This is a genomic window from Veillonella parvula (assembly GCF_032472435.1).
Classification (GTDB): Bacteria; Bacillota; Negativicutes; order Veillonellales; family Veillonellaceae; genus Veillonella; species Veillonella parvula_N.
This window is the reverse complement of record NZ_JAWEGM010000005.1, coordinates 57,672-139,956: the sequence shown is the minus strand read 5'-3', so window position 1 is coordinate 139,956 and position 82,285 is coordinate 57,672. Positions and strand designations below refer to the sequence as shown.

Sequence of the window (82,285 nt, the reverse complement as noted above, 5' to 3'; positions counted from 1 at the left end):
AGGATCCACCTGTTCCCATCTCGAACACAGTAGTTAAGCTCATAAACGCCGAAAGTACTTGGCTGGAGACGGCCTGGGAGGATAGGAAGCTGCTGATTGACGTAAAGGCACACCTGAGGGTGTGTCTTTTTTGTTATATCACCTTTTTCCGAACGTAAGCTGTACAGAACTGCGGAGCAGTGAAGGTAAATCCACAATGAGCATTGATAGGAATTTAAGTTTAGTTGTAGAAAAAATGATCTTTTTTTATACGTCTATTTTCTTGATACTTTTATTAAAAATATGGTATTCTCATTGTGTATGTAAGTCGATGGGAGTGATTATTTTATATGTATAAATATGGCAAGAGCTGCATTAAAAAGTTGTTATATTGTATTGCAATATGTATTGCAATCTTAGCGGTTTCTATTGGAGTTATGTGGGGTCTGTCTTCAGATTACAAGTTATATGGTGTACCAGTACTTAATTACCATCAAATAAATGATGAGAAACACTCCGCTTTAACATTGCATGTGGATCAGTTTAAGGAGCAGATGGAATACCTCCATAATCATGGGTATAATACGATTACATTGAATCAGTTGTATGATTATTTACAAAATGGTTCGGATTTACCAGAGAAGCCTATAGTAATAACATTTGATGATGGTTATGTGGATAATTATGAACATGCACTGCCTATATTAAAAGAATATAATATGAAAGCTACTTTGTTCATGATTAGTGACGCTGCCAATACGCCTGGTTTTGTAAATACTGCACAAATGCACCAAATGGAGTCTGCTGGTTTTGACATTCAAGGGCATACAAATCATCATAAGATACTAACTCATATGGATCCTACGGAATTGCCTGATGCCATTCTCGGTGGTAAAACATCTATGGAAGGTATCTTAGGAGAACCTATTAGTTACTTGGCCTATCCTGGTGGTTTTAATGATATGCTCGTTCAATATGTTACTAAACAGTCGGGGTATAAAATGGCTTTCACAGTCCAACCAGGAACAGTAAAGCCAGGGGATAATTTATATGCTCTAAATCGACTAGCTGTATTCCAAGGAGATACACCGTTTTTATCGTTCTGGTTGCGCCTACATTGTGCACCGTTTATTAAGTATACTTGGGCATTGCGTGATACATTACGCGATAATGGATGGCCGATATTGGCGTCTGTTATGCCTTTATTTTAGGAGGAATTATGTCTTACGAAGTTGTAGCAAGACCATTACGTGTTGCAGTGTTAACTGTATCTGATACTCGTACATTAGAAACTGATAAGGGGGGCAACAAGGTTCAAGAATTTTTGGAAAAAGCAAATCATATTGTAGCAGATCGCAAAATTGTCATTGATGATTGTGATGCTATAATAAATGCTATGACACCATGGTGTAATGATGAGTCTATTGATGTCATTATATCTACAGGGGGAACTGGTATTGCTATGAGAGATGTTACCATCGAGGCTGTAAATAGCTTATATGAAAAGCATATTCCAGGTTTTGGTGAAATTTTTAGATATTTATCCTATACGGAGGATATTGGAACAAAAGCAATGGCATCTCGTGCGGAAGCTGGAGTTAAGAATAACACTTTGATGTTCTCTATTCCTGGCTCTGTTGGGGCTGTCACCTTAGCGATGAGAAAACTCATCATTCCTGAAATGGGTCATTTGGTGCGCGAAATTACAAAATAATATATATGGAGACTGTTCTTTTGAGAGCAGTCTTTTTATATATGATGACAATCAATATTTGATGGATATAAAAGTAGGTAATTGATCCATAAAATATGAGCATGAGAAGTAAGTGAATTAATTTATTTTGTTTAAAACAATACCATTGCAGTATTGTTTTATTTCATTTATACTAGATTTAGTAATACGTTTGTCCGAGTGCATGAGAAAGGAGACTTTATGAAGTTAAATCAGGCCACGGATTATGCATTTCGCATGGTCTTGCATATGGCGCTACTACCTTCGGGATCGAAGATAACTGGTGCTGTATTGGCTGAGCAAGAGTTGATTCCAGAACGCTTTTTGCTCAAGATTATGCGTAGTCTCATTGCAGCAGGAATTATGAAATCTTTCAGAGGGGTAGATGGTGGGTTTGCCCTGAATCGAAGCCCTCAAGAGATCTCGTTGCTTGATGTAATTAGAGCCGTAGAAGGGGATGCGTATTTACAACGTTGTTTATATGATGTAGGTTCTTGCTCTAAGTCTTGTAAGGGGCATTGCGCTATAAATGAAGCAATGGGCGTGATTCAGCATCAATTGGTCAATCAGTTGGAAGCGGTTAATTTTAAGACCCTTGCCCAACGAGAACAGTTGATTATCGCTGAGGCTTGAGCTTTTTTACAGTCGCAATGATGCAAGGTTTTTTGTAAAAGCTCGTCAAGTGATGTTAGTATTTTATTCTAAGGAGGAAAACACATGTTTGAAGCTGTAGATTTAGCCCGATTGCAATTCGCGCTAACATCTATCTATCACTGGTTATTTGTGCCGTTCACACTAGGTATGACAGTGATTGTTGCTGCTTTAGAGTGGACCTACGTGTCGACTGGTAAAGAAGTATACAAAAAAATGGCTAAGTTCTGGGGCAAATTGTTCCTAATTAACTTTGCTATGGGTGTGGTGACTGGTATTGTTCAGGAATTCCATTTCGGTATGAACTGGGCAGAATATTCTCGTTTTATGGGTGACATTTTCGGCGCTCCATTGGCTCTTGAAGCATTAATGGCATTTTTCTTGGAATCTACATTCATGGGCGTTTGGATTTTCGGTTGGGATCGCTTACATAAATGTGTTCACGCCCTTGTAGCTACATTTGTAGCATTAGGTACAAATCTATCTGCGTTCTGGATTCTTGTAGCAAACTCTTTTATGCAACATCCTGTAGGTTTTGTATTACGCAATGGCCGTGCAGAGATGGAAAATTTCCTGATCATCGTTCAAAATGGCTATGTACCTGGACAATTTTTCCATATTATATTGAATGGTTTATTAACAGCTGGCGTAATTATTATGGCAGTCAGTGCATGGCACTTATTACGCAATAATGCGACAGAGTTCTACCGTCGCTCTGCTAAATGGGGCATGGTTATCGCTCTAGTATTCGGTACTTTAGGTGCATTAGCTGGTCATCACCAAGGTCAGTACATCACAAAAGTACAACCTATGAAAATGGCTGCTATGGAAGCGTTGTGGGAAACACAAGATCCAGCACCATTCTCTTTAGTAGCTAACATTGATACTAAGGCACAAAAGAATACAAATGCTCTTGAAATTCCTGGTGGTTTATCCTTCTTGACTCAAAACTCCTTTACGTCTGGTAAGGTAGAAGGTATCAAAGACCTTCAAGCAAAAGCGGAGGCTCAATATGGCCCTGGCAACTATATTCCAGATGTTCCAGCAATCTTCTGGACATTCCGTGTCATGGTAGCATCCGGTTCTCTTATGTTACTTGTTGCCTTTGTAGGTCTTATCCTAAATGCAAAAGATAAACTTGTTGAAAACCGCACATTCTTAAAAATTATGTTTTGGATGTTGCCATTGCCATTTATCGCTCACTCCACTGGTTGGTTTGTAGCGGAAGCAGGTCGTCAACCATGGCTTGTATATGGTTTGCAATTGACTGCAGATGGTGCGTCTAAATCCGTAACGGCTCCAGAAATTATGACTACAATCATCGGCTTTACACTTGTGTATATCGTGGCTGCTATCGCGGCTATCTATCTTGCTGTAGAACACATTAAAAAAGGTCCGGATGGCAACCCATCTCATGATGTAGTTGAAAAAGAGGAGGCGAGATTATGGAATTAATTTTTAATAACCTTGAAGTGGTATGGTTTATTTTAATTACTGTACTATTCGCTGGCTTCTTCTTATTAGAAGGTTTTGACTATGGTACTGGTATTTTATTACCATTCATTGGTAAAACTGACGTTGAACGTCGACAAATGATCAATGCCTTAGGTCCTGTGTGGGATGGTAATGAAGTTTGGATGATTACTGCCGGAGGGGCATTATTCGCCTCCTTCCCTCACGTGTATGCTACATTATTTAGTGGCTTCTACTTGGCTCTATTCTTGATGCTTGCAGCTCTTATTATTCGTGGCGTATCCTTTGAATTTCGTTCTAAGAGCCCTAATTTGTTATGGCGTAAAACATTCGACTACTGCATCTTCTTTGGCTCCTTGATTCCTGCACTATTATGGGGTGTTACAATAGGTAACTTGATTCAAGGTACTCCAATTGATGCAAGTATGACATATGTTGGTACATTTTTTGATTTATTAAGTCCTTACACAGTACTTTGTGGTATTGCGTTCATTTTGGTATTTACATACCATGGTGGCTTATTTACTTCTATTAAAACAGCTGGCGCTATTTCTGAACGCGCTCGTGCTGCTTCTTTGGTAGTAGGTGTTCCTACAGCTATCGGTGCATTAGTATTGGTAGGTGCAACTTACGTATATACAGATTTGTTTAATTCTGTATTAGCTGTAGTTTGCTTTGCATTAACTATCGTGTTCTTCCTCATTTCTTGGGGCGCAGCACGCACTCGGAATACAAAATGGGGTTTCCTATTCAGCTGTTTATCTGTTATTTCTGTAACAGCTGCATACTTTGCAGGTTTGTTCCCTCGCATTATGGTTTCTTCTTTGAATCCTGAGTGGAGCTTGACTATTACTAATGCAGCTAACTCTACTTACACGTTGACTTTGATGACTTGTGTAGCATTCGTATTTGTGCCAATCATTTTGGTATATCAATCTTGGGTATATTGGACATTCCGTCATCGTGTAACAGAAAAAGATTTACACTATTAATAGAATAGCCTTATAACTCTTGTGAGTAAAAATTAAATTTTAATGTGAGGCGTGCCGTAGCGGCACGCCTCTTTTTTGTGGTAAGATGATTATAATATTGATAAATTTAGATTCACTTGGACTCTTTTAGGCCTATTTAAAGGAATTTAAATTTGTTTGATTTTATATATTTAAGTTGATTTACCATAGAGGATAGTATGATACAGCGTACCGCATTTAAAGCGCTGCTAGAACATAAAGGACGGCTTGGATTACTCGGTTTAACCTGTTTAATAGAAAGTCTGTCAATTGTTGGGCAAGCTTGGTTCTTTGGGACCTTAATAAATAACCTTATATTTTTGGAACATACACTAGCTGATGAAATGAACACCATCATTTATTTGTTTATAGCTATTGTTATGAGATTGGTGGCACATTACGTTCAAGAGGCAGTAGCAAATCACTTGGGGAGTGCTGTAAAAGCATCCTTTAGAGAACGCTCTTTGGCTCATATGTTTAAGCTTGGTGTACAACATAAGGAACGTCATGGCGATGTCATCCATATGCTTACCGATGGTTTAGAGCAAGTTGATGCATATGTGGCTCGTTACATTCCGCAGATTTTATACGCTATTATGATTCCACTTATTATGGGAATCGCTATTATAGATACATTACCAATAATTGGCATTATTTTAATTGTTACGGTGCCTTTAATTCCATTTTTTATGATCTTGATTGGGAAGCAAGCTGATCGATTAAATAAGGAACAATGGGAGCGTATGAGCTTCCTATCGGGGCATTTTTTAGACGTATTGCAAGGGATTACTACGCTAAAACTCTTTGGTCGTGCAAAAGATCAAATTAAGGTTATTGGTCGATTATCTCAAGAGTTTAAAGATTCTACTTTACGAGTATTGCGCGTAGCCTTTTTATCTGCATTAGTACTTGAATTAGTGAGTACTATAAGTACTGCTCTGATTGCGGTATATTTAAGTCTAACCTTATTAGATGGTGAAATTACATTCTTTTCAGCCTTCTTTATTTTGTTGTTAGCGCCGGAGTTCTATACCCCATTTAGACAGTTGGGGGCTGCTTTCCATACGGGGATGGCAGGTAAAACATCTATTCTGAAATACGAAGAATTTATGAATCGTCCTCAGTCCTTACCAGTAGGTGGTGATTCTAAACTTGAGAAATCTATACAAGAGATTGCAATTAAAGATTTAACTTTTATCTATAAAAATAGTAAAAATGGGGTACATCATATCACACTAGAGGCTGAGCGTAATGTACCTATCATGTTAGTTGGTGAAAGCGGAGCTGGTAAATCTACTATTGCCCATATCGTTGGTGGATTTTTACAGGCTCCGAAAGGAACAGTTACTATCGATGGCATTGATATATGTGATTTAGATATCGACTGGTGGCGTCAGCAAATTACCTATGTGTCTCAACATCCACATATTATGAAAGGGACCTTACGAGAGGTCTTGTCCTTTGGGATGGATGTAAGTGATGCAGATATTCTCGATGCTTGCAAAGAGGTTCAACTATTAGATGTTATTAATCGACAACAAGATGGGCTTGATGCGGTTATTGGAGAAGGTGGTTTAGGTCTTAGTGGCGGTGAACGACAGCGTATTGCTTTAGCTCGTGCATTCCTCCGAAAGGGGCAGGTGTTGATTCTTGATGAAGTGACAGCACATCTAGATGTAAAAACAGAATCCATTATAAGTACAGCTATACAGCGTTTGATGGAAAATAATATTGTTATTATTATTGGTCATCGTTTACAAACTATGCACTGGGCATCTAAACTATATGTCTTGAAAAATGGATCAATTATTCAAGAAGGTTCTTATCATGACCTACTTCAAGAAGATGGTTATTTTAAAGAACTTGTTACATCTGGCTTAGGTCAATTTTCAGCAGCTCTAGAAGCCCCATTGCATATTAAAAAAGCATCTAATTTAGAGACTACATTAGATTTAGAGACATCTATTAATAGTACTGACGGTATTGTTAAAGCCGTTGAAAGTTTTGCGATTTTCCAAAGTGGTGAAAAAGCTTCTAATATGGGCTTACAAGGGTGGAAATTATTGTTCTCCGTATTGAGTCCAGCCAAGTGGTCATTAATATTGGCCTTGCTATTTACATTCTTAACTGTATTTATGAATGTAGGGCTTTTAGCGGTATCTTCTTGGCTGTTGGCATCTGCCGCATTGCAACCAGGGCTCACTTATTTGAGTCTTGCTATTGTAGGGGTTCGATTCTTTGGTGTTAGTCGCGCTGTATGTCGTTATTTTGAGCGCTATACATCTCATCGCATGGCCTTTCAAGGTCTTTATGGCCTGCGCTTGTGGTTTTATGCTCATTTGGAACCATTGGCACCTGCTATACTCAAAAGGTTTGGGGCGGGTGATATGTTGGGACGCATCATGGGGGATATAGAGGTATTACAATTCTTCTACTTGCGCACTTTGATTCCACCTGTAGCAGCTGTTGCCTTGACTGTATTGATTGCATATGGAGCCTCTACAATCGACAATAGCTTGATTACGCCAATTCTTTTGTCGGCCTTCATATTAGGTGTAATACTACCTTTGGTCGTTTATGCACATAATAAACAATCTTTACGTGCGATTGGGCCCCAACAAGGTGGTTATAAAGCGCTTTTAAGTGATACTATGGATAGTCTGGAAGATGTGATTAGTTATGGCAATGAAGAAATGGTATATAAGCGTATTCAGCATATGATGCGTAATGTAGATGCTCAAAAAGGTACTATTGAGCGTGGCATGAATATGGGTAATACACTATTCATAGGCGGTGTTCAGTTAACTGTAGTTATTGTAGCTATTATGGCCTCTAATGCGTTAACAGGTGCTTGGGCCAGTGTTATGGTAGCGGTGGCTGCCATTGGTACGCAGGCTTGGTTTGAAGCGTTACAACCTATGATCGCGGCAGTTCATCATGGTGCAGAAAGTAAAGTTGCTACAAGTCGTCTCATGGCTCTTAGTAATGAACCTATATCTATTGTAGATCCTATATCACCAAAATCGTTTAATCCTAATGATGATATTATTTTTACAGATGTATCCTTTGGTTATGATGAATATCGACATATTTATGAGAATCTTAGACTACATATTCAACAAGGACAATCTATTGCTATCGTTGGTGCTAGTGGATCTGGTAAGACGACATTGTTTAATATGCTTGAGCGACTATATGATTATGGTGGTTCCATTCGTATAGGTGCAGTGGAGTTGAAAGATATTTCAATTGATACTTGGCGTAATGCATTGGGAACTATAACTCAAGATACGTATATTTTTAATGCATCCTTTAAAGACAATATACGTCTTGCTAGACCTGAGGCGTCTAAAGAAGACTTAGAGCAAGCCATTAATCGCGCCTCATTGCGTTCCGTAGTCGAAAAATTACCAGAGGGGAGGAATACGATTGTAGGTAGTGGAGGCCAAGGTTTGAGTGGTGGCGAGCGTCAAAGAATTGCATTAGCTAGATTGTTCTTACGCAATCCTAAAATTATTTTATTAGATGAACCTTTAGAGGGTTTAGATCAAGTAACACGAAAAGCCTTGCATCGTGATTTGATGCATTATGTAGATGGTAAGACATGTCTATATATTACGCATCAATTGGAAGGTTTAGAACAAATGGATCGAATTATATTTATGGATAGAGGTCAAATTGTTGAAGATGGAACGTATGAAGAATTGATAGCTCTTCGAGGGCGTTTCTATGAATACTGTTATTTATCTATGGCAAGTATTCAATAAAACTAAATATCAATAAAAGTATCTATTACAAATGCTTGATTGTAGATTGGATAATATTTTAATTTCATGTTGCAATTTAAGACCTATATTTAAGACTTATTATGAACATTAAATTATAATAGGAACAATATTAAACTACAGTAATAAAGCCCCTTTTGCTATGTAAAAAGGGGCTTTAGTTATATTTATATTTAATAGTATATGTAGTATACTTTTATCGATAAATCATGCAACATATGGTATAATTTTTATATTAAAACCTATTTTTTCACCCTTGGAGGGGTTATGACTAAAATCTTCACCAAATTACGAGCTTTGGTGGATGAAGCATTATCTGATCGTGATGCGGTAGTGGATAAGGCGCCCGTACTAGAAAAAGCACCTTTAGAACAAGATTTATTTGACCATCGCTTACTATATATTGAAGAAGATATGGTTAATCGCATGTTGCGTGCCGCTCTTCGCAATCATTGGTTCTTTTATGCTATAACATTTGAATTTGAACCAAACAATCAAATATTCCTATCCATTATTACAAAATGGGGGAATGTGATTAATGTGGAATTCACCTTAGAGGATTTATGGTTTGATGATTATTCATCATCCTTTGCAATTCGTCTTGATACAAACAATATAGATACAGGTGGGTTTATTTTGAACTCCATTTTACACTTGTTGGGAAACTGGTGTCTCAGTCTCTTTGGTATATTCTTTAACCCTATTGCATTGGGAGAAAAAGGATCTACCGTACGCTTTGAGAAAAAGGGGATTATCCAGTTTGACTTATTGCCTAATACACAAGTGAAGAAATTCATACCTATGCCTGAGCGTCATATTGGTAGCAATGGACCTGTTTTGTTGGGGAACCCGCGTACCAGTCAATCTGTGTTGCAGTTAGATTACTATGCGTTCCATGATCCTGTAGATACTTTTACAGTACCGGATGTGCCGACTCGCACTAGCTGGCTTCGTTCTATTGATATTGCAGCAGTTCTTTTATTGCCAATTGGTGTATGGATTACATTTATTATCTTGCATCACTACTTACCGACGGAAACGTTGGAGTTCTCGTTTTCCACGTACTTTTTGATTTCATTGGGGATTTTCATCATTTCCTTCTTAGTTATGAATATTCCGCGGTATTTGTACATGTATTTTGATTCTCGCAAACAGTGGCAAAGTGCGTTTGTACATAACAATATCAAAATTCAAATGCGTAAACTACATCGTCGTATCTTCATGCAACAAGCTACATTGACATCTGATTGTGATGAGGATACAGCCAATGAAAGTCAAGAGCGAATCAAACACCTCTTGTTGCAAATTCGAGATAAGCGATTTCTTGCTAATCGTCTTAAAATTGCAGATGATGATAGAGCGCGTAAACAAAAGGTTAAGTTTATTATTGCTTATATCGGGTGTACATTGATTGAGTTGATGTTACTGATGAATTAATGTCATAAGAAATATAAAATATAAAAACGTATCTCCATGTGATATGTCCCCCTTTACTGGATATCCAATAAAAGGGGTACATATCAATGAGAGATACGTTTTTTGATTACAAGTTATTAATTTTGGTTATCGTTTTTTACGACGTTTTCGAGCTGGTTTGCGGTTTTCTTGTTTTTTGCTTGATACAGGAGTTTGTACGGATTCATATGTTGGCTGATTTACAGGCATAAATGGAGGATTACCGTATTGGTTAGGCTCAGGTTGTCCTGGCAATACCCAGAATAGGAAGCCGATGAGCCATATAAAAAGCTCTAGCATGTAATTGAATGGAGAGACAGCCGAGTAAGTATTAATGAAGATCATAATTACCGACCAAAGAATTCCTGCCCATGCATTGAAGCCGATGTCGTGAATACGACGACCAAATAAGACACAAGATAATGGGAAGAGGGTTGCTAATAAGAGCCAGACAATGACTCTAGTCAACCAATATGTAGGTAGGGATACGACAAAGTCCAAGAACATGTTATCTATGTAGTGGACAATATGAAATAAAATCATTAAAGCGATGAAGCAAATGATAAATTGTAGTCGATTTAACCGTCCCGTTAAGTTAAAAATCGATAAGCCCATGCGACGTCCTTGGAATGCAATGAGCAAACCCATGGCACATATGAGCAGTGTTCGTAATACAACATAAAGTAAATCCATAAGTTCCCCTTTATTTATAGCTTATAGTTGAGTTAATTCTGGCAAAACTAGCTCAAATGCGACTCCCTGTTTCAGTGATTGTACTGTATCTAACGTTGCTTGAATCGCTTTAGTAGTAAATTTCATTGCCAGTTCTGCTGCATCATAAGGAGAATATCCCCTCATTACAGCACCTGATAATACAGCAGTAAAAATATCTCCTGTGCCTGTAGCCTTTACAGGGACCAGAGGGATAGAGTATGTTTTTAAAAAGTCTGTAGGTCCATCATAGACCGCAATAACAGCATGTGTTTTTGATGGGACGCTAGTCATGATAACCATTTCAGGGCCCATGTGATGTAATTGTTTACACCGTTTGCGCAATTCATCCTCACTAATAGGGTCTGTCGAGAATGGAATATCTAATAAGAAGCAAACCTCAGTATAGTTTGGTTTTACGATGTGGGCCTTTGACACGAGTTGGCGCATAGCAACAACCATATCTGGAGTGTAGATAGAATAAAGGCGACCATCGTCAGCCATTGCGGGATCAACGATAACCATTTGGCCATTATTGGCAAATCGATTGATAGCTTCTTCGACGAGGTGAATTTGTTCTGGTGATGCCAAGAATCCACTTACAATAGCGTGAAAGTCAATTTCGTTTTTATCCCAACAGTTCATAAAGTCTCTCATATGAGCAGATAAATCTACGAATTCATAGTGTGGATACTCTAAGTGATTGCTTAGTACCGCTGTTGCTAAAGGAACCGCCTGGCAGCGCATAGCACTGATGATAGGAATCATAACGGTAAGGGCACAACGTCCGATGGAGCTCATGTCTTGAATTGTTAAAACTCTAGGTACTGTTGTCATAGATACCTCCAAATAAATATATATTTTATTGTACGTTATGTAAGGCTTTCTGTAAATGTAATGATGTTAATCATGAAATTAGCTTCATAATGTAGTATAATAAAACGAATAGACTTTTTATGGAGGAAAGTGACAATGACGAGGTATGTATTTCGACGTCTAGGTGGCGCAATCATAATCTTATGGGTCATCATTACCGTAACATTTGCACTAATGCATGCAATACCGGGAGGGCCTTTTACAACAGAAAAAAAATTACCGCCTCAGGTGAAAGCGAGCATTGAGGCTAAATATCATCTTGATGATCCCGTGTGGAAACAGTATGGAGATTATTTAGGTGGCGTCATTACAGGTGACTTAGGCCCATCATTTAAGTATGAAGGCCGTAGTGTAAACGATATTATTAGCGATGCATTTCCAATTTCCGCGCAGCTCGGTTTATTATCTTTAATGGTAGCTGTAGTTGGTGGTATTACAGCTGGTGCTATCAGCGCCATGAGACCTAATAGTATTGTGGATTATGCGGTGACTGTATTATCTACAATCGGTATATCTGTGCCTACATTTATTATTGGTGCTGTCCTTGTATACATTGTAGGCTTTGAACTGGGCTGGTTCCCTGTGGCTTTATGGCGTGGCCCATCTTATATGGTGTTGCCCGTGTTGACATTGGCAGCGCAACCGATGGCCTTTATTGCTCGTTTAACGCGCAGTGGTTTACTTGATGTGTATCAACAAGAATACATTCGCACAGCTCGTGCAAAAGGTCTAGGTTCTTGGACCATTTTGACTTGTCATGCACTAGGTAATGCGATTTTGCCAGTTATTACATACTTAGGCCCATTGGCAGCTAGCTTGTTAACAGGTAGCTTTATCGTTGAAACGATTTTTGCGATTCCTGGGTTAGGTCAGTATTTTGTAACATCAATTTATAACCGTGATTATACAGTTATTCTTGGTATTACAATTTTCTATAGTGCTCTTGTGGTATTTCTTAATATTTTGGTGGATATGATTTATCCATTAATCGATCCACGAGTTACAACAGAGGAGGGGACAGATGAATAAGGAAGACTTTTTACCTATTGAACGGGCCCCTCAAGAAGAGATTACTAGTTTTATAAAGCGTCCTAGTAAATGGGAGCGATTTAAGGTAAATCGTTTGGCCGTAGTCGGGGCGAGCATCATCTTGGTGATGATTGTACTCGCTATCTTAGGGCCACTTATTTCACCTTATACATATGCGGATCAATCTTTAATCGATGCGAACCAAAGTCCAAGCTTTAGTCATTGGTTTGGTACGGACACATTGGGCCGTGATATTTATACGCGTGTTATGTATGGTGCGCGTATTTCCTTAACTATTGGTTTTGTGGCAGCTTTCATCAACCTTGTAATCGGCGTTGCCTATGGCGGTATTGCAGGTTATATGGGTGGTAAAGTAGACCGCATCATGATGGGCATTGTAGATGTTTTGTACGGCATTCCACTTTTACTATACGTTATCTTGTTGATGGTTGTACTTGGACATGGTCTTACATCTATTTTCGTAGCATTAGGTATTGCGTATTGGCTTAATATGGCCCGTATCGTACGTAGCCAAATTTTGAAAGTTAAAAACGAAGAATACATCATCGCTGCAGAAGCCATGGGTATTCCGAAGCATCGCATTTTATTGCGTCATATTTTGCCAAACTGTGTAGGGCCTATCATTATTACTTTAACATTGGCCATTCCAGAGGCAATTTTTACAGAAGCATTCCTTAGTTTTATCGGCTTAGGTGTAAATGCACCTATGGCAAGCTGGGGTGTATTAGCTTCTGAAGGTATTAGTAGCATGCGCTCTTATCCGTTCCAATTGATTTTCCCAGCTGTTGCTATTAGTATTACCATGCTTGGTTTCGCATTTTTTGGCGACGGTTTACGTAATGTATTAGACCCTAAGGAAGGAGATAGATAATGAATAATGCTATTGTTGATGTACGTAATGTATCTATTACCATCAATACCTTCCAAGGTCCGTTGCGAGTTATTCGCAATCAAGATATTTCTTTATACCCTGGTGAGATTTTAGGTATAGTCGGGGAATCTGGGTGTGGTAAATCCGTTTTAGTTAACTCTTTAATGGGCTTATTGCCATATGGTAAAACTAAAATTAAAGCGGATACATTCATGATTGATGGTCATGATTGTTTAGGATTTACTGAAGATGATTGGAATGAACTTCGTGGTACGACGGTTGCCATGGTGTTCCAAGATCCTATGACCTCCTTGAATCCTATCATGACCATTGGAGAGCAAATGTATGAGGTTATCCATCGTACAAATGCGTATGGTGAAGATTACGATGAAAGGGCCATTGCCATCGATTTGTTGAAGAAGATGGGCCTATCTACACCGGAACGACGTTTGTCTCAATATCCTCATGAGTTGAGTGGCGGTATGCGTCAACGCGTATGTATCGCTATGGCGGTAGCCGGTCGTCCTAAGATTTTGATTTGTGATGAGCCCACAACAGCTCTTGATATTACTACAGAGGCACAAATTTTACGCCTTATGCAAACATTAGCCGTAGAGGCTGGCATTGGTATCATCTTTATCTCTCATAACCTACGTGTTATTGCTCAAATTTGTGATCGGGTTATGGTTATGTACGCAGGTAAATGTGTTGAGTCTGCTACAGTAGATGGTATTTTTAGCGAGCCTCGTCACCCATATACTTTGGGGCTGTTGCTTGCATTGCCTCAAGGTAAATGGCACGGTGAATTGAAGGCCGTTGAAGGTCAACCACCTGATCTATTTGATTTACCTCGTGGATGCGCATTTAATCCTCGTTGTAAATGGGCTATGCGAATCTGCGGTAGTCGGGTTCCGATGGTTACAAATGTTGGTGAAAGTCACCAGTTTACATGTTGGTTAGCTAAGTTGGAGGGACTTTAATGAGTTACGTATGGGAGACTGACAATCTCGTTAAAGAGTTCACCCTGTCAGGCGGCTTATTTAAGCCAAAACAAACGGTACACGCCGTACAAGGCGTGAGTCTATATCAATCACCAGGGGAAACCTTAGGTATCGTAGGGGAATCTGGATGTGGTAAATCTACATTTGGTTACACTTTGATGGGTTTATATCAAGCTACATCTGGTTCTATTTATATGAATGGTCGACATATCAACCCTTATGTGGATAGAGAGTCTGTTCACCCGGTGATGCAAATGGTATTTCAAAATCCTTATGCATCCCTTAATCCGCGGCTTACGGTTAATGCAATTTTAGAGGAGCCTTTAGAATTGAATCCAAAGTATACACCCCGAGATCGCGTGATTCGTGTAAAAGAGGTGCTTGACCAAGTTGGCTTAAATATGTCATTTGGTGAGCGTTATGCTCATGAACTATCTGGTGGGCAACGTCAACGTATCGGCATTGCACGGGCTCTTATTATGGAGCCTCAATGTATTATTTGTGATGAGCCGATTTCTGCGTTAGATGTATCTATCCAAGTGCAAATTATGACATTACTAGAACGGTTACAAGAACAACATGGTATTTCGTACCTCTTTATTTCTCATGATTTAAATATGGTGCGCTACATTAGTCATCGCATGGTTGTTATGTATTTAGGTGCCGTCATGGAAGAAGGTCCTGCATTGGATTTATATGAATTCCCTCAGCATCCGTATACCCGTGCATTGACGGCCTTAAATGGTCCAGTTATGCCACATGCACCAATTGGGGCACCTCTTAAAGGGGATCCACCAAATCCACTAGACCCACCAAAAGGGTGTCTGTTTAGTGGTCGATGCCCAGAAGCGGAAGGTCGTTGTTTTACAGAACGTCCACCACTTCGAGATTGGGCAGATCGCCGCATCGCATGCTGGCACATATAATGGGAGAATAGTATGGAAAAACTAATTGTTGGCAAGTCCTTGGAACATCAACTAGATACAGTCATTAAAGAATTGGCACCAGCAGGGAATATATCTTATGCGGTGCTACAATTTGATGATGAAGAGGAACCAACACTCATCGCAGCTAGAGGTGAAAATACTGTACATTCTAGTGCGAGTTTAATTAAGGTACTTATCATGGAATATGTCTTTCATTTAGCGCGTACGGAGCAATTGGACATTAATGATACAGTTCCTTTATCTAGAACTCCACGCGTTGAAGGTGGCGGCGCACTACAAGAGTTAGTTGGTAAACATAGTTTTACATATCTTGAGTTATGCCGTCTCATGATGGTTCTTAGTGATAATATCGCAACAAATCTACTCATCACAGTGCTCGGCATGGAAAATATTAATGCTCGTGCAGAAAAGCTTGGTGTGGATGAGATTGAGCTTAATCGCATGATGATGGACCTTAACGCTCTAGCTGAAGGTCGTGATAATCACATTACAGCTATGTCGTTAGCTCGTTTGTATAAACACATTTTTGAATGTCGTGATAGAGATGCTTATGGCCGAGAAATGTGGAATATTTTAGGTCGCCAACAATTCCGTGATATCTTACCATTTTACTGGGGAGAAGGCATACGCTTTCACCATAAAACAGGATCCCTTGATCGCGTAGAGCATGATGGGGGTATAATAGAAACATTTAGAGGTCATTTCTGCTTTATCCTTTTAATGAGCGATATCGATAATGACCGAGGCAAAGAGTTAGGCGCTCGAGTTGGGCGCATCATGAAAGAATTTGTAGAGGAAGCATTGCCATGATGGATAAACGAAACTTGTTAAAACTCATGGTCCTCGCTCTAGGGGTGAGCGTACTCTTATTCGTATTTGGGTACCCTCGTGGTGTTCAACCAATCGATGAACACACAATCCGCTATGTTATTGAGCAGGAACCATCCACATTGGATCCCGCAAAGTCTACTACCTCTCCGGAGGCTACGGTTCAACTTCAATTATTCGATGGTCTAGTTCGTTTGAATGATGAAAGTGAACCTGAAGCAGCACTTGCTAAAAATTGGGACATCTCCGATGATGGTCGTGAGTATACCTTCCATTTACGACCTAATTTAAAATGGTCCAATGGAGAGCCTTTGACGGCTTATGACTTTGAATACGCTTGGAAGCGCGTATTAGACCCTGAAGTCCATGCGGATAATGCATATATGTTATATGTATTGGAAAATGGTGAAGCTTTTAATACGGGGAAAGCTGCAGCTGAAGATGTTGGGGTTAAAGCTATTGATGAGGATACATTGGTAGTTACCTTAGAAAATCCAACGGCTTATTTCTTGAAATTATTAGCGTCTCATAGCTATTATCCAGTGAGTAAAAAAGCAGTAGAAGCTCACGAAAACTGGGCGGCTAATGCGGAAACAATAGTATCTAATGGTCCATATCGTTTACTTTCTTGGAAGCATAATGGGGAAATGGATTTCATTAAGAATCCAAACTATTGGGATGCAGAATCTGTGAAGACAGAGAAAATGAATTGGCCTATTAGTGAGTCTCAAAGTACACGCCTTACCTTAGTTGAAGGTGGCGAAGCTGATATGACGGTTGAGCCTCCTGTAGCGGATCAAAAACGTCTAGAAGAAGCCGGCCTATTACATATTGGACCTATGCTTGGTAACTATTATTACGTATTCAATGTTAAAGCAGAACCTTTCACAGATCCAGATGTGCGTAAAGCCTTTTCTATGGTTATCAACCGTGCTAATATTGTTAATAATATTGTTAGAGGCGGTAAAGAGCCAGCTTATGCATTCGTACCATATGGTATGCTTGAAAGCAATGGTCGTGAAGACTTCCGTGAAGCTGGTAGCTATCTCGTATACGAAGATGTAGAGCAAGCCAAGGAAATCCTGAAAAAGGCTGGCTATGGCAAAAATCGTCCATTGCCGCAAATTACGATTTTGTATAATACAAGTGAATTACATAAAGCTATTGCAGAAGCAATTCAAGATGCATGGATAAATGCATTTGGCGCAGATGTACGCTTACAAAATCAAGAGACAAAGGTATTCTTGGCAGACCGTGAAGCTGGCAAGTACCAAGTAGCTCGCGCTTCTTGGGTTGCCGATTATAGCGATCCACAAAACTTTTTAGAGGTATTTTCTGCTGAAGATAATGATGGTCAGTATCATAGTGATGAGTATAATGAGTTGATTGCACGTATTCGTACAACTCCAAATGGGGCGGCTCGTGATGCGTTGATGCATGAAGCAGAAAAGATGATTTTTGATGAATCTCTTGTTATGCCGTTGTACTTTACAACACAACCATATGTGACAAACGGAACAATTCAAAATTATTTCTGGACCACATTGGGACTTGTTGACTTTAAAAAAGCATACAAATAAGATACACTTAAGACGTACACCTTGTGTACGTCTTTTGTTGTATGGGAATATTAATATATTAGTCTTTTGTTGCATGGGATTATTAATATATTATAAGTTAACAGGTATTTTCTGAGGATATATGGACTGGATTGAACCAAAACGTTTGGCACCGGGGATGACCATAGGTATTATGGCACCTGCTAGTGCTAGCGATGAAGATTTACATAGAATAGAAGAAATTTGTAAGGCTAAAGACTATAAGGTGCTTGTAGGTGAAAGTGCAAGGAGAAAGGGGCTATATGGAGGCACGCCTGAGGAGCAAGCCGTAGAATTTCAATACATGATGACTGCGGCTCCTTGTGATATGGTTCTTGCCTTGCGCGGTGGTTATGGCACGATGCGCTATTTAGATTTATTAGATTATAAAGCGATTCGTAAGTATCGGAAGGCTTTTGTTGGATATAGTGATTGTACAGCACTTCATATGGCTATTAATCGATATAGCCGCCTCATTACTTATCATGGACCTATGGGGGTAGATTTTAAATTAGACCGTAAGTCAGATATTGATACACTATTTAATGCTTTAGAAGGCAAATTAAAAGTTATAGAACCCTTGCCAGAGCCTCCCCGAGGTGCAATTGGCACAGAACTCGGTGAGGGTATTTTACGAGGTGGTAATATGACGATGGTATCCATGCTATCGGGAACGCCTTATTTTTTAGAGAATGAATCATGGGAAGATACCTTACTATTTATTGAAGATGTAGGGGAGGCTCCTTATAAGCTGGATCGCATGTTACAACAATTTCGACTCAGCGGTTTGTTGAGCCGTATTAAAGGCTTAGTCATTGGTACCTTTACAGATTGTGAAGGAGATGAAGATGAGCGTGATTACGATTTAGGTTATGAAGCATTGCGCTATATGGAGGAAAATAGAAATCCAAAATTACCAGATCCTTTTGTATGCTATGTGCCAACGGGACATGGGGCGCCACATCAAACATTACCGCTAGGAGCGACGATTAGCTTTAGATATATTTCTAATACCATCATCGTTCATCCTTATACGAAATAGTTAAGAGCTTTTGGATGAACGATTTTACTTAATAGACAAATAGATATTAGATAAAAATAGTAGTTACCGTGATATTAGGTAATAAAATAATAGGTAATAAGATATTAGATAATAACAAGGGGAGTTATGACACTACAAGAACGAGAGGCTCGCGCCTGTGCCATCATAGATAGTATGGCACGGGAATTGCGTGCAGTTTCCATATATTTACATGATAATCCTGAATTGGGCTTGAATGAGCATAAAGCAGTAAAGGTAATTCACCAATTCTTAGAAACACATAATTTTATATCTCATGTAAGTCTAACTAATCGGCCAGAGTTACAAACAGCGTTACGGGGCGACTATAACGGTACTGCACGGCATAAAATAGCCTTCTTAGGTGAATATGATGCGTTACCGGAACTAGGCCACGGCTGTGGTCATAACCTTATTGCTATGATGAGCTTAGGTGCTGCTGTTGCTTTTAGTCAAAGTGCACCACAGGATTGGGGTACAACATTCTTTGGGTGCCCTGCAGAGGAAACTATCGGTGGTAAGGTATATATGGCAGAAGCCGGTCTTTTTAAAGGCTATGAGGCAGCACTTATCATTCATCCAGGTGGAGAAAATGAGGTAGGAGGTACATCCTTGGCGACACATCCTCTAGAGGTTACGTTCCATGGACGTTCTTGTCATATTGCATCTTTAACAGACTCAGGAATCAATGCCTTAGATTGTGCGGTAGACTTATATCAAAGGGTAAAAGATTTAAAAAAGACCTTTCCTAAAGGTGCTATTGTAGGTGCTATCTTTACAGAGGCAGGTACGGCACCAAATGTGGTTACACCAAAGGCTACGATTCGTATGACTGTTCGTGGTAGTACAGTGGATGATTTAGAAGGTATTATTTTGCCGGCTATTAAAGAGGCAGCCCAAGAAATCGGTTCATCCTATGGAGCTCAAGCTGAGATGCATCACTATGAGCCACTCTTTAAGGATATGCGTCAAGATAAACAGTTATTAAATCTCTTTAAAGATGTGATGACTGAATTTGGTGAAAGCCCACGAATATTGCCTGATGATGAGGCGGATGGTAGCACTGATGTAGGTAATGTGTCTTACGAAGTACCAACAGCACAGCCTACCTTGCAGATTGGATTAGGTTTAGAAGCGCATACGCCAGAATTTACTTGTGCTGCTGGATCTGACTATGGGTTAGACCAAGCGATTAAGGGTGCTAAGATTATGGCTGTTGTAGCCTTGCGTTATGCGATGTGTAAGTAAGTTCAATTTTTGACATATAGAGGTCAAAAAGGTACAATAGATATAATATTTAAGTAAGTATGAAATAAGCCGTCTTCAACAAGACGGCTTTTATTCCGGTGGAGATAGATATGAGTGTTTTAACCGTTTCAAATGTAACTCATGGTTTTGGAGCGCGACAAATTTTAGATGATGCATCATTCCGTTTGCTAAAAGGTGAACATGTAGGCCTCATTGGTGCAAATGGTGAAGGTAAATCTACGTTTCTTAATATCATTACAGGTAAATTGCCACCTGATGAGGGGAAAATTGAATGGTCCAATCAGGTAACTGTTGGGTATTTGGATCAACATGCTGTTCTTGAAAAAGGTATGACCATCCGTGATGTATTACAACGTGCTTTTGATGATTTGTTCGTCATGGAGCAAAACATTAACGATGCGTATAATCGTATGGGTGATGTATCCGAAGATGAAATGAATAAGCTACTTGAACAGGTAGGGGAATGGCAAGAAATTCTTGAGCAACGTGGGTTCTATGAAATTGATGCGGTTATTGAGCGTACCGCTGCCGGATTGGGACTTATGGATATCGGCTTAGATAGAGATGTAACAGAGCTCAGCGGTGGTCAACGTACCAAGGTTTTGCTTACAAAACTATTACTAGAGAAACCGACTATTTTGCTTTTAGACGAACCGACAAACTATCTTGATGTGGAGCATATTCAGTGGTTGCAAAACTATTTGCAAAATTATGAAAATGCCTTTATCTTGATTTCTCATGATATGGAGTTTTTAAACTCCGTAGTCAATGTTATTTACCATATCGAACAAGCGGTGCTTACGCGTTATACTGGTGATTATCATCAGTTCCAAGCTGCTTACGAGGTGAAAAAAGCGCAAGCAGCTAAGGCGTATGAACGTCAACAGCAAGAGATTGAGCGTATGGAAGACTTTATTCAGCGCAATAAAGCGCGCGTTGCAACACGTGGTATGGCAAATTCTCGAGCAAAGCGCTTAGAAAAGATGGAAATTCTAGAAAAGCCAAAAGAGTATATCAAGCCCACTTTTGGCTTTAAAGAAGGACGTACGCCAAGTCGCTTTATTGTAGAGGCTTTTGGATTGCAATTAGGTTATGATGAACCATTAACAAGACCAGTAGACTTTCAAATTGAAAGAAACAAAAAAATTGCTATTCGCGGTGTTAATGGTTTAGGTAAAACAACGTTGTTGAAGACTATTTTAGGCCTATTAAAGCCTGTTAGTGGTGAGTTGGTAAAAGGTGAATTCTTACAAGTTGGCTATTTTGCCCAAGAGGATACGCCATCTAATTCCGAAACAGCGTTAGATTATATTTGGAATGAATATCCGGCGATGACAAATGCAGAGGTGCGTGCAGCATTAGCTCGTTGTGGCCTTACAAATGAACATATTACGTCTCAAATGCGCGTACTTTCAGGTGGTGAGAATGCGAAGGTTCGCCTATGTAAGCTCATGCAGAATAAGTACAATGTGTTGGTCCTAGACGAACCGACTAACCATTTAGACATATATGCAAAAGAAGAACTGAGCCGTGCACTACGTGATTTTAAAGGTACAATTATATTGGTAAGTCACGAGCCTGAATTCTATCAAGATTGGGTTACGGATATTTGGAATATTGAAGATTGGACGACAAAGATTGTTTAGGAGGACCGATGAATCAACGTGCAAATGACGGGATAAAGCAATTCTTAGAGGCTTTATCTGTTGATACAGAGGCACCAGAGTTAGAAAAGACACCAAGTCGTGTAACAGAATTATATAGTGAGTTATTTAGTGGCGTAGGAGTCGAAACAAAATCGGTATGGGGTGAAACGTTTAGCACTGATTACAAGGGACTTATAGCCGTTACAGGTATTCCCTTTTATTCTATGTGTGAGCACCACTTATTGCCATTCTTTGGGACTGTAGACATTGTGTATCAACCCAAGGATGGATGTGTGGCAGGGCTCAGTAAGTTTCAAGATGTTGTTAATATACTCAGTCGCAGACCGCAATTACAAGAGCGGTTAGCATCTGAATTAGCAGATGCGATAATGAATGATTTATCTGCTCATGGCGTTTTTGTACGCATTACATCGACTCAGTTGTGTATGCTTATTAAAGGAACTATGCAGCAAGATTCAAAGGTAATTACATTAGAAAGCCGAGGCGTATTAGCTGAAACAGGTACAGTAAGGGATGAAGCGTTGGCAATGTTAGGCGGAGGACAGGTAAATGTTTAAACGTAGAAATTATACATGGAATGATGGCAAAAGCTTATCTTTGTGTGATCGTACCCTTATCATGGGTATACTGAATGGTACACCTGACTCCTTCTCTGATGGGGGGCAATTTAATACACCAGAAACAGCTACTGCTCATGTGGAACAAATGATTGAAGATGGTGCAGATATTATCGATTTAGGCGTTGAGTCTACACGACCAGGTTCTACACCTTTGACTACGGACGAAGAAATAGAACGTCTTTCTTTATTGATAGAACCTGTGTTAAAGGCTTCTACCGTTCCTGTATCTATCGATACATATCATGCAAAAACCGCAGAATATGCATTCTCAAAAGGGGCACATATTCTAAATGATGTATGGGGATTACATTATGACCCTGACATGGCCGCGGTGGTGGCTAAATATAAGGTACCTGTTATCATCATGCATAATAGTAATGATACAAACTATGGTGATATCATTGAAGATATGAAAGCTTTCTTCTTCTGCGCTATTGATAAAGCGTTAAAAGAGGGTGTAACGCCACAACAAATCTGGCTTGACCCAGGTATTGGCTTTGGTAAAACTGAAGAACAAAATATTGAAGTTATGCAACGCTTGGGTGAGTTAACCGCTTATGAATACCCTGTTTTGCTTGCTCCAAGCCGTAAGCGTTTCATCGGATCTATGATAGGCGGATTGCCTCCGGAAGATCGTGATGAAGGTACGGTAGCTGCTTGTATTACAGGTGTATTCCAAGGCGTTGATATGGTGCGTGTTCACAATGTGAAAATGCACAAACGCGCCTTAGCTGTAGCAGACGGCTTGTTACGAGGTGAATAATGGATAGAATCGTTTTAAAAAATATGGCATTTTACGGATACCACGGAAATTTGGCATCTGAGCAAGAACAAGGGCAACGATTTTTTGTAGATGTAGAAATAATAACTGATCTTACAAAGGCCGGTCAAAGTGATCAATTAGAGGACTCCATCAATTATGTAGAGGTATATGAAATTGTAGAATCAATTATGACTGGTGAAAAGCATAATTTGTTAGAACGATTAGGGGCGCTTATCGCCGATTCCTTGTACCAACATTATCAAGGTATCGTAGGTCTCTCAGTAACGGTGCGTAAACCATCTGTACCGATTTCAGGTATTTTGGATTATGTTGAGGTTATCACCACAAGAGGACAAATTTGATGTATACCTATTACATCAGTGTAGGCTCGAATATGGGGGATAAGAGAGGCTACATCAGTTCTGCTTTTCGATCCTTACTACAACATGAGGCAATTTCCAGGCTAGTCACTTCTCCTCTGATTGAAACTGAGCCGTGGGGATATACGGAACAAGACACCTTTGTCAATGGCGTATGGTCTTGTGAAAGCACTCTAGAACCACATCAAATGCTCAGCCTTATTCAGCAATTAGAGCAGAAGGCTGGACGAAAACGATTGATTCATTGGGGCCCTCGCACATTAGATTTGGATATTATTTTAGTGTACGATATAGAGGGGAAGATGATTTCTTTGTGTGATGAAAGTCTTGTGATACCGCATCCTCATTTTTGGAATCGTAATTTTGTACTAGAACCGCTATCTCAGCTATTACCAACATTCACATATAAAGGGACTAAGATTGCTGATCGATTAGTTCAATTGGGTACATAAACTAGAATCGTATATAATCTAATGTTAGATACACTGTAAACACGATACATATTGTACGCATGCTTTTACGTTTTATGATTGGAAAGTCGTGGAGAGCGTAGATGAATATAAAACGTATTGGATTATTTGTACTGGCACTTATTATAATGGGGATATCTTACTGGCTTGCTGTAGGAGCAAATTATGATAGTAAAACAGTACGTATTGATCCAGAAGCGCATACACTGGTTAATTCTAGTGATGCCATTATTTCAAAACGAATATTAGCTATGAAGACTAGTGGATCACAAGTGTATTTCTTAGGTTATGAAGGACTAGGAATTTATAATTTATCTGATAATGCACTTCGTTTAATGCCAATAACCTTTAGGGGGCAACATATAGAGCCAACTAAATCGGATGATTACCAACGAGGTTTACGGAATATAACAAAGCTAAAATCTTTATCCGATTTCAGTGCTGAAGAGCAAAAAGAATTTAAAGGCTTGTTGGAGTCTACTGATGGAGGGGCCCATTATTATGGTGACTTTTACCATTCTGGTTATGAGTCGTCCCTCATTGATTTGAAGGACCAGTATTTTATTACGAATACAGTACGTGCATTAAAACGTGTTAATCATACATTATATGTGTATGATGGATCAGGTTTTATTATTATAGATTTAGATAATCGTCGTATCCAAGGGTTCTTTAATAACCGCATTAGTGGTGAAGGCTCTAAGGGTGTACCTGATAGCTTACGTGGACACTATGGTTCTGACTTTACTATGATATATGCATTATCTAAATTGGATCCTTCAGATTTGGATATTTTATGGTCCATGCGTAAACAATATTTAGAAAAATCTCCTCAAGCGATGGAAGGAAAAGATTTGTTCCCACTCAATTTGGATGAGATGAATTTAAATGAGTTATGATTCTATTAAGATAAATCATATACAGATATACGTGATTTAAATAATTGGCATTTGAGGATATGCTATCGTTTTATGCTAAGGTATGGAGGCTCTTATGAAGTTACGTAAGGTAGGTATTATTGGCACTGGCCATGTAGGATCTCATGTGGCATTTTCTTTAGCCTTGCAAGGTGAGGTTGATGAATTATATTTGATGGATATTGACGAGAAAAAAGCTCAGGCGCAAGCTATGGATATTAATGATGCCGTTAGCTATATTCCACATCAAGTAACTGCTACATCAGGTCCTATTGAAGAATGTGGAGATTGTGATATCCTCGTTTTTAGTGCGGGGCCTTTGCCGAATTTGTATCAGGATCGCCTTGAGAGCCTTGGTGAAACAGTGGCTGTACTAAAAGACGTTATTCCACGTATTAAGCAGTCTTCTTTTCAAGGTTTCATCATTTCAATTTCTAATCCTGCTGATGTGGTAGCTACCTATTTATGTAAACATCTTGAGTGGAATCCTAAGCGTATTATTTCAACGGGAACCGCTCTAGATTCAGCTAGATTGCAAAAAGAATTAGCTCATATCTTTACTATTAGTAATCGCTCTATTACGGCCTACTGTTTAGGTGAACATGGAGGTAGTGCCATGGTGCCGTGGTCCCATGTCTGTGTACAAGGTAAACCACTTTTAGAATTATATCGAGAGCTACCTCATAGATTTCCTAAACTTGACCATACAAAAGTACTAGATGATGTTAAAATTGGTGGCTATCATGTACTAGCTGGTAAAGGCTCTACGGAGTTTGGTATTGCGAGTGCTACCACAGAATTGATTCGCGCCGTATTCCATGATGAAAAGAAGGTATTGCCTTGCTCCTGTTATTTAAATGGACAATATGGAGAAGAAGGAATATTTGCATCTACTCCTGCTGTTATTGGTAAAGATGGTATCGAAGATGTTCTTGAACTACAACTAACCAATGAAGAGCTAGCCTTATTTAAAGCTTCTTGTGCTGTCATTCGTGAACATGTTGCAAAGGCTGAGGCTATGTAAGTGGATGTTTACTTTTGTATATAGAAAGTTTACATCGCATATGGAGTTTTAAAATTATACGGATTTATGTTACCGTTCTTAATGAGAAATATCTGTAATTTTCTTTAGTCCCAAGCTCTGTTATGTGGTATAATCTAAAAATGACAGTATACAGATGATGAATATTTGGGGGACATTATGACTCAGGACACTATGGATGTACAACGCCCAAAAAGGCCACGCAAACGGGTTCGTCCTAATCGCAAAGCACAGGATCAGCGTATTATCCTCATGTGGATCAAGCGGATTGGCATAGGGATTATGGTGCTGTTACTGTTAGGGCAGGCTTATCGCTTGGTGGCTGTATATCAAGAAAAACAACATATAGAGCAACAATTGCAAGAGTTACAGCAGCGAAATGAAGAGTTAGAACAGGAAAAGGCTAGGTTACAAGATCCAAAGACCATAGAAGGGGTTGCTCGTGAGGAGTTAGGATTGGTAAAGCCTGGTGAAGTACCATATGTAAAATAGAGTGTATTCTATTATTTTTTCTTTGCATCAGTTTGTAGTTTAAGGTTTCCGCATTAATTAGGAGGTTGCATGGCAATCGAAGTTGGTAACATTATTGATGGTACCGTATCAGGTATTACAAAATTCGGCGTATTTGTTGATTTAGGAGAAAAGCAAACAGGGTTAGTTCATATTTCTGAAGTAGCTCATGGATATATCGAAGATATTAATACCCTTTTAAAAGTTGAGGATCCGGTAAAGGTTAAGGTTTTATCTATTGATGGTAATAAAATAGGACTTTCCATTCGTCAAACACAACCTAAAGAGGGGATGGACGAAGAAAAACGTCCTCATCGTGTTCAATCGAAACAAAGCATAGAGTCTTTCGAAGCGAAGATGAAATCATTCTTGCGCGATAGCAATGAACGATTACACGATTTAAAACGCAATACCGAAGGAAAACGCGGAGGCCGAGGTGGTCGTCGAGATTAATAGTGAGAGATGGCATCTAGCCATCTCTTTACTTATGTATAGAGTATTAACGCTATAATAGTATTAGAAAAATGCTATTTATATGTAAGGAGCAATTATGAAGTTAGCAATTATAGATATTGGCTCTAATTCGGTGCGTTTATTATTGGCTACCTATGAGAATAACGAGTGGCGTTATGAGCCTAAGCAGTTGTGGACTACCCGTTTAGGTCAACGAAATACGGATGGTACCTTGCGAGATGAATCCATGGAAGCATCCTATCAAGCCTTTACGGATATACAAAAAATAGCAAATGAATACGGTGCTGACTATTGCTTTGGTTTTGCGACGAGTGCTGTTCGTGAAGCAGCCAATGGACTTGCATTTATGGAACGTATTAATGAATACTGTCCCATGGAGTGGCGAATTTTATCTGGTGCTGAAGAGGCTATTTATGGTTTTAATGGTGCGTTAGGAGATCAATTAAAGGATGGACGTCATTATACGACCATCGATATTGGTGGAGGTAGTACAGAACTTGCATTAGGTAACAAGGATGGAGTGTACTGGAGTCGTTCTTATCCTGTGGGAGCGGTACGCCTTCAATCTATATCTGACGAAGGGCCTCAACGAGTGTGGGAGGAAACTCGTTTTCTTTGGGATCCGATGATGATTGAAGGTGAATTTGGTGAATTTATCGGTATTGGAGGAACCCTAACAACTTTGGCTGCTATTGATTTAGGTTTAGACCATTATGATGGCACAAAGGTACAAGGTCATAAATTGAGCCGTGAAACGGTGGAAGGCATTATTATGAAATTGCGGTATATGAGTCGTGATGAGAGACTACAAGTAAAAGGTTTACCCGCTGGGCGTGCCGACATTATTGTTGCTGGGGCAGAGATTTTAACGTCCTTTATGGATTCCTATGAGGTCCCTCATGTATTTGTGAGCGACCAAGATGGTATGGAGGCGATGGCCCGTGAATGTGAAAGCACTCATTCGAACCGTTAATCACACTTTAAAATTACATGATATATTTCCTGAGAATTGTCGTATCTTGGTAGCTTGTTCTGGTGGTCCTGATTCGATGGCTTTATTGCATTTATTGCAAGATATTGCTACACATCGCCATACAGTATATGAGCTTGGAGTTGCTATCGTAGATCATTGTATTCGTCCTGAAAGTAAGGATGAGGTCCTATGGTTACGAAATCAAGCGGACGTACTAGGACTGCCATTTTATACGGCTGTCTTTGACGTGCCTAAATTGAGTCAAGCTCAAAAGCTATCAGAGGAAACTATAGGCCGCCAAGTTCGGTATCAATGGCTAACCGGTATAGCACAGTCTGAGGGGTATGACTATATTGCAGTAGCTCATCATAAAGATGACCAAGCAGAATCAATTTTAGCACATCTTATTAGAGGGACTGGACTTAATGGTTTGACAGGCATGGCCGTTGTTAGTAATGATTATACTGTTCCAGTAGTAAGACCTCTGTTAGATGTCACAAAAGAAGAATTACTTCTATATTTAAAAGAGAAAGATATTTCTTACTGTATAGATAGTACAAATGAGGATGTACGATATCAAAGAAATAGAATTCGTCATCGCATTATACCTGAGTTAAAAGCCATTAATCCTATCGTTAGCGATGCCATAGTAAGGCTAGGGGCTTCTGTACGCGAAGACATTTCTCTTATTTCTAATTTAACGGATATGGCGTTTGATGAGTTAGTAACTATCTCTGATGAGGGCGCGTTTATATCTCGTAGGGGGTTACGTAAGAAGCCGTTGGCTATCCAACGTCGATTGTGGCAAAGACTGGTGAGCATCTTTGATCTTGAAATCAAGCTTACCACTGCTCATCAAGAGCAATTACTCGACATTGTTAACACTGGGGAAAAGAAAACTTTCAATATAAAAAGTATAAAAGTAAGTGCTCAATGTGATACAATAAAAGTATATTGCAAACATTAATATGAATTGCGGAGGTCATATAGATGCATCAAGATGCAAAAGATATTTTATATACAGAGGAACAATTAAAGGCACGTGTGGCTGAATTAGGTCATCAAATCAGTGCTGACTATAAAGGGGAATCCGTAGTTCTCGTAGGGGTATTGAAAGGTGCTATCGTTTTTTTTACAGATTTAGCTCGTTCTATCGATGAGAATGTGGATGTAAGCTTCGATTTTATTTCTTGCTCTAGCTATGGCAGCGGTACAACAAGTACAGGGGTAGTTCGAATTTTAAAAGATTTGGATCGCTCTGTAGAAGGAAAGCATGTACTTGTTGTAGAAGATATTGTAGATACGGGTACAACATTACATTACTTGCTAGAAAATTTACATGCCCGTGGAGCTAAAAGTGTACGCCTTGCAGCGTTATTGAATAAGCCTGAACGCCGTAAAATGGATGTAGAAGTAGACTATGTAGGCTTTGTCATTCCTGACTACTTTGTTATCGGCTATGGTTTAGACTATGCAGAAAAATATCGACACTTACCTTATATAGGTATTTTAAAGGAAGAAATGTATCAAGATTAAAAATATGATATAATATATGAGTGCATCTCTCAACGAGATGTACTCAATTCGTTTATGCCACTAAACTATTATTGAAAGGGGTAATATTTTGGGTCGATTTACAAAAAATATCGTCCTTTATTTACTTATCATTGCCGCTTTCGTTATCGCCATTGACGCTTTCTCTGGTCAAAGTGCGAATAAATCTGAACTCAGTTATACAGGATTTATTCAACAAGTACAACAGAAAAAGGTTGAGTCCGTAACGATTACCAATGATCATGGTATTAAAGGTAAACTAAAAAATGGAACAGAATTCAATTCTTATGCGCCAACTGATGAAACATTAATCAAAACTTTACAAGATAATGGTGTAGAAATTACTGCAGCTCCACCTGAGCAACCTGCTTGGTGGATGAGCTTGTTAGGTTCTGCTATTCCGATTATCATCTTGGTAGTATTATTCTTCTTCATCATGCAACAAACGCAAGGTGGCGGTGGCCGAGTGATGAACTTTGGTAAAAGCCGTGCTAAATTGATGGGTGAAGGCAATGTAAAGGTTAGCTTCAAAGATGTAGCTGGCGCTGAAGAAGCAAAACAAGAATTAGAAGAAGTAGTAGAGTTCTTAAAGGATCCAGGCAAATTTACAACTATCGGTGCTAAAATTCCGAAAGGTGTATTATTGGCAGGACCTCCAGGTACAGGCAAAACATTACTTGCTAAAGCTGTTGCTGGTGAAGCAGGGGTACCATTCTTTACGATTTCTGGTTCTGACTTTGTAGAGATGTTCGTTGGTGTTGGTGCTTCTCGTGTGCGTGATCTTTTCACACAAGCGAAAAAGAACGCCCCATGTATCATCTTTATAGACGAAATTGATGCGGTTGGTCGCCAACGTGGTGCCGGCCTTGGTGGTGGTCACGATGAACGTGAACAAACATTAAACCAATTGCTCGTTGAAATGGATGGCTTTGGTGCCAACGAAGGTATTATTACTATCGCTGCAACAAACCGCCCAGATATTCTAGATCCTGCACTTTTACGTCCAGGTCGTTTTGACCGTCAAGTTATTGTAGGTCGTCCAGACCTACGCGGCCGTGAAGCAATTTTGAAAGTTCATGCTCGTAATAAGCCTTTGGCTGATGATGTAGACTTGAAAATAATTGCGAAGAAAACTCCAGGCTTTACTGGTGCAGACTTGAGCAATTTGTTAAATGAAGCAGCTCTTTTGGCGGCTCGTCTTAACAAAAAAGTAATTACTATGGCTGAAGTTGAAGAAGCCAGTGAAAAAGTTAGTATGGGACCTGAACGCCGCAGTCATATTGTGAGCGATAAGGATCGTAAATTGACAGCATACCATGAATCTGGTCATGCTATCGTGGCACATCTATTGCCTCATGCAGATCCTGTTCATAAAGTAACGATTATTCCTCGTGGTGCAGCTGGTGGCTACACTATGATGCTTCCTACTGAGGAACAAAACTACAAAACAAAATCTCAATTATTAGCAGATATTCGAGTTGCTCTTGGTGGTCGAATTGCAGAAGCCTTGATTTTAGATGAAATCAGTACAGGCGCTTCTGGGGACCTTCAAAGTGTAACTAATACTGCTCGCGCTATGGTAACGCGTTGGGGGATGAGCGATGAGCTTGGTCCTATCGTGTTTGGTGAACAACAAGAACAAATCTTCTTAGGAAAAAACCTAGGCCATGAGCGCAACTATAGTGAAGAAATCGCTGCGAAAATCGACTCTGAAATTCATCGTATCGTAGAAGAAGCTTATAAAGATGTAACAAAACTTCTTAGCGATAATGAAAAATTCTTACATGACATGGCAAATGCTTTGTTAGAAGAGGAAACAATCGATGCGAAAGCGGTAGATAATCTTTACAAATATGGTACAACAAAAGAACCTGAAGCTGAGGAGCCTAAAGTAGCTTCTGAAGTAGAAGGTAGCGTAGTACCAGAGAGTGTTGATGCTAAAGAAATAACTAGTACTGTAGCAGATCCTAGTGAAGCATCATCTAATGAAATTAAATAATGGATTTTGTCCAAATGAAAAAGAGCTAGCCTTTTTAGAAGGCTAGCTCTTTTTTTACTGTCCATCGTTTATATGACGTGTGGCAAGAAGCTCTGTCATGCGCTGTTCTTTTAGTTTTTGCAAATATTTTTGTGCCAAAACATTTGGTATAGCTACACCGATTGCTATAGCTATAGTTGTAAATGTGCCAGTTACACCATTTTGTATCATAAGGATTAGACTAGCATCATTTAATGCATTGATATGTAACATATCGAAGAGAAATCGGTAGTACAGTATACCGGGCATTAATGCGATGGCAGATGGTACAATAATGATAGTGCTAGATGTTTTTAGCCAAGTAGAAACTTTTACAAAAATAATACTCATTATGGCAGCACCAATAAAGGTAGCACCTGGTGTAGAAAATCCTAATTCTACGGATAGTATATTGCGAATACATACACATAGTACCCCACCAATACCAATGGATACTAATAGTCTGACAGGAGCATTAAAAAGAACCGCAAAAGCGGCTGCAGCTGTAAAAGAACCGATAACTTGCTCTATGGAAATAACATGAGGTTTAATATCAACGAAATTAAATGCCGGTGCAGGGCTAAAATAGAGTGCCATGGCCATACCTAAAGTCATGCTACCCACGATGAGTAGCGTTCTAATGGCTCGTGTCATGCCCGATAAAATATGATTATTAATGATATCGATGACACAATTGATCAATGGTACCCCAGGAATCATGAACAAGGTGCAGCAAACGAGTACATATAGTAAGGATTCATTATTTACATGACTATAAAAAGCATAAGCCGATATCATGGCAGCAAATCCGCCTAATGCGATTCCTACATATTCATTAAGCCCTAATCTACATGATAGGGTGCGCGTAAAATAACCAATACTAGAACATATGATAGTAACAATGAATGCGATAATATCGCCACTGTAAAGGTATGCAAGACCCGCCGATCCTAGTGCACAAGCTAGTCCTTTTATCCAGTTTGGATACGTCGGTATAGTTGTATCCAGTTTGGCAATTAGTCGTTCATAGGTCGTTAGTGAGTAATGTCGCTCAAAGGCGCGCCATGTGAGCTTTGATACGGCATTGATCATAGCCATATTCGGAATATGAACCGGTGTTTTTCTGAAGACCGTTATGGATCGTTCTTTGTGTAATAGATTGACCATAATAGTGGTATATGAAATATGGATATTTAAGTAATCATGAGGAATTCCCATAAATGTTGCGGCTTTTAGCATTTCCTCAATGATTCGATTTGTATTTGCCCCACATTCCATTAGTAACTTCCCTATGTTGAGTAGTACATCCAGTTTTCGATGAATATGGATAAAAGGGTTCTCTAAAACTTGATTTTTCTCTTCTAATGTAAACTGTTTCATATATCTCTCCGAAGGATAATAGATAGCATTATTGTTATCTATTTTTTTATGTATACCTTTATACTATATACATTATACCATTAATTATTTTAAATAATCCTTGCATTTTGAAGGGGACACTTGTACAATCGAATTGTAAACCTAGGTTGACAAAGAAAGGGGCTCTAAACTATGCGTGATGAAGTGCTAGAATTCTTGAGACAAAACCAAGGTAGTTTCGTATCGGGACAAGATATGTCCGAAGCCTGCCATGTTTCGCGCACAGCTATTTGGAAACATATCAAGGCGTTACGTCAAAAAGGCTACAAAATTGAATCTTATACCAAGAGAGGGTATCGATTATTGGAAGAACCTGATTTGTTGAGCCCCTTGGCAATGAAGCAAATTCTAAAAACAGATATATTTGGTAAACGGTATGTCTATATGGATACCACGGAGTCCACAAACCTAGAAGCTCGTCGTTTAGCTCAACAAGGTGCAGAAGAAGGTACGGTTGTGGTTACCGAGGAACAGGCTGCTGGTCGTGGGCGCTTGTCTCGTGGTTGGTATTCTCCATTTGGCAAGGGATTGTGGTTTAGCTTGATTTTGCGTCCTGATTTTCCACCTGTAGAGGCTCCAAAGTGTACGTTGATGGCCGCCGTAGCTTTGACAAAGGCCTTTCATAAGATGGGGCTCACTGATGCGGGGATAAAGTGGCCTAATGATATCCTTGTGAATGGTCGTAAGCTGGTAGGTATTTTGACAGAAATGTCTGGTTCTATGGAAGAAATTTCTCATATTGTAATGGGCATTGGGGTCAACGTAAAAACAAAACAAGAAGAACTACCAGAAGAGTTAAAATTAATTGCTACATCTCTTGCGATGGAAGATATTGATATTGAGCGCACAGAAGCATTTAGACTTATATTAGAAGAATTAGAACATCAATACTATGAAGTGCTCGATAGTGGCTTTGACGAAACCCTTAATGAATGGCGTCAATTATCTGTTACTCTCGGTGAAGAAATTGAAGTGCGTGCCCCTGGCAATACCTATGAAGGGGTAGCTACAGATATTGATGAAGATGGTAATTTATTAGTAAGAATCCCGGATGGGACAATTAAACGTATTGTGGCAGGGGACGTATCAATTCGTCCGCGTAAATAGGAGGCATTAATGTTATTAGTAATTGATGTGGGAAACACCAATATTGTTCTCGGTGTATACGACAAGACAGAACTTGTGGGGCACTGGCGTATTTCCACAGATCGGGTCCGTACCACCGATGAATATGGCATGCTGATGATGAACTTATTCTTCCACGATCGTAAGGTTGATGTAAAAGATATTAATGCTATCATTATTTCCTCGGTTGTACCACCATTGATGCCTACATTAGAGCGCGTGTGTTTGCGCTACTTTAATGTAAATCCTCTTATTGTAGGTCCAGGCACTAAAACTGGCATCGCTATTAAGTATGATAATCCTCGTGAAGTAGGGGCTGATCGTATCGTAAATGCCGTAGCGGCACATGAACTTTATAAAGGTGATTTAATTATCATCGACTTTGGTACGGCTACTACTTATTGTGCGGTACAAGGTAATGGCGATTATGTGGGCGGAGTTATTACTCCAGGTGTAACAATTTCTGCAGAAGCTTTATTCCAACGGGCAGCCAAATTACCTCGTATCGATGTGAGAGACCCAGGACAAGTCATTTGCCGAAATACGGTGTCTTCCATGCAATCTGGTATGTTCTACGGTTATGTAGGTCAAGTAGAGGGACTCGTGTCTCGTATGAAAGCGGAAATGGGAGATCATGTAACTGTAGTGGCTACAGGTGGTTTGGCACAGCTTATTAGCAGTGCTACAGACTGCATTGATTATATAGAACCAATGCTTACATTAGAAGGCTTACGCCTTATTTACGAAAGAAATAAATAATGCTACTATAATATAGTTACGTATATGTAACGAAGTAGTGTACATTCGGGTACAGCTTATGCTGTACCTTTTTTATTAAGGGAAATAGAATTATATGAATAATAAACTGTGGCAAATTGGGACTGTCAAAATTGATGGTCAAGCCATATTAGCGCCTATGGCAGGGGTTAGCGATATTGCGTATCGACTATTGGCCAAAGAACATGGTGCAGCTTTGGTGTGTACCGAAATGGTCAGTGCTATGGGCATTAAATATAAGAATGAGCGTACTCATGAATTATTGCGCATTGAAGATGTAGAACGTCCTGTATCTATGCAAATTTTTGGCTCTAATCCAGAAGCAATCGCTTTGGGGGCTAAGGTTGTGGCCAATGCGGGCGCCGATATTGTAGATATAAACATGGGCTGTCCTGTAAAAAAGGTGGTTACCTCTGGCGATGGTTCAGCACTTATGAAAAATCCTGATCTAGCGGCGCGTGTTGCAGAAGCAGCTGTTGAGGCTGTCGATGTACCTGTTACTGTAAAAATGCGCATCGGTTGGGATAGTGACTCTATTAATGTAGTGGATTTTGCAAAGCGCATTGAGTCTACAGGTGTAGCTGCTATTGCCGTACATGGTCGTACAAAGGAGCAAATGTATAGTGGGCATGCGGATTGGTCTTATATTAAGGCTGTGAAAGAAGCTGTATCTGTACCTGTACTTGGCAATGGTGATATTGTGGAGCCTGAAGATGCTAAGCAAATGCTTGATGAAACAGGCTGTGACGCCGTAATGGTAGGTCGTGGGGCACAAGGAAACCCTTGGATATTTGGTCGCATTCACCACTATTTAGCTACTGGTGAAGTGTTACCAGGACCGACCGATATAGAGCGTCTAGATATGTTATTAAAGCATTTTGACTTGTTATGCCAATACAAGGGTGAAGGTATGGCCGTTAAGGAGATACGGACTCATGCGGGGTGGTATATGAAGGGATTACCAGAATCTGCATATTGGCGCAATCGCGTGAATACAATTCATACTGTAACGAGCTTTCACAATGAGCTAGAATCGTATCGCAAAATATTGTCCGAAGGTTAGTCAGATTGACAAATGAATAGTATTTTTATATAATGGTTGAGATAATTTAGAAACAAAAGATAAGGTGTCATCTTACTATGACACTTTTTCTTATTATTTATATGTAGAAAGAGTGGGGTACCCATGGCAGATGTAAAAGAAACATTACTTACCGCCGAAGGTTTAAAGAAATTAGAAGAAGAATTAGCGTACTATAAATCTGTACGCCGTATTGAAGTATCTGAACGTATTAAAACTGCTATTGAATATGGCGATATCAGTGAAAACTCTGAATATGATGATGCAAAAAATGAACAAGCTTTTATTGAAGGTCATATTGTAGAGTTAGAGAATAAAATTAACACTGCGAAGATCATCGATGAATCTGTTAAAGGTGACGTTGTATCTGTAGGTAGTAAAGTTACTGTACTTGACACTATGTACAACGATGAATTGGAATATGTTATCGTTGGTTCCTCTGAAGCGGATCCATTTAACAATCGTATCTCTAATGAATCTCCTGTAGGTAAAGCTATTTTGGGTAAACGTAAGGGTGATGAAGTAGAGGTTTCCACACCAGATGGTCCTGTAACATTCAAAGTGTTAGCAATCCAATAATTTACAATTACCGACAAAGAGGCGATAACATGAGTGAAGAAATTAAAAATATACAAGAAGAGCTGAATGAGCAAATGCAAATTCGCCGCGATAAATTAGCCGAATATGAAGCTGATGGTATTTACCCATTTGGCCAACGTTTTGTCGTAAAAGATTACGCAAAAGACATTAAAGAAGACTTCTTCTTGAAATATGATGGTCAGCCTGTAGTTATTGCAGGTCGTTTGATGACAATCCGTTCCCATGGTAAAACGGCATTTGCGAATATTCGTGATAAATCTGGTGATATTCAAGTATACTTCCGTAAAGATGTTTTGGGCGAAGAGGCTTATAAATACGTTAAAATGCTTGATATCGGTGATATCATCGGCATAGAAGGTCACGTATTTAAAACGCATACCGGTGAAGTTACCATTAAAGTTAACAAATTAACATTGTTATCTAAGTCTTTACGTCCACTACCAGAAAAATGGCATGGATTAAAGGATACAGAACTTCGTTACCGTCAACGTTATGTTGATTTGATTGTAAATCCTGAAGTGCGTGATACATTTGTAAAACGCTCTCAAATCGTTGCTAAGATTCGCGAATACATGATGCGTGATGGCTTCATGGAAGTGGAAACACCGATGATGCATGCTATCCCTGGTGGAGCTGCTGCACGTCCATTTATCACTCACCATAATGCGCTTGATATCGATATTTACATGCGTATTGCACCAGAATTGTATCTCAAACGTTTAATCGTTGGTGGTATGGACCGCGTGTTCGAAATGAACCGTTGCTTCCGTAACGAAGGTATCGATAATCGTCATAATCCAGAATTTACTACTATCGAATCATACCAAGCCTATGGAGATGTAGAGGATGCGATTCGCTTAACAGAAAATCTTGTGTCCTACTGTGCTCAAGAAGTACTTGGTACACAAGAAATTACATACCAAGGTACAGAAATTAATTTGACTCCTCCTTGGAATCGTATCACAATGGCTGAAGGTGTAAAAAAATACACTGGTGAAGATTTTGATGCAGTCACAACTATAGAAGAAGCTCGTGCTATTGCTGATCGCTTAAATGTAGAATACACAGAAAATGATGGTATTGGTAAAATCTTAAATCTTTGCTTTGAAGATTATGTAGAAGAAAACTTGATTCAGCCAACTATCGTATATGGTCACCCTAAAGAGATTTCTCCACTTGCTAAAGCAAGTCGTGAAAATCCATTGGCTACAGAACGTTTTGAAGCTTTCATCTATGGTCGTGAATTGGCAAATGGCTTCTCCGAGTTAAATGATCCAATCGACCAAAAACAACGTTTCTTGGATCAATTGAAAGAACGTGAAGCGGGTGACGATGAAGCTCATCGTATGGATGAGGATTTCGTTACTGCTCTTGAGTACGGCTTGCCTCCAACAGCTGGTCTTGGTGTTGGTATCGACCGTCTTGTTATGTTCTTAACAGACTCTGCATCTATTCGAGATGTATTATTGTTCCCGTTGATGAAACCAGAAGCTCCTAAGCATTTTGAAGCTGAAGAAGATTAATTCTAAAGCTCACTACCGTGTATGGTGGTGAGCTTTTTGCTGTTTAGCATACAAAAAAAATCGATATAAAGCCCGTATCAAACACTTTGATACGGGCTTTTATCAACTCTTATAATGTTGATTAATAAATATATGAAGTGTGATTAGATATACAATATAAAAATGGTGTACGGATTATCTATGATTACATTATGATATACATAAAAAATTTTGATTTACTTTGTGATGAAATAAAAGAACATGGATATATAGTATTTATCGTTGATTTTCCAATATTATAGAGATATATGTGATTAAATTTACACATACCTGTAATAGTATAGATTATACATTTAAATCATGCACAATGTATAATTATGATATATGTGTATAATTAAACACTTTTAAATGAAAAATTCAGATGTTAAGATAGAAATATAGATACGTGAATTACCTTTAAAACAAGGAGGTGTATTTAGTAAAGGTGAATTCATTAATAAATTTTATAAATCAACCCTATGTGTAAGTTATATTCTTTAAATTATCGTTGTTAACATAATTTAGGAGGAAACACATCATGAAACATTTAAAAATTGCTTTCTCTCATAAGGCGCAATTCTACTTCGGTTCTATGGAAGGGCGTACAAATGTGGAGCTTAGTCAAACTGATTTTACCGATGTGGGGGCCATCGTCATTAGCGAGTCCGATACAGATGTACTTGAAAATGAGTTGGTACAATCCTTTGGTATACCGGTTTTCTTGGTTGTGTTTGATAAGTCTGTAGATATTTCTCCTTTTATCGGTAAGGTGGAACGTGTTATCGACGGATCAACTACAAATTTTGATTTATATAAACGACAGATTGAAGCGGCTGCTGCAAAATATGAAGCATCTATGTTACCGCCATTCTTCCAGGCCTTGGCAAATTACGTAGAGGACGGTAATTCTCAATTTGACTGCCCGGGGCATCAAGGGGGGCAATTCTTCTGCAAGCATCCTGCAGGACGTGCTTTCTATGATTTCTTCGGAGAAAATGTATTCCGCGCCGATCTTTGTAATGCGGACGTTAAGTTAGGTGATCTTCTGATTCATGAAGGTTCCGCAGTTGAGGCTCAGCAACATGCTGCACAGGTGTATAATGCGGACAAAACATATTTTGTATTGAACGGAACATCATCTTCTAATAAGGTCGTGTTAAATGCATTACTTACTCCTGGGGACATTGTTTTATACGATCGCAATAATCATAAATCGATTTGTCACGGGTCGCTCGTCATGTCCGGCGCAACACCTGTATATCTTGAAACGGCACGTAATCCGTTCGGGTCCATCGGCGGTATCTTAGAACATTGCTTTGATGAAAAATATATTCGCAAGCTGATTGCTGAAAAAGATCCTAAGAAAGCAAAGGCAAAGCGGCCTATCCGGTTGGCGGTTATTCAATTGGGAACGTATGACGGGACCATTTATAATGCGCGTCAGGTAGTCGATAAAATCGGACATCTCTGTGATTATATCTTCTTTGATTCCGCTTGGGTCGGCTATGAACAGTTTATCCCTATGATGAAAGACTGCAGTCCGTTGCTTTTGGAACTTGGTCCTGATGATCCTGGTATCCTGGTATCTCAATCCGTTCATAAGCAGCAGGCGGGCTTCTCACAGACATCTCAGATTCATAAGAAGGATAAGCATATTAAGGGGCAAGACCGCTATGTAAATCATAAACGTTTGAATAATGCGTTTATGATGCATGCCTCTACATCACCGTTCTATCCGTTGTTTGCAGCCCTTGACGTAAATGCAAAAATGCATGAAGGCGAAGCGGGTAAAAAATTATGGATTGAATGTGTGGAAACGGTTATCGAAGCTCGTAAAGCCGTATTGAAACACTGTAAATATCTACGTCCGTTAGTACCACCGGTTGTACATGGTAAAAAGTGGGAAGACGGCGACACAAAGAAAATGGCACAGGATGTGGATTACTTCGCATTTGAACCGGATGCGAAATGGCATTCCTTTAAAGGCTATGGCAAAGGTCAATATTTCATAGATCCTTGTAAATTTCAATTGATTACACCGGGTATTAATGTGGAAACGGGTGAATACGAAGATTTCGGTATTCATGCCAATATTCTTGCAAACTACTTGCGTGAAAACGGAATCATTCCTGAAAAATGTGACTTGAATACCATTCTGTTCTTGATGACACCGGCGGAAACAAAGACGAAGATGGATGATTTAGTGGCGCAACTTGTCCGATTTGAACAATTGATTGAAGCTGATGCACCTATGCAAGATGTATTGCCGTCCATTTATTACAGCCACTTGGATAAATACAAGGGATATCACATTCGTCAGCTATGTCAGGAAATGCATGACTTCTATAAAGACCGGAATGTAAGTATCTTGCAACAACGATTGTTCTTATATGATTACTTCCCGGAATATGTTATGAATCCTCAGGAAGCTAATTTTGAATTCCAGCGCGGCAAAGGTGAACTTGTACCGTTGAGCGAAGCGGAAGGGCGCATCGCTCTTGAAGGTGCGCTTCCTTATCCTCCAGGGGTATTGTGCGTACAACCGGGCGAATGTTGGTCAAAAACTGCTTGTGATTACTTCTTGGCGTTGGAAGAAGGCATCAACAAATTACCTGGATTTGCTCCGGAAATTCAAGGCGTATACATTACGGAACAGCCGGATGGAACGAAGAAAGCATTCGGTTATGTGTTGAAAAAAGAATTTGAAAAATAATTCCTCTGTGTACCGTCGGAGGTTTTCCGGCGGTACAATACACAAGATAAAAGGAGGTAACTATGAGTACAGGCAAAAATAAGATGTCCGTATTGCAGCTTACAATTTTGACCGCTGTAAATATGATGGGCTCAGGTATTATCATGCTGCCTACAAAATTGGCGCAGGTAGGATCATTGTCAATCGTATCATGGCTGATTACAGCTGTAGGTTCCATGTGTTTGGCCTATGCTTTTGCAAAGTGCGGTATGTACAGTCGTAAAGGCGGCGGTATGGGCGGTTATGCCGAATATTCCTTTGGCAAGGCGGGGAACTTTATGGCGAATTATACGTATGGCGTGTCTCTTTTAATCGCCAATATTGCTATCGCTATTTCAGCCGTAGGCTATGCGGCGACCTTTGCAGATGTTACGTTGACTCCGTTGTTGACCGGTATTTATACGATTGTCACATTGTGGTTGGCGACGACGTTGAATTTCGGTGGTGCCAGCATCACGGGACGTGTATCCAGCTTTACGGTATGGGGTGTTATTGCACCGGTTATCGTAATCAGTACAGTCGGTTGGGCTTATTTCTCAACAGATATGTATGTGGCGAACTGGAATGTTAATAATATGCCGTTCGGCGAAGCGGCAACTAATTCCATCGCTATGACTTTATGGGCATTTCTTGGCCTTGAGTCCGCCTGTGCAAATGCGGATGCCGTAGATAATCCTGAAAAGAATGTACCGAAAGCAGTTCTCGGTGGTACATTAGGGGTTGCAGTTATTTATATCGTATCCACCAATATGATCTTTGGTATTGTTCCTGCAAATGAACTCGTTAACAGTAATGCACCGTTTGGTTTGGCCTTTGCATCCATGTTTAACGGTGTAGCCGGTAAAATCGTTATGGGTCTTATGGTTATGTCGTGTTTCGGATCTTTACTCGGATGGCAGTTTACCATTGCCAATGTATTTAAAGGTGCTGCGGACGAAGGATATTTCCCTAAATTATTCAGCAAGATTACATCTAAAGATGCACCTGTAGTTGGTATGGTAACGATTACAATCATTCAATCCTTCCTCAGCTTGATGACAATCAGTCCATCTTTGAGTGAACAGTTTGAAACGCTCGTTAATTTAGCGGTTGTAACGAATATCATTCCATACCTCTTGTCGATGGGGGCTATCATCGTGTTGATGAAAGCTACGGGCCGCAGTGGCGGCGAATTGAAGGGGACAACCTTTATCGCTTTCATTGGCTCCATTTATAGCTTATATGCGCTATATGCATCCGGTCTTGAAGCAATGACATATGGTGCCATTGTAACCTTTGCGGGCTGGACCTTGTACGGCTTTGTATCGGACCGATTTGATTTGGAACGAAATCTCGGGAAATAGTCTTTATACGATGCGCCTCCTGAGGGAGGCGCATTGTTAGGATGTTTATTTATTATTTATTATTTATTATTGACAGTATATAAAAATAATTTTATACTTAAACTAAGACATATTTGTTCGGTACATATTTTATACAATTGATATATATAATTTCATAGTAAGACTATACCTTGTATACCCTTGACATGATGGGTCAAGGCTTTCTAGCGGGAACCGATATTCACGACTACAAGAGCTATTTTGTGATGCTCTTGTAGTCGTTTTTATTTATTTTCTTCTCTTTAAGTTAGGAGGTAAGTAAGATGAATTCGATGTCGAATGAGAGTGTGAGACACGGACAGGACCGGTGCTGGCTTGATAAATTTTTCAAGCTGTCTCAGCATGGTACGAATGTGCGTACCGAGATTTTTGCGGGCATAACTATGTTCATCGCTTCCGTATATATTTTAGCGGTTATACCGAATTTGCTGGTTGCATCCGGTATGCCTCATGAAAGTACGGTTGCGGCAGTTATTTTGACGACCGCATTTACGACAATTTTAATCGGTTTAGTAGCGAACGTTCCGGTTATCGTCGCTCCGGGACTAGGACTTAGCGCATTCTTCGCCTATACCATATGCGGATCGATGGGACTGACCTGGCAGACCGCACTAGGTGCCGTATTTATTTCCGGTGCTGTCTTTATTGTTTTGACAATAACGCGTATTTTGAATCTTATCATCGACGGTATTCCCAAGGTACTTAAAACATCTATTGGTGTCGGTATAGGTCTCTTTATTGCTTTTATCGGATTTAAAAATGCTCATATTATCGTAGCGGATAAGGCCACATTCGTAACACTTGGCAATATGCAGGATCCTGCGGTATTGTTGACATTGGCCGGTTTGCTCATCACCAGTGTGCTCTTAGCCAAGCAGGTGAGGGGCGGTTTGTTGTTGGGTATGATTATCACGACTGTTGCGGCCATGATTTTCGGTTATACAAAGGTCCCTGAAACTAGTGCGGATATTTTCAACTTGGTGCCGCCATTTCCTGTGGATACATTTGCTCAATTGGATGTGATGAGTGCTATTAAATATGGATTTTTGTCTATTATTTTCTCTATTACAATTGTAGATATGTTTGATAACATCGGTACGCTTATCGGTGTCACGCGAAAAGCGAATCTCGTTGATGCGGACGGTAAATTTAAACGGTTAAATCATGCATTACTATGTACATCTATAGGTGCCGCGGCCGGTGCAATCATCGGTACGTCTACGGTAACTTCCTATATTGAAAGTGCGGCCGCTGTTGCCGATGGTGGACGTACGGGTCTTACGGCATGCGTAACGGGTATATTATATTTAATCGCTCTGTTTTTTGCGCCATTATTCTTATTGGTACCTGCTCAAGCAACAGCTCCGGTACTCGTTATCGTAGGTGTATTTATGATGAGTGAAGTGACGCATATCGACTTCGGTGATTTTACGGAAGCGTTGCCTGCATTTTTAACGATTCTTCTTATGCCGCTTACCTTCAGTATTGCGCAAGGTTTATCCTTCGGTTTTATCTCTTATACATTGGTGAAACTTATTACAGGACGTCGTAAGGAAATCCATCCTGTTATGTATGTAATGACCATTGCTTTCATCATACATTTTGCTATATAAGCTGTGAGAGTCGGGATTGTTATATGTGTTTTTATTGTTGAGAGAGTAGCATCGAGCAATTATAGTTCATTGTAGTTGACGTACGTATATTACGGTTAAGCGGTATTGTTGAAAAGAGGAGATTATTCGATGAATTCCGTTTATATAGTAAAAGGTAATATTATTTATACATCACGACCAGCGGAGTTTGCAGTGATTCCAAACGGCTATATGATTGTGCGTGACGGTCGTATCGCATATTGTGGTGAAAGTATTCCCTCCGAATTTGAGTCGTATCCGGTTGAGGACTACGGGGATAATTTAATTATTCCCGGATTTGTCGATACCCATGCTCATGCGCCTCAATTTTGCAATCGAGGCCTTGGCATGGATAAAGAATTGCTGCCTTGGCTTGAAACGTATACATTTCCGGAGGAGGCGAAGTTTTCGGATTTAGACTACGCAAAGACGGTATATAGCGCTTTTGTTAACGAATTATGGCGTTACGGTACAACGCGCAGTATTTTATTTGGCACTATTCATAAAGAAAGCACATTGCTATTGATGAGGTTGCTTTCAGAAGCCGGCCTATCCGCTTTTGTAGGCAAGGTTAATATGGATCGGAACAGTCCCGATTATCTGATTGAGGATACGGACCAGTCCTTACATGATACGAGAGTATGGCTTGAAGAGGCTCGACAGTTTGGACCGCTCGTACGACCTATTGTAACCCCTCGCTTTGTGCCATCCTGTACGAGCCGCCTGATGAGTGGTCTCGGAGATTTAGCGGTGGAGTATAATGTGCCAATTCAATCGCATTTATCTGAAAATCATGGTGAGATTGAATGGGTTCATTCACTTCATCCGGATTCCTCCAGTTATACGGATGTATACTGTGAACATCGTCTGATGGGTACAGTGCCGACGGTCATGGCTCATTGTATTCATCTGAGCGATGAAGAAATGGAGCGGATGCATGAAACGAAGACGATGGTGGCACACTGTCCGTATTCTAACGTGAATTTGTCCAGCGGCATTGCACCTATACGAAAATTATTGAATCATGGTATTTCCATTGCACTGGGATCAGACATTTCAGGAGGCCATGACATCAGTATGGCTAAGGTTTTGACCGAAGCCGTGGGTTTGTCAAAGATGAAGTGGGCCGAGGTGGATGCCAGCTATGCATCGCTTACATTACCGGAAGCTTTCTATATGGCGACTAAGGGAGGCGGACAATTCTTTGGTGACGTAGGTAGCTTTGAAACCGGCTATGAATTTGATGCTCTTGTTATCGATGATCATGAATTGTTTGATCCGAATGAACGGAGTATAGAGGAACGTCTGGAACGGTGGCTATATATAGGTGATGATCGCCATATTGTTGGGAGATATGTAGCCGGTAAATTGTTAGATGAGCCTCCGATGGCTATGTAGCTATCATATAATAGAATAAAAGTTCATATGTTAGTGATTATTGAAGGTCCACCGTGCATAAGGTATACGGTGGACTTTTTGTAATACATTTTATACACTTCGATGATTAGTGTATAATAAAGATGTATATAAGTCAGAAAGGAGTGTGCTCAATGGATATATTAGGGGCAAGGCGCTCCATTGAACAGAAACTGCTGATGCAATCCGTAGGGCTTATGGCTTTGGTGGCTGTGAGCGGTACGATAATGGGGATTGTGACCGGGTCGAGTGCGGTCTTATTAGATGGTGTATTCTCCTTTGTCGATGTAGTTATTAAGATTATGATGCTCATGACGGCCAAATTAGTGGCTCGTGAGACGAGTAAGCGCTTTCAGTTCGGATATTGGCAATTTGAACCTCTCGTACTCGCGGTGGAAGGTTTTTTTATTTTGCTTATCGTGCTGTACGCGTTATCCAGCGGTATTACGGATTTGTTAAGCGGTGGACGTCACGTAGACTTCGGACCAGCTATTTTCTATGCTATATTCTTTACTGTTGCAGATACTGCTTACTATCTTTATGTACGTCGTATTAATAAAAGTTTACAGTCTAACTTGATTAAATTTGATAATGTAAGCTGGTATGTCGATGCTTTGTTAGAAGCGGCTATCTTGATTAGTTTCGTTGTAGCTACTATGCTAGAAAGTACTGAATATGCTAGATGGGCTACCTATATTGATCCTATTGTATTAATTGTTTTAGCTGTACAGATGGTACCATCTGCATTTCGTATTATTGTGCCATCCATGAAACAAATATTGGGATGGGCACCAACTTCATTGCATAATGAAGTGCAAGAAATTATGGATCGCTTTATGGAAAAGTATAATTTTAAAGATTATGTGACGAGCGTGCAAGTATACGGCAATACTCGAATCATTGAAATTGATATTTTAGTTCCTAAAAGTTTTCCATATCAAACTATTGCTGAAATTGATGCTATTCGCAATGAAATTGACCAAGAAATCGGCGGTAACCCAACGGAAAAATGGGTGACCATTTCTTTTACAGGCACGCGTAAATGGATGGCAAAAGATTATTTGCTAGATGAAGAAGAGGATGAATAATATAAAATATTGGTGAGAAGTCTAGTATATAGCACATAATTTAATGATAAATACACCAATATATGGTATACTTAAACGTATTGAATATATTGTGCGTAACATAGTTGGAAAATGAGGTTTATAGTATGTTAGATTTAAAATTTGTCCGTGAAAATATTGATTTAGTGCAACAAAATTTAGATAATCGTCATACAAAAGGCGATCTGAAAACCTTTGTATCCGCTTATGATGAACGTCGTCAATTGATCGGCCAAGTAGAAGAATTAAAAGCGCTTCGCAATTCTGTAACAGAAGAAATTAGCAAATTAAAACGCAACAAAGAAAATGCTGATGAAAAAATCAAAGAAATGAAAAAAGTAGGCGATGAGATTGCTGAGCTTGATAACCGTATTCGCGAAGTGGAAACAAAATTGCGTGATGCGGCATTGATGTTGCCAAATATGTGTGATGCATCTGTTCCTGTAGGGGCCGATGAAGATGAAAATGTGGAGCAACGCAAATGGGGCGAACCACGTCAATTTAATTTTGATGTACAGGCTCATTGGGATTTAGGTGAAAGCCTCGATATCCTTGATTTCAACCGTGCAGGCAAAATGAGTGGAGCTCGCTTTACTGTGTATAAGGGGTTAGGGGCTCGTTTGGAACGCGCTCTTATCAACTTCATGGTGGATCTTCATGTAGATAAACATGGCTATACTGAAATGATGACTCCATATATGGTAACGCGTGAAACTTTGACGGGCACTGGGCAATTGCCTAAATTTGCTGAAGATATGTACCATGTAGAGGGAACGGAATATTTCTTGATTCCAACTGCTGAGGTTACATTGACTAATTATCACGGTGGTGAAATTTTGAGCGAAGAGGAATTGCCTAAATACTATACTGCATTCACCGCATGTTTCCGTGCTGAAGCGGGTTCTGCGGGGCGTGATACTCGTGGCCTTATTCGACAACATCAATTTAACAAAGTTGAAATGGTTAAATTAGCTAAACCAGAAGATTCTTTCAAAGAATTAGAAACATTAACAGATAATGCAGAAGAAGTATTGCGCTTATTAGAATTACCGTTCCGTGTTATCACTCTGTGCACAGGTGATATGGGCTTTGGTTCTGCTAAAACCTATGATGTAGAGGTGTGGATGCCTGCACAAGGCAAGTATAGAGAAATTTCCTCTTGCTCTAATATGACTGATTTCCAAGCTCGACGTGCTAATATTAAATTCCGTCGTGGACCTAAGGGTAAACCGGAATTCGTTCATACATTAAATGGATCTGGTCTTGCAGTAGGGCGTACAGTAGCCGCTATCTTGGAAAACTATCAACAAGCCGATGGGTCCGTTGTAATTCCAAAAGTTCTCGTGCCATACATGGGTGGCGTTGAAGTGATTTCACCGGCTAAATAAGAGGGGGCATTTTATGAGATTCTTTATTGATACAGCAGAATTTGATGAGATTAAAGAGGCCTATGACTTTGGTTTTATTGATGGCGTAACTACGAACCCATCGCTTATCGTGAAAGCTAAACGCGATTTGAAACAAGTTATTTCTGAAATTGCAAACCTTGTTGATGGACCTGTTAGCGCAGAGGTCATTTCCTCTGATGTAGAAGGCATGGTGGCGGAAGCACATGACCTTGTGAAATTAGGCTCTAATGTGGTTATTAAAGTCCCTATGACTCCAGAAGGCCTTAAAGCCGTTGCTATTTTGAGCAAAGAAGGCATTAAAACGAATGTGACTTTGATTTTTTCTGCAAACCAAGCCTTATTAGCTGCTCGTGCAGGTGCAAGTTATGTGAGTCCATTTGTGGGTCGTATTGATGATATCAGCATGGATGGTCTTACATTAATTCAAGATATTGCAGATATTTTCGCTATTCATGAAATTGAAACTGAAATTATTGCTGCAAGTGTGAGAACTTCGCTGCATATTATTCAATGTGCTAAAGCAGGTGCTCATATTGCAACTGTTCCATTTAAAGTACTCATGCAAGCTATGAAACATCCGTTGACTGATGCAGGACTTGCAAAATTTATGGAAGATTGGAAACAAGCTAATCAATAAGTTAGAGACTCTAGGTAAGAGTCATATCAATACATAGAGGACTTATAAGGAGGCCCATTATGGATCGTACATTATCTTTGGAATTTGCTCGTGTCGTTGAAGCCGCAGCTTTGCGTAGCGGTCGTTTGCTTGGCCGTGGGCAAAAGGATGCAGCCGATGGTCTTGCTGTAGATGCTATGCGTCAAGCGTTTGATTCTGTTCGCATTTCTGGTACTGTGGTTATCGGAGAAGGCGAAATTGATGAAGCTCCTATGCTTTATATCGGAGAACACGTAGGCGCTGGCGGACCAGAAGTAGATATCGCAGTTGATCCTATTGAAGGGACAAACTTGATTGCTAAAGGTCAAAATGGTGCTATTGCAGTTATGGCGATTGCAGAAAAAGGTGGCTTGTTACATGCACCAGATATGTACATGGAGAAACTTTGTGTTGGTCCTCGCGGTGCAGGTGCTATCGATATTACGAAATCTTTGACCGAAAATATCAAAAATGTAGCGACTAAAATGGAACGTAATGTAGATGAAATCACGTTGGTTATGCTTGATCGTGAGCGTCATCAAGGCTTGATGAAAGAAGCTCGTGAAGTAGGGGCTCGCATTATGCTCATCTCTGATGGTGATGTTAATCCAGCTATGGAATGTTGTATCGAAGGTTCTGGGGTACACATGGTTGTAGGTACTGGTGGTGCACCTGAAGGTGTACTAGCGGCTGCAGCCTTGAAATGTGTAGGCGGCGATATGCAAGCTCGCTTAAAACCAGAAACGGATGAAGAAATTCGTCGTTGCCATGAAATGGATATTGCCGATGTAAACCAAGTGCTCACATTAAATGATTTAGTTCGTACTGATGATGTTATCTTTGCGGCTACTGCCATTACACGTGGTAACTTATTAAATCCAATTCAATATTTTCCAGGTGGTGCACGTACGCATACTATTGTAATGCGGTCTAAAACTGGTACAGTTCGCTTCCTTGATACAGTGCATATGGATCATAAACTTAAAACATTAAAAGCAAAATAAGAATAAAGCCCTGAAATATACTCAAAAATTGGACATAAATTTTTGAGATATATTCAGGGCTTTTTTTCTTTGTATTTTCTCTTATTCTCTTGATGAGATATATCGAAAAATAGTATAATAACATTTAGTATATGACGTTATAAATACAAGGTCTTGTAGCTTATACAAGATGAACGATATAAAGTGTAGGAGGAATTCTGTTGGAAAAGTTAATCATTCAAGGTGGCAATCGGTTGGAAGGACGTGTACGTGTTAGTAGTGCTAAAAATGCAGTGCTCCCTATTATTGCCGGTACTTTGCTAGCATCAACGCCTAGTAAATTGCTTGAAATTCCAAATTTAGAAGATGTAGGCACGATTTGCCAAGTTATCGAGTCTTTGGGGGTTAAAATCACTCGTAATAATGCAGATGGTGAAATTGTTTTCGATGCTTCTACATTGACTGCTACGGAAGCTCCTTATGAACTTGTGCGTAAAATGCGTGCATCCTTTCTTGTCATGGGTCCACTTTTGGCTCGTAAAGGGGAGGCTAAAATCTCAATGCCTGGTGGATGTGCTATCGGTGCACGTCCCATTGATCTTCATTTAAAAGCATTTGAAGCATTAGGTGCAAAAATTGAAATTACTGAAGATTATGTATATGCTCATGCTCCGGAAGGACTTAAAGGGACTCAAATTTATTTGGATTTCCCAAGTGTGGGGGCTACAGAGAATGTAATTATGGCTGCTTCTATGGCGGAAGGTAAAACCGTTATCGAAAATGCTGCAGAAGAGCCTGAAATTGTTGATTTAGCTACATTCTTAAATGCTATGGGGGCTAATATTCGCGGAGCTGGTACAAATGTGATTCGTATTGAAGGTGTACCTCAATTACACGGTGCTATTCATACAGTTATTCCTGATCGCATTGAAGCTGGTACATATTTAATCGCTGCTGCTATGGCAGGTGGTGATGTATTCGTAGAAAATGCATTGCCAGAACATCTAAAACCAGTAGTGGCTAAATTAAAGGAAGCTGGTGTAACAGTAGAGGAAGAAATCGACGGCATTCGCGTTATCAGTAGTGGTAAAGGCATTAAAGCTGTCGATATTAAAACCTTGCCATACCCTGGATTCCCAACAGATATGCAAGCTCAATTCATGGCTCTTACCACGATTGCGGAAGGCACTAGTACAGTAACAGAAACTGTATTTGAAAATCGTTTTATGCATGTTGCTGAACTTCGTAAAATGGGGGCGCATATTGACATCGATAATCGTCAAGCTATTGTCGAAGGTATGCCAAGCTTACACGGGGCTATAGTGAATGCTACTGACCTGCGTGCTGGAGCGGCGCTGGTATGCGCTGCATTGACTGCGGAAGGTAGAACAGAAGTCGGTCGTTTACATCATATTGACCGAGGTTATGATGATTTTGTAGGTAAATTGCAAAGGTTAGGTGCTGATATTGTTCGGGTTGACGAATAAGAGTACACAGCCAAAACAAAATAAAAAGAAAAGAAGCCGGCGCTCTAAAGGGCCGGCTTTATACAACGAGCAACAGAACTTAGGTGCTGCAAAGGTTGAGAATTCGAAAGCGAGTACTACACGTAAACCATTGAGAAGGACAAAACGTAAGTCTACTAAGCTTTCAAATGGCGTGGCAAAGCAAGCTAATCATTTGGCCTCCAATATGCGCGAGACCATGATTAAAGTTACAAAAATGCGCCGTGCTGAACGACGTAGTCGTGAGACTGTAGCGATTGCTAAAACAACGCCAGCCATGACATTAAAACGTTTAGTTCGACCTGAGCAAGTTGGAGATTTTATGAGTCGTTTGAATCGATCCTTAAACTTCGATTTGGGAATTGATTTAGGGACTGCAAATATCCTCATTTTTGCGAAGGGTAAAGGCTTGGTATTAGATGAACCTGCGTATATTGCACGGGATGATAAAACCGGTGATATTCTTGCTTTAGGTGAGGCTGCACGTTCTATGGTAGGCCGTACTCCAAAAGGGATTTCCGTCATCCGTCCAGTTCAAGCGGGCGTTATTGCAGATTATGATATGACAGAATTCATGTTGAAGTACTTTATTCGCTCCGTTGTACCTGCTTCTAGATTGATGAAGACGCGTATTATCGTATGTGTGCCATCAGGCATTACACCTGTAGAGAAACGCGCCATTTTAGAGGCCTTACTCAGAACCGGTGCAAAAAAGACAGTCCTTATTGAAGAGCCATTGGCTGCTGCTATGGGGACTGGTCTCAATGATGCTAAGCACGTAGGGGCGATGGTTGTCGATGTTGGCGGTGGCACTACGGATATTGCCGTTCTTTGTGATACGGGTGTGGTTGTAAGTGAATCACTTCGCATCGGTGGAGATTCTTTTAACGAATCTATTATCCGTTATATCCGCCGTAAGAAGCGCCTCGTTATTGGTCCGCTAACGGCAGAGAAAATTAAAATTTCTGTAGGGACTGTGGATCGTCGTGCAAAGGAGCGTACGATTGAGGTACGAGGACGAGATGCAAGTTCTGGATTACCAAAGATGGTTGCGGTGAATTCTTTAGAGATTCAACGTGCTCTAGAAGCACAAGTGATGAATGTTTTGGAAGGCGTTAAGTCCATTCTAGAAAAAACTCCACCAGAACTTGTGGCCGCTATCAATGATCATGGTATCATTCTTACTGGTGGTGGCGCGCTCATCGATGGATTAGACCGTGTTATCACACGTTCTATTGGAATCGCGGCATACCTTGTAGAATCTCCAAGATATGCAGTAATTAAAGGTGTTGCAAAGGCTTTAGATGAAATGTCACAGCTTCGTGATACATTAGATGAGTTACAATAATATAGTTACAATAATATACCATGATGATGTAAGCTTAAATTGACGAGGTTATGGTCTACAGTTATTCTATTTTATGTATGGAGTATCTTTAGACTGTAACCTCGTTTTTCGTTTATTTTTTTGAATTTTTCATCTTTATGCTGTATACTATAGTAAAAGTATATTGCGTAAAATTGATGTAATGATATAAGGCCATTATTATGGTTTGTAGCTATAGAGGAATTAAAGATGAAACGATATCTGTATATGACTTTTGCTGTTTTAGGTCTACTGGGTAGTACCGTTCCTCATGCTGAGGCCGGTAATTTAACAGGGGTGCGCGTATCTAATCATGAAGGTACAAGCCGAATTGTTTTAGATGTATCTGAAATGCCTGTATCTTGGACTCAATCCTATAATGAAGAAACACATGCTCTTACATTGAACTTAGGGGGTACTACAAATGGTTTAACTGGCCCCATATCACAAAATGATAAAAAAACGGGAGTTCTTAAAGGCATTGGCTTACAACCGGTTAATGGGGCCTTACGAGTAACATTAACAGCGAATAAGGATGTACAACATCATGAGTTTGCATTAGAAAAGCCTTCGCGTATAGTAGTGGATTTATTTTCTGGCTATGCGCAACAGACTACAAAAGATGTAAATAAATCTGTAACGTATAGCAAAATTAATAACACCGTAGCTGAAGGGAAAATTCAAGCCTTTGCATTGACCGTAGATAATGATTCACCTATGGTGGTGGCGCATGTTCCAGAAGGTAAACCATTATCTTCTGTTACTCAAGCTCATACAGCTATCATTGGAGCAAAGGTAAAAGGGGGCAGTTTTGAACGACCTTACTCAGTGGCAAGTGATGGAGCCATTGATTTAGAGCGTATTTCTAATCGTGGTACGTTACGATATACGCCTAATAGAGGATACTTTATAGAAGAGAAAAAACCTTTACTTCAAGCTAAAACGAAGAATGAGAGTTTTGTAATCACCTCCGTTGATACGGTTCGTAAAGAGAATGCCTTGACCCTTTATACGTCAACTTATGGTCCTTCTACAAAGACCAATGAATATGGTTATGAAGTGACTGTAGCTAATGGCAAGGTTATTAGTAAACAAAAGGGAAATTCTAAAATTGGGGAAAACCAATATGTATTGTCTGGTCATGGCGAATCTGGAAATGCTTTACGTAAAATAAAAGTTGGAACACCTATTACGATTCAAAATAGAGAAGAACTTGCTCAAGTTAGTACTACCGGTGGGGCTAGTTTAGAAGTGGGCACTATGGTGATGAAAGGCGGTTGCTATGTAGGAGCTGATGAATCTAATAACAAAGGTCGTAGTTTCATTGGAACCACAAAGGAACATGATTTAGTTGTGCTAACAGTTGATAAATCCGAACTTCAATCTGTAGGTGTGACTCAAAAAGAAGGAGCTCAGTTATTGTCTAAATTAGGTGTTGTTGATGGCGCTGAATTATCAAATCAAGGTAGCATTGATATAGTTATCAATGATGATTATGTACACAAATCTTCTGCACCTATGAGTTATGAGGATATAGTAATCATAAAATAGATTCGTTGCATACAATTTTGTTTGAAATATTACTAATAATTTAGTATACTATAAATACATAACTAATTTTGTAAAAGGAGGGATCGTTATGAAAAGAGTAGTGTTAGCTTTAGCTGCATTAGGTATTTTAAGTGTTAGCTCTGTAATGGCGGCCCCTGTATCATACCAAAGTGTATTAACAGGTAAAGTTGCTTCTACAGTTTCTGTTGGTACTTCTGTAACAGAAGGCCAAACATTGGTGACTGTAGAGACATTGGCTGGTCCTATGGCTGCTGCTAAATCTACTGTAACTGGTACTGTAACGGCGGTTAATGTTACAGTGGGTTCAGACGTTTCTCGTGATCAAATCGTTGTCACTGTAGAAAGTAAATAAAGGAGAGAAGGAATGAAGTTTTCTCATTCTTGGCGTCGGTATAGAAAAGCGATACTGGCGCTTTTCTTCTGTACTTCACTTACAACTGCACAGGCTATTGATTTTATGCCTGTCAATGATGTAACAACAGGTATGGAAGGTATTGCAAAAACTGTAATCGTAGGGGATACTATTTCCACCTTTGATGTAAAGGTACTGGGTGTCATGAAGGATAAGGGACCATCTGGTCATCTTATTTTAGCCAAGTTTTCCGGCCCCGTTATGGATCAAACTGGTGGCATTGCGCATGGTATGAGTGGTAGCCCTGTATATATAAATGGTAAACTCGTTGGGGCTGTTGCTTATGGCTGGGGGTTTGCGGATGGTACGATAGGTATGATTACTCCTATTGAGGATATGGTCAAACTATGGAATATACCATATGAGAAAAACTTATCTAAACCTTGGGATGATACACAATTGATTCCTTTAGGTACTCCACTTATGGCATATGGCTTCGATGCGGCATCAATGGAATACTTTAAATCGAAGTTACCACAATATAAATATGAAACATATGACACCGCAAGTGCTAGTGGTGATGAAATTGCAAAACCTTTAGAAGCTGGTGGCTCAGTAGCGGCTTTGCTAGTTGATGGTGACCTTAAATTGGGCGCTATTGGTACTGTTACTCATGTAGATGGTGAAAAGATTGTTGCCTTTGGTCATCCATTCTTAAAACATGGTTCTTCTAACTATTTTATGCACAATGCAAGTATCTTTACCGTTGTAAAAAGCTATAATGCTGCCTTTAAGCTTGGCTCTATGGGTAAAGAGATTGGCTCTGTTACCGAAGATAGAGGTGCCGGTATTGCAGGTGTATCAGGCGTGATTTCGCCAGGTATTCCATTGCGATTCCATTTAAAGGATATTGATATGGGCCGTGATAGAACTAGTTCCGTCAAGGTTATTGAAGATGGTGAAATGACACCAACTTTAGCAGCTACAGCCTTATACAATATGTTGAATAAAACATTGGATCGCAGTGGCTCTGGTACGGCTACAATTTCTTATACTATTACGCCAAAAGGGAAAGAACATAAGCCATTAACGCGGACAAATATGTTCTACAGCTCTGATTCTATTAGTGAAAAAGCAGTTGATGAATTTTATAATGTCATTGATGTTCTTATGAACAATCGATTCATCAACTATGAAATTTCGGATATTTCGGTTGAAACAAACGTAACGCAAGATAAGAAAACAGCAAAGCTTATCGATGCTTCTGCTTCGTCTACTGTAGTTTCTCCTGGGGATACTATCGTAGTAGATGTAACATTAGAGCCGTTCCGCGGTGAAAAGGTTATTAAACAAATTTTCTTTAAGGTACCTGAAGATCAAGCTATTGGTAAGTATACCTTAGAGGTGCGTGGCGGTGGCGAGATTCCATTACCATACGTATTGGAAAAACAGAAATATAATTTAACAGATGAAATTTTACGCCGTTTGAAAGTTCATAAAGATTTTGATGAGCTTTATGATGAAATTCAAAAGACAGATACAAATAATCAAATCGTTGTAGAATTTTTGGAAGATGGTATCAGCTTAGTTGATGAAGATGGCTCTCAATCTGTTAAAAAGGCTAAGCTTAAAGATGTGGAATCAAAACCTATGCCAGGGGATGTAAAGAAAAAAACAGGTCAAGAAGATTTGAGTTCTAGTAAGGATGATGAAAAGAAACCTGAAAAGACTGCTGTTGATACTGAGTACATTGTGCAAGGTGATGGTCAATTTACGATTCATGTAATGAAGCCTGCTGATCGGGATAAAGAATTAGCAAAACGTGTCAAAGAAGCGAAACATCAGATTAAGATGGAACGCAAGTTAGAATTGGAAGATCAATCTAAAAAAGATAAAACGGATAAAGCTGAGTCTAAAAAGGATTCTAAAAAAGAGTCGAAAGAAACCAATAAAAAAGATGAGGCTAATGCTGGTGGAACAAATACAGCTGAATAAGTTGAAACTGTAAGGGAAAGGGATAGACTGTTGAGTTGGCTAGAATCGATAGGTCGAGTCGTCATAAACGGCTTATCGCAGATGGGTAGTGCTACATTATTAGTGTGGCAAACAATAAAACAATTAAAAATGATTAATCTGTGGCATGTATTTCAACAGATGGCTCACTTAGGGGTAGACTCCTTGCCTATTATTAGCTTAACTCTACTCTTTGCTGGTGCCGTTATGACCTTACAGATTACAGATGTACTCATTACCTATGGTGCTCAAAGTACAGTAGGTGGCCTTATGGCTGTAGCTATGGGCCGTGAATTGGGTCCTATCTTAGTTGGTGTAGTATTAGCCGGCCGTGTTGGCGCAGCTATCACGGCTGAAATTGGTACAATGAAGGTAACAGAACAAATTGATGCCCTACGTGTTATGGCTGTTGATCCTGTTGGTTACCTCGTGGTACCACGTGTAGTAGCGTGTATGATTATGGTGCCAATTTTGGCATTTTATGGTGTTGTTATCGGTATTGCCGGTGGTTACTTTGTAGCCACTGTTATCAAGGGTTTGGCGCCTAGTACATATTTAGATTCTATTCAAATGTTTTCTACCATTTCAGATTTCACCTTAGGACTTATAAAGTCTAGTGTGTTTGGTGCTGTCATTGCATTGGTAGGTGCTTATAAGGGCATGGAAACTAAAATGGGCGCAGAAGCTGTTGGTTTTTCCACTACTAGTTCTGTAGTAACTAGTATTATTCTAGTATTTGTATTAAATTACTTTTTATCTACATTGTTATTTTAGTGGATATTTTTAGAGGGATTTATGATTGAACTACGCAATGTTGTAGTTGCCTACGAGTCACGTGTGATTTTAGACTCTGTTAATCTCACTATTAATGATGGGGAGACGTTAGTTATATTAGGCGGCAGTGGTAGTGGTAAAAGTACATTACTTCGCTTATTAATAGGTTTACAACGTCCTACATCAGGGCAGATTATCGTAGATGGCACAGATATAACTACATTATCTGAAGATGAATTTAATACAGTACGAAGAAAAATGGGGATGGTATTCCAATATTCAGCTTTGTTTGATTCTATGTCGGTAGGTGAGAACGTAGCTTTTGGTTTGCGTCAACATACGAAGTTAAAGGATGACGAAATCAAACGCATTGTGGCAGAAAGACTTGATTGGGTTGGTTTAAAGGGATATGAGTCATATATGCCTAATGAGTTATCTGGTGGTATGAAAAAGCGGGTTAGCTTAGCTCGTGCTATAGCACTAGATCCGAGTTTAATTCTTTATGATGAACCTTCATCAGGGTTAGATCCTATTACATCAGGTACGATTAGTATGCTAATTAAGGGGATGCAGAATCGGCTCGGTTGTACTTCTATCGTGGTAACACATGATATGCAGTCAGCATTTTATGTTGCTGACCGCATAGCTTTACTCGATCAGGGGCATTTTGTAGAAATTTCTGATACAATAGAATTTAAGAATTCTACAAATAAGAAGGTACAACAATTTATTCATGGTGAAGCAGAGCCGATTAACGAATCTGCGATGGGAGATATATAATGAAGTGGACGACGGAGGCCAAGGTAGGGGCTTTTACAATAATAGGTATAGTTCTATTTATTGCAGGCATACTATTTGTAGGCCGTATCGATATTTGGGCTAAACCGCAAATGACAATTACAGGTAATTTCACTCAAGTAAATGGCCTAAAAAATGGGAATCAGGTTAAATTTTCCGGCGTGGCCATCGGGACTGTTTCTGATATTGAAATTACACCGCGTGGCGTTGTGGTTAAGATGAAGCTTGATGGAAAAACGCAGATTCCAAGTGACTCGATGTTTTCCTTGGGGTCAGATGGTTTTTTAGGTGATAAATTTATTCAAATTTCACCAGGACAGTCTAAAGTATATTTACAGGATGGTGACTCCGTTAAAGGTGAAGGCGTTGATGCTGTGGATAAGGCCATGCAGAGTGCGCAAAAGTTAATGGATGGCACTGAGAAGATGCTACAGTCTATCAATAGTATTATTGGTGATCCTGCAACTCAAAGTGCACTTAAATATTCCTTGCAATCTACAGCGGTGATGGCTGATAATGCGGTAGCTATTACACAAAATATGGCGGATGTAACGGCTCAACTAAATCAAGCAGCACAGCAATTTAATGCTGATGGTAATGCAGGCAATGATATGCGTGCTATTTTAACTAATTTAAAACAAACTACTAATCGTGTAGATAATATGGCTCGTACCATGGAATCGACTGTAACAGATCCTAAGGCACAAGAAAATATTAAAGAGACTTTACATAATACGGCACAGATTTCAGCTCGCATCAATAAACTGATGGGCGGAAAGGCGTACCAAACGGATGTAAATGGGAATAGTGTAGAGGTTGGTATGACTGAAAAAAAGTCATTTACCAAGATTGAACCATCTGTAGATTTGTTGTATAACACAACGGATAATGAATTCCGTGTCAATGGTAGAGTACGTGCCTTTAACAATAAAGGGCTGGCTGAAATTGGCCTTTCTAATATAGGTGATGATACTACTTTTGATCTGAATGCAGGTCGATTTATTAGTTCTAAATGGTTGGTGCGTGGTGGTATTTTTGAAAGTGAATTGGGTCTCGGTGTAGATTATAACCTCCGTGGGCCAGTATCCTTATCAGCCGCGCTATATGACCTTAATCATCGTAAATATCGTATTCGTAGTGATATACGTTTGCATAAAGATACCTATGGCGTTATTCAAATGACCAGACCGTTCAGTTCTACGAATGGAGGTACCTATTTCGGTATTAAACAAGTATTCTAATGACTAACACATTTACTCTATATGAGTATGGAGGTACATATTATGAATAAAAAGGTTCTTTCCTTAGGTGTAATGCTTTCTTTAGTTACTACTGGTGCATTCGCCGCTGATGTAGTAACTACATCCGTTAACAACGGAGACCAATTAAGCAAATATCAAAAAGAAGCTATTCAATTAACACAAAAGCAATTAGCAGAAAAATCTGTTTTAGACAGTAAAACCTATGAACGTACATTAGCTTTAAACGAAGCCCGTACGGTTGATTTAGCATTAGCTAATAATCGTACAGCTAAGCAAACTAAATGGGGTTATGAAGCTGCTAAATCTGCAGTAAGCCAAGTAGCAGCTGGTAAGAATCCAAGTGTTAGTTATGGTTGGAGTGCTCAAAAAACGGGCGGTGACACAGGTAGTGGCAAATCTGGTAGTCATAATTTTTCCATTAGTGCGCCTGTATTCAATCCACAACTCGATGCAAACATTGATTCCGCACGTTATACTCGTGAAGGTACTGGTGCTAGCTATGAAGAGGCTTTACAACAAGCAAAATACGATGCTCTTAGCGGGTACTATACATTGATTATGAACCGAAATATGGTAGATGTAGCACAACAAGCTGTTAAAGATTATCAAGGTCATGTAACCAATGTAGAGGCACAGTATAATGTTGGTTTAGTGGCGAGCTCTGATGTATTGGCCGCTAAAACAAATCTTGATGATTCTCAAACATCTCTTGTAAAAGCGCAAAATGCTGCAAATTTAGCAGAGGCGAACTTAAATCAAGTTATTGCATACCCTGCACAAACAGCTATCACTACAGCAGAGCGTGATTTACAATATAAACCATATAATGTAACCTTGGAGCAAGCGAAAGCATATGCTATGCTTCATCGTTCCGCTCTTGTTAAATCGGCTCTTGATGTAAAATCTGCAGAAGAAGCTGTAAAATCTGCTAAGGCCGGTTATTTGCCTACGGTTGCTGTAAAAGCTGGTCGTGGCTATGGTGATCCAGATGGTTACTTTGGTACAAGCACAAAGTCCTGGAGTGTTGGTGCTAGTGCTACTTGGAACTTATGGGATGGTGGTGCAACTCAAAATGCTATTAAAAAAGCAAATGCACAACTTGAACAAGCAAAAGAAGCTAACTTGGCAACTGTTGATGCTGTATTGTTAGCCGTACAAAAAGCATACTTGAATTTACGAGCTGCTGAACAAACAATTCAAAGTACACAAACTGCAGTCGCACAAGGTCAAGAAAGTTTCCGTATTGCTACGCTTCGTTACCGTGCAGGTGTTGGTACGAACCTTGATGTACTTGATGCAGAAACTAAGTTGACAACAGCTCGTAATAACTATGTAGAAGCTCTTTACAATTACAATATTAGCATTGCGGCTCTTGAACAATTAACAGGCGTTCCATTGTCTACACCTGTAGGTCAAGGTGCTGAAGTTATCGCTAATAGTGGTGCTGTTGAACAATTGTCAAAACTAGGCGGCAATCAATAATATGATCCTTAAAAAGACGACTTCGGTCGTCTTTTTTCTTGTAGGGTACATTATAGACAATGAGTGTTATTGATAGGTTTTATAAAATTCACTCTGAAAATACTATAGTTATTACTGTGTCTGTGGTAAGATTAGTATATATATTTATATTATTCATAATGTGTATGGGAGTATCATTATGACCCGTAAAAAGTGGTTCCTTATCGGTGCAGCGATTTTAGGTTTGTCTGGTATTGTTGGCGCCAGTATCAATCCTATGGCTCAAACTTACATAGCACCTATGGTTAAAGAACAAGTAAATAATGTCATAAACGGATCTATAGACTATGATTCTCTCCGAATTAATTGGAATGGTGATGTTGTTCTAACAGATGTGATTATCAAAGATAGAGATGGACATTTAGTTGGAACTGCTCAAGAGGTAGCTGTAGGAGTTAAATTATCTTCTTTACCGAAGATTATTGGTGGCAACACATCAGGGGCTACGGCTATTTCTAGTGTAATCGTCGAGGCGCCAGATTTTCATATATGGCAACTAGCTGATGGGTCGTGGAGTATAACTAAGTTAGTAAAACCATCCGATCCAAATAAGTCGGGTACTTTTGATGGCTCTGTAACTATTAATGATGGTCGTGTAGCTCTACGTACTAAAGATGGAATAAAGAGAAATGTAGAAAATCTTGATGGGACCATGGCGCTTAATATGAGTGGAATGTCTAAAGGCGCCTTTACTGCGGATGTAGATGGTTCCGCAATTACCATGAATGGCAAAATTGATATGAACAATGTATCTAATTTTGATCTCTTTGTACAAGCTGATGAAATTGATACTGCTGGTATTATGAGTTTTGTTCCACTTCGTAAGGATCTATCTGTAACGAGTGGTAAGTTACAAGATTTACATTTAAATCTTAAAAGTGAAGATGGCAAATACATTATGAGTGGTAATGTAGGCTTTAAAGGTTTAACAGGCACTTATAAACGGGGTAATACAATTTATAATATTACCGATGGCACGGGTCGCATTATGCTTAATAATGATCAAATCGTTATTAGTCGTAGTTCTTGGAGGGTAAATGATCAAGTAACAAAGATCAATGGCTTAGTTACACTAGGCAAAGATGAAGAGTATTTAAATCTTAATGTTGTGGCCGATAAAGTAGATTTAGAGGCGATAACAGACGTCGGTGTTTCTGGTATTGTAGGTGGGCGTGCACATATTGGTGGTACGACAGTAGCTCCTCGTGTAGATGCAACGATTGCTAGTGATGGTATTTCTTATAAAGGTTACTATATTGATCGTTTACAAGGGAATATCGTATATGATAACGGTTTAGTTCGTACTGATGATGCGCACTTGTCTATAGGTGAAGGTAGCGCAAAGATTAAGGGTCAATATGTAGCTGATACAGGGGATTTTGATGCTATTATAAATACTCAAGATTTACCTTTAGGCACTTTCACAAAAGATATGACCACACCGATTACAGGTAATATCGATGGTGAGATTCGTATTTTAGGAAAAAATAATCAAGTTACAGATGCCGTAGGCGCTGTTGAAGGTCGCCAAATAGGTATTCACGGCGTTGTGGTTGATACTGTAAAAGCTAACTTTACGCATGCTGATAATAGTACAAATATGACCGTTGTAGGCACTATAGGAGATGGGGCGCTAAGCGGATATGGCTATATCCAAAATGGTAATATAGATGCCACTATTTCCGGTAATGCATTGCCATTGACCGCACTAAGTCCTATTATTGGTCAAGATGTTGATGGCACCTTGAATACCTCTTTTGCGATACAAGGTACATTGGATAATCCAAATGTAATGGGCACTGTATGGGGGCAAGAGGTACATTATAAAGGGGCTCGATTCAATAATATCCATGGAGATATTAAGCTAGATAACCATATTCTCACTATCACCAATGGACATATTGGTGATGGCGATGGGGGCTATGATGTTAATGGTTGGTATAATCTTAATACAGATGTGTTAGATCTAAATGCCAAGGCTCGGGCTGCTCGTATTGAAAATGTGATTCGTACTGTTACAGATGTTCCTATTACAGGTTGGTTTGAAACAGACAATCATATTACAGGGACGGCTGCAAATCCGATTATAGAAGGTCGTGCTCATTTGTGGGATGGTTCTGCTTATGGCAAACTCGTGACCAATGCGTTTGCAAAATATAACTATCAGAATGATACATTAGAGCTTTATAGATTTGATATTGAAGGTTATGGTGCAACTATCACAGGTGGCGGTACAGTATCTAAAGAAGCAATTAATATTGATTTTGAAGGCAAAAAAATTGATATGGGCAGATTGCTCATTAATACGGATTACAAAGTTGATGGTTTGCTATCTGGTCGAGGACAAATTACTGGATCTGTGGATAACCCTCAATTCAATGGCTATATTTCATCCGATGCCTTATCAGTTAATGGGGAATTATTGAACGATATTCATGGTCGTGTTTATGCAGATAAATCGGTTGTAAATGTGCAAGATTTCACCTTTGCTGAAGCCGATGGTGGTCGCTACACTGCTAAAGGTGGTATGAAGTTTGATGATAGTAGACAACTATTTGGTGTATTAGATGTTACTAATGGTAGCGTAAAGAATTTGCTAACCTTGCTAGACCGGTCCAATGAACACATTGATGGCAAATTAAATGGTTCTGTTGAAATCGGAGGTACACGCGACAATCCAAGCGTTAATGTAACAGGCAAGATTAATGATGTAAGTATTGATGAAAAGATTGTTGGTGATGCAACTATCGATGCAAGTCTTGCTAATCGTAAATTCAAAGTTACAACTTTGAAACTGCCTGTTGATGAAGGTCTCATTGCAATAGGCGGTACGATGGATCTTGATGGTCAAGCGGACTTACAGGTTGCATTAAAGGATGTTGATATAGTACCGTTCTTGCCACTTATGGGTAAGGATATTCAAGCTACTGGTTGGGTGACTGGCGTTGTAAATATCACTGGGGAAACTAAGAATCCTAAAGTAGAATTATCCGGTGCTGTAGAGTCGGGGTCCTTTAATGGTGTTGGTATTGATGAAGGTTTTGTATTGGCTACAATGCAAGATCAAGTTATTCAGATTCAACGAATTCAAGGTGCCAAAAGTGGGTATAAGCTAAGTGTCTATGGTAAGATTCCATTAGCGGCAATCTTTACGTCTGGGTATATTCCAGCAAATGATAGCAAATCTATGGATGTAACTATTGATTTTAACGAAGCAGATATGGCTGTTATCCCTCTTCTTACAACTAGTGTTAAGGAGGCAACAGGTCCGTTAAAAGGCACGGTTCACATTACAGGCACTATTGATCAGCCTGAAGCATATGGTACTGTATCGGTACGTAATGGTACGATGAAATTGGCAAGTGTAGAAAATCAAATTACTGGTATTGATGGTGACTTAATTTTCTCTGGTCAACAAGGTGATTTCCAATCCCGTATTAATATGGGCAAAGGCTCAGCTGGTTTGGCTGCTAAAGTAAATTGGTCTGGACATACTCTTACTAATTACAAGGCGGCAGTTCAGCTAGAAGACTTAGAGGTTCGCAGTGAATATGTAAGAGGACCTTTGAATGGTGAACTTTATATTGCTGACCGAGATGGATTGCCGACCCTTATTGGTACTTTAAATCTTGAAAAGATTCAATTCAAAATTCCTCTTTCCTTACAATCTAGTGAAAGTACCAAAGATATGGGGGTGGATGTTACTGTTCATGCGGGTAAAGGTGTACGTTTATATGATCGCACCTTATACAACATGTTTATCAGTGGCGATGTTCATTTTGGTGGATCCTTACAAAATCCAACTGCTAGTGGTCAATTCGATGTTAGAAATGGCACGTTTAAGTATTTGAGCCATGTATTTAATATTACAAAAGGGAATGCTCATTTCGTAGGTGGCTCTTATTTACCAAACTTACAATTAGAGGCTGAAACAAATGTAAGTAATTACACTATTATGCTTGGCGTAAAAGGGACAGTGGATCATATGGACTTATCATTGTCCTCTAATCCTACATTGTCTAGAAAGCAAATCATTTCCATGTTGACCTTCGGCCGCGGTGCAGATTCAAATAGTAGTACTTTGACAAATGAAGATGTGAATGCTGTGGCTACAGCAGGGCTTCAAATGTTTGCTTTTGGCTATGTACAAGATGCATTACAAAATACACTTGGGTTAGACCGCATCAATATTACAACAGGGTCAATTGATCCCGATGAGCCAACTAATAGGGATACGGCAAGTAATTATAATATTGAAATCGGTAAATATGTATTACCGAGAGTCATGTTGACTTATTCTCAAGGTATTAATAACAAACAAAATAAATATGGTATAGAATATTCTGTTAAACGAAACCTTAAGTTCACGGGATGGCATACATCAAAAGGGAACAATTATATAGGTGGTCGTTGGACACGTAGCTTTTAAGAGTATGACTAGAATGTGTAAACCCCTTAGGTATGCACATTCTAGTCATATTAATTTCATAAAATTTGTTTAATATAGTACTCATTCCAAGCAATTTATGCTATAATGATAAAGATTTATTAGTCTTTATAAATAAGATGTAAACTCTTTATGGGGATGAGTTCTAGGAGGAATTTATGTTTAAACCAAAAGCTTATAAAAGTATGCTTGCAGCGTCCGTGTTGACCGCTGTCATGGGGACAGGCAGTGTATTTGCTGCTGAGGTACAAGCTGGCTATACTCCAGATTTAAATAGCACAACGACGACTAATGCTGCTACAACAAATGATGCAGCTACTACACAAGCTGTTTATAATGCTGATGCAACTACTACAACTATACAAGATGAAACTGATGCAGCTATCTTAGCTGCTCGTGGTGATACGACTATATCTAGTGACGGCACTGTAGTAAAAGGTTCTGATGGAACTGTTACAGTCAATAATGCTGCTTTAAAAACTGATGATAAACAAGTAAAAATGGTATCTAAAACTACTGGTGGTACTGATCTTGATAAGGCTGCTGAAAATGGCCAAACTCAAGCTGTTACAACAGTAGAAGCACAATATGTTACATCTGCTAGTGCAGAATCTGTTAATCCTTACGTAGGTAAATTGATTACCGGTTTATCTATATCTGGCGTTACAGCTGAACAGCAAGCAAATTTGTTGCCAATTTTAACTGAAAAAGTTGGCGATGCCGTATCTGTTGATGGCGTATTTAAAGATGTAACTAATCTTGGTAATACTGGTTACTTCTCCGAAGTAAATCCTGTATTCACTTCCGTGCCTGAAGGCGTAAAATTGGACTTTGCCGTAACAGTAAATCCAGTTACTACTGGCGTTTCCTTTGAAGGTAATACTGTATATTCCTCCGAAGTATTGACTAAGTTCATGGACATTCAACCAGGTCAAGTTCTTAACTCTGTATCCGTAGGGCAAAAAGTTCAAGGCATTAATGCTGCATATGCTCGCGATGGCTATATGTTAGCACATGTTGATGGTGTCCGTGTAGATGACCAAGGCGTACTTCATATACACATTGTTGAAGGTATCGTAGAAGATATCATTCCAGCAGGTAACAAGAAAACCCGCAATAAAGTTATTACTCGTGAATTTGTTCAAAAGAAAGGAAAACCTTTTAATAAATTCTTGGTACGTCGTTCTGTAGAACGCGTATATAACTTAGGTTTCTTTGATGACGTAAACGTTCGTATGTTGCCAGGTGAACAAGATCCAAATAATGTAATTATTGAAATCGATGTATTGGAACATAAGACTGGTACCATCACATTAGGTGCTGGTTACTCTAAATCTGATGGGTTGATGGGTATTGTTGAATTCGGTGAAGATAACTTCCGTGGTACTGGCGATAAATTTAAAGTTCACTGGGAAATCGGTGGTAAGAAAAAATATAAGAACTACCAAATCTCCTACTTGAAACCTTGGATCGACAGCAAAGGTACATCCCTTGGCTTCTCCTTCTTCAACCGCGAAGATGAATACACAGATTACAATGAAGATGGTAATGAAGTAGCAGAATACAATAAGAAATCTCGTGGTTTCAATATTTCCTTCGGTCGTCAAACTGGGGAATATACTCGTGATTACTTGACATTAGAATCCCGTAAAGATTCTTATAAATGGGATGATGATGATAGCTCTGGTTTCCGTTATGATAAAAATGCGGGTAAAGGTACAAACTGGGATAATGGTTCCTATAACTTCGCATCTGACAACTATGTAAAAAATAACTTCGGTCGCATTAACTCTGTAACATGGCAAAAAGTATACGATTCTCGCGATAATATCTATGAACCAACTCGTGGTCGTCGTATTTCCTATACTACACAATGGGCTGGTCATGGTTTGGGCGGTGACTTCGACTTCTACAAATTCACAGCTGAAACTCGTATGTACAAGAAATTGGGTGCTAAAAATGTATTGGCATTCCGTGCACGTGCTGGTTTCATCCAAGGTGATGCTCCTTATAGCCAATTGTTCACATTGGGCGGAGCTGATTCCTTACGTGGTTATGAAGATGATCAATTCCGTGGTAAGAAGATGTACAATGCTACATTGGAATTCCGTTTCCCAATTGTTAAGAAAGTTAGCGGTGTGTTATTCGGTGATATTGGTGATGCATGGGATGCACCAAATGTTACATGGTATAACAGCAAAAAATCCTTTAACTATGGCGTTGGTGCTGGTGTTCGTATTACAACTCCAATTGGTCCTGTTAAACTTGACTATGGCGTGGGTAAACACAAAAATAAATTCCACTTCAGCTTCGGTACACAATTCTAATATAGTAAATGTATATGGTGAAGGCCTCTTTTTAAAGAGGCTTTCACCAATATCTCTATATGGCATCCTTTGATGCAGTGATTTAAAGAAATGAGGGCACTCTATTATGATGCGAATGATGAACAACAAGGCGAATGTAAAGATTTTTTCCATCGTCATTGCTGCAATTTTTATTGTTGGTATTGGTGCGTTAGCTTATACGCAAATGGCTTCGCCTAGTAGTAATAGTGGGACTAGTACTATTGGGGTTATCGATACATCTCGTATGTTGTCTCAAGATAATCCAATTTATATCTCTGCAGCTCAAGAGTATATGAGCTATCAAAGCCAATTACAACAAGAAACGCAAGCTAAAATTGATGCAGCACAAGATGATGCTACTAAACAAAAAATCGCTGAAGAAGCGCGTCAAAACCTAGCTAAAAAAGATCAAGAAATTGCTAAATCCGTTCAAGATAAAGCTATGGAGGCTGCAAAAGCGGTTGGTGATGCTAAGGGTCTTAGCGTTGTTATGACTAAAGATACTGTACTATATGGCGGTGTTGACATTACAGATCAAGTATTGAAAAAACTAGCTACTGATGCAAAAAAATAAACTGTAGTTCTATGTAAGGGAGAACGACAATGAACGGGAAACAACGATATATAGGACTAGTCATATTTCTCGTTGCTGCAATAAGTGCTATGGTTTGGGCCTATGGTTTTGTAACAAATCGCCAACAGGGTCCTGATGGCATGTCAATAGGTGTTGTACGCATTGATGATGTACTAGAGTTTAATCCATCCTATGCGGATTATAAACAAGCCAAGAATGAACTGGAACTTTTACAACGTCAATATGAACTTGAACAACAAGCCTTAAATGCCAAGTCAGAGACACAAGATGAACAGTTGAAAACACTTGCACTGGATTCAACCTTGTCAGATGCTCTTACGGTAGAATTGCAAACTCGTATTGCAACAAAAGAAAATGAACTAAATCAGCAATTAAATTCGAAGCGCAATGAATTGACTCAAAAGTATTTAGCTGAGTTAAAGGTTAGTACTAATGAATATGATCTGGAAATCGTAAACCTTCAATTAGACTTATATGCCTATGATGCACGTGTATATATAGATGATGCACAAAGGGTGGCGGCTATGGCTGAAAAGGCTAAAAAAGAAGAAAGATTAAAAGAATTATTAGCTAAGAGAAAACCGTCGGATTTCGATGTGGATTCAATTAAAGCAAAGGTACAGGCTGAGCTTGCTCCAATGCAACAAAAAGGGCAGGAAGAGCTCAATCAATACGCTGCATCCCTACAGAAGGAATTAGCTGAGAAACGTGACTCCATGGTGCAACAACAAGCACAAGCCATCATTGCTAATAATAATCTGCCTGTGGCGCAAGATTGGAATGATACATGGGCAAAAAAACTTTCAGATAAAGAAGCTGAAGTGAGTGCACTTCATGAGGCTATTTTAGAAGATGTTCGTATGCGCGTAACAATTATTGCTGAGGAACAACATTTAGATTTAGTCATCATCGATGATGGTGGTAATATTAAAGGGCTTGATATTACTGATGCAGTGAAGGCGTCTTATCGAGTTCAATAAGGAGTTATATTATGAATAAACGTATTAAATCTTTAGTATTAAGTGCAGCTTTAGTAGCTTCTATGGCTATCTTAGGTGGTTGTGGTTCTAACAATGTTGGCTATGTGGATAGCGTGAAAGTAGCAAATAGTACTGAAAAAGGTATTGAAATTACTAAAGAGATTAACGCTAAAAAAGCGGAATTAGATGCTAAAATTGCTGCTGCTGATGAAGCATCTAAACAAAATGTATTTAACCAAGCGAATCAAGAATTAAATGCCTTTGCAAATGCAAAAGCACAAGAATACCGTCAATATCAAGAACAAAAAATCAATGAACTTGTGAAAGAAAAAAAACTTGATGTTATTATTGAAAAAGGCGCTGTTGTTGGTGGTGGCTCTGATGTAACCGATGATTTGATCACAAAAATGGGTAAAGCTTCTGACGATCAAATCAAAGAAGTTGAAAATGCGGCTAAAGCCCAAGAGCAACAAGATGCTCAGCAAAATGCACAGCAAGCAGATCAAGCTACAACAAGTACAACTGAAGCTGCACAATAATTGAGGATTACCACAGGGGAGGGAGTTTGCCTTGGAAAAAACTTTACAGGAACTCGCAAATTTAGTAGGCGGTCAACTTATAGGGGATGAGTCTATTGTCATTACTGAGACACGTAGCTTTGAACAAGCGGTAAAACAATCCATAACTTTTGCAATTGGTGAATATGTTGAACATATTGCGTTATGCCAAGCGGGTGCTGTTATCGTTGAATCAGAAGTAAAAAATGCACCGATGGCGCAAATCGTAGTTGATAATGCAAAATCTGCATTTGCCCAAGTGCTAGAAGTATTCCATCCACCTGTTGTAGTTCCCCGTGAAGTGCATAGTACTGCTATTATTGGCAAGAATGTTACACTTGGTAAAAATGTAGCTATTGGTGCCTATTGTGTTATTAATGATAATGCTGTTATCGGTGATAATGTAACGATTCGACCTTATGTATATATTGGTCATAATGTACGAATTGGGGAAGATTCTGACATCTATGCGGGTGCTATCGTACATGAGAACTGTATTTTGGGCAAACGCGTTGTATTGCGTGCTAAAGCAGTTATCGGTGGTGAAGGTTTTGGTTTTGCCACAGAAAATGGTATTCATACGCATATTCCTCAAGTAGGCAATGTTATTCTTGAAGATGATGTAGAAATTGGCTCTTGCACTACTATCGACAATGCTACAATGGGATCTACCTTGGTACGCCGCGGTACCAAAATTGACAATCTTGTTCACCTTGGCCACAATGTTGAGATTGGAGAAGATTGTTTCTTAATCGCACAGGTTGGGATTGCAGGTAGTACAAAATGTGGTAACCATGTAATCTTTGCAGGACAAACAGGCTGTACAGGTCATATTACAATTGGAGATAATGTACAATTTGCAGGTAAAACAGGAATTACTGGCAATGTGCCTTCTAATTCTGTTATGGCTGGGTATCCAATGAGACCTCATAAAGAGTGGTTGAAATTGGCTGCTTACGAGAATCGTTTGCCAGAAATGGTGAAAACTGTAAAACAATTACAAAAAGAAATTGACGCTTTGAAAGCACAGCTTAAGGAGAGCTAATAATCCATGTATAGGTTTATGAAAATCTTTAGTGCCTTTATTTGCTTATTACCTAAAGGTTTGCAATATGCTATTGGTACATTGCTTGGTGAAATTGTGTGGTTAGTGGTGCCACCTAAACGCAAGCGCCTGGCGATAGGCCAAATTTTATTCTGTAATATTACAGATGATCCTAAAGAAGCTCGACGTATTGCGAAAGCTAGTACTACACGCTTTGGCCGTATGATTATTGATGTATTGCGCTATCCTGAAATTAAAGATGGCGCATACAAAGATATGGTGGAGTTTATTAATCGAGAGTACTTAGATGATGCCTTAGAAAATGGTCGAGGTGCAATTTTAGCTGCTGTTCATAGTGGTAACTGGGAACTTTTAGGTGGCGTTCTTGCTTCTGAAGGATATCCGCTGATTTCTGTGGCTATGAAACAGAATGGTGATGCCGATAAGTTTATCAATGAATATCGTCGGATTATGCATCAACATGTGACCTATAAAACAGGTGTTCGTGAAATGATTAATGAACTAAAAAAAGGTGCATTTTTAGGCCTTATTATGGATCAGGACCCTGGTGATGATGGCGTTCTTGTACCATTCTTTGGCTATGAAACATTGACGGCTGCTGGGCCAGCTGTACTGGCTCGTATGCAAGATGTGCCTATTATTTTTGTAACCATACATTATAGCCCGTTTTCTGAGAAATATGAGATTGAAGCACATCCACCAATTTATGTGGAACGTACAGATGATAAAAAGCGTGATATAGCGGTAACAACAACTCGTCTAAATGAGTTTATTGAAGATTATATTCGACGATATCCTGAAGATTGGTTCTGGCTTCATAACCGTTGGAAATGGACTCGTCGTTTTTATGGTGAACAAATAGATACACCACCTGATGTTTTTCAATAGTTAATAATTTTAAAGAGATTTTGTTTATGCGATTGTGGAATCTTCAAGATGAAACTGATTCCTACTAGCATGGATGAAATCTCTTTTTATTTTATAACTTATAACTTAGTGTTTAAAAATAGTCTATTAAAATTTTAAAGACTAAGAATAGTCTTTCCAATTAGCGTAATATATGGTAAATTTCTTGTAACGCCTATGCAAATAGGGTATAATACATATTGGTGTATAGTAAACGTGAATTCGGATTATGAAAGGACATTCTTATGAGTAAGCCACAACAAACAATAAAAAAGGCTGTTTCATATCAAGGGATTGGCCTTCATAGCGGTGAACCAGTACATATGGTTTTTAAGCCTGCACCTGAAGATACAGGAATTGTGTTTGTCCGCACGGACATTGAAGGGCATCCTTCTGTGCGAGCACACATTGATAATGTGACGAACACTATGCGCGCTACCACGCTGGAAAATGGTGAAGCAAAGGTATTTACTGTTGAACATGTGATGGCAGCGTTCAGTGCTATGAATATTGATAACTGTTATATTGAAATGGATTCTCCAGAACCTCCTGTAGGTGATGGTAGTAGTGCTATTTTTGTCAATCTTATTGAAGAGGCTGGCATTGAAGAACAAATAGCATCGCGTCATATATACAAAGTGACTCGATCTCATGCTGTTTATGATGGGGATCGTTTTATTGTGATTTTGCCATATGATGGCTATCGCATGACTTTTACATCAATTAACAGCCATCCGTTGCTTGGTACGCAACAATGTGATTTTGAAGTATCGCCTGAGTATTTCAAAGCACACATTGGATCGGCTAGGACTATCGGATTTATGAAGGAATTGGAACAATTACAGGCCATGGGGCTTGCAAAAGGCGGTAGCCTAGATAATGCATTAGTCTATGATGATGAGAAATGTCTATCTATACCACGCTTTGAGGATGAATTAGTTCGCCATAAAGCATTAGATGTTATAGGGGATTTATTCTTGTTAGGACCGATTGAAGGCCATGTAATTGCTTTGAAATCGAGTCATGAATTAAATTCAAGATTGGCTCGCAGTATAATGGAAGAAATAAGGGAGACACAGCCATGATTCTTAATCACGAAGATATTTTAGAAATTTTACCTCATCGTTACCCAATGCTTTTGGTTGATCGCATTGTTGAGTTAGAACCTATGAAACGTGCTGTGGGTATTAAAAATGCTACATTCAACGAATTGTTCTTCCAAGGTCACTTTCCAGGGAACCCAGTTATGCCAGGTGTATTATTGACTGAAGCTATTGCTCAAGTCGGTGGTATTGCATTATTATACCCTGAGGAAAATCGTGGTCTTACTCCTATGTTTACAGGTATTGATAAAGTGCGTTTCCGCCATCCTGTAAAACCTGGCGATCAAGTTCGCATGGAGGTAGATATTGTTAAAATTAAAGGTAAAATGGGCAAGGTTGAAGGCCGTGCCTATGTTGGCGACAAATTGTGCGCTAGCGGTGAATACATGTTTGCCCTTGTATAATAGAATGAGGAGTGATTGTAGTGATAGTTGTAGGCATGGAAAATGCGAAATCCAACATCCATAGTACAGCCATAGTCCATCCAAATGCTAAATTGGGCAAAGATGTAATCGTAGGTCCTGGCGCTGTTATCGGCGAACATGTCGAGATTGGCGATGGCACACAAATCGGTGCACATGTTGTAATTGGTGGTTGGACAACCATTGGTAAGCGTTGTGAAATTTATCCTAACGCATCTATTGGGTTGGAACCGCAAGATTTAAAATTTAAAGGCGAAAAAAGCTATTGTAATATTGGCGATGAAACGGTTATTCGTGAATTCGTAACTATTAGCCGCGCTACTGGTGAAGGTGAAGAAACACGTGTAGGCAATAATTGTTTACTTCAAGCCTGTACACATGTGGCTCATAACTGTATCGTTGGTAATAATGTAATAATGAGTAATTGTGCTGGTCTTGCAGGGCACGCTATCGTTGAAGATCGCGTTGTTATTGGTGGCCTTGCAGGTATTCATCAATTTGTTAAAATCGGTCGTAATGCAATGGTTGGCGGGATGGCTAAGGTGGTACAAGATATCCCACCTTACGTAATTGCTGATGGTCAACCGGCACGTGTTATCGGTCTAAACTCTGTAGGCCTATCTCGTGCAGGGATTTCCGAAGATGTACGACGTGATTTGAAACAGGCATTCCGTATTATTTATCGTTCTGGATTCAGCTTATCTAAGGCGATTGAAGAAATGGAATTACAATTGGATTCTTCCGTAGAAATTGAAAATTTATTACGCTTCCTACGCAATGCTGATAGGGGAATTATGCGTACTCGTCGCGACTAATTATGAGGACCTCGTACAATGTACGAGGTCTTTTTGTGTGCATTATTACTAGTTGAGTTTTATATCAATGATAATTTACATTATATTTTTATATTTATAGAAAAGTTTTGATAGATATAATCGTAGATTTTTTAGTGCTTAAAAGGAATAAGGGAATTATAATAAAATGATGAAGAAAAGGGCATAAACCATGGCTTTTTAATGGTAAAAAGTAGCTATTTATAGTACAATATATTGTATATGATTATGTCTATTTTTAGGCCTTTTCATAGGGAACTTGAAATTACTAATTGATATATAGGCCGTGAGGCCATCTAGGAGGTATAGTCTTGGCAAAGGTAGGATTAATTGCGGGCATAGGTGTTTTGCCTGTAGAATTCATGCGTGCCGCTCATGTATTGGGCCACGAGGTGGTTGTTATCGGTGTAGTACCTGATATAGACCCAGCTCTAAAGGCTGAGGCTGATGCTTTCTATGATATTGGTGTTGCTAAACTAGGTAAAATCTTTAAAACCTTGAAAAAAGAAGAGGTTCAAGAGTTAACTATGCTTGGAAAAGTCACTAAAGAGATTCTCTTTAAAGGCCTTACATTTCCTGATTTAAAAACATTAGGAGTCTTAAAGCGGCTCAAAAATCGTAAAGATGATACGATTATGCTTGCCATCGTTGATGAAATCGAACGAGAAGGCTTTAAAGTATTAGATCAAACCGTATACTTGAAACCATTTATGCCAAAGGTAGGAGTGCTTTCAAAAGCACAACCTACAGATGAGCAATGGGCTGACATTTGTTTTGGTTTTGAATTAGCTAAACAAATGGGGGCCCTTGATATTGGTCAAACCGTTGTTGTTAAGCATAAGGCGGTCATGGCAATTGAAGCCATTGAAGGTACTGATAAGTGTATCTTACGAGGTGGCGAACTCGGTCGTGGGGATGCGGTTGTCGTTAAAACCGAAAAACCAAATCAAGACGTACGCTTTGATGTGCCAGCAGTAGGCATAAAAACTCTCATGTCTATGATTGATAGCGGTTGTAAGGTGCTAGCTGTAGAAGCGGAAAAGACTATTTTTGTACAACAACAAGACGTGCTTAATATGGCAGATCGTCATGGTATTGTTATCTGTGCTGTAGACCAAGAATTTGTAAATTCCAGAAAGGATGCATAATGAAAGTCATGTTTTCCGCCGGTGAAGCTTCCGGCGATACTCATGCGGCAAGTGTGGCCAATGCATTGAGAGAAATAGATCCTTCTGTAGAGATGTTTGGTATGGGTGGCACCCTGATGGAACGCGCTGGTGTTCGTATCGTGTATGACATTAAGAACCTTGGTGTCATTGGTATTGTAGAGATTGTGAAGTCATTGCCAAAATTCTTTAAGCTGCGCACGTACTTGAAACGTGTCATGATGAAGGAAAAACCAGATATTCTCGTTTGTGTAGATTATCCAGGTTTTAATATGAAATTAGCTGCGGTGGCTCATGAATTGGAGATTCCTGTTTTATATTATATTGCTCCAACGATTTGGGCTTGGCACAGTAGTCGTGGTAATACAATTCGTAAGTATGTAACCAAGGTAGCATCTATCTTCCCATTTGAAGCTGAAGCGTATCGCAAGTACAAATGTGATGTAGATTTTGTAGGTCATCCTTTACTCGATATTGTACATCCTACGATGACTAAGGATGCGGCCGAAGAATACTTTGGGGCTCGTAAAGAGGCTAAAAAAGTATTGCTCATGCCTGGCAGTCGTAAACAAGAGGTTTTATCCTTGCTTGATACGATGCTAAAAAGTGGTGAGCAATTGATGGCGAAACATGAAGATGTTCAATTCTTCTTGCCTCGAGCACATACGATTGATCGAAGTGAGCTAGAAGCTTTTATCGATGCTCATAAGGTACCTGTTACGATTACGGAAGACCATACATATGACTTGATGCAGATTTGTGATGTGTGCCTTGCTGCATCAGGAACGGCTACATTAGAAACGGCGATGATGGAATTGCCAACGGTATTATTGTATCGTGTATCTCCAATTACGTATGGTATTGGTAAGATGGTTGTGAATGTAACACATGTGGGCTTGCCTAATATTGTAGCTGGTAAAGAGGTCATTCCTGAATTATTACAAGATGCTGTCACACCAGACGCGATTGTATCTTTGGTGGAACCATTGCTCAGTGATGTAGAGAAAAATGAAGCTATGCGTAGTGAATTGCGCGAAGTACGTCATAAATTAGGTGAGCCTGGTGCAGTAAAACGAGTAGCACATCTTGTGTACAATCTCGGTAAGGAGAAATGTAATGAATAGTTATTCTAGGCTCTTATATTTTGTAAAGCCTTATTATAAGCGAATGCTTTTTGCAGTGTTCTGCATGATTGTCGCTGCTGCTGCCTATTTGGTAGTACCTTGGCTAATTAAGAATGTAGTAGACCAAGTATTAGATGAAAAGAATATGTTTATGTTGAACCTTATTGTAGGTGCTATTATACTCATTTTCCTAATTCGTGGCTTTGCTACCTATGGTCAAACCTATAATATGTCCTACATCGGACAGCGCGTGATTATCGATGTACGTGAGGCTATTTTTAATCATCTACAAAAATTAAGCTTATCCTATTTCGATCGTCGTAAGACGGGCGTTATCATGAGTAATCTTACAAATGACGTAGCTGCATTGCAAACGGCCGTGGTAGATAACTTGATTTCTTTTATCACTGAATCTGTAACACTTATCGGTTCCTTGGTGTCCATGCTTCTCATTGACTGGAAATTGACGTTAGTTACTTTTATTACGGTTCCCGTAGTTTTAGTGATTATTAATGTTTTTGGTAAAAAGCTTCGCGTGGCAGGGCACGATGTTCAAGGCCGTGTAGCTGATATTACGGCACTTTTACAAGAAGTAATCAGTGCAGTTCGCGTTGTAAAATCTTTTGCTCGTGAAGATTTTGAGCGCAAGCGCTTTGAAGATGAAAACGACCGTAACTTTAAAGCGGTTATTAAAGCCACTAAATTGACTAGTTTATTAAGTCCAATGGTTGAGTTTTCTGCGGCAATCGCTGTAGCGGTCATCCTTTGGTACGGTGGTTACTCCGTAGTAACAGGTGCTATCACTGCTGGTTCTTTGATTGCCTTCTTGATTTATGCGATTAACTTGTCGAACCCAGTAAAACGTTTGAGCCAAGTATATGGTAATATTCAAAAAGCATTGGCTGCTGCTGATCGCGTATTTGAGATTTTAGATACTAAAACTGATGTTGTGGAGAAACCTGATGCTGTTACATTGCCTAATATTACAGGCAATGTAGAATTCAACGATGTTTCCTTCTCCTATGGTGGTGAAAAGACTGCATTGGAAAACTTTACCTTGTCTGTTAAGGCTGGTGAAAGTGTGGCCCTCGTTGGTCCATCCGGTGCAGGTAAGACAACTCTCGCTAACCTACTACCTCGTTTCTATGATGTAACCAGTGGTTCTATAACAATAGATGGTTATGACGTGAAAGATGTTACTTTTAAATCCTTGCGTGAACAAATCGGTCTTGTACCACAAGAAACCGTTTTATTCAATGCTACTATCAAAGAGAACATCTTGTATGGTCGTTTAGATGCCTCTGATGAAGAAGTGTATGAAGCGGCTAAAGCGGCTAACGTACTTGAGTTCGTTGAGAAAATGCCTGATGGTCTCGATACGATTGTAGGTGAACGAGGCAGTTCATTATCTGGTGGACAACGTCAACGGGTTGCTATCGCACGTGCTATTTTAAAAGATCCTCGAATTCTAATTTTAGATGAAGCCACATCTGCTTTAGATACTGAGAGCGAAAAGCTTGTACAAGAGGCGTTAGATCGTCTCATGAAAGGGCGTACGGCATTTGTCATTGCCCATCGATTGAGCACCGTTCAAAATGCTCATCAAATTGTTGTACTTAATCAAGGTCGCTTGGTAGAGCAGGGGACTCACCAAGAGCTATTAGCTGTTGACGGCGGATTGTACAATCATCTTTATTCCGTTCAATTCTCCAATAAAGGATAACCATGTACTGGATATATAACGTATTGCTCATATTTTATTGGATAGGCTTGATTCCGGTTATTTTATACCGACTTGCCTTTGAAGATGGCTTTTATGAGCGTATCAAACAAAGTGCAGGCTATATGCCCGCTTCGCTATTAAAGAAAATTGAAGGGCGTCGTGCTATTTGGATTCACGCCGCTTCCGTAGGGGAAATTGTGGCTACCAGTCCATTGGTAAAAGAGGTTAAAAAGGAATTTCCTGAAGCTGTTGTGGTTGTGTCAGTAGTTACTGCTACTGGTCATGCTATGGCTCATCGTATCATTCCTGAAGCAGAAGGAATTATATTCTTTCCCCTTGATTTGCCGTATTTAACTCGTAAAATTTTACATATTATTAAGCCGATTACTATTTTACTCGTAGAAACTGAAATTTGGCCAAACTTCTTGCGTATCGCCGAATCGGAAAACATTCCAGTTATGATGGTTAATGGACGCATTTCAGATCGCAGTATGAAACGTTATAAGTATATCAGTGCTTTTACGCGTGAAATGTTACGCTCTATTGAGCGTTTCTGCATGCAGTCCAAATTTGATGCGGCGTATATTGAAAGTTTAGGTGCTCATACACCTGATATTACCGTAACAGGTAATATGAAATACGATCAAACATATGCCACCGTATCATATGAAGAAAAACAAGCTCTTCTCGATGAATTTGGCTTTGGAAATAATCATCCTATCATTATTGCAGGTAGTACTCACAAAGGTGAAGAAGAGGCTATTTTTGAAACCTTCAAGCAAGTATTGAAAGAGTATCCACAAGCTCGTTTATTGATTGCGCCTCGTGAAATTTATCGCGGTCATGATGTGCAAAATATTGCAAAGCGTTATGAATTGAGTGCTATTTGTCGTAGCGATATGAAGGAGCCTGTTCATGAAGGTATTCCCGTTGTCGTTTTAGATACCATTGGTGAACTTGGCCGACTGTATAGCTTAGGCGATATTATCTTTGTTGGTGGTTCCCTTGTTAAAACTGGAGGCCATAATATTTTGGAACCAGCTGCACATGGTAAGCCAATTTTGGTTGGGCCTCATATGTTTAACTTTAAAGAAATTTTCGCCTTATTAAACTCTCGAAATGCTTGTGAGCAAGTGAAGAATGGAAAAGAGTTAACCGCTATGGTCTTGCGTTTATGTAAGGATAGAGACTTGGCTAAAAAGATGGGGCAAAACTGCCTGGATATCATTAAAGAAAATCGTGGTGCTACGCGGCGTAATACACAAGAGTTACGTTTGCTATTTGAGAAACATCAAATTATTCCGTAGTAAGACTAAATTTGTAGATTAGTTTACTGTATTACATAATAGGAGGCGTCACCTATGAGTGGGGAAGCATTATTCAAATCCATCGTTAGTGGTGAAGATCAATCCGTATTAGGTGATATAGCTCGCTCCAGTTTAGGCCTTTTGAGTAAAGGTTATGAGAAAGCTGTATCAATACGCAATGCTCGATTTGATGAGGGTAAAGGCGTTACGAAAGTTACAGTGCCTGTAATCAGCGTTGGCAACATTACGGCTGGTGGTACTGGAAAAACACCGATGGTGCGATTTATTTGTGATGTGCTTACTCAGAAGGGCCTTCATCCTACTGTTCTTAGTCGTGGATACCGTGCAGAAGATAATAACAAAAATATTATTATTTCTAAAGATGGAACAATGCTTGTAGAGCCATCTATCAGTGGTGATGAGGCTTGGTTACTGGCTAAGGTTTTACAAAAATCTAATGTAATCATTGGACGTGAACGTTCCAAATCTGCAGAAATCGCTATTAATGAGCTAGGTGCCGATTGTCTTATTATGGATGATGGCTTTCAACATCGTGCACTAGCAAGAGATATTGATATTGTACTAATCGATGCATCCAATCCGTTTGGCTATGAACATGTATTGCCACGGGGACTATTACGTGAACCCCTTAGTGGTTTACAGCGTGCGGATATTATCGTTCTTACTAAGGTTGATCAAGTAGCACCAGGTATTGTATCCGGCATTCGAAAGCGATTAACTCAGATGATTCCCAATATACCTGTCTATGAAACAACACATAAGCCGCAATTTATGTACACCTTAGATGAGTGGGCTAATGGTTCTGTTGGGGCTTCTGTAGATGCTTACAAGGAACAACGCATTATGGCTGTGAGTGGAATTGGAAACCCTCAATCCTTTACACAAACGTTAACTGATGTAGGGTATAACGTTGTTCATACCTTGCCATTTGGAGATCATCATGACTTTTCAAATGATGATGTAGTTGAGATTTGGAAACAAGCATTTGCTCATCAAGCTGATGCTATTTGCATTACAGAAAAGGATGCAGTTAAGTTAAGTCAGTTGCATGCAATTGAAGACTTGAAAATACCGATTCTGGTGCTATCTATAGGGATTGAATTTGTTTCTGGAAAACAAGAATTCATAGAAAATTTAGAGATTTAGTGTATAATAATAAGATACACGAATAACAGAAATGGGGTTTTATCGTGAAGTTTGGATGTGTTATTCCTGCGCGTTATGGTTCTACAAGATTACCGGGCAAACCATTAGCTGATATTGCAGGTAAACCTATGATTGAACGGGTTTATGCAAGGGTATCACAAGCTACAAAGACAGTATGTACAATTGTAGCCACTGATGATAACCGCGTATATTCTGCAGTACAACAGTTTGGGGGAACTGTTATGATGACAGATCCTAATCACCCTACAGGGACGGATCGATTAGCAGAGGTTGCGAGTCATTATACAGACTTGGATGTTGTTATCAATGTCCAAGGTGATGAACCGATGATTGATCCAAATCTTATTGATGACTTGGCACGTCTATTTGAGGAAGATCCAAACTTGCAGATGGCCACAGTAGCTACTCCTTTATTAGAGGAAGAGTACGAGGAGCCATCAGCGGTAAAGGTCATTTTAAATAATCGTAATGATGCGATGTATTTTTCTAGATCTTTAATCCCATATCCTCGCCATGATTTTGTGCGTCCGCCACTAAAACATATTGGCATCTATGCATATCGTAGAGAGTTTTTATTAAACTACGCTAAGATGGAGCCAACTCCGGCGGAGCGAACAGAATCTCTAGAACAATTACGTGCTCTAGAGAACGGTTATACAATTCGTGTTATTTTGACAAATAAACGATTTATCGGTGTTGATACACCTGAAGACTTAGCTCGTGTTAATGCAATTTACGAGCAAGAGGAGAAATAAATGAAAACAGTTCAAATTAAAGATATTACTGTGGGTGGCGGCAAGGGTTTATTTGTCCTTGCAGGTCCATGTGTTATTGAGGACTATGACCGCACATTAGCTATCGGTAAACGAGCAAAAGAGATATGCGAACGTTTAGGTGTTCCCTATATCTTTAAAGCTTCCTTTGATAAAGCTAATCGCTCTAGCTTTAGTTCCTTCCGTGGACCAGGTCTTGAGGAAGGGTTAAAAATGCTTGCTTCTATTAAGAAGGAACTCAATGTGCCCGTTGTCAGTGACATTCACTCTATCGAGCAAATTGAACCTGCAGCTGAAGTATTAGATATTCTACAAATTCCAGCTTTTTTATGCCGTCAAACTGATCTTGTTTACGGCGCTGCTAAAACTGGTAAATGCGTAAATGTTAAAAAAGGTCAATTCATGGCTCCTAAGGACATGGAAAATGTTCTTAATAAAATGAAAGAAACAGGTAATGAAAATCTTATGCTTACCGAACGTGGTTTTAGCTTTGGTTATAATAATCTCGTAGTTGACATGAGATCCTTCCCAATTATGCGTTCTTTCGACTATCCAGTAATCTTTGATGCTACTCATAGCGTTCAATTACCAGGTGGTGCAGGGACTAAATCTAGTGGTAACCGTGAATTTGTACCAAATTTGGCACGTGCGGCTGTGGCTAGTGGCGTAGATGGGTTATTCTTTGAAGTACACGATAATCCTGAGGAAGCATTGTCTGATGGTCCTAATATGTTGTATTTAGATCAATTTGAAGCTGTGCTTCGTGATTTAGTAGCTATTGATAAAATCGTAAAAGGTTAGGGGCGGTATTTGTGACTATTTTAGAACAAGCGGCACAGGTGCTTCATGAGGAAGCTCGTGCTATTGAAGAATTAAGTTCTCGTTTGGATCACAATTTTGTAAATGCTGTAAATATGATTTTGGCTTGTAAGGGCCGTGTAGTATGTACAGGAATGGGGAAATCTGGTCATATTGGTCGTAAAATTGCGGCTACCTTGGCTAGTACAGGGACACCGGCACTTTT

Annotated in this window: 71 protein-coding genes, 1 rRNA gene and 1 riboswitch (1 of these 73 running past the window's edge); of the genes, 69 read left to right on the top strand and 3 right to left on the bottom strand. The window is 39.4% G+C overall.

Annotation, left to right across the window (positions count from 1 at the left end):
• The 8 genes from rrf to E7A03_RS08045 all read left to right on the top strand — a co-directional run.
• A 5S ribosomal RNA gene (gene rrf, locus E7A03_RS08080) occupies window positions 1-98 on the top strand; the annotation flags it as partial.
• 231 nt (window positions 99-329) lie between these two features.
• The gene (locus E7A03_RS08075) at window positions 330-1,190 is read left to right on the top strand and encodes a polysaccharide deacetylase family protein (RefSeq protein WP_287509041.1); all 861 of its coding nucleotides are present in this window, start codon (window positions 330-332) and stop codon (window positions 1,188-1,190) included.
• Between the two features lie 8 nt (window positions 1,191-1,198).
• Complete coding sequence (locus tag E7A03_RS08070; protein WP_287509040.1) at window positions 1,199-1,693, top strand: MogA/MoaB family molybdenum cofactor biosynthesis protein; 495 nt, start codon at window positions 1,199-1,201, stop codon at window positions 1,691-1,693.
• A gap of 219 nt (window positions 1,694-1,912) precedes the next feature.
• The gene (locus E7A03_RS08065) at window positions 1,913-2,344 is read left to right on the top strand and encodes an RrF2 family transcriptional regulator (RefSeq protein WP_021147851.1); all 432 of its coding nucleotides are present in this window, start codon (window positions 1,913-1,915) and stop codon (window positions 2,342-2,344) included.
• An 84-nt stretch (window positions 2,345-2,428) separates the two neighbouring features.
• Complete coding sequence (locus E7A03_RS08060; protein ID WP_287509039.1) at window positions 2,429-3,817, top strand: cytochrome ubiquinol oxidase subunit I; 1,389 nt, start codon at window positions 2,429-2,431, stop codon at window positions 3,815-3,817.
• Entirely contained in the window at window positions 3,808-4,827 is a 1,020-nt protein-coding gene (gene cydB, locus E7A03_RS08055) for a cytochrome d ubiquinol oxidase subunit II (protein WP_316073996.1), read from the top strand. Before E7A03_RS08060 ends, cydB begins: the two co-directional genes overlap by 10 nt.
• A 197-nt stretch (window positions 4,828-5,024) precedes the next feature.
• Window positions 5,025-8,612, top strand: coding sequence for a thiol reductant ABC exporter subunit CydD (gene cydD, locus E7A03_RS08050; RefSeq protein ID WP_316073995.1), 3,588 nt, complete (start codon window positions 5,025-5,027; stop codon window positions 8,610-8,612).
• A 285-nt stretch (window positions 8,613-8,897) separates the two neighbouring features.
• Entirely contained in the window at window positions 8,898-10,067 is a 1,170-nt protein-coding gene (locus tag E7A03_RS08045) for a hypothetical protein (protein ID WP_156696945.1), read from the top strand.
• 126 nt (window positions 10,068-10,193) lie between these two features.
• Here E7A03_RS08045 and E7A03_RS08040 read toward each other — a convergent pair whose 3' ends face one another.
• Both E7A03_RS08040 and E7A03_RS08035 read right to left on the bottom strand, forming a co-directional pair.
• Entirely contained in the window at window positions 10,194-10,778 is a 585-nt protein-coding gene (locus E7A03_RS08040) for a DUF805 domain-containing protein (protein WP_316073994.1), read from the bottom strand.
• Window positions 10,779-10,799: 21 nt separating this feature from the next.
• A complete protein-coding gene (locus E7A03_RS08035) occupies window positions 10,800-11,633 on the bottom strand; it encodes a pyridoxamine kinase (protein WP_316073992.1) in 834 nt (277 codons plus the stop codon).
• Window positions 11,634-11,768: 135 nt separating this feature from the next.
• On the opposite strand from E7A03_RS08035, the gene E7A03_RS08030 reads away from it, so the two are divergent.
• The 21 genes from E7A03_RS08030 to ftsH all read left to right on the top strand — a co-directional run bounded on the left by E7A03_RS08030 (window position 11,769) and on the right by ftsH (window position 31,665).
• Entirely contained in the window at window positions 11,769-12,701 is a 933-nt protein-coding gene (locus E7A03_RS08030) for an ABC transporter permease (protein WP_316073990.1), read from the top strand.
• Window positions 12,694-13,593 (top strand): ABC transporter permease, encoded by a 900-nt coding sequence (locus tag E7A03_RS08025; protein WP_316073987.1) that lies wholly within the window; start codon window positions 12,694-12,696, stop codon window positions 13,591-13,593. The genes E7A03_RS08030 and E7A03_RS08025 overlap by 8 nt, the downstream gene beginning before the upstream one ends.
• A complete protein-coding gene (locus E7A03_RS08020; protein WP_058948494.1) occupies window positions 13,593-14,573 on the top strand; it encodes an ABC transporter ATP-binding protein in 981 nt (326 codons plus the stop codon). Before E7A03_RS08025 ends, E7A03_RS08020 begins: the two co-directional genes overlap by 1 nt.
• On the top strand, window positions 14,573-15,520 hold the full coding sequence (locus E7A03_RS08015; RefSeq protein ID WP_024060953.1) for an ABC transporter ATP-binding protein: 948 nt from the start codon (window positions 14,573-14,575) through the stop codon (window positions 15,518-15,520). Before E7A03_RS08020 ends, E7A03_RS08015 begins: the two co-directional genes overlap by 1 nt.
• Before the next feature lie 12 nt (window positions 15,521-15,532).
• A complete protein-coding gene (locus E7A03_RS08010; RefSeq protein WP_316073984.1) occupies window positions 15,533-16,351 on the top strand; it encodes a serine hydrolase in 819 nt (272 codons plus the stop codon).
• The gene (locus E7A03_RS08005; RefSeq protein WP_004695386.1) at window positions 16,348-17,949 is read left to right on the top strand and encodes a peptide ABC transporter substrate-binding protein; all 1,602 of its coding nucleotides are present in this window, start codon (window positions 16,348-16,350) and stop codon (window positions 17,947-17,949) included. Before E7A03_RS08010 ends, E7A03_RS08005 begins: the two co-directional genes overlap by 4 nt.
• Before the next feature lie 121 nt (window positions 17,950-18,070).
• The gene (locus tag E7A03_RS08000; RefSeq protein ID WP_287509034.1) at window positions 18,071-19,009 is read left to right on the top strand and encodes a S66 peptidase family protein; all 939 of its coding nucleotides are present in this window, start codon (window positions 18,071-18,073) and stop codon (window positions 19,007-19,009) included.
• A 126-nt stretch (window positions 19,010-19,135) separates the two neighbouring features.
• Window positions 19,136-20,275, top strand: coding sequence for an amidohydrolase (locus tag E7A03_RS07995; RefSeq protein WP_287509033.1), 1,140 nt, complete (start codon window positions 19,136-19,138; stop codon window positions 20,273-20,275).
• Between the two features lie 110 nt (window positions 20,276-20,385).
• Window positions 20,386-21,942 carry an ABC-F family ATP-binding cassette domain-containing protein gene (locus E7A03_RS07990; RefSeq protein WP_004695392.1) on the top strand — a complete coding sequence of 519 codons (1,557 nt, stop codon included), beginning with the start codon at window positions 20,386-20,388 and terminating at the stop codon, window positions 21,940-21,942.
• An 8-nt stretch (window positions 21,943-21,950) separates the two neighbouring features.
• Window positions 21,951-22,520: a GTP cyclohydrolase I gene (folE, locus tag E7A03_RS07985; RefSeq protein ID WP_060919845.1), complete on the top strand. Its 570-nt coding sequence runs from the start codon at window positions 21,951-21,953 to the stop codon at window positions 22,518-22,520.
• Window positions 22,513-23,346 carry a dihydropteroate synthase gene (folP, locus tag E7A03_RS07980; RefSeq protein WP_278617799.1) on the top strand — a complete coding sequence of 278 codons (834 nt, stop codon included), beginning with the start codon at window positions 22,513-22,515 and terminating at the stop codon, window positions 23,344-23,346. Before folE ends, folP begins: the two co-directional genes overlap by 8 nt.
• Complete coding sequence (folB, locus tag E7A03_RS07975; RefSeq protein WP_008603485.1) at window positions 23,346-23,708, top strand: dihydroneopterin aldolase; 363 nt, start codon at window positions 23,346-23,348, stop codon at window positions 23,706-23,708. Before folP ends, folB begins: the two co-directional genes overlap by 1 nt.
• Entirely contained in the window at window positions 23,708-24,178 is a 471-nt protein-coding gene (gene folK, locus E7A03_RS07970) for a 2-amino-4-hydroxy-6-hydroxymethyldihydropteridine diphosphokinase (protein ID WP_287509032.1), read from the top strand. Before folB ends, folK begins: the two co-directional genes overlap by 1 nt.
• Before the next feature lie 101 nt (window positions 24,179-24,279).
• Window positions 24,280-25,095 (top strand): hypothetical protein, encoded by an 816-nt coding sequence (locus tag E7A03_RS07965; protein ID WP_278617797.1) that lies wholly within the window; start codon window positions 24,280-24,282, stop codon window positions 25,093-25,095.
• 94 nt (window positions 25,096-25,189) lie between these two features.
• A complete protein-coding gene (locus E7A03_RS07960; protein ID WP_227065707.1) occupies window positions 25,190-26,137 on the top strand; it encodes an L-lactate dehydrogenase in 948 nt (315 codons plus the stop codon).
• Between the two features lie 177 nt (window positions 26,138-26,314).
• Complete coding sequence (locus tag E7A03_RS07955; protein WP_004698500.1) at window positions 26,315-26,647, top strand: FtsB family cell division protein; 333 nt, start codon at window positions 26,315-26,317, stop codon at window positions 26,645-26,647.
• 69 nt (window positions 26,648-26,716) lie between these two features.
• A complete protein-coding gene (locus tag E7A03_RS07950; protein WP_004695410.1) occupies window positions 26,717-27,118 on the top strand; it encodes a S1 RNA-binding domain-containing protein in 402 nt (133 codons plus the stop codon).
• A 97-nt stretch (window positions 27,119-27,215) separates the two neighbouring features.
• The gene (locus tag E7A03_RS07945) at window positions 27,216-28,112 is read left to right on the top strand and encodes a Ppx/GppA phosphatase family protein (protein ID WP_123138493.1); all 897 of its coding nucleotides are present in this window, start codon (window positions 27,216-27,218) and stop codon (window positions 28,110-28,112) included.
• On the top strand, window positions 28,081-29,079 hold the full coding sequence (gene tilS / locus E7A03_RS07940; RefSeq protein WP_205112897.1) for a tRNA lysidine(34) synthetase TilS: 999 nt from the start codon (window positions 28,081-28,083) through the stop codon (window positions 29,077-29,079). Before E7A03_RS07945 ends, tilS begins: the two co-directional genes overlap by 32 nt.
• A gap of 23 nt (window positions 29,080-29,102) precedes the next feature.
• Window positions 29,103-29,648 (top strand): hypoxanthine phosphoribosyltransferase, encoded by a 546-nt coding sequence (gene hpt, locus E7A03_RS07935; protein ID WP_004695416.1) that lies wholly within the window; start codon window positions 29,103-29,105, stop codon window positions 29,646-29,648.
• Window positions 29,649-29,736: 88 nt separating this feature from the next.
• Window positions 29,737-31,665: an ATP-dependent zinc metalloprotease FtsH gene (gene ftsH, locus E7A03_RS07930; protein WP_004695418.1), complete on the top strand. Its 1,929-nt coding sequence runs from the start codon at window positions 29,737-29,739 to the stop codon at window positions 31,663-31,665.
• 54 nt (window positions 31,666-31,719) lie between these two features.
• On the opposite strand, the gene E7A03_RS07925 is transcribed toward ftsH, so the two are convergent.
• Window positions 31,720-33,063, bottom strand: coding sequence for a threonine/serine exporter family protein (locus E7A03_RS07925; protein ID WP_118091604.1), 1,344 nt, complete (start codon window positions 33,061-33,063; stop codon window positions 31,720-31,722).
• Between the two features lie 171 nt (window positions 33,064-33,234).
• Here E7A03_RS07925 and E7A03_RS07920 point away from each other — a divergent pair, with 171 nt between their 5' ends.
• The 40 genes from E7A03_RS07920 to E7A03_RS07725 all read left to right on the top strand — a co-directional run.
• Window positions 33,235-34,209 (top strand): biotin--[acetyl-CoA-carboxylase] ligase, encoded by a 975-nt coding sequence (locus E7A03_RS07920; protein ID WP_287507785.1) that lies wholly within the window; start codon window positions 33,235-33,237, stop codon window positions 34,207-34,209.
• 9 nt (window positions 34,210-34,218) lie between these two features.
• Window positions 34,219-34,986, top strand: a complete 768-nt coding sequence (locus E7A03_RS07915; RefSeq protein WP_287509030.1) for a type III pantothenate kinase — start codon at window positions 34,219-34,221, stop codon at window positions 34,984-34,986.
• A gap of 94 nt (window positions 34,987-35,080) precedes the next feature.
• Window positions 35,081-36,067: a tRNA dihydrouridine synthase DusB gene (gene dusB / locus E7A03_RS07910; protein ID WP_287509029.1), complete on the top strand. Its 987-nt coding sequence runs from the start codon at window positions 35,081-35,083 to the stop codon at window positions 36,065-36,067.
• Between the two features lie 123 nt (window positions 36,068-36,190).
• Window positions 36,191-36,664, top strand: a complete 474-nt coding sequence (gene greA, locus E7A03_RS07905) for a transcription elongation factor GreA (RefSeq protein ID WP_004695428.1) — start codon at window positions 36,191-36,193, stop codon at window positions 36,662-36,664.
• A gap of 29 nt (window positions 36,665-36,693) precedes the next feature.
• Window positions 36,694-38,208 (top strand): lysine--tRNA ligase, encoded by a 1,515-nt coding sequence (lysS, locus tag E7A03_RS07900; protein ID WP_316073980.1) that lies wholly within the window; start codon window positions 36,694-36,696, stop codon window positions 38,206-38,208.
• 556 nt (window positions 38,209-38,764) lie between these two features.
• Window positions 38,765-40,939 carry an ornithine decarboxylase gene (locus E7A03_RS07895; RefSeq protein WP_021147864.1) on the top strand — a complete coding sequence of 725 codons (2,175 nt, stop codon included), beginning with the start codon at window positions 38,765-38,767 and terminating at the stop codon, window positions 40,937-40,939.
• 62 nt (window positions 40,940-41,001) lie between these two features.
• Window positions 41,002-42,321, top strand: a complete 1,320-nt coding sequence (gene potE, locus E7A03_RS07890; RefSeq protein ID WP_021147865.1) for a putrescine-ornithine antiporter — start codon at window positions 41,002-41,004, stop codon at window positions 42,319-42,321.
• 150 nt (window positions 42,322-42,471) lie between these two features.
• Window positions 42,472-42,570: riboswitch (purine riboswitch) on the top strand.
• A gap of 53 nt (window positions 42,571-42,623) precedes the next feature.
• Entirely contained in the window at window positions 42,624-43,973 is a 1,350-nt protein-coding gene (locus E7A03_RS07885; RefSeq protein WP_024060965.1) for an NCS2 family permease, read from the top strand.
• Window positions 43,974-44,102: 129 nt separating this feature from the next.
• Window positions 44,103-45,389 (top strand): guanine deaminase, encoded by a 1,287-nt coding sequence (guaD, locus tag E7A03_RS07880; RefSeq protein WP_021147867.1) that lies wholly within the window; start codon window positions 44,103-44,105, stop codon window positions 45,387-45,389.
• Between the two features lie 152 nt (window positions 45,390-45,541).
• Window positions 45,542-46,495: a cation diffusion facilitator family transporter gene (locus E7A03_RS07875; protein WP_024060966.1), complete on the top strand. Its 954-nt coding sequence runs from the start codon at window positions 45,542-45,544 to the stop codon at window positions 46,493-46,495.
• Between the two features lie 125 nt (window positions 46,496-46,620).
• The gene (gene serS / locus E7A03_RS07870; protein ID WP_105087050.1) at window positions 46,621-47,901 is read left to right on the top strand and encodes a serine--tRNA ligase; all 1,281 of its coding nucleotides are present in this window, start codon (window positions 46,621-46,623) and stop codon (window positions 47,899-47,901) included.
• A 13-nt stretch (window positions 47,902-47,914) separates the two neighbouring features.
• Window positions 47,915-48,559: a fructose-6-phosphate aldolase gene (gene fsa / locus E7A03_RS07865; protein WP_024060968.1), complete on the top strand. Its 645-nt coding sequence runs from the start codon at window positions 47,915-47,917 to the stop codon at window positions 48,557-48,559.
• Window positions 48,560-48,618: 59 nt separating this feature from the next.
• Window positions 48,619-49,581, top strand: a complete 963-nt coding sequence (glpX, locus tag E7A03_RS07860) for a class II fructose-bisphosphatase (RefSeq protein WP_316059740.1) — start codon at window positions 48,619-48,621, stop codon at window positions 49,579-49,581.
• 200 nt (window positions 49,582-49,781) lie between these two features.
• The gene (murA, locus tag E7A03_RS07855) at window positions 49,782-51,047 is read left to right on the top strand and encodes a UDP-N-acetylglucosamine 1-carboxyvinyltransferase (RefSeq protein WP_004695444.1); all 1,266 of its coding nucleotides are present in this window, start codon (window positions 49,782-49,784) and stop codon (window positions 51,045-51,047) included.
• Window positions 51,028-52,413 carry a rod shape-determining protein gene (mreB, locus tag E7A03_RS07850; protein ID WP_038125913.1) on the top strand — a complete coding sequence of 462 codons (1,386 nt, stop codon included), beginning with the start codon at window positions 51,028-51,030 and terminating at the stop codon, window positions 52,411-52,413. The genes murA and mreB overlap by 20 nt, the downstream gene beginning before the upstream one ends.
• 228 nt (window positions 52,414-52,641) lie before the next feature.
• Complete coding sequence (locus tag E7A03_RS07845; RefSeq protein ID WP_316073978.1) at window positions 52,642-53,982, top strand: phosphodiester glycosidase family protein; 1,341 nt, start codon at window positions 52,642-52,644, stop codon at window positions 53,980-53,982.
• A gap of 88 nt (window positions 53,983-54,070) precedes the next feature.
• Complete coding sequence (locus tag E7A03_RS07840; protein WP_004695449.1) at window positions 54,071-54,355, top strand: biotin/lipoyl-containing protein; 285 nt, start codon at window positions 54,071-54,073, stop codon at window positions 54,353-54,355.
• A gap of 12 nt (window positions 54,356-54,367) precedes the next feature.
• The gene (locus tag E7A03_RS07835; protein WP_316073977.1) at window positions 54,368-56,350 is read left to right on the top strand and encodes a SpoIVB peptidase S55 domain-containing protein; all 1,983 of its coding nucleotides are present in this window, start codon (window positions 54,368-54,370) and stop codon (window positions 56,348-56,350) included.
• A 30-nt stretch (window positions 56,351-56,380) separates the two neighbouring features.
• The gene (locus tag E7A03_RS07830) at window positions 56,381-57,142 is read left to right on the top strand and encodes an MlaE family ABC transporter permease (protein WP_004695453.1); all 762 of its coding nucleotides are present in this window, start codon (window positions 56,381-56,383) and stop codon (window positions 57,140-57,142) included.
• Window positions 57,143-57,163: 21 nt separating this feature from the next.
• The gene (locus E7A03_RS07825; RefSeq protein ID WP_004695454.1) at window positions 57,164-57,922 is read left to right on the top strand and encodes an ABC transporter ATP-binding protein; all 759 of its coding nucleotides are present in this window, start codon (window positions 57,164-57,166) and stop codon (window positions 57,920-57,922) included.
• Window positions 57,922-59,181, top strand: a complete 1,260-nt coding sequence (locus tag E7A03_RS07820) for an MlaD family protein (RefSeq protein WP_287509026.1) — start codon at window positions 57,922-57,924, stop codon at window positions 59,179-59,181. Before E7A03_RS07825 ends, E7A03_RS07820 begins: the two co-directional genes overlap by 1 nt.
• 42 nt (window positions 59,182-59,223) lie before the next feature.
• A complete protein-coding gene (locus tag E7A03_RS07815; protein ID WP_315307495.1) occupies window positions 59,224-60,684 on the top strand; it encodes a TolC family protein in 1,461 nt (486 codons plus the stop codon).
• Between the two features lie 178 nt (window positions 60,685-60,862).
• Window positions 60,863-65,152 carry a translocation/assembly module TamB domain-containing protein gene (locus tag E7A03_RS07810; RefSeq protein ID WP_316073975.1) on the top strand — a complete coding sequence of 1,430 codons (4,290 nt, stop codon included), beginning with the start codon at window positions 60,863-60,865 and terminating at the stop codon, window positions 65,150-65,152.
• A 176-nt stretch (window positions 65,153-65,328) separates the two neighbouring features.
• On the top strand, window positions 65,329-67,497 hold the full coding sequence (locus E7A03_RS07805) for a BamA/OMP85 family outer membrane protein (protein WP_004695462.1): 2,169 nt from the start codon (window positions 65,329-65,331) through the stop codon (window positions 67,495-67,497).
• Between the two features lie 106 nt (window positions 67,498-67,603).
• On the top strand, window positions 67,604-68,092 hold the full coding sequence (locus tag E7A03_RS07800) for an OmpH/Skp family outer membrane protein (protein ID WP_004695463.1): 489 nt from the start codon (window positions 67,604-67,606) through the stop codon (window positions 68,090-68,092).
• A gap of 29 nt (window positions 68,093-68,121) precedes the next feature.
• Window positions 68,122-69,093 carry a coiled-coil domain-containing protein gene (locus E7A03_RS07795; RefSeq protein ID WP_205112903.1) on the top strand — a complete coding sequence of 324 codons (972 nt, stop codon included), beginning with the start codon at window positions 68,122-68,124 and terminating at the stop codon, window positions 69,091-69,093.
• A gap of 11 nt (window positions 69,094-69,104) precedes the next feature.
• Entirely contained in the window at window positions 69,105-69,632 is a 528-nt protein-coding gene (locus E7A03_RS07790) for an OmpH/Skp family outer membrane protein (protein WP_004695467.1), read from the top strand.
• A gap of 31 nt (window positions 69,633-69,663) precedes the next feature.
• Entirely contained in the window at window positions 69,664-70,695 is a 1,032-nt protein-coding gene (gene lpxD, locus E7A03_RS07785; protein WP_004695469.1) for a UDP-3-O-(3-hydroxymyristoyl)glucosamine N-acyltransferase, read from the top strand.
• 6 nt (window positions 70,696-70,701) lie between these two features.
• Window positions 70,702-71,604: a lysophospholipid acyltransferase family protein gene (locus tag E7A03_RS07780; RefSeq protein ID WP_004698501.1), complete on the top strand. Its 903-nt coding sequence runs from the start codon at window positions 70,702-70,704 to the stop codon at window positions 71,602-71,604.
• 263 nt (window positions 71,605-71,867) lie between these two features.
• The gene (gene lpxC / locus E7A03_RS07775) at window positions 71,868-72,707 is read left to right on the top strand and encodes a UDP-3-O-acyl-N-acetylglucosamine deacetylase (protein WP_004695472.1); all 840 of its coding nucleotides are present in this window, start codon (window positions 71,868-71,870) and stop codon (window positions 72,705-72,707) included.
• On the top strand, window positions 72,704-73,129 hold the full coding sequence (gene fabZ, locus E7A03_RS07770; protein ID WP_004695477.1) for a 3-hydroxyacyl-ACP dehydratase FabZ: 426 nt from the start codon (window positions 72,704-72,706) through the stop codon (window positions 73,127-73,129). Before lpxC ends, fabZ begins: the two co-directional genes overlap by 4 nt.
• A 20-nt stretch (window positions 73,130-73,149) precedes the next feature.
• Window positions 73,150-73,962, top strand: coding sequence for an acyl-ACP--UDP-N-acetylglucosamine O-acyltransferase (gene lpxA / locus E7A03_RS07765; protein ID WP_004698481.1), 813 nt, complete (start codon window positions 73,150-73,152; stop codon window positions 73,960-73,962).
• Between the two features lie 329 nt (window positions 73,963-74,291).
• Window positions 74,292-75,128 carry an LpxI family protein gene (locus E7A03_RS07760; protein ID WP_004698445.1) on the top strand — a complete coding sequence of 279 codons (837 nt, stop codon included), beginning with the start codon at window positions 74,292-74,294 and terminating at the stop codon, window positions 75,126-75,128.
• Window positions 75,128-76,270 carry a lipid-A-disaccharide synthase gene (gene lpxB, locus E7A03_RS07755; RefSeq protein ID WP_004698443.1) on the top strand — a complete coding sequence of 381 codons (1,143 nt, stop codon included), beginning with the start codon at window positions 75,128-75,130 and terminating at the stop codon, window positions 76,268-76,270. Before E7A03_RS07760 ends, lpxB begins: the two co-directional genes overlap by 1 nt.
• On the top strand, window positions 76,263-77,993 hold the full coding sequence (locus E7A03_RS07750; RefSeq protein WP_038150566.1) for an ABC transporter ATP-binding protein: 1,731 nt from the start codon (window positions 76,263-76,265) through the stop codon (window positions 77,991-77,993). Before lpxB ends, E7A03_RS07750 begins: the two co-directional genes overlap by 8 nt.
• Window positions 77,994-77,995: 2 nt before the next feature.
• Window positions 77,996-79,300 carry a 3-deoxy-D-manno-octulosonic acid transferase gene (locus E7A03_RS07745; RefSeq protein ID WP_012864072.1) on the top strand — a complete coding sequence of 435 codons (1,305 nt, stop codon included), beginning with the start codon at window positions 77,996-77,998 and terminating at the stop codon, window positions 79,298-79,300.
• 54 nt (window positions 79,301-79,354) lie between these two features.
• Window positions 79,355-80,467 carry a tetraacyldisaccharide 4'-kinase gene (lpxK, locus tag E7A03_RS07740; protein ID WP_004695492.1) on the top strand — a complete coding sequence of 371 codons (1,113 nt, stop codon included), beginning with the start codon at window positions 79,355-79,357 and terminating at the stop codon, window positions 80,465-80,467.
• A gap of 44 nt (window positions 80,468-80,511) precedes the next feature.
• Entirely contained in the window at window positions 80,512-81,243 is a 732-nt protein-coding gene (kdsB, locus tag E7A03_RS07735) for a 3-deoxy-manno-octulosonate cytidylyltransferase (protein WP_004698512.1), read from the top strand.
• Window positions 81,244-82,062, top strand: a complete 819-nt coding sequence (kdsA, locus tag E7A03_RS07730; protein WP_004698452.1) for a 3-deoxy-8-phosphooctulonate synthase — start codon at window positions 81,244-81,246, stop codon at window positions 82,060-82,062.
• An 11-nt stretch (window positions 82,063-82,073) separates the two neighbouring features.
• Window positions 82,074-82,285 carry the beginning of a KpsF/GutQ family sugar-phosphate isomerase gene (locus E7A03_RS07725; RefSeq protein ID WP_058948513.1) on the top strand. It continues 760 nt past the right edge of the window, so 212 of the gene's 972 nt are visible here — the first part of the coding sequence; the start codon lies at window positions 82,074-82,076; its stop codon lies off the right edge, out of view.

What these genes read in the sequence shown, in the direction of transcription:
- E7A03_RS08075 (WP_287509041.1), top strand. Translation starts at nt 330, where the DNA reads ATGTATAAATATGGCAAGAGCTGCATTAAAAAGTTGTTATATTGTATT.
- E7A03_RS08070 (WP_287509040.1), top strand. Translation starts at nt 1,199, where the DNA reads ATGTCTTACGAAGTTGTAGCAAGACCATTACGTGTTGCAGTGTTAACT.
- E7A03_RS08065 (WP_021147851.1), top strand. Translation starts at nt 1,913, where the DNA reads ATGAAGTTAAATCAGGCCACGGATTATGCATTTCGCATGGTCTTGCAT.
- E7A03_RS08060 (WP_287509039.1), top strand. Translation starts at nt 2,429, where the DNA reads ATGTTTGAAGCTGTAGATTTAGCCCGATTGCAATTCGCGCTAACATCT.
- cydB (WP_316073996.1), top strand. Translation starts at nt 3,808, where the DNA reads ATGGAATTAATTTTTAATAACCTTGAAGTGGTATGGTTTATTTTAATT.
- cydD (WP_316073995.1), top strand. Translation starts at nt 5,025, where the DNA reads ATGATACAGCGTACCGCATTTAAAGCGCTGCTAGAACATAAAGGACGG.
- E7A03_RS08045 (WP_156696945.1), top strand. Translation starts at nt 8,898, where the DNA reads ATGACTAAAATCTTCACCAAATTACGAGCTTTGGTGGATGAAGCATTA.
- E7A03_RS08040 (WP_316073994.1), bottom strand. Translation starts at nt 10,778, where the DNA reads ATGGATTTACTTTATGTTGTATTACGAACACTGCTCATATGTGCCATG.
- E7A03_RS08035 (WP_316073992.1), bottom strand. Translation starts at nt 11,633, where the DNA reads ATGACAACAGTACCTAGAGTTTTAACAATTCAAGACATGAGCTCCATC.
- E7A03_RS08030 (WP_316073990.1), top strand. Translation starts at nt 11,769, where the DNA reads ATGACGAGGTATGTATTTCGACGTCTAGGTGGCGCAATCATAATCTTA.
- E7A03_RS08025 (WP_316073987.1), top strand. Translation starts at nt 12,694, where the DNA reads ATGAATAAGGAAGACTTTTTACCTATTGAACGGGCCCCTCAAGAAGAG.
- E7A03_RS08020 (WP_058948494.1), top strand. Translation starts at nt 13,593, where the DNA reads ATGAATAATGCTATTGTTGATGTACGTAATGTATCTATTACCATCAAT.
- E7A03_RS08015 (WP_024060953.1), top strand. Translation starts at nt 14,573, where the DNA reads ATGAGTTACGTATGGGAGACTGACAATCTCGTTAAAGAGTTCACCCTG.
- E7A03_RS08010 (WP_316073984.1), top strand. Translation starts at nt 15,533, where the DNA reads ATGGAAAAACTAATTGTTGGCAAGTCCTTGGAACATCAACTAGATACA.
- E7A03_RS08005 (WP_004695386.1), top strand. Translation starts at nt 16,348, where the DNA reads ATGATGGATAAACGAAACTTGTTAAAACTCATGGTCCTCGCTCTAGGG.
- E7A03_RS08000 (WP_287509034.1), top strand. Translation starts at nt 18,071, where the DNA reads ATGGACTGGATTGAACCAAAACGTTTGGCACCGGGGATGACCATAGGT.
- E7A03_RS07995 (WP_287509033.1), top strand. Translation starts at nt 19,136, where the DNA reads ATGACACTACAAGAACGAGAGGCTCGCGCCTGTGCCATCATAGATAGT.
- E7A03_RS07990 (WP_004695392.1), top strand. Translation starts at nt 20,386, where the DNA reads ATGAGTGTTTTAACCGTTTCAAATGTAACTCATGGTTTTGGAGCGCGA.
- folE (WP_060919845.1), top strand. Translation starts at nt 21,951, where the DNA reads ATGAATCAACGTGCAAATGACGGGATAAAGCAATTCTTAGAGGCTTTA.
- folP (WP_278617799.1), top strand. Translation starts at nt 22,513, where the DNA reads ATGTTTAAACGTAGAAATTATACATGGAATGATGGCAAAAGCTTATCT.
- folB (WP_008603485.1), top strand. Translation starts at nt 23,346, where the DNA reads ATGGATAGAATCGTTTTAAAAAATATGGCATTTTACGGATACCACGGA.
- folK (WP_287509032.1), top strand. Translation starts at nt 23,708, where the DNA reads ATGTATACCTATTACATCAGTGTAGGCTCGAATATGGGGGATAAGAGA.
- E7A03_RS07965 (WP_278617797.1), top strand. Translation starts at nt 24,280, where the DNA reads ATGAATATAAAACGTATTGGATTATTTGTACTGGCACTTATTATAATG.
- E7A03_RS07960 (WP_227065707.1), top strand. Translation starts at nt 25,190, where the DNA reads ATGAAGTTACGTAAGGTAGGTATTATTGGCACTGGCCATGTAGGATCT.
- E7A03_RS07955 (WP_004698500.1), top strand. Translation starts at nt 26,315, where the DNA reads ATGACTCAGGACACTATGGATGTACAACGCCCAAAAAGGCCACGCAAA.
- E7A03_RS07950 (WP_004695410.1), top strand. Translation starts at nt 26,717, where the DNA reads ATGGCAATCGAAGTTGGTAACATTATTGATGGTACCGTATCAGGTATT.
- E7A03_RS07945 (WP_123138493.1), top strand. Translation starts at nt 27,216, where the DNA reads ATGAAGTTAGCAATTATAGATATTGGCTCTAATTCGGTGCGTTTATTA.
- hpt (WP_004695416.1), top strand. Translation starts at nt 29,103, where the DNA reads ATGCATCAAGATGCAAAAGATATTTTATATACAGAGGAACAATTAAAG.
- E7A03_RS07925 (WP_118091604.1), bottom strand. Translation starts at nt 33,063, where the DNA reads ATGAAACAGTTTACATTAGAAGAGAAAAATCAAGTTTTAGAGAACCCT.
- E7A03_RS07920 (WP_287507785.1), top strand. Translation starts at nt 33,235, where the DNA reads ATGCGTGATGAAGTGCTAGAATTCTTGAGACAAAACCAAGGTAGTTTC.
- E7A03_RS07915 (WP_287509030.1), top strand. Translation starts at nt 34,219, where the DNA reads ATGTTATTAGTAATTGATGTGGGAAACACCAATATTGTTCTCGGTGTA.
- dusB (WP_287509029.1), top strand. Translation starts at nt 35,081, where the DNA reads ATGAATAATAAACTGTGGCAAATTGGGACTGTCAAAATTGATGGTCAA.
- greA (WP_004695428.1), top strand. Translation starts at nt 36,191, where the DNA reads ATGGCAGATGTAAAAGAAACATTACTTACCGCCGAAGGTTTAAAGAAA.
- lysS (WP_316073980.1), top strand. Translation starts at nt 36,694, where the DNA reads ATGAGTGAAGAAATTAAAAATATACAAGAAGAGCTGAATGAGCAAATG.
- E7A03_RS07895 (WP_021147864.1), top strand. Translation starts at nt 38,765, where the DNA reads ATGAAACATTTAAAAATTGCTTTCTCTCATAAGGCGCAATTCTACTTC.
- potE (WP_021147865.1), top strand. Translation starts at nt 41,002, where the DNA reads ATGAGTACAGGCAAAAATAAGATGTCCGTATTGCAGCTTACAATTTTG.
- E7A03_RS07885 (WP_024060965.1), top strand. Translation starts at nt 42,624, where the DNA reads ATGAATTCGATGTCGAATGAGAGTGTGAGACACGGACAGGACCGGTGC.
- guaD (WP_021147867.1), top strand. Translation starts at nt 44,103, where the DNA reads ATGAATTCCGTTTATATAGTAAAAGGTAATATTATTTATACATCACGA.
- E7A03_RS07875 (WP_024060966.1), top strand. Translation starts at nt 45,542, where the DNA reads ATGGATATATTAGGGGCAAGGCGCTCCATTGAACAGAAACTGCTGATG.
- serS (WP_105087050.1), top strand. Translation starts at nt 46,621, where the DNA reads ATGTTAGATTTAAAATTTGTCCGTGAAAATATTGATTTAGTGCAACAA.
- fsa (WP_024060968.1), top strand. Translation starts at nt 47,915, where the DNA reads ATGAGATTCTTTATTGATACAGCAGAATTTGATGAGATTAAAGAGGCC.
- glpX (WP_316059740.1), top strand. Translation starts at nt 48,619, where the DNA reads ATGGATCGTACATTATCTTTGGAATTTGCTCGTGTCGTTGAAGCCGCA.
- E7A03_RS07845 (WP_316073978.1), top strand. Translation starts at nt 52,642, where the DNA reads ATGAAACGATATCTGTATATGACTTTTGCTGTTTTAGGTCTACTGGGT.
- E7A03_RS07840 (WP_004695449.1), top strand. Translation starts at nt 54,071, where the DNA reads ATGAAAAGAGTAGTGTTAGCTTTAGCTGCATTAGGTATTTTAAGTGTT.
- E7A03_RS07835 (WP_316073977.1), top strand. Translation starts at nt 54,368, where the DNA reads ATGAAGTTTTCTCATTCTTGGCGTCGGTATAGAAAAGCGATACTGGCG.
- E7A03_RS07825 (WP_004695454.1), top strand. Translation starts at nt 57,164, where the DNA reads ATGATTGAACTACGCAATGTTGTAGTTGCCTACGAGTCACGTGTGATT.
- E7A03_RS07820 (WP_287509026.1), top strand. Translation starts at nt 57,922, where the DNA reads ATGAAGTGGACGACGGAGGCCAAGGTAGGGGCTTTTACAATAATAGGT.
- E7A03_RS07815 (WP_315307495.1), top strand. Translation starts at nt 59,224, where the DNA reads ATGAATAAAAAGGTTCTTTCCTTAGGTGTAATGCTTTCTTTAGTTACT.
- E7A03_RS07810 (WP_316073975.1), top strand. Translation starts at nt 60,863, where the DNA reads ATGACCCGTAAAAAGTGGTTCCTTATCGGTGCAGCGATTTTAGGTTTG.
- E7A03_RS07805 (WP_004695462.1), top strand. Translation starts at nt 65,329, where the DNA reads ATGTTTAAACCAAAAGCTTATAAAAGTATGCTTGCAGCGTCCGTGTTG.
- E7A03_RS07800 (WP_004695463.1), top strand. Translation starts at nt 67,604, where the DNA reads ATGATGCGAATGATGAACAACAAGGCGAATGTAAAGATTTTTTCCATC.
- E7A03_RS07795 (WP_205112903.1), top strand. Translation starts at nt 68,122, where the DNA reads ATGAACGGGAAACAACGATATATAGGACTAGTCATATTTCTCGTTGCT.
- E7A03_RS07790 (WP_004695467.1), top strand. Translation starts at nt 69,105, where the DNA reads ATGAATAAACGTATTAAATCTTTAGTATTAAGTGCAGCTTTAGTAGCT.
- E7A03_RS07780 (WP_004698501.1), top strand. Translation starts at nt 70,702, where the DNA reads ATGTATAGGTTTATGAAAATCTTTAGTGCCTTTATTTGCTTATTACCT.
- lpxC (WP_004695472.1), top strand. Translation starts at nt 71,868, where the DNA reads ATGAGTAAGCCACAACAAACAATAAAAAAGGCTGTTTCATATCAAGGG.
- fabZ (WP_004695477.1), top strand. Translation starts at nt 72,704, where the DNA reads ATGATTCTTAATCACGAAGATATTTTAGAAATTTTACCTCATCGTTAC.
- lpxB (WP_004698443.1), top strand. Translation starts at nt 75,128, where the DNA reads ATGAAAGTCATGTTTTCCGCCGGTGAAGCTTCCGGCGATACTCATGCG.
- E7A03_RS07750 (WP_038150566.1), top strand. Translation starts at nt 76,263, where the DNA reads ATGAATAGTTATTCTAGGCTCTTATATTTTGTAAAGCCTTATTATAAG.
- E7A03_RS07745 (WP_012864072.1), top strand. Translation starts at nt 77,996, where the DNA reads ATGTACTGGATATATAACGTATTGCTCATATTTTATTGGATAGGCTTG.
- lpxK (WP_004695492.1), top strand. Translation starts at nt 79,355, where the DNA reads ATGAGTGGGGAAGCATTATTCAAATCCATCGTTAGTGGTGAAGATCAA.
- kdsA (WP_004698452.1), top strand. Translation starts at nt 81,244, where the DNA reads ATGAAAACAGTTCAAATTAAAGATATTACTGTGGGTGGCGGCAAGGGT.